This window comes from Treponema sp. OMZ 798, from assembly GCF_024181385.1.
Taxonomy (GTDB): domain Bacteria; phylum Spirochaetota; class Spirochaetia; order Treponematales; family Treponemataceae; genus Treponema_B.
Window position 1 is genome coordinate 1,326,446 of record NZ_CP051305.1, and the last position, 115,343, is coordinate 1,441,788.

The 115,343-nt window shown below is 36.4% G+C and carries 107 protein-coding genes, 2 tRNA genes, 1 other RNA gene and 2 pseudogenes (1 of these 112 cut by a window edge); 31 read left to right on the top strand and 81 right to left on the bottom strand.

The window, feature by feature from the left end:
* The 24 genes from E4O07_RS06240 to E4O07_RS06355 all read right to left on the bottom strand — a co-directional run.
* Nucleotides 1-516, bottom strand: partial view of a GNAT family N-acetyltransferase gene (locus tag E4O07_RS06240; protein WP_253687987.1) — the 5' portion only. 471 nt of this gene lie to the left of the window's left edge; the window shows 516 of its 987 coding nt (coding positions 1-516); its start codon is at nucleotides 514-516; its stop codon lies beyond the left edge, outside the window.
* Nucleotides 509-922 (bottom strand): sugar 3,4-ketoisomerase, encoded by a 414-nt coding sequence (locus E4O07_RS06245; RefSeq protein WP_253687988.1) that lies wholly within the window; start codon nucleotides 920-922, stop codon nucleotides 509-511. Before E4O07_RS06245 ends, E4O07_RS06240 begins: the two co-directional genes overlap by 8 nt.
* Nucleotides 922-1,281, bottom strand: a complete 360-nt coding sequence (locus tag E4O07_RS06250) for a WxcM-like domain-containing protein (RefSeq protein ID WP_253687989.1) — start codon at nucleotides 1,279-1,281, stop codon at nucleotides 922-924. The genes E4O07_RS06245 and E4O07_RS06250 overlap by 1 nt, the downstream gene beginning before the upstream one ends.
* A 28-nt stretch (nucleotides 1,282-1,309) precedes the next feature.
* A complete protein-coding gene (locus tag E4O07_RS06255; protein ID WP_253730591.1) occupies nucleotides 1,310-2,335 on the bottom strand; it encodes a glycosyltransferase in 1,026 nt (341 codons plus the stop codon).
* An 8-nt stretch (nucleotides 2,336-2,343) separates the two neighbouring features.
* Complete coding sequence (locus E4O07_RS06260) at nucleotides 2,344-3,591, bottom strand: nucleotide sugar dehydrogenase (RefSeq protein WP_253730592.1); 1,248 nt, start codon at nucleotides 3,589-3,591, stop codon at nucleotides 2,344-2,346.
* A 9-nt stretch (nucleotides 3,592-3,600) separates the two neighbouring features.
* Nucleotides 3,601-4,611: a glycosyltransferase family 2 protein gene (locus E4O07_RS06265; protein WP_253730593.1), complete on the bottom strand. Its 1,011-nt coding sequence runs from the start codon at nucleotides 4,609-4,611 to the stop codon at nucleotides 3,601-3,603.
* A gap of 218 nt (nucleotides 4,612-4,829) precedes the next feature.
* On the bottom strand, nucleotides 4,830-5,975 hold the full coding sequence (locus tag E4O07_RS06270) for a sulfotransferase family protein (protein ID WP_253687993.1): 1,146 nt from the start codon (nucleotides 5,973-5,975) through the stop codon (nucleotides 4,830-4,832).
* Between the two features lie 182 nt (nucleotides 5,976-6,157).
* Nucleotides 6,158-6,286 (bottom strand): transposase, encoded by a 129-nt coding sequence (locus E4O07_RS13500; RefSeq protein WP_371921956.1) that lies wholly within the window; start codon nucleotides 6,284-6,286, stop codon nucleotides 6,158-6,160.
* A gap of 237 nt (nucleotides 6,287-6,523) precedes the next feature.
* The gene (locus E4O07_RS06280; protein ID WP_253730594.1) at nucleotides 6,524-7,732 is read right to left on the bottom strand and encodes an NAD/NADP octopine/nopaline dehydrogenase family protein; all 1,209 of its coding nucleotides are present in this window, start codon (nucleotides 7,730-7,732) and stop codon (nucleotides 6,524-6,526) included.
* An 18-nt stretch (nucleotides 7,733-7,750) separates the two neighbouring features.
* Nucleotides 7,751-8,680 carry an ATP-grasp fold amidoligase family protein gene (locus E4O07_RS06285; protein WP_253688017.1) on the bottom strand — a complete coding sequence of 310 codons (930 nt, stop codon included), beginning with the start codon at nucleotides 8,678-8,680 and terminating at the stop codon, nucleotides 7,751-7,753.
* Between the two features lie 29 nt (nucleotides 8,681-8,709).
* The gene (locus tag E4O07_RS06290) at nucleotides 8,710-9,933 is read right to left on the bottom strand and encodes a glycosyltransferase family 2 protein (protein WP_253687995.1); all 1,224 of its coding nucleotides are present in this window, start codon (nucleotides 9,931-9,933) and stop codon (nucleotides 8,710-8,712) included.
* Entirely contained in the window at nucleotides 9,930-10,748 is an 819-nt protein-coding gene (locus E4O07_RS06295) for a sugar nucleotide-binding protein (protein ID WP_253688019.1), read from the bottom strand. The genes E4O07_RS06290 and E4O07_RS06295 overlap by 4 nt, the downstream gene beginning before the upstream one ends.
* A complete protein-coding gene (locus E4O07_RS06300) occupies nucleotides 10,745-11,659 on the bottom strand; it encodes a class I SAM-dependent methyltransferase (RefSeq protein ID WP_253687997.1) in 915 nt (304 codons plus the stop codon). Before E4O07_RS06300 ends, E4O07_RS06295 begins: the two co-directional genes overlap by 4 nt.
* 3 nt (nucleotides 11,660-11,662) lie before the next feature.
* Nucleotides 11,663-12,712: a polysaccharide biosynthesis protein gene (locus E4O07_RS06305; RefSeq protein ID WP_305879953.1), complete on the bottom strand. Its 1,050-nt coding sequence runs from the start codon at nucleotides 12,710-12,712 to the stop codon at nucleotides 11,663-11,665.
* A gap of 38 nt (nucleotides 12,713-12,750) precedes the next feature.
* On the bottom strand, nucleotides 12,751-13,635 hold the full coding sequence (locus tag E4O07_RS06310) for a glycosyltransferase (protein WP_253730595.1): 885 nt from the start codon (nucleotides 13,633-13,635) through the stop codon (nucleotides 12,751-12,753).
* Nucleotides 13,632-14,909, bottom strand: coding sequence for an ABC transporter ATP-binding protein (locus E4O07_RS06315; RefSeq protein WP_253687999.1), 1,278 nt, complete (start codon nucleotides 14,907-14,909; stop codon nucleotides 13,632-13,634). Before E4O07_RS06315 ends, E4O07_RS06310 begins: the two co-directional genes overlap by 4 nt.
* Nucleotides 14,910-14,915: 6 nt before the next feature.
* Nucleotides 14,916-15,767 (bottom strand): ABC transporter permease, encoded by an 852-nt coding sequence (locus E4O07_RS06320; RefSeq protein ID WP_371921966.1) that lies wholly within the window; start codon nucleotides 15,765-15,767, stop codon nucleotides 14,916-14,918.
* A gap of 23 nt (nucleotides 15,768-15,790) precedes the next feature.
* Nucleotides 15,791-17,008, bottom strand: coding sequence for an ATP-binding protein (locus E4O07_RS06325; protein ID WP_253730597.1), 1,218 nt, complete (start codon nucleotides 17,006-17,008; stop codon nucleotides 15,791-15,793).
* A gap of 94 nt (nucleotides 17,009-17,102) precedes the next feature.
* Nucleotides 17,103-18,953: a 2-aminoethylphosphonate aminotransferase gene (locus E4O07_RS06330; protein ID WP_253688004.1), complete on the bottom strand. Its 1,851-nt coding sequence runs from the start codon at nucleotides 18,951-18,953 to the stop codon at nucleotides 17,103-17,105.
* On the bottom strand, nucleotides 18,946-20,082 hold the full coding sequence (gene aepY / locus E4O07_RS06335) for a phosphonopyruvate decarboxylase (RefSeq protein ID WP_253730598.1): 1,137 nt from the start codon (nucleotides 20,080-20,082) through the stop codon (nucleotides 18,946-18,948). The genes E4O07_RS06330 and aepY overlap by 8 nt, the downstream gene beginning before the upstream one ends.
* Complete coding sequence (gene aepX / locus E4O07_RS06340) at nucleotides 20,083-21,384, bottom strand: phosphoenolpyruvate mutase (protein WP_253730599.1); 1,302 nt, start codon at nucleotides 21,382-21,384, stop codon at nucleotides 20,083-20,085.
* Nucleotides 21,385-21,405: 21 nt separating this feature from the next.
* Nucleotides 21,406-21,717 (bottom strand): nucleotidyltransferase family protein, encoded by a 312-nt coding sequence (locus E4O07_RS06345; protein WP_253688005.1) that lies wholly within the window; start codon nucleotides 21,715-21,717, stop codon nucleotides 21,406-21,408.
* Between the two features lie 29 nt (nucleotides 21,718-21,746).
* Nucleotides 21,747-22,169: a nucleotidyltransferase substrate binding protein gene (locus E4O07_RS06350; protein WP_253688006.1), complete on the bottom strand. Its 423-nt coding sequence runs from the start codon at nucleotides 22,167-22,169 to the stop codon at nucleotides 21,747-21,749.
* A gap of 286 nt (nucleotides 22,170-22,455) precedes the next feature.
* Nucleotides 22,456-24,180 carry a cation:proton antiporter domain-containing protein gene (locus tag E4O07_RS06355; protein WP_253730600.1) on the bottom strand — a complete coding sequence of 575 codons (1,725 nt, stop codon included), beginning with the start codon at nucleotides 24,178-24,180 and terminating at the stop codon, nucleotides 22,456-22,458.
* 167 nt (nucleotides 24,181-24,347) lie between these two features.
* Between E4O07_RS06355 and E4O07_RS06360 the strand changes: the two genes are divergently transcribed.
* Together E4O07_RS06360 and E4O07_RS06365 are read left to right on the top strand one after the other, a co-directional pair.
* Nucleotides 24,348-24,587 (top strand): hypothetical protein, encoded by a 240-nt coding sequence (locus E4O07_RS06360; protein ID WP_253688030.1) that lies wholly within the window; start codon nucleotides 24,348-24,350, stop codon nucleotides 24,585-24,587.
* A 24-nt stretch (nucleotides 24,588-24,611) separates the two neighbouring features.
* Nucleotides 24,612-25,277 carry a DUF8091 domain-containing protein gene (locus E4O07_RS06365; protein WP_253688031.1) on the top strand — a complete coding sequence of 222 codons (666 nt, stop codon included), beginning with the start codon at nucleotides 24,612-24,614 and terminating at the stop codon, nucleotides 25,275-25,277.
* Between the two features lie 74 nt (nucleotides 25,278-25,351).
* On the opposite strand, the gene E4O07_RS06370 is transcribed toward E4O07_RS06365, so the two are convergent.
* Nucleotides 25,352-26,086, bottom strand: a complete 735-nt coding sequence (locus tag E4O07_RS06370; RefSeq protein ID WP_253688032.1) for a flagellar filament outer layer protein FlaA — start codon at nucleotides 26,084-26,086, stop codon at nucleotides 25,352-25,354.
* Nucleotides 26,087-26,107: 21 nt separating this feature from the next.
* On the bottom strand, nucleotides 26,108-26,818 hold the full coding sequence (locus E4O07_RS06375) for a flagellar filament outer layer protein FlaA (protein WP_253688033.1): 711 nt from the start codon (nucleotides 26,816-26,818) through the stop codon (nucleotides 26,108-26,110).
* A gap of 205 nt (nucleotides 26,819-27,023) precedes the next feature.
* Here E4O07_RS06375 and E4O07_RS06380 point away from each other — a divergent pair, with 205 nt between their 5' ends.
* The 5 genes from E4O07_RS06380 to E4O07_RS06400 all read left to right on the top strand — a co-directional run bounded on the left by E4O07_RS06380 (nucleotide 27,024) and on the right by E4O07_RS06400 (nucleotide 33,177).
* Complete coding sequence (locus E4O07_RS06380; RefSeq protein WP_253688034.1) at nucleotides 27,024-28,262, top strand: HD domain-containing protein; 1,239 nt, start codon at nucleotides 27,024-27,026, stop codon at nucleotides 28,260-28,262.
* 71 nt (nucleotides 28,263-28,333) lie between these two features.
* Nucleotides 28,334-29,035, top strand: coding sequence for a late competence development ComFB family protein (locus E4O07_RS06385; protein ID WP_253688035.1), 702 nt, complete (start codon nucleotides 28,334-28,336; stop codon nucleotides 29,033-29,035).
* A complete protein-coding gene (purQ, locus tag E4O07_RS06390; RefSeq protein WP_253730601.1) occupies nucleotides 29,035-29,850 on the top strand; it encodes a phosphoribosylformylglycinamidine synthase I in 816 nt (271 codons plus the stop codon). The genes E4O07_RS06385 and purQ overlap by 1 nt, the downstream gene beginning before the upstream one ends.
* Nucleotides 29,851-29,876: 26 nt before the next feature.
* On the top strand, nucleotides 29,877-31,196 hold the full coding sequence (locus E4O07_RS06395) for an SH3 domain-containing protein (RefSeq protein WP_253688037.1): 1,320 nt from the start codon (nucleotides 29,877-29,879) through the stop codon (nucleotides 31,194-31,196).
* Nucleotides 31,197-31,200: 4 nt separating this feature from the next.
* The gene (locus tag E4O07_RS06400) at nucleotides 31,201-33,177 is read left to right on the top strand and encodes an ABC-F family ATP-binding cassette domain-containing protein (protein ID WP_253688126.1); all 1,977 of its coding nucleotides are present in this window, start codon (nucleotides 31,201-31,203) and stop codon (nucleotides 33,175-33,177) included.
* Between the two features lie 12 nt (nucleotides 33,178-33,189).
* On the opposite strand, the gene E4O07_RS06405 is transcribed toward E4O07_RS06400, so the two are convergent.
* The 13 genes from E4O07_RS06405 to E4O07_RS06465 form a co-directional block, all read right to left on the bottom strand.
* Nucleotides 33,190-33,813 (bottom strand): DedA family protein, encoded by a 624-nt coding sequence (locus E4O07_RS06405; protein WP_253688038.1) that lies wholly within the window; start codon nucleotides 33,811-33,813, stop codon nucleotides 33,190-33,192.
* Between the two features lie 9 nt (nucleotides 33,814-33,822).
* Nucleotides 33,823-35,814, bottom strand: a complete 1,992-nt coding sequence (locus tag E4O07_RS06410) for an NAD(+) synthase (protein ID WP_253688039.1) — start codon at nucleotides 35,812-35,814, stop codon at nucleotides 33,823-33,825.
* On the bottom strand, nucleotides 35,807-36,823 hold the full coding sequence (lgt, locus tag E4O07_RS06415; RefSeq protein WP_253688040.1) for a prolipoprotein diacylglyceryl transferase: 1,017 nt from the start codon (nucleotides 36,821-36,823) through the stop codon (nucleotides 35,807-35,809). Before lgt ends, E4O07_RS06410 begins: the two co-directional genes overlap by 8 nt.
* An 11-nt stretch (nucleotides 36,824-36,834) precedes the next feature.
* Entirely contained in the window at nucleotides 36,835-39,021 is a 2,187-nt protein-coding gene (locus E4O07_RS06420) for a FapA family protein (RefSeq protein WP_253688041.1), read from the bottom strand.
* 11 nt (nucleotides 39,022-39,032) lie between these two features.
* Nucleotides 39,033-40,175, bottom strand: a complete 1,143-nt coding sequence (locus E4O07_RS06425) for a nucleotide-binding protein (RefSeq protein WP_253688042.1) — start codon at nucleotides 40,173-40,175, stop codon at nucleotides 39,033-39,035.
* A gap of 439 nt (nucleotides 40,176-40,614) precedes the next feature.
* Nucleotides 40,615-42,498 carry an alpha-amylase/4-alpha-glucanotransferase domain-containing protein gene (locus tag E4O07_RS06430; protein WP_253688043.1) on the bottom strand — a complete coding sequence of 628 codons (1,884 nt, stop codon included), beginning with the start codon at nucleotides 42,496-42,498 and terminating at the stop codon, nucleotides 40,615-40,617.
* A gap of 91 nt (nucleotides 42,499-42,589) precedes the next feature.
* Nucleotides 42,590-43,129, bottom strand: a complete 540-nt coding sequence (locus E4O07_RS06435; protein ID WP_253688044.1) for a hypothetical protein — start codon at nucleotides 43,127-43,129, stop codon at nucleotides 42,590-42,592.
* On the bottom strand, nucleotides 43,126-43,719 hold the full coding sequence (locus E4O07_RS06440; protein ID WP_253688045.1) for a hypothetical protein: 594 nt from the start codon (nucleotides 43,717-43,719) through the stop codon (nucleotides 43,126-43,128). The genes E4O07_RS06435 and E4O07_RS06440 overlap by 4 nt, the downstream gene beginning before the upstream one ends.
* Nucleotides 43,720-44,205 carry a hypothetical protein gene (locus tag E4O07_RS06445; RefSeq protein ID WP_253688046.1) on the bottom strand — a complete coding sequence of 162 codons (486 nt, stop codon included), beginning with the start codon at nucleotides 44,203-44,205 and terminating at the stop codon, nucleotides 43,720-43,722. It lies immediately after the preceding gene.
* The gene (locus E4O07_RS06450; RefSeq protein ID WP_253688047.1) at nucleotides 44,198-45,232 is read right to left on the bottom strand and encodes an RnfABCDGE type electron transport complex subunit D; all 1,035 of its coding nucleotides are present in this window, start codon (nucleotides 45,230-45,232) and stop codon (nucleotides 44,198-44,200) included. Before E4O07_RS06450 ends, E4O07_RS06445 begins: the two co-directional genes overlap by 8 nt.
* Nucleotides 45,229-46,515, bottom strand: coding sequence for an SLBB domain-containing protein (locus tag E4O07_RS06455; protein ID WP_253688048.1), 1,287 nt, complete (start codon nucleotides 46,513-46,515; stop codon nucleotides 45,229-45,231). Before E4O07_RS06455 ends, E4O07_RS06450 begins: the two co-directional genes overlap by 4 nt.
* A complete protein-coding gene (locus E4O07_RS06460) occupies nucleotides 46,512-47,963 on the bottom strand; it encodes a hypothetical protein (protein ID WP_253688049.1) in 1,452 nt (483 codons plus the stop codon). The genes E4O07_RS06455 and E4O07_RS06460 overlap by 4 nt, the downstream gene beginning before the upstream one ends.
* 5 nt (nucleotides 47,964-47,968) lie before the next feature.
* On the bottom strand, nucleotides 47,969-48,457 hold the full coding sequence (locus E4O07_RS06465) for a divergent PAP2 family protein (protein WP_253730602.1): 489 nt from the start codon (nucleotides 48,455-48,457) through the stop codon (nucleotides 47,969-47,971).
* 61 nt (nucleotides 48,458-48,518) lie between these two features.
* On the opposite strand from E4O07_RS06465, the gene E4O07_RS06470 reads away from it, so the two are divergent.
* Nucleotides 48,519-49,463, top strand: a complete 945-nt coding sequence (locus tag E4O07_RS06470; RefSeq protein ID WP_253688051.1) for a pseudouridine synthase — start codon at nucleotides 48,519-48,521, stop codon at nucleotides 49,461-49,463.
* Here the strand turns inward: E4O07_RS06470 and E4O07_RS06475 are convergent.
* Together E4O07_RS06475 and E4O07_RS06480 are read right to left on the bottom strand one after the other, a co-directional pair.
* Nucleotides 49,452-51,287, bottom strand: coding sequence for a methyl-accepting chemotaxis protein (locus E4O07_RS06475; RefSeq protein ID WP_253688052.1), 1,836 nt, complete (start codon nucleotides 51,285-51,287; stop codon nucleotides 49,452-49,454). The genes E4O07_RS06470 and E4O07_RS06475 overlap by 12 nt on opposite strands.
* Before the next feature lie 270 nt (nucleotides 51,288-51,557).
* On the bottom strand, nucleotides 51,558-52,574 hold the full coding sequence (locus tag E4O07_RS06480) for an IS5 family transposase (RefSeq protein ID WP_253730558.1): 1,017 nt from the start codon (nucleotides 52,572-52,574) through the stop codon (nucleotides 51,558-51,560).
* A 101-nt stretch (nucleotides 52,575-52,675) separates the two neighbouring features.
* Between E4O07_RS06480 and E4O07_RS06485 the strand changes: the two genes are divergently transcribed.
* The gene (locus E4O07_RS06485) at nucleotides 52,676-53,926 is read left to right on the top strand and encodes a DUF4026 domain-containing protein (protein WP_253688053.1); all 1,251 of its coding nucleotides are present in this window, start codon (nucleotides 52,676-52,678) and stop codon (nucleotides 53,924-53,926) included.
* 81 nt (nucleotides 53,927-54,007) lie between these two features.
* Here the strand turns inward: E4O07_RS06485 and E4O07_RS06490 are convergent, their stop codons facing one another.
* Entirely contained in the window at nucleotides 54,008-56,377 is a 2,370-nt protein-coding gene (locus E4O07_RS06490; RefSeq protein ID WP_253688054.1) for a heavy metal translocating P-type ATPase, read from the bottom strand.
* 2 nt (nucleotides 56,378-56,379) lie between these two features.
* Nucleotides 56,380-56,733 carry an ArsR/SmtB family transcription factor gene (locus E4O07_RS06495; RefSeq protein ID WP_253688055.1) on the bottom strand — a complete coding sequence of 118 codons (354 nt, stop codon included), beginning with the start codon at nucleotides 56,731-56,733 and terminating at the stop codon, nucleotides 56,380-56,382.
* A gap of 144 nt (nucleotides 56,734-56,877) precedes the next feature.
* On the opposite strand from E4O07_RS06495, the gene E4O07_RS06500 reads away from it, so the two are divergent.
* Genes E4O07_RS06500 through E4O07_RS06510 form a run of 3 tightly spaced genes read left to right on the top strand, consistent with a single transcriptional unit; the run spans nucleotide 56,878 to nucleotide 58,762 of the window.
* On the top strand, nucleotides 56,878-57,495 hold the full coding sequence (locus E4O07_RS06500; RefSeq protein WP_253688056.1) for a V-type ATP synthase subunit E: 618 nt from the start codon (nucleotides 56,878-56,880) through the stop codon (nucleotides 57,493-57,495).
* Nucleotides 57,496-57,498: 3 nt separating this feature from the next.
* The gene (locus E4O07_RS06505; protein ID WP_253688057.1) at nucleotides 57,499-58,050 is read left to right on the top strand and encodes a hypothetical protein; all 552 of its coding nucleotides are present in this window, start codon (nucleotides 57,499-57,501) and stop codon (nucleotides 58,048-58,050) included.
* A 52-nt stretch (nucleotides 58,051-58,102) separates the two neighbouring features.
* Nucleotides 58,103-58,762: a YoaK family protein gene (locus tag E4O07_RS06510; RefSeq protein ID WP_253688058.1), complete on the top strand. Its 660-nt coding sequence runs from the start codon at nucleotides 58,103-58,105 to the stop codon at nucleotides 58,760-58,762.
* 30 nt (nucleotides 58,763-58,792) lie between these two features.
* Here E4O07_RS06510 and coaD read toward each other — a convergent pair whose 3' ends face one another.
* From coaD to E4O07_RS06525, 3 genes are read right to left on the bottom strand one after another with little or no spacing between them, the layout of a single operon-like run.
* Nucleotides 58,793-59,275: a pantetheine-phosphate adenylyltransferase gene (gene coaD / locus E4O07_RS06515; RefSeq protein ID WP_253688059.1), complete on the bottom strand. Its 483-nt coding sequence runs from the start codon at nucleotides 59,273-59,275 to the stop codon at nucleotides 58,793-58,795.
* A 49-nt stretch (nucleotides 59,276-59,324) separates the two neighbouring features.
* Nucleotides 59,325-59,714, bottom strand: coding sequence for a type II toxin-antitoxin system VapC family toxin (locus E4O07_RS06520; protein WP_253688060.1), 390 nt, complete (start codon nucleotides 59,712-59,714; stop codon nucleotides 59,325-59,327).
* Nucleotides 59,714-59,926 carry a DUF2281 domain-containing protein gene (locus E4O07_RS06525; RefSeq protein WP_253688061.1) on the bottom strand — a complete coding sequence of 71 codons (213 nt, stop codon included), beginning with the start codon at nucleotides 59,924-59,926 and terminating at the stop codon, nucleotides 59,714-59,716. Before E4O07_RS06525 ends, E4O07_RS06520 begins: the two co-directional genes overlap by 1 nt.
* 282 nt (nucleotides 59,927-60,208) lie before the next feature.
* Between E4O07_RS06525 and E4O07_RS06530 the strand changes: the two genes are divergently transcribed.
* From E4O07_RS06530 to E4O07_RS06575, 10 genes and pseudogenes are all read left to right on the top strand, one after another.
* Nucleotides 60,209-62,080, top strand: coding sequence for a hypothetical protein (locus tag E4O07_RS06530; RefSeq protein ID WP_253688062.1), 1,872 nt, complete (start codon nucleotides 60,209-60,211; stop codon nucleotides 62,078-62,080).
* A gap of 31 nt (nucleotides 62,081-62,111) precedes the next feature.
* Nucleotides 62,112-63,983, top strand: coding sequence for a ribonuclease catalytic domain-containing protein (locus tag E4O07_RS06535; protein ID WP_253688063.1), 1,872 nt, complete (start codon nucleotides 62,112-62,114; stop codon nucleotides 63,981-63,983).
* A 13-nt stretch (nucleotides 63,984-63,996) separates the two neighbouring features.
* Nucleotides 63,997-65,496, top strand: a complete 1,500-nt coding sequence (locus E4O07_RS06540; RefSeq protein WP_253688064.1) for an NAD(P)H-hydrate dehydratase — start codon at nucleotides 63,997-63,999, stop codon at nucleotides 65,494-65,496.
* Complete coding sequence (gene uvrB, locus E4O07_RS06545) at nucleotides 65,493-67,481, top strand: excinuclease ABC subunit UvrB (protein WP_253688065.1); 1,989 nt, start codon at nucleotides 65,493-65,495, stop codon at nucleotides 67,479-67,481. Before E4O07_RS06540 ends, uvrB begins: the two co-directional genes overlap by 4 nt.
* Before the next feature lie 19 nt (nucleotides 67,482-67,500).
* A complete protein-coding gene (locus tag E4O07_RS06550) occupies nucleotides 67,501-68,139 on the top strand; it encodes an ABC transporter ATP-binding protein (protein WP_253688066.1) in 639 nt (212 codons plus the stop codon).
* Nucleotides 68,120-69,154: a hypothetical protein gene (locus tag E4O07_RS06555; protein WP_253688067.1), complete on the top strand. Its 1,035-nt coding sequence runs from the start codon at nucleotides 68,120-68,122 to the stop codon at nucleotides 69,152-69,154. The genes E4O07_RS06550 and E4O07_RS06555 overlap by 20 nt, the downstream gene beginning before the upstream one ends.
* Before the next feature lie 121 nt (nucleotides 69,155-69,275).
* A pseudogene (locus tag E4O07_RS06560) lies at nucleotides 69,276-69,527 on the top strand (ORF6N domain-containing protein); the annotation flags it as partial.
* 107 nt (nucleotides 69,528-69,634) lie between these two features.
* Complete coding sequence (locus E4O07_RS06565; protein ID WP_253688069.1) at nucleotides 69,635-70,021, top strand: thioesterase family protein; 387 nt, start codon at nucleotides 69,635-69,637, stop codon at nucleotides 70,019-70,021.
* Between the two features lie 66 nt (nucleotides 70,022-70,087).
* Nucleotides 70,088-70,402, top strand: coding sequence for a nuclear transport factor 2 family protein (locus E4O07_RS06570; protein WP_371921967.1), 315 nt, complete (start codon nucleotides 70,088-70,090; stop codon nucleotides 70,400-70,402).
* A gap of 29 nt (nucleotides 70,403-70,431) precedes the next feature.
* Nucleotides 70,432-71,001 (top strand): DJ-1/PfpI family protein, encoded by a 570-nt coding sequence (locus tag E4O07_RS06575; protein WP_253688071.1) that lies wholly within the window; start codon nucleotides 70,432-70,434, stop codon nucleotides 70,999-71,001.
* 205 nt (nucleotides 71,002-71,206) lie between these two features.
* Here E4O07_RS06575 and E4O07_RS06580 read toward each other — a convergent pair whose 3' ends face one another.
* A complete protein-coding gene (locus E4O07_RS06580) occupies nucleotides 71,207-71,461 on the bottom strand; it encodes a DUF6364 family protein (RefSeq protein ID WP_253688072.1) in 255 nt (84 codons plus the stop codon).
* 180 nt (nucleotides 71,462-71,641) lie between these two features.
* On the opposite strand from E4O07_RS06580, the gene E4O07_RS06585 reads away from it, so the two are divergent.
* The 4 genes from E4O07_RS06585 to E4O07_RS06600 are packed head-to-tail and all read left to right on the top strand — an operon-like array spanning nucleotide 71,642 to nucleotide 73,871.
* A complete protein-coding gene (locus tag E4O07_RS06585; RefSeq protein WP_253688073.1) occupies nucleotides 71,642-72,244 on the top strand; it encodes a PadR family transcriptional regulator in 603 nt (200 codons plus the stop codon).
* A 29-nt stretch (nucleotides 72,245-72,273) separates the two neighbouring features.
* Nucleotides 72,274-72,861, top strand: a complete 588-nt coding sequence (locus E4O07_RS06590; protein ID WP_253688074.1) for a GNAT family N-acetyltransferase — start codon at nucleotides 72,274-72,276, stop codon at nucleotides 72,859-72,861.
* On the top strand, nucleotides 72,854-73,750 hold the full coding sequence (locus E4O07_RS06595) for a CPBP family glutamic-type intramembrane protease (protein WP_253688075.1): 897 nt from the start codon (nucleotides 72,854-72,856) through the stop codon (nucleotides 73,748-73,750). Before E4O07_RS06590 ends, E4O07_RS06595 begins: the two co-directional genes overlap by 8 nt.
* Nucleotides 73,734-73,871 (top strand): helix-turn-helix transcriptional regulator, encoded by a 138-nt coding sequence (locus E4O07_RS06600; RefSeq protein ID WP_253688076.1) that lies wholly within the window; start codon nucleotides 73,734-73,736, stop codon nucleotides 73,869-73,871. Before E4O07_RS06595 ends, E4O07_RS06600 begins: the two co-directional genes overlap by 17 nt.
* Nucleotides 73,872-73,996: 125 nt before the next feature.
* On the opposite strand, the gene E4O07_RS06605 is transcribed toward E4O07_RS06600, so the two are convergent.
* The 14 genes from E4O07_RS06605 to E4O07_RS06670 all read right to left on the bottom strand — a co-directional run bounded on the left by E4O07_RS06605 (nucleotide 73,997) and on the right by E4O07_RS06670 (nucleotide 88,266).
* Entirely contained in the window at nucleotides 73,997-74,788 is a 792-nt protein-coding gene (locus E4O07_RS06605) for an ABC transporter permease (RefSeq protein ID WP_253688077.1), read from the bottom strand.
* A gap of 31 nt (nucleotides 74,789-74,819) precedes the next feature.
* On the bottom strand, nucleotides 74,820-75,842 hold the full coding sequence (locus E4O07_RS06610; RefSeq protein ID WP_253688078.1) for an ABC transporter ATP-binding protein: 1,023 nt from the start codon (nucleotides 75,840-75,842) through the stop codon (nucleotides 74,820-74,822).
* Complete coding sequence (locus E4O07_RS06615; protein WP_253688079.1) at nucleotides 75,823-76,611, bottom strand: ABC transporter permease; 789 nt, start codon at nucleotides 76,609-76,611, stop codon at nucleotides 75,823-75,825. Before E4O07_RS06615 ends, E4O07_RS06610 begins: the two co-directional genes overlap by 20 nt.
* A gap of 81 nt (nucleotides 76,612-76,692) precedes the next feature.
* Nucleotides 76,693-78,315 carry an ABC transporter transmembrane domain-containing protein gene (locus E4O07_RS06620; RefSeq protein ID WP_253688080.1) on the bottom strand — a complete coding sequence of 541 codons (1,623 nt, stop codon included), beginning with the start codon at nucleotides 78,313-78,315 and terminating at the stop codon, nucleotides 76,693-76,695.
* 6 nt (nucleotides 78,316-78,321) lie between these two features.
* Nucleotides 78,322-79,821, bottom strand: coding sequence for a radical SAM protein (locus E4O07_RS06625; protein WP_253688081.1), 1,500 nt, complete (start codon nucleotides 79,819-79,821; stop codon nucleotides 78,322-78,324).
* A gap of 14 nt (nucleotides 79,822-79,835) precedes the next feature.
* Nucleotides 79,836-80,102 (bottom strand): hypothetical protein, encoded by a 267-nt coding sequence (locus E4O07_RS06630; protein ID WP_253688082.1) that lies wholly within the window; start codon nucleotides 80,100-80,102, stop codon nucleotides 79,836-79,838.
* A 17-nt stretch (nucleotides 80,103-80,119) separates the two neighbouring features.
* Complete coding sequence (locus tag E4O07_RS06635) at nucleotides 80,120-80,641, bottom strand: hypothetical protein (protein ID WP_253688083.1); 522 nt, start codon at nucleotides 80,639-80,641, stop codon at nucleotides 80,120-80,122.
* A 40-nt stretch (nucleotides 80,642-80,681) separates the two neighbouring features.
* Nucleotides 80,682-80,966, bottom strand: a complete 285-nt coding sequence (locus E4O07_RS06640) for a hypothetical protein (protein ID WP_253688084.1) — start codon at nucleotides 80,964-80,966, stop codon at nucleotides 80,682-80,684.
* 35 nt (nucleotides 80,967-81,001) lie between these two features.
* Complete coding sequence (locus tag E4O07_RS06645) at nucleotides 81,002-81,232, bottom strand: hypothetical protein (RefSeq protein WP_253688085.1); 231 nt, start codon at nucleotides 81,230-81,232, stop codon at nucleotides 81,002-81,004.
* 74 nt (nucleotides 81,233-81,306) lie between these two features.
* The gene (locus tag E4O07_RS06650; protein WP_253688086.1) at nucleotides 81,307-82,140 is read right to left on the bottom strand and encodes a CPBP family intramembrane glutamic endopeptidase; all 834 of its coding nucleotides are present in this window, start codon (nucleotides 82,138-82,140) and stop codon (nucleotides 81,307-81,309) included.
* Between the two features lie 161 nt (nucleotides 82,141-82,301).
* A complete protein-coding gene (locus E4O07_RS06655; RefSeq protein ID WP_253688087.1) occupies nucleotides 82,302-83,054 on the bottom strand; it encodes a hypothetical protein in 753 nt (250 codons plus the stop codon).
* Between the two features lie 159 nt (nucleotides 83,055-83,213).
* Entirely contained in the window at nucleotides 83,214-84,152 is a 939-nt protein-coding gene (locus E4O07_RS06660) for a helix-turn-helix transcriptional regulator (protein WP_253688088.1), read from the bottom strand.
* A gap of 67 nt (nucleotides 84,153-84,219) precedes the next feature.
* Nucleotides 84,220-86,934, bottom strand: coding sequence for a valine--tRNA ligase (locus E4O07_RS06665; protein WP_253688089.1), 2,715 nt, complete (start codon nucleotides 86,932-86,934; stop codon nucleotides 84,220-84,222).
* Nucleotides 86,935-86,961: 27 nt separating this feature from the next.
* A complete protein-coding gene (locus tag E4O07_RS06670) occupies nucleotides 86,962-88,266 on the bottom strand; it encodes an NCS2 family permease (protein ID WP_253688090.1) in 1,305 nt (434 codons plus the stop codon).
* A gap of 139 nt (nucleotides 88,267-88,405) precedes the next feature.
* Here E4O07_RS06670 and E4O07_RS06675 point away from each other — a divergent pair, with 139 nt between their 5' ends.
* Nucleotides 88,406-89,833, top strand: a complete 1,428-nt coding sequence (locus tag E4O07_RS06675) for a hypothetical protein (RefSeq protein WP_253688091.1) — start codon at nucleotides 88,406-88,408, stop codon at nucleotides 89,831-89,833.
* Here E4O07_RS06675 and E4O07_RS06680 read toward each other — a convergent pair.
* Nucleotides 89,830-90,885, bottom strand: a complete 1,056-nt coding sequence (locus E4O07_RS06680) for an aldose epimerase family protein (protein ID WP_253688092.1) — start codon at nucleotides 90,883-90,885, stop codon at nucleotides 89,830-89,832. The genes E4O07_RS06675 and E4O07_RS06680 overlap by 4 nt on opposite strands.
* A 75-nt stretch (nucleotides 90,886-90,960) precedes the next feature.
* Here E4O07_RS06680 and E4O07_RS06685 point away from each other — a divergent pair, with 75 nt between their 5' ends.
* Both E4O07_RS06685 and E4O07_RS06690 read left to right on the top strand, forming a co-directional pair.
* The gene (locus E4O07_RS06685; RefSeq protein ID WP_253688093.1) at nucleotides 90,961-91,956 is read left to right on the top strand and encodes a phosphate/phosphite/phosphonate ABC transporter substrate-binding protein; all 996 of its coding nucleotides are present in this window, start codon (nucleotides 90,961-90,963) and stop codon (nucleotides 91,954-91,956) included.
* Nucleotides 91,957-92,009: 53 nt separating this feature from the next.
* Nucleotides 92,010-92,082: transfer RNA gene (locus E4O07_RS06690), tRNA-Met, on the top strand.
* Between the two features lie 53 nt (nucleotides 92,083-92,135).
* On the opposite strand, the gene rodA is transcribed toward E4O07_RS06690, so the two are convergent.
* From rodA to dnaG, 10 genes are all read right to left on the bottom strand, one after another.
* Nucleotides 92,136-93,437 (bottom strand): rod shape-determining protein RodA, encoded by a 1,302-nt coding sequence (rodA, locus tag E4O07_RS06695; protein ID WP_253688094.1) that lies wholly within the window; start codon nucleotides 93,435-93,437, stop codon nucleotides 92,136-92,138.
* Nucleotides 93,434-95,287: a penicillin-binding protein 2 gene (mrdA, locus tag E4O07_RS06700; RefSeq protein WP_253688095.1), complete on the bottom strand. Its 1,854-nt coding sequence runs from the start codon at nucleotides 95,285-95,287 to the stop codon at nucleotides 93,434-93,436. The genes rodA and mrdA overlap by 4 nt, the downstream gene beginning before the upstream one ends.
* Nucleotides 95,284-95,793 carry a rod shape-determining protein MreD gene (gene mreD / locus E4O07_RS06705; RefSeq protein ID WP_253688096.1) on the bottom strand — a complete coding sequence of 170 codons (510 nt, stop codon included), beginning with the start codon at nucleotides 95,791-95,793 and terminating at the stop codon, nucleotides 95,284-95,286. Before mreD ends, mrdA begins: the two co-directional genes overlap by 4 nt.
* Before the next feature lie 4 nt (nucleotides 95,794-95,797).
* Nucleotides 95,798-96,661, bottom strand: coding sequence for a rod shape-determining protein MreC (gene mreC, locus E4O07_RS06710; protein WP_253688097.1), 864 nt, complete (start codon nucleotides 96,659-96,661; stop codon nucleotides 95,798-95,800).
* A 5-nt stretch (nucleotides 96,662-96,666) separates the two neighbouring features.
* The gene (locus E4O07_RS06715) at nucleotides 96,667-97,701 is read right to left on the bottom strand and encodes a rod shape-determining protein (RefSeq protein ID WP_253688098.1); all 1,035 of its coding nucleotides are present in this window, start codon (nucleotides 97,699-97,701) and stop codon (nucleotides 96,667-96,669) included.
* A gap of 17 nt (nucleotides 97,702-97,718) precedes the next feature.
* Nucleotides 97,719-98,654 (bottom strand): tetratricopeptide repeat protein, encoded by a 936-nt coding sequence (locus E4O07_RS06720; RefSeq protein WP_253688099.1) that lies wholly within the window; start codon nucleotides 98,652-98,654, stop codon nucleotides 97,719-97,721.
* A gap of 16 nt (nucleotides 98,655-98,670) precedes the next feature.
* Nucleotides 98,671-99,016: RNase P RNA component class A (gene rnpB / locus E4O07_RS06725), an RNA gene on the bottom strand.
* Nucleotides 99,017-99,024: 8 nt separating this feature from the next.
* Complete coding sequence (locus E4O07_RS06730; RefSeq protein ID WP_253688100.1) at nucleotides 99,025-99,855, bottom strand: zinc ribbon domain-containing protein; 831 nt, start codon at nucleotides 99,853-99,855, stop codon at nucleotides 99,025-99,027.
* A 36-nt stretch (nucleotides 99,856-99,891) separates the two neighbouring features.
* A complete protein-coding gene (rpoD, locus tag E4O07_RS06735) occupies nucleotides 99,892-101,754 on the bottom strand; it encodes an RNA polymerase sigma factor RpoD (protein ID WP_253688101.1) in 1,863 nt (620 codons plus the stop codon).
* The gene (dnaG, locus tag E4O07_RS06740; protein WP_253707025.1) at nucleotides 101,747-103,534 is read right to left on the bottom strand and encodes a DNA primase; all 1,788 of its coding nucleotides are present in this window, start codon (nucleotides 103,532-103,534) and stop codon (nucleotides 101,747-101,749) included. Before dnaG ends, rpoD begins: the two co-directional genes overlap by 8 nt.
* Nucleotides 103,535-103,754: 220 nt before the next feature.
* Between dnaG and E4O07_RS06745 the strand changes: the two are divergent.
* A pseudogene (locus tag E4O07_RS06745) lies at nucleotides 103,755-104,518 on the top strand (Rpn family recombination-promoting nuclease/putative transposase).
* Between the two features lie 244 nt (nucleotides 104,519-104,762).
* Here the strand turns inward: E4O07_RS06745 and E4O07_RS06750 are convergent.
* A complete protein-coding gene (locus tag E4O07_RS06750) occupies nucleotides 104,763-105,218 on the bottom strand; it encodes a PepSY-like domain-containing protein (protein ID WP_253688103.1) in 456 nt (151 codons plus the stop codon).
* 106 nt (nucleotides 105,219-105,324) lie between these two features.
* Between E4O07_RS06750 and E4O07_RS06755 the strand changes: the two genes are divergently transcribed.
* Complete coding sequence (locus E4O07_RS06755; protein ID WP_253688104.1) at nucleotides 105,325-106,566, top strand: S41 family peptidase; 1,242 nt, start codon at nucleotides 105,325-105,327, stop codon at nucleotides 106,564-106,566.
* Nucleotides 106,567-106,576: 10 nt separating this feature from the next.
* On the opposite strand, the gene E4O07_RS06760 is transcribed toward E4O07_RS06755, so the two are convergent.
* The 8 genes from E4O07_RS06760 to E4O07_RS06795 form a co-directional block, all read right to left on the bottom strand.
* Nucleotides 106,577-108,274, bottom strand: a complete 1,698-nt coding sequence (locus E4O07_RS06760) for a S1C family serine protease (RefSeq protein WP_253688105.1) — start codon at nucleotides 108,272-108,274, stop codon at nucleotides 106,577-106,579.
* Nucleotides 108,252-110,288, bottom strand: coding sequence for a tetratricopeptide repeat protein (locus E4O07_RS06765; protein WP_253684696.1), 2,037 nt, complete (start codon nucleotides 110,286-110,288; stop codon nucleotides 108,252-108,254). Before E4O07_RS06765 ends, E4O07_RS06760 begins: the two co-directional genes overlap by 23 nt.
* Nucleotides 110,289-110,297: 9 nt before the next feature.
* Nucleotides 110,298-111,653 (bottom strand): tRNA lysidine(34) synthetase TilS, encoded by a 1,356-nt coding sequence (gene tilS, locus E4O07_RS06770; protein ID WP_253684697.1) that lies wholly within the window; start codon nucleotides 111,651-111,653, stop codon nucleotides 110,298-110,300.
* Nucleotides 111,654-111,796: 143 nt separating this feature from the next.
* Nucleotides 111,797-112,432: a 50S ribosomal protein L25 gene (locus tag E4O07_RS06775; protein WP_253684698.1), complete on the bottom strand. Its 636-nt coding sequence runs from the start codon at nucleotides 112,430-112,432 to the stop codon at nucleotides 111,797-111,799.
* Between the two features lie 70 nt (nucleotides 112,433-112,502).
* A tRNA-Gln gene (locus tag E4O07_RS06780) sits at nucleotides 112,503-112,575 on the bottom strand.
* An 80-nt stretch (nucleotides 112,576-112,655) separates the two neighbouring features.
* Nucleotides 112,656-112,943 (bottom strand): septation regulator SpoVG, encoded by a 288-nt coding sequence (gene spoVG, locus E4O07_RS06785; RefSeq protein ID WP_253684699.1) that lies wholly within the window; start codon nucleotides 112,941-112,943, stop codon nucleotides 112,656-112,658.
* A 64-nt stretch (nucleotides 112,944-113,007) separates the two neighbouring features.
* Nucleotides 113,008-113,862, bottom strand: a complete 855-nt coding sequence (gene ispE, locus E4O07_RS06790) for a 4-(cytidine 5'-diphospho)-2-C-methyl-D-erythritol kinase (protein WP_253684701.1) — start codon at nucleotides 113,860-113,862, stop codon at nucleotides 113,008-113,010.
* A gap of 75 nt (nucleotides 113,863-113,937) precedes the next feature.
* Complete coding sequence (locus tag E4O07_RS06795; protein ID WP_253684703.1) at nucleotides 113,938-115,329, bottom strand: DUF459 domain-containing protein; 1,392 nt, start codon at nucleotides 115,327-115,329, stop codon at nucleotides 113,938-113,940.
* Nucleotides 115,330-115,343 lie beyond the last annotated feature (14 nt).

Genomic DNA, 115,343 nt, shown 5'->3' on the forward strand with positions numbered 1-115,343 from the left:
TATATTTGTTCTTTTCCCTTGAGAAAAATTAGAAAGTACATCTTCATCATACTTTTCTAAATCAATATATGTATTTAGTTCAGAATATTGCTGATATTTTTTATAATATAAAAGATATTCCAAAAGTGCGGGACTTTCAATAGATAAAATATCCGGTGTTATTTTTAAATAAACCGAAGTAAAATTATTTTCCTTTAAATACTGTTCGAAAGTTTCGATTATTTCCAATAAAGCAGCGCCGCAATAGTGTTTTTTGTCTATAATTATGCCGCCATACGTTGAACCTTTGTGTGAAAAAAAACAAGATACATCTTTTGGATCTTTACAAGCAGGAATGACTGCTGCCAAGTTATTTTTTTGATTAAAAATTAAAAGAGAACAATCTTCAAACCGCTCTTTCGGATGATAATTTAAAAATTTTCGGCTTTGTAAAAAAATTCCATTTACGGACTTATTTAACACAAAATCATCCCACAGAGATTCATAACTACTATCATAACGTATAATTTTAAACATTTTTCTGCCTGTATTTTAAAAACTCATCATAACTGCGGATATAATCGTCCTCGATATAATATTCCGAAGCAAGAACAAGGGCAACAGAACCGAATGAAAATTCCATAAGATTTCTCCAAATACCCGGAACAATAAGCAAACCATTTGACGGGTTATTTAAAAAGAATTTTTTTTTATTTGAGCCGTCACCAAGTTCAACCTTAAAAGATCCCGAAGCAGCAAGAAGAAGTTGAAATAATTCTTTATGAGCATGAGCTCCCCTATCCTGATTTTCAGGAATTCCATAAAGATAGTATATACGTTTAACATCAAATGGTAAGAGAGTTCTATTATCAAGACGAGTAAGATTAGGTACAGTTCCTTTAGTTAAGTTTAAAATTTTGCAATCTTCAATGGAATACGGCATTAAATCTTCCTCACATTAAATTCTTCAGTTGAAGATATAATCAATACCACAGTATTTTCTGCAAATCCTGATAATATAAAATCAGTATTTTTAGCGATGTATACTCCCTTATTTGCATTCTGCAAAAATATACCATTTATAAAATTATCAGCATTGCTATTTTTAAATAGAAAAGACCCCGAAAGTGCAACAAAAAAGAAACTAGAACTCTTATTATCCGTAAATTTATATTGATCATCAGTATTATATATGTTGAGAAGTCTTACACCCTTAATTTTAAAGGGTATACTTCTTTCACTTTCAAAAAAAGAAAGATTTCCACGATCGTCTGTAACCTTAGGAAGTTCTATTTCTTTCATATTCATATCCAACTATCAGTTAAAACAATTAATGTAATCCGAACATTTTTTTTATCAATACTTTTACATCATTATATAGCTTTTCTTTATGATTTTTACCGATAACATTTTTTGAATTTATTTTATATAAGTCAATATAATCTTTGTACTGAAAATCAAATTCATTAGTATTAAAAAAATCTTTATTATTTTCAAGACAGCTAACAAGACGTTCAAAAGCCCAAGAGCTTAAACGCACCTGTTTATTTTTACAAGCATCAATAAGAAATCTAAATTTTATTTCTTTACGATTACAGGCTTCTAAGTGCGGGAAAATTTTTTTCATGTCATCATAGCCTAAGCTTAAATAATTATCAAGAACAAATTTGCTTTCAATAGAAAGGCACATATCAAGCCATTTTGTTTTACCGCTTAAATTTATTATAGGATTTGAAAATCTTCTATAATAAACAGTAGGTTCATCAACCACAGCTATTTTTCCGTGTATTAAACAGCGTACATTTAAATCATAGTCATGCATCATAATCAGATTCCGATTATAAGCGGCAGTTTTTTTAAATAAAGATTTTTTAAATGACACACCGGGAGAAGGGATATCATTTCCTGCATAAAAAAGGTGGTTAAGCATCTTATATTTATCAAAAAAAGGCTGTTCAATAACTTCATTTAAATCATTGCCGTTTTCATCGATTACTTTAAGTTTTGGAAAAACCGTTTCAACTAAATCATCTTTTTTAAATTGCAACATTACTTGTTCAAGATGATTCGGAAGCAAAATATCATCACTAGCAATTAAAGTAACATACTCCGTATTTGCTTTTTCAATTCCATCATTAAAAGTTGCTCCCGGCCCCCAATTTCGTAAATGCTTAAAATAACGAATTCTATCCGACAAGTATTCTTGTACAACAAGTTCAGTATCATCTTGTGAGCAATCATCAACGATAACAATTTCAAAATCCTGATAAGTTTGTTTTAAAACACTTTCTATTGTTTGAGAAATATATGCGGCTTTATTATATGTAGGAATTACGACCGTAATTTCAGCATTCATATCAAAATCTAATCCCTTTTAAATAAGTCTCTCGTATAAATCTTATCCTTAACATCGTCAAGACATGAATCATACCTATTAGCAATTATGACACTACTCATTTTTTTAAATTTTGCAAGATCATTTACAACAAGACGTCCAAAAAAAGTTTTTCCGTCATTTAAAGTAGGTTCATAAATAATAACATCAGCGCCCTTGGCTTTTATCCTTTTCATAATTCCTTGAATGGAACTTTGACGGAAATTATCGCTATTTGATTTCATAATAAGACGATACACACCAACAACTATCTTTTTCTCATTATTTGCATTAAACGATATGGAATCAGAATAATCATAATAGCCGGCTTTTTGCAAAACCCTATCGGCAATAAAATCTTTGCGTGTTCTATTTGATTCTACTATTGCCTGAATAAGATTTTGAGGAACATCCTGATAATTAGCTAAAAGCTGTTTTGTATCTTTCGGGAGACAGTATCCTCCATATCCAAACGATGGATTGTTATAAAAAGAGCCTATTCGCGGATCAAGACAAACACCTTCTATTATAGACTGAGTATTCAAGCCCTTAAGTTCTGCATAGGTATCAAGCTCATTAAAAAAGCTTACTCTTAAGGCAAGATAGGTATTTGCAAACAATTTTACAGCTTCAGCTTCAGTAAAATCCATAAGCAGGGTATCAATGTTCTCTTTTATGGCTCCTTCCTTCAATAATCTTGCAAAATCTTCAGCAGCTTCCGTAAGTCTCTTGTCTTTTAAATCGGTTCCTACAATGATTCTGCTTGGATAAAGATTATCATAAAGAGCATTACTTTCCCTTAAAAATTCCGGACTGAATATTATATTTTTACTTCCGGTTTTTTCCCGTATTGTTTTTGTAAAGCCGACCGGAATAGTAGATTTTATTACCATAACAGCATTAGGATTATAAGTCATAACAAGCTTTATTACAGCTTCAACAGCACTCGTATCAAAAAAATTTTTTTGCGGATCATAATTAGTAGGAGTCGCAATAATAACAAAATCTGCATTGGAATATGCAAATGCAGCATCAAGCGTAGCTTTAAGATTAAGAGGTTTCGTTAAAAGATAGTCTTCAATCTCTTTATCTTGAATAGGAGATTTTTTATTATTTATAAGATTAACCCTATCAGGTACTATATCTACGGCATAAACTTCATTATGCTGTGAAAGGAGAACAGCAATGCTTAAGCCTACATAGCCGGTTCCGGCTACCGCAATTTTATATTTTTTCATTTTTTATTTTTATCTCCGCGACTGTAAAAATCTAACCAAACCATAGGGAAGCAGATATTTAATAAGTTTTTTCACAGTAAATTTATATTCTACATTCTTTTTGTTTACTTTACATTTATATTTTTCGGTCTCGGATAATAAGGCAAATAATTGATTCATATCGCCTATATCGGCCGTTTGAGTAAAACTATTACTATCAATTGATATTTTTAAGTATTCAAAACATTGTTTTGCATAAGAATTAGAGACTTTGATAAAATACTCAGGATACTTATATTCAAAATACCGAAAATAATCATAAAATGCCTGAGCATGGAGGAGATTATGATGAAATTTATTTGTATTGGTCCATATACCATCTTGATGCATTCTATAAACAGCAGCAAATTCATTTTTAAAATAAGCTTTACCCTTATGCAAATGAAAAATATATCTTTCAGTATCTGCCCGAAAAGAAGATTCGCTATATGTTCCTATTGCATTTTTTATAATTTCAGGGATACCATTATTATATACAACATTTCTAAAAATACTTCCGGCTGTTTGCGTTATGATAACCTTATCTTGCAATAAATCATTAAAAGAAAAAACACTGTCTTGTACTTGAGTTTTGATATAAGGCTCATGTGAGCCATCATCATACAACATCATACAGTTAGAACTATAAATTGTAAACTCTTTATGAGTATCAAGAAAATCGACAGCTTTTTGTAAAAAAAACTCATCCGTATAATAGTCATCAGGATCCAACACACAAAAATATTCGGTTTCAACCCTCATTTGAGCTTTTAAAATGTTGGAAAGTAATCTCTCATTTTTGCCCGACAAAATAATTTCAATGTTATCGGGATGGGTTTTATGAAAATCTTTTATTTTTTCAACAGAACCGTCTGTCGAACAATCATCTGTAATAATGAGCTTTACACCAAATTTTGTTTTTTGATTTAAAACTGAATTTACAGCTTCGGTAATATACCGTCCCCGATTATACGAAGGCATTAATACGGTTATTTTATTCATAAGCACACCAATTAATATATCTTATTTAAACTCAATAACAGTATCTTGAGTTTTATTTTGGTAATTTTTAATACTAATTAAAAAATATATAAATTCGAATAGGAGGATAAAAAGTCCTATTGTTATTTTTATCAAACCTTTTACTTTCGAAACAATTGATATTCTATTTTTCATCCCTGTAAAATTTGAATAGAAGGTTGAAAATACAAGAGAACCTTTTAAAAGCGAAAAAGGAAGGTTTCCTGTTTTTGAAAAGCACAAACATTTTTTCTTATATCTTCCAGCGATAATCTATTAGGATTCTTACATTCAGAATGGAAATATCTAATTTGACTTTCTGAATAATCATAGCAGAATTCAGGAAGTTCTTTTTCTATCTTTTTTATATCATCAAAATACTTAGGATATCTTCGAAACATTTGCGTATTTTGAATCGATTTTTCAGGAATAAAAATTTGACCTTTTTTAACATGGTCTTCATCGGATAGATCTAAAAAATTTTTTATTTTTGATAAGCTGTCTTCATAATCGTATATCAAATTTTCAAATTGAATATGAAGTATATTGTCTTTGTTATTTTCTTTTTGAGGCTTAATGCATTGTCTTCTATGTTTATAGTATTTAATCCAAGCATCAACATCCCATGTAGGAATAAACCATTCTCCATATATTTCCTTGTTCATTACGTAAAGGTCTCGAGGATCTCGATTCGCAATCAAGGCCTTAGAATTTTTATAATACATAAGCTCATTAGGTGTAGTAGAGGTCGCAGTATAAATAGCATCTGCTAATAAATATCTTTTATTTTGCATATATGATGGTGAAAATACTTTTTCGATATAAGCTTGAGTTTTTTGGTAAAAATCATCTGTAAAATCGGCATAATATACTTTTCCAAAAGGAGCAAAAGACGGCTCCCAGTGATATGGTTCATACGCTGCATACTCACGGCTTCCATACAGATACTTATAAAGCTTACCGGCATTTTTAAACATTTTACTTTCGTTTTTATCAAGAAAACTATAGTCATAATCCTTATGAACGGCACCTAAATACCAGTCAGAAATAGAATCTATATATGCTACAGCACAATCATAAAAAGTATCACCAAAATTATTTTGATATAGTGGATCTAAAGAAGCAATTTTTGCATTAAATAAAAAAGATTTTATAGCATTATCTATGCCATACCTTGTTTTAAGGGCAATTTCCAGCGGCAAAATATTATCAGTAAAAAATTTACATTCAAATTGGCCTCTATCCGCAATCGAATATATGCTTTCAAATTCTTCCAATACATTTGTTAATGCAGAACCTCCTGATTGAGCAAAACTTGATGTTCCGATTATTGTTGGTGTGGGCATAGTAAACTCCTATTACTTATAGAGGCACCTATAAAAACCTATTTTTCAGTACCGATTTATTACTCGCCAATGTTTTTATAAACTGCCTAGTGCAAAAATTAGATTCTTTATCTTGGGTCTTCTTATTTTTCATTTTTTATACCTACTATTCTCCATAATTTTATTTCTTAAAACAGCCAATATCAGCATAAGGCATATGTTAAGTTCATCATTATTAGCGAGAATATTGCACAAACTTTGTTTATTTGATATTCTGTTTGATCATCACTTATGTTGTATAATCTTTGTAAGATTGTTATTTTAAACATCATTACATAATCGCATGCATATTTTCCGCCTAAATCTTTTGCTTCTTTGTTTAATGCTTTTTAAATATTGGTTTAAATATTTCCCAATTTATTCTTCATTAAGTTTCTCAAGACTATTTCATAGCTTGTTTAAGACTCTTAAACTATCTCCTCATAAAATAATCATCTTTGCTTCATACTTCAATTTATCATCTTTTTTATTTTTTAAGGCAGGATGGGGAAAAAAGGGAAAGAAGTCCTTTAATCAATAATATCGCCTATGGAATTTAAACCATAATAACATGGCAAACCTGATTTAAATTTTTCAGATAAATCAAATCTATCTGATAATAAAGAATTGGTTTTATGATCTATAATATGTTCATTTCTTATTATTTCAGCCCAATATAATATTTCATCTATTGTTTTCACCGTTATACATAATTTTTCTGCAATCCACTTTGCAATACAAACCCCATAATAAATATCATCCATAAAAAATCGATGTTCTTTATCTAATTCCCACAACCCATTATGATTTTGTATCACAGGTGTTTGAATAGTTGTTAATGTTGGGGAATTAACAAATGATTGTTTTATATCAGTATTGTTTGATTGGTATGATAATCTTTCAAGTGTCAAATAGTCAAGCATATATGTATAATCATTTTTTGGATATAGTTTTATAATTTCCTTTCTAATTTTAGTATAGTCATTATCAAGAGCTGATAATGTATCAGCAGAGACTTTATCATAATCACGATAGAACATCGGAACATCATCTTTATGCTTCCAAGTTTTTCCATATACTTTATATAATCCAAAACATCTGGAAGTATGTATAATTTGATTATCAACGGAAAGTGTTAATGAAATAAAATTTTTGCATTGCAGTACTTTACCTTGTTTAAACCATTTATAACAGATATTATTGAATAACTCATTATTCAGTTTTTCAAAATATAAATCAGGAAAAACAGTTGCAATATTTACAGCTTTACTGCCATATGTTACAGCATTTTTACCATAGTTTTTTACTCTACAAACCCAAGGTATCAAACCAAACGCAAATGTAACAATATTGGTTAATGAATATTTTTTCTTAATTTCATCAACCATCCAATTAAAACCGCCTTGACCATATATTGTCCCGATAAATACAGTTTTTTTATTATTTATGTATTTGGCTATTTGATTTAAAGCAAATCGGTATTTATGTACCGGCATACACAATATTATATAATCAGCTGCTGGAATTATTTCTTCTGGATTTTTTGATGCTTTTGTGAGTCTACCTGAAAATGTATTAATAATTTCTCCAGTAGCATTTTGATATTCTAAGCTGACAACATCATTCCAGCATTCTGGTTTTGAAGTAAGAACAGAAACATCAAAATCTGAATCATCCAAAAGCGGAATAAGAGTATGCGCACTACTTCCACCACCAAATATTACCAATTTTTGTCTCATATATAACTCTATGTTCTATTATAATTCTATACTTAAATCAATTTGTGATTCAGTATTACTATATAGATTACTTTCGGTGCCTCCTGTTGGTAAAAAAGTGAGCTCACCAAAATAAATTCGATTTTGTTCACTGTATAAATCAACACGCACAAATGGAAAAGGTACAGCTAAACGCTCTGCAAAATGTATCATCTTGTTTATATTTTCTGGTAATACCGTTTTATCGACATCTTTATCATTTTGATAATATTCACGTACATAATTAAGATTCTTATCAAAAAAATAAAATTTAGGATTTCCGCTTGAGCGTTCAGCACAAAACATTAAAACTTCAAATTTACCATTTACACAATATATTTTATAATCTTCCGGTAAGTCATTGTGTTTCGTTTCTATAAGTTTTTCACAAATAATCTTTTTCTTTATAAATTTATATTGAGTTTCAGCATATAACCTCCAATAATCTTCACATAACCACTCCTTTAAAATTAAACGAGTTTTCGTAACATCTAATTTTGATTTATCATTTACAATAATATTATACCCGCAACCATGATTACATTTTAAAACAAACTTATTAGGTAATTTATCAAAATCAATTTCATCAGGACTATTCCATACACCAATTAACTCGTTTAATATCTCACCACATTCACAACTTTTAACATAATCTCGCACGCGATACTTATCGCAACACTCAGTTATTAATGGATGATTATAATATGTATGCAGTTTTAACCACATACACTTTTCATTTAAAGTTTTAGGATTTTTCAAATCAAGTTTTTTACTAAAAGCTTTTTTGTATAAGTATTTACTCGCGTATACAGGAGAAAATGTTGAGAGTAATATTCTTAACCATGTTCTATCCTTGTACAGCCAGTTTTTTATTAAGTGATATGGAGGTAATAAAATAGGTTTTAAAATTTTTTTTAGTGCTTTGTTCATAATAAATTCCTTATTTGTAAAAAAATTATTTATACAATAAGTTCTACAAGAATTAAGTTTTTGCTCACTAATTTCATAACTGTTTCAGAGGCTGTTTCTAATGTTATATGAGGCTGCTCAGTCCGACGAACATATACGCTACAATCTTTTGGGATAAAATATTTTTTTAACAAAGGTATTCTTCTTAAAACAAATGATATACATCGCCACGGAAAGAATACAATTGTATAAAAAAAAGCTAGTATTCTATTTTTTCTATTAATAGATATAACTTTCTTTTTTATTCGCTCCAGTTTTAAATTATTTATATTCAAAAATTCTAAAAAATAGTCATATTTATTTGAATTTATAAAATCAGTTGTATTTAGCTGTATGTAAGCATTGGCTACCATATTTTCTATTATTCTTTTTGAAAGTAATTTTGTTTGTGTTCTCCGGTTAAAATCGGAGAGTGTCAGTAAAGCCCCCCAAAAATATATTGGCATAAAGCCCAATCTGTAATTTCCACAGCAAGAATGCAATTTAATATTTTTGATAAAATCATCAGACCTTCTAAGAACTTTAGGAGATGTTCCAACCCAACCAAGAGGTATTTCCGAATATAAAAATCTTTTTTCCATACTGACACTTATAGCCGCCATGTTAGCATCAGATATTCCGTACGTCAAGAATTTCGCATTTTGCATTTGCCGCATTTGATCAATTAATGTTTTATGAAATAGCGAAGTTGTATACATTTGAGGCAAATTAAAATAATCATCCTTTGAATATAGACATCTATACATTTCTTTTTTTGAAGATTTAACTCTATACTTTTTCGTTACACTATATGAAACCGCAACATCACCATAATCAGATTGACATCCATTCCAAAAAAAATAAGCACGTCTACTTGCAATTGTTCTGATATTTTTTTTTGCTGCGATTTCTGTTAACATATCTGCAAGCTGAAAAAAATACGGTTGCAATCCGTCATCGCCGCCGACAAACATCTGCCATTGACCGGATGCATGTGTTTGAGCCCAATCAAAATGTGCTGCCATTGTAAGGCGGCTTATTGTATGCAGAACTTTTATATTAGGATGATTGAGAGAATCGATATATTCAGCTGTTCCGTCCGTAGAATTATCATCACTTATAATTAATTCATAATCAGTATAATTTTGAGAAATTATAGACTCTATTGTAGCAGGTAAATAATTTATAACATTATTTACAGGTATTATTATTGAATATTTAGGCTTATTCATCATAACTCCATTATCATTTCATTCACATCAGGTATTTCCAATCTTGAACATAAATTCATATTAGTTCTAAGGGTTCTGTCTATTTTTTCAGGATAAGCTTCACAAATATTTAATTTCAGATTATACTTATTATTAAAGAGATGAAGTAAATCATATTTTGTAACATCGTTAGAAGCAAAAATATGATACAATCCTTTTTGATATAAATCACCGTTTATTATTTTTTCACAGCATTTAGCGTATTCCAAAGTGGTCAACCCGTTCCAGTGATGAGTTTTATAACCGTCAACACTTTTACCTTTTTGTGATTTGGTCCATGAAATTAAGCTTGCATAACTATGTATCTCTTCACCTATAATACTTGTTCGCAGGACCATTGCTTCCGAGCATATCTCGCCGAGTGATTTTGATTTTCCATATATATCCAGTGCATCATGGGGATCTGTTTCAACATATTTACCTTTTTGACCGGAATATACACAATCGGTTGTAATATGTATTATTTTGCAACTATTTAAATTTGCCCACCGAGATAATTCCCATGGAAATAAAGAATTTATTTTGATTGTTGTTTCAATATTTTGGAAAACAAAAGGTTTTATCACTCCTATGCAATTGATAACATAATCTATATTTCGCGGAAGAATATTAAGGCTGTCGTGCAAAAGATCGTACTTAATTGAATTACAACTTAATTTATATTGATCATTTCGATGTGTCGGTATTATATTCAACAAGGAATTTTTAGAAAGGTATCGAGTTACGGCATTACCGAGCATACCTGTACTGCCGAGAACAAGAACACTTATTTTTTTCATTTTATTGCCTCGATATATAAAGATACTTCAGGAACAGTGGTATCAAATAAAACGGTATTTCGTAATATAGGTGAAATACTTTTTCCATATGCAGAAGGTATTATATGTTCAAAATTAGATGAACGTAGAACGTCGATTAATTTATTTTTATTAAACCAATTTATATGATATTCCGGGTGGTTATAATCAAAAGAACAAAGAGAAGAAAAATAATTTAGGGTATTTATATAGTCATTTGAATCCATCAAGCGTTTAAATTCCGATGAAACAATTTTTAGATGATTATCCGAAACAATAGGAGATAAACTTCTAAAACAATATAAAAGAAACATATCTTCAAGACTGGCCTTTTCCAATACATTCATAGGAACTCCAAACCACTGTTCTTCCCACAGTTTTGTTTCGATTGTCTTAGGATATTTCCCAAAAAAAACACAATCTTCACGCTTATAAGCATCATAATAATAATCAATATCCGGCTGGACAATTCTTAATAATCCTTTTGGCTTTAAGATTCGATAACATTCCGATAAAATATTCTTTGCTGCGGCATCGGTTATATGCTCTAAGACATGGCTGATATATATAATTTCCGCACATTTGTCCGGTAGCGGTAATTGTTCCTTTTTCATTAAATCATACTCAATATTAACAATATGCTGATTTTGATCATAAAAATCATTATGATAATCAATATTTGTCCAATACGGATGAAAAAAACTACCGGCACCAATATTATAGAATCTCCGATTTTCAATAGATTCTTCAGAATAAAGCATCCTATATAATCCAGATTCTTCAGTGCTAATTTGAGGATATATACATTCATCTTCTTTAAAACTCTTCTTTGAAATTTCCAGCCCCAGAAGGTTAAAGATTTTTTTAATTATTTTTTTTATATAGCCGAACATAATTTATCCTCTATTTTTTTGAGTTTTCAATTCATTTTGAACATAGTCAAGATTTAACAACATATCTTTTAATTCTTGAACACTTAAACGCTTTGTATTATCCGAGTTATATTCTTCATGTGAGATTTTCGAACCGTATTTTTGTACATATTTTGTATAATTTAAATCTCTAAAGTCGGCAGGAATTCTAAAATAATTTCCCAAGTCTTCAGCTTTAGTCATTTCTTCTTTACTGCAAAGCGTTTCATACATTTTTTCACCGTGCCTGGAACCGATAATTTTTATTTCGTTATCGGCATTAAAAATTTGTTTTACGGCATTTGCCAAATCCATTATAGTTGCCGCGGGAGCTTTTTGTATAAAAAGATCTCCGGAATTGGCATTTTCAAAAGCATACATTACAAGTTCTATAGCACTCGGTAAAGACATCATAAAGCGTGTCATTTCGGGTTCCGTTACAGTTAAGGGTAAACCGTCTTTTATTTGTTGGATAAATAGGGGAATAATAGATCCTCTGGAGCACATAACATTCCCATATCTGGTTGCACAAATAACCGCATTATTATTTTTGATACGTGAATCGCGGGCCTTTGAAATTGCAAGTTTTTCCATTAAGGCTTTTGTCATGCCCATCGTATTAATAGGGTAGACCGCCTTATCCGTACTTAAAACTATAACTTTTTCAACTCCATTTTGGGCAGCCGCCTCCAAGAGATTTTCAGACCCCAGAATATTTGTTTTAATTGCTTCGTAAGGATAAAATTCACACGAAGGAACCTGTTTTAATGCAGCTGCTTGAAAAACATAATTTACATCACGCATTGCCGAATTAATACTCTTAAAATCCCTTATATCACCGATAATAAAATTCAGCTTATCGCTTTTATATTGGATACGCATTTCTTCCTGTTTTTTTTCGTCACGGCTGAATATTCTGATTTCTTTTAAATCGGAGTTTAAAAATTGTTTTAATGCTTCTCCGCCGAAAGAACCCGTTCCACCCGTAATCATCAGTACCTTATTCTTGTAAATATCCGATTTAAATGTATTCATGTATATGTTCCTTCTCCGTATAATTTATACTTTGTATACTATTTTTTTATAATCTTCTGTACCTTACTTTTAAATTTCTGTTTTATAGTTTTTAACTTATATTTCACGGTTCTATGCTCATAAGGAGTTCCGCCCATCTTAATCCAGTGTCTGTAATTTTTTTCCCATGTTTCGTTGTATAATCCGTTCCAAAACTTGGGCTGACCATAGGCATGAAGAATTTTAACAGCAGAAGGCTTAAAAGAATCAGAAGGATGCACACTATATATTTTATCTATAATTCTTGTTACTCCTGCTTTGATATCGAATTCTTGCAATAATAAATTTACGACTGCCTGTTCCGGAAGCAATAGGTATTGTGCGAGTCTTTTTGTATACTCTATACACCATGCATATAAATCCTTATAATCTCTAAGAGTGTCACAAAGAACAAAAAGGGACATACAAAGCCCCTCTCGTTCCAAATCATATTTTTTTAGAAAATTTAGGTTCGAATAATTTCCTTGAAATGCATTATATATATGGCCGCTTGTTGAAATCATAATTTCAATACCTGAAGATGATTTTTCCTTTAACTCAGATAAATCATCTACTATCACTACATCATAATCTGTCCAAATAACACATTCATAATCCTCAAGCAGCTTAAAACATTCGTATTTGCAAAATACCATTGGGCTAAAATACTTCGTTACCACATCTCCAAAATCTGTTACATCATTAAATGGCGATTCATATAAAATAAACCGTGTAGGAAAAATACTATTTATCAACTTCTGATCTTTTTCTGAAATGCCGTCATGAAAAATAACTATTTCATCTGCAAGAGTAGGATTAGTATCCTTTATATTCATTACAAGGCAAGCCATTGCAGGGACATCATTAGATGTTCCGCCTGTTACTATTGCCGTATTTTTTTTCATTGCATATTACTCCACTGTAACATAGGCAAAACACAACCACTCCTTACATCATCGCCAAAATCTGTCCCAATTGATCCTGAAACATCAAAGCTAATAAACGGTTCACATCCAGGATTTATTATATAAGAAACATGATGCAAACCACCCGACATCAAAGCTTTATATTTACCTATATTTAACCAACTATTCGGAATTTGAAACAAGAATTTACTTTTACCTAATTGAAAACTGGTATCCATATTTATATCTCGCACCCACGTGGTAAACACGACCTGACCGCCACTATTTATAAAAGATATACCAAAGTTTAACAAAGGATTGTTTTCTTTTATATCAGCCTCTATGACAAACCTAATGTTTTTTTCATCCCTTGTAAACGAGTTTACTTTCTCACCGTTACTATTTATTATATACATTTTTTCAGGAGTAAAAAAAATACTTTTTAAATCACCATTGTTTATCCATTCACTTTGTCTTGTATCAACAGAACCTGCAGTTTGGTACTCCTCAATAACCTTATCAATACTGTTATTCTCAAATTTTAATCTACCCTTCTCAAGAATAACCCCCTTATTACAAAGAGATTTAACCGCTGCCATATTATGGCTGACAAAAAGAACCGTTCTCCCCTGTCCTGTCGAAAGTTCACTCATCTTCCCAATAGCTTTCTTTTGAAACTCTGCATCACCTACAGCCAGCACTTCATCGGCTATCAGTATATCGCTATCCAAATGAGCGGCAACTGCAAAGGCGAGACGGACATACATACCGCTTGAATAACGTTTAACCGGTGTATCGATGTGTTTTTCAATACCGGAAAAGTCTATAATCTCATCAAGTTTACGGTCAATCTCAGACTTTTTCATACCCAGTATTGCACCGTTAAGATAAATGTTCTCGCGGCCTGTTAACTCTCCATGAAAACCCGTTCCTACTTCCAATAGGCTTGAAACCTTGCCTTTTATCTTAACGAGTCCTTCAGTAGGAGTTGTTATACGGGAAAGAACTTTTAAAAGAGTTGACTTCCCTGCTCCATTCTTTCCTATTATACCGACCCTATCTCCCTGCTTAATATCAAAAGTTAAATCCTTTAATGCCCAAAATTCGGTATCTGAACCTAAGTATTTATCTTCACCAATTTGCGAATGAGGGTCTTCTTTTCCCCTTTTTAAAGCCCACCAGCTTTGAATGTCTCTAAAAAGAGCTCCATTGTTTATTATTCCCAGTTTATACATCTTAGAAAGATGTTCTATTTTTATTACAGTATTTGACATTTTACATTACACCACATCAATAAAGTTACGCTCATTTTGATTAAACATAATAAGCCCTAAAAATAAAAAGAAAAAAGTCAGCAAAATACTCGAAATAATTGCTTGCATTGGAATCCCACCGGCCCCATAAAACAAAACCCTAAAAAGTTCAATAGGAGCATTCATGGGGTTAGCATATAAGACCCAATGGAACCTTTGAGGAATTTGAGATACAGGATAAACTACAGCCGTAGCATACATTGCAAGATTTAAGGCAAAATTTACTAGGAGTCTTAAATCTTTATACTTAGTTGTTAAAGCCGAGATAACCATCCCCATGCCTGTTGCAACAGCTGCAATCCAAATCAAAATAAGAGGAAAAAGAAGAGCTAACAAAGAAGGTCTTAAAATATCTGAAGTTACTAAATAATAAACAAAAAAGCCCATTAAACACAAAAATTGCACCAATATTCTTGTTACATTACCGGCAATATTACTTATAGGAACGGTAAGACGAGGAAAATAAACCTTTCCAAATAAAGATGCATTATTTACAAAAATATTCGTTGCATCGGTGAAACAACCTGCAAAAAAAGACCATAACATAGTTCCGGCATAATAAAATAAAATATGCGGAACGCCGTCAGTACTTAACTTTGCCAAATTACCGAATACAAAGGCATACATGACCGTCGAAATAAGCGGATTGATAATAAACCATAAGGGGCCCAAAATAGTCTGCTTATACTGTGTAACAAAATCTCTCTTTATAAAAAGAGCAATCAAGTCCCTATATCTTATTACATCTCGTATAGGTATATCCAAGAGTTTTCGTTTGGGTTCAATAATTAAATCCCACGATTCTTCCGCTTTTGTTATAGCCATAAATTATTCCTTAAAAATTATTCAAAATATTCCCATGCAGGCATGATTTCAACTCTTTTGTCTTCCTGCACAAAAACATCATGCGAATTTTCCGTAAGGATTATTCCTTTTTTCAATTTGAAAAAATCCATTGCAGATAACAAGCCTTTTATTTCCCGCTCCGTGTTATCATGCTCCAATTTTAAGCACACTTGAATACACATAGGGGTAGTATACGGATTGATAACAAAATCACATTCACAATTACCTTCGTTATAATAATAAATTTGCTTATCGTCAAAACTGCCGTATTTTCTACGCAACTCGTTAAATACGAAGTTTTCTAAAATATGCCCGGCATTTTCACTAAACGCAAAACCGGCGGTGCGTATAAAACCTATATCCGTAAAATAAACTTTTTTCGGTGCAAGGCTTTGCGCTTTTTGCGACCATGCAAATTTTTGAACCAAACTCAATAAATACGAGTTTTCAAAGTACGAAAAATATTCCAAAATTGTCGTATGAGATTTTACACCGGCAACATTTTTTAGTTTGCTGGGAGAAATCAAAGAACCTGCATGTGAAGCTAAAAAAATATAGAGTCTTTGTAAAGAGCGTTCATCCCATACATTGTACCTGACAGCTATATCCCTGTATAAAATATCTTTTTGAAGCTGTGTTAAAATTTCGGGGTTTTTTAATTTTAAATACTCAGGAAAACCGCCCATTTGAAAATATTTCTTAAAAGAATTATATCCTCTTTTTGTCTTTGAAAAAGTTAAGTATTCGGAATATGAAAAAGGAAAAAGTTCTTTAACAATATGTCTTCCTGTCAGTTTTGTCCCCAGCTCCCTGCTTAAAAGTGAAGCATTGGAACCCGTAAGTACCACTTTAAAACCTTGATCAAGTTTTTGGCGTACATACAGTTCCCAGTTTACTGCAGTTTGAATTTCATCAAAAAAGATGAGTTTTATACCGGTTTCATCTATTATTTCGTCTAAGATTCCATAGTCCGAAACGGAAAATTCAAGCAGACGCAAATCATCAAAATTTAAATAGAAAAACGGTTTTCCGGCCTTTTTTATAAATTGACGCAATAAAGTGCTTTTACCGCACCTTCTTACACCGCTTATAACAAGAGCATGATTTTTTATATCAGGAAGAAAATTTAAAGCAAATCGAAAAACACCGTCATCGGTATTCTTTATACTTTCAGCCTGACTTAAATATATCTCTTTTAATTTCGCCTTTTGCATATATAAAAGTATACACAAAAATTAAAATATGTCAATAGCAATGGCATAAATACGTCGATACCATCAACATATTTATACCATTATAAATGGAATATTATACCCCAACTCCAATACCTTTCATATACTCTTCAAGTTTTACGGTAAATCTGCGCATTTCCTTCGGCTGAATATCGCCTATATTGGCAATGCGGAAAGTATTGATATTGCCTAGTTTTCCCGGGTAGATAGTAAAGCTATTTTCCGAAGCAAAGTCATGCAAGGCTTCAAAACTGTATTTGGGAGTTTCGGGTTCCAAGATTGCCGTTATAAACCTGCTTTGATGTTCTTCTTTTACCAGCATTTTAAGTCCGAGCTTTTTAACGGCTGCAACCAAAATATTCCAACATTCGCTGTAACGCTCATACCGCTTTTGAACCGTTTCCTGTTTTGTTTCTAGCACAGCCTGACGCAGGGCATACATGGTTTGTACGGGAGGTGTAAAGCGGGTTTGGTGTGTTTTTGCAAAATAGGCGTATTGGTCATAAAGATTTAAATAATAATTCCGCATAGGATAATCTTTTGTTTTTTCAAGCTCTGTCTTATTGCAGATAACAAAACCTACGCCTGCCATTCCTTGAATGTTTTTGTTGCTGGTAGAAGCCATAAAATCGATACCAAGCGTTTTTAAGTCCATAGGCATTCCGCAATAGGCACTTACGGCATCTACCAAGGTTACCATACCGTATTTTTTTGCAATAGGGCAGATAATATGCAAGGGGTTTAAAAGTCCAGTCGTTGTTTCATGGTAAACACAGGCAATGTGGGTATATTTTTTTGTTGCAAATTCGGCTTCAAGTTTTTGTAAATCCAAAGGCTCATATGTCGAGCTTTTAAAAACATCCATATGAATTTTATAAATCTCGGCAATTTTAGCCATTCTGGCGCCGTAAGATCCGTTATCTATTACCAAAAGTCTACCCGTATCGGGTACACATGATGAAACCATAACCTCATCGGCACCCGTACCGGAACAGCCGAACATAACGGTTTCATAATCAGCGGGATTGGTTTCAGGCGAAAGAGCAAAAAGTTTTAGCTCATCACAGAGCCATTGCATTAAGTCGCCGAAAACTTTTTCACGCGGACAAATATCGGCTGCAACTTGGGCATATTTTACGCTGTCGGTAGTAGTTGCAGGACCGGGATTAAGCAGCACCTCTCGGCGTACGGCACGCAGCTGCTCATTTTCGATTATACGCGGATAAACATTTTTTACAGCCATCTCTAAGTGGTCTTCATTATCTATTTCACGCCAAGCCAGATATTCTATCTTTTTTATTGCAAGAGTTTCGGTTTTAGCAACTTCTAAAAGAGCATGCTCATATTCCATCTTAGGTAAGTCGTTGTGATGGGCTTTTGCAAATTCACACATCTTATTCAATGTGCTTTTGGTCAGCTTTGTAATGCCGACAAGCTCTCCGAAAATATTTTTTAAAACGTCTTTATTTTTTGAAAGCCCTGTAAGACAAGCATTCCCGTCAGCTTCTAGATAAACCTCATCACCGGACCGGGTAGCACCGCTTGCCAGTATAAGATTTTTCCGAGCATCGTTTATAAGAGAAAATAAACCTATGGAATCATAAATAAGATCGGACTCCAAAACTAAAAAACTTTCGTCTACAAAGGGAGCACAAACTTCAAGGGTTCCCATACTGCCGGTATTTGCATAATTTTCATTTTTTACCGTTATAATTGCAGGATATTTTTCGGCAAGCCTCTCATAGTACTCACTGCAATGTCCCGTTCCGATAACAATCTTCTCAATTCCGTGAGCAAGAAGTTTTTTTACAGATTGCTCGACAATTGCAGTACCGCCTATTTCTAAAAAACCCTTAGGCATGGTTTTGGTTTTATCTTTTAAACGGGAGCCTAAACCTCCGGCTAAAATTACAGCTTGTTTAATCATGTTTCCCCTCCAAAAACTCCATAAAAGCTTTTTTATTCTCGATAGGAGTAGACTTAGGCCGTCCTAGATCAGATCTTGAACCTTTTGATACCAAGACTTCAATAAGAAAGGTTCCTTCCGCTGAAGACAAGTCTTTTAATTGAGCTTCAAGTTCCTCAAGAGTTTTAACGGTTACAACCTTAGTATACCCACAGGCAAAGGCAATACCGCAAAGATTTATTTTTCTACCTACAGTAGGCTGACCACCGACCGAATCGTGTGCTCCGTTATTTAAAGCTATGTGTATCATGTTTTTAGGTTTTTGTGAACCGATTGAAGTCAAACCGCCTAGGTGCATAATGGCAGCCCCGTCTCCGTCTATACAAAAAACCTTTTTACCGGGCTTACTTAAAGCAATTCCTAGAGCAATTTGAGAGGCATGACCCATTGAGCCGACAGTTAAAAAATCTTTGGCATGACCTTGGCCATGCTTATCACGCAGTTCATATAATTCCCTTGAGATCATTCCCGTTGTAGAAACAAAACAAGAACTTGAAGGAGCACTTAAAACTATTTTTTCGATTGCTTCCTCGCGGCTCATCTCGGCAGGAACAACCTCATTCGCTTTTAATTTATACGAATCAAAAATTCCTTTACGTACGATAATCGCATAGGGAGAGCTTGATTCCTTTATACGGGAGTAAGCCTTTTCAACTTGAACCTTTGCTTCACCCTCCTCATCCGAAAGAATACAATAGGGTATCTCCATCGCATCAAGGATAGAGCAAGTAACCCTACCCTGCTTTATATGCTGAGGTTCATCATGCACATTAGGCTCCCCGCGCCAACCTATTACCAGCAGCATCGGCACTGAATATACTTCCTTATCCGCAAGAGAAAGAAGAGGATTGACCGTATTTCCCAAACCCGAATTTTGCATATAGACGAGAGGAACGGTTCCTGTTGCAAAATAATGCCCCGCAGCAAGCCCTACGGCACACCCCTCATTGGCTGCAATAATATGGTTTTTACCTTCTACATTATCCGTAATATAGGCACAAAAGCTTTTTAAAAGGGAATCAGGAACACCCGTAAAAAAGCCGGTTCTATTTTCTTTTAATAGTTCATAAAAAAATTGAGGTCTTATCATTTATTTAGTCCCCGGAATAAGTTCCAAAATTTGTTTAATCGAAAGGCACAGGTCATTCACTTCCAGTGAACGCTCTGCCTCTAAGATGGTCTGAGCAACTTTTAACATAGCAGGATAAGAAGCTCTTAACATGTGATTGGCATAGATGATTATATTTGCTCCCCACGCAGCCAATTCCTTTTCGGTAAACTGATTATAGGTAGTAGGCACCAAAACTATGGGAACCTTTTCGTATTCCTTTCTAAAGCGCTCACAAAACTCTTTTATATCGTTTCCGTGCTTTTCCTTACTGTGAATCATAACGCCGTCGGTACCTGCCTTTACATAGGCAAAGGCCCGTTCCAAGGCTTCATCGACAGAATGACCTGCTATAAGAGACTCAAGACGGGCTATTATCATAAAGTCCTTTGTAACTTGTGCCTTTTTTCCTTCGGAAATTTTATGACAAAAATCGCCTACATCAGCCAATTCCTGTTTTGCCTCAGTTCCAAAAAGGCTGTTCTTCTTTAACCCTGCCTTGTCTTCGATTATGATGGCAGAAACTCCGTTACGCTCAAGGGTCCGAACAGTAAAAACAAAGTGCTCTGTTTTGCCTCCTGTGTCCCCATCGTAAATAATAGGTTTAGTGGTACATTCAAGAATATCGGTTAAACTTTGTAAACGTGTTGTAAGGTCAACAGCTTCTATATCGGGCTTTCCCTTGCTGGTTGAATCAGTTAAACTCGAAGACCACATGCCGTCATAGCGGTGTACACCGTCATCTTTTTGCACTTCAAGATTTTCTATTATAAGTCCGGAAAGACCTGAATGAGCTTCCATTATACGGACAATAGGCTTAGCCTCGATAAGACGGCGGAGTGTTTTCATTCTTATTTCGGGAGTAGTGCCTATGCTGTGCATGTTTGAAGCAAGCGCACTTGAATTGATTCCCTTTGTGTACGGAACTTCAATAACCTTGCCGCCCCACTCTTTCATTACTTCGATGACTTCATCCCGAATCTTGCTTAAAGAGCCGATTTTCCAATCATCGCCGTGAATAATAAAATCGGGCTTAAGCTTTTTTAAATTCGGAATATAAGACCAATCTTCCTGAGGAATAACCTCGCCTACACCCTTGATATTTTCAATAACCTGCTTACGCTGCTCATAAGTGAGATACGGAAGTCTTTTATGCGAAACAATAGCAGTATCTGTTAATAAGCCTATTATAAGATGCCCATGCTTTGCACCTTCGGTAATGATGTTAATAATCCCCGGGTGAATGATATCACCGGTAAGTCCCAAATATACTTTCTTTTGCATATATAAATACCTCAATAAAACTTAAATTTCTTTTGTTATAAACTCCATTCCTACCCTATCAATATGCTCCTTCAAGGCAGGGTTGGTAATTTCCTCATAAATCAGTATATCAGCTAAGTAAGGAAAATCCGATTCAGCTATTTCGTCAATCAAATCGCCGAGCGAATAAGGTGAAAAAAATTCAACACTCTTCAGTGCTATATCTATATCGCTTCTTTCGGTATTGGTACCCATTGCACGAGAACCGAAAACTATTGTCTCTCCGCTTTTAATGTGTTTTTTTAAAATACCAATCAATATTTTTTCTTGAGTTTCCGTTAGCCCAAACTTCATAACACACACCGGTCTTTAGAGCGCCCCGGCTATATTTCACTCTTAAAATAATCGTACATTTTTAACATTTCAGGATAAAAAGCTTCCTTTATGTTTTTTAATATTTCGAGGAGCTTTAAAGAATCGTATGTATGACTCATCAAATTTCTGCTGTTAGTCATTTCAATCCAAACATCAATTTCATCTACATATTTACTTTTATAAGCATCCTTAAAAACATACTTAGGTGATATACGCTCAAAACTAATGCCGTCAAACTCCATCTTATCCTTTAGAGTTTTCCAGAGAAGTTCAAAAGTATATTCAAACCGCTGTACAATACCTTCCTGAACAATAGCCTCATATTCGGATAAATTATCTTTTGACTCGACAATTTCCCTTAAGAGCAAAAAAGCTTTTTCGAAATTTTGAAAGCGCTGTTTCCAGCGGATATTTTCGATATGGTTCATCATATTAACTCTTAAAAACTTTAAATAGATTAATCACTCTCCCGCAGGCAGCTTAACAAGATTTCACGCATAAAAAAAGCTCTTTTTTTCAAAAGAGCATAAGAAACCTTTGCTTTTTTATAATTTTTATAAAAAAGCTCATCTTAAAAAAAATGACCAGCTGCCTGCAAAAGATCGCCGAAACAGATTCCAATGCCGGAAAAACTTTAATACACTGTGATAATACTACAAAAAACAAAGATTTTCAATAGGTTACACCTACTTAAAATAAAAAACAAAACACCAGCTTTTACTCCTGATCATAGTCGTTTTTATGCAATTCTATTATTTTTCTGTGCAAAAAATGATCTACGGTATCTTTTTCAGCCATACCAATAGGTTCTCCATTATCGCCGACTATAGGAACAGCATAGATATCTTTTTCGGTATAAAGCTCATATAAATCTTTTAGGCCTGTTTTTTCCGAGCAAACGATATCGGCAGGCTGCATGATATCCATGGCAAAAACACAGTCATAAATAGCAGTCATTGTTAAGGTTTCCTTCAGGTGTTCCAAACTTATCATACCGGCAAGAGTGCCGTCACTGCTTCGAACGGCATAATTTAGGTTAGGACTGCGGCTAAATGAACCTATTATAGCACTTAAGGGAACATTTTCAGGAATAACTGCAGGAGAATCGGGAGAACAAATTGTTTTTCCGTTTAGCATAACGTCCCCAACCGATAAGGTCTTCATTAAATCCTCTTCGGTAACATCAAGACCGCATTCTCCGGATCTTTTTACCCCGTATTTTACACAAATAGGACCTACAAGCTGAACTATAAAGGTTGTCGCAGTAATTATAAGAAGGATTGTAGGACCTATCGTATCTGAAAAATCATGTCCCGCCGAAATAGAAAGACCGATGGCAACACCTGCCTGACTTAAAAGACAAAACGGCAGATATTTTCTAACAGTTTCGGGAGCCTTTGTAATCCATGAACCCAAAATAGAACCTATTGTCTTTCCTAAGGTACGCAAAACAACATATAAAAGAGCCAAAAAACCGACAAAGGGTGTTACATTCCAAATGTTCAATTTAGCCCCGACTAAAACGAAAAAAAGCACATAAATGGGAGGCGTAAAATTTTCTACCAAGGTAAAGGTGGAACGAGTTTTTGCAGGAGCAAAATTAACCATAAAAAAGCCTAAGGCCATTGCAGCTAAGATGGTATCCAGACTAAGAAGATAAGCAATACCTGTGGAAAGAAGAAGACAGCCCAATGAAAAGCCCAAAATTCTTCCTGAATCCGTCATCATATTTCTTATAATCAAACTTAACAAAAAGCCTATCAGGCTTCCCAAACAGATAGAACCAAAAATATTGTATAAGAGCAAAAGAATCCGGTTTCCAAAGCTTGCAGTTTGAGCTCCCAAAAGAGAAGCCGCTATTGAAGAAGCAAGGGCGTATAACACAAGGGCTACGGCATCATCCATGGCGACAATGCCTAGGACGGTAGTTGTTAAGGGTCCTCTTGTCCTGTTTTCGCGCAAGACATCAGTAGTTGCAGCAGGAGCTGTCGCAGAAGATATGGAACCCAAAATTAAACCTAAAGAAATAGAGGCGGCAAAATTCTTTGTAACAAAATATGCAGCAAGAGAAATTACTATAGAAACCGTTATAAAAGGAACTATGGATTCAAAAATCAATATACCGACAAACTGCGTTCCGTATTTTTTGATTACCTTTGTTTTTAATTCCCCACCGATTAAAAAACCGATAAGAGCTAAGGCAATGCTTGACAAGGGATCCAAGGCAGTAATTACTTGTGCCGACAAAATTTGGAAACCGGACTGCCCTATTATTATACCGATTACAATATAACCTACAACCTGAGGAATCTTTATTTTTTTAAAAACGGTTCCTCCAAGAGCACCTAAAAGCAATATTATGCCCAAAAGTAAAATAAGATTTGTATTTTCAAGCCGTGAAAACTGCATAAAAGCGGGAAGGAATTCAGCCAATTTATTCATAATCATAAATATTATCCCTTTCAAAAAAAAATGTAAATACGATTATGTAAGAAAAGCTCGAATTTTTTAATATTTGTTTTTTATCGGATAGTGTTTTTATTCGGATAGATTGAAACAAAAGTTTTCGCTAAATTGACAAGGACTTAAAAAGAGTGTAAACTCCTCCTATGACCCTGTATGAATATTATATAATTTACCCTGATGGAGAAAAACAAGAAATAGGAGGCCCGGTATCCATAGGAGCCTTTTTAGACATTAACGGAAACGAGCTGCCTCAGAGACTTCCTACAAATAAGATGATAGTTTATCAGGTACAAAGTAAACGCACTATCGAAAATCGCGGAATAGTTCAAATTATATATGTTGTAGAACAGCTTGATGCCGAAGAGCTTTTAGATTATGTCTAAAGACTCACAATCATCTATAACCAAATGATAAATACCTATAACGAAAGTGACTTGCATAAAAGCCTAAAAGAATACTTTTGTCCAAAAAACGGAAAAATGGAGCAGCCTCTTTTAGGCAGCATCTGCGATATTCTTTGCGATACAGGACGTGTAATAGAAATACAAACCGCAAATTTAAGCGCTTTAAGATTAAAGTTAGAAAAATTTTTACCGGCTCACAAGGTTTTAATCATCTACCCCATAGCAATCGATTCATATATACAAGTTTTAAATGAGGACGGTTCAACACGGCATAGGAGAAAAAGCCCTAAACACGGATCCTTTTTTCAAATCTTTAAAGAACTTTCAGGTCTTTATCATTTGATAGACAATAAAAACTTAAGCTTTAAACTTGTATATATAAGCGCTGAGATTATAAAAACTGATACGGGAGCTAAAAAAAGAAGAGCTTACCGCCCCGGAGTCATAAATAAAAAACTTATAAAAATACACAGCACCGAAGACTACAAGAATATGAAGGCTATATGCAAAAAAGTCCTGGGTCTTCTCCCTGAAGAATTTACAAACCAAGATATAAAAAAAATTGGAGCAAAAAAATATGCTTCTTATACAAGCTGGTTTTTAAGCAAGGCGGAACTTGTACAAGCAGAGGGCAAAAGAGAAAGGCTTAAGCTTTATAAGAAGATATAAAAAAAAGGTTAAAAACATCCATAGGAGTTTTTAACCTTTTTCTATGATAAAACTTAAAGTTTCAAGGAAAATTTTTACCAGTTATCCGACATATCGTCCTTATCGCGCATATCAACTTCATATAAGTCGCTTACAACGCGAAGATCATCAAAGTAGATGTAATAATGACCATAAGCTTCTTCAGGATCACATTCAACTCGGAAACCTACAATCTTAAGTCCCATGCTTGTGCCGTAGTGATAGTCCTTTTGGATGATACCTGTCTTTCCGGCAGAATTCTGCGGGGGAATAGCGACAGTCATCAGCTTCCAACCGGAATGATTGAGTTTTCCTACATAAAGCTCAAATCTCTTTCCCCAAAAGTCTTCTACTATCAATTTCATTGTGTGGGGATAACTTCGGCCTACAACCCAAACACTTGCAGTCTTTGCAATTCCCTCCACAGGGAGAGCCTTTGTTGCATGAACTTCAAAGGAGTTATAACCGCGTCGATAAAAAGAAACTTTTACACCAAGAACTTTTTCATCGGTAAGCTCAAGCCCTTCTTCTGCAGGAATAGGCTTCTTATTCATGGGATTACCGTTAAAGAGTCTGGAGCGGATTACACCTTCATCAGCCGACATCTTTGCATACCAAGTACCTTCACTTTCAAACTTTTCAATAGAAACTTCTTTAATCCTCTGCTCGGCAGAATCAATACCGATTTTATTGGGATCAGCAGCATCTATTGTAGAAAAATCATTTTGCTGGGCAAAAGAAAATGCAACAAAACCTACCAAAAACAAAATTATAGCTATACTCTTTTTCATTATCTAACCTCCACGCTGAGCCTATTCGGTTTTTTCACCGTCAAAAGATTGATCAGCCAATTCGTAGCCGTCATAAGAATCGACATAGACATCCGTCAAGGCTTTAAATTCATCAAAAAATATCTTAAATGAATCAACTCTTTCAAAAGGAGCAGTTCTGATTCTAAAAGCTACAAAAGTCATCTTATTTTTATTTCCAAGATATCTGGATGCCTGAGGTATGCTTGTAGGAACTGTCACATGCATATTCTTCCAGCCTTTAAAGTTAACATAACCTAGGGGTAATGTATGAGTTCTTCCTTCACAGTCCCGGACAAGGATTTCTATGTTATAATAATAACCGGCACCCCAAACCCACATATCCAATCGGTGAACATTTCCTTTAAAGGGCATTTCATAGGGTTTACCGTCTTTGGTGGGAACAATATCTACCCAGTTATCGCCTTTTCGGTTAAATTTAAACTCGAGCCCAAGAAATTTAGCATTTTCAGCATCATCATTCATTACCTTTACTGCATGAGGCATTCCGTTAAGATATTGAACCTTGGGATAACCTTCAGTAATAAATTTACTTCCAACAGCCTGATAAGCCCAACCCTGGCCGTCAGGATTATCGAATGTATCGACCATATAAGTTTGATAATTAATCGAACCTTGCTGCGCCGTTAAAGGTGCAAATGCGAACAACAACATTAAAGCAATGCCCGCAAAAACTAAACCGCCATGTTTCATGTATAACTCCTTTTGTTTCGTTTCAAACTCTGTGTTGTATTATATTGTAAAAAACATTATTTGTCAAACAAAAAACAATATTTTCTACAAAATAAGTACACATAGTGAGTATCGGCAAATTCAATCCGTTTCTACAGGGGTATTCAAACATAAAATCCCTGTTATCGACATTATATCAAATTTATGTTAGAATATCAATTACCTTATGACCGAATTAAACGATTTTTCGAAACCCATCCGCGATCCTATATGGAAGCACATATGGATGAATGATGAATTATATGCCGTAACAAAGACAGCCCCCTTTATGCGCTTATATAATATAAAACAGCTGGGCCCGGCAGAGCTTGTTTATCCCGGTGCAAGCCATACAAGGGCCGGGCACAGTATCGGAGTTTACAATATAGCCCTAAAAATGCTCAATATTTTGTTAAAAAAAGGAGCTGATGTCTGGGTTTCAAAGGAAGGTGCTATGTCCTTTTTAGCGGCCGCCCTCCTCCACGACCTCGGCCATTTTCCTTTTACCCATTCCCTTAAAGAATTAAAGCTAAAAGAGCATGAGGAACTTACGGGAGAGCTTATTTTAAAAGAACCTCTGCGTTCTGAAGTAACCAAAACAGGAGCAGCCCCCGAGCGGACAGCAGCTATAATAACCGGTGAGGGCAAAGATGATGCCGAAACCGCTTTTTTTCAAAAGCTGCTCTCAGGTGTCTTAGATCCCGATAAACTTGATTATCTTAATAGGGATGCCTTTTATTGCGGAGTACCTTACGGAATTCAGGATACGGATTTTATCCTTTCACAGCTCATTCCCGACAAAAAAAACGGCATAAAGATAGAATCAAAGGCAATATTAAGCGTAGAAAGTATCCTCTTTTCAAAATATCTTATGTATAAGTCGGTTTACTGGCACAAGGATGTGCGTATAGCAACGGCTATGATGAAAAAAGCCATATTTACAGGAATCGAAAGGGAAAAATTTTCTCCCGAAGACCTATATCATCAAGATGATGAGGGGATTTTCAGACTTTTGGAAAAGACTAACTATCCCGAAAAAAAGCCGGCCCAAGATTTAAGGCTCGGTAAAATCTATCATATTATAGCCGAGGAAGCCTTTCAAGGTGAGAATCCGAAGCACAGAAATTTGGAAGACTTGTACAAACGCCGAACGGCAGAAGAAACCTTAGCAGAATATTTTTCAAATAAAACCGGAATTAAAATAGGCAGTGAGGAGATTGTTATAGATATACCTGAACAAATTTCTTTTGAATCGGACTTATTTATAGAGGATGAAAAGAAGGTATTCAGCGAAAGTTCTACCGTGTTTTCAAAGGAATTTATCAAAACCCTTGTTCCTTCTTTGAGAAAAATAAGGATAGCCGTTTCGGATAAAATTCATAAAAAAACCTCAAATCTTAAGCAAACAATCTTGCCGATTTTTTAAATATCGGGTAGAATAAATCAAATCGTCGATATTGAAAAAAAGATGAGCCGATTAACCTAAGGAGAGTATTTATGATCATTCATAATGTTATGGAAGACTTGGTATATACCGAAGTCAACAAACTATTTGATGAAGCCGAAGAAAAAAAAGAAAGCTGGCTTACATGCAGTTGTATGCAATGCAGAGTTGACACCATGTGCTATGTACTCAACCGGGTTAAACCCCGCTATATCAAATCCGGGAGAGGCCTTGCTCACTTTTTAAAATTTGAAAAAACGGAAAAGGTCCAGATCATGGCCGATATTACAAGTTTGGTAATTGAGGGTATGCACAGGGTACTTTCTACAAAAAGGCCTCATGACCATGAGCCCATAATCGAAGACGAAAATACTCCGGTTTTTAATTTTCCTGCCATAACAGGAAATATCTTAGACGGAAGCAACTTTAATCCTATGGAAGATGCTGTGGTCAGTCTTAAAATGAACGGAGAACTTGTACCCCAGATGAGTATTCTGTGGGACAACCCTTATACAATATCTAATAAGACTCCGGGAGCTTATACATTTTGTCCGAAATCCATACCGGCCGAAAAGGCAGGAGATGTACAAAAATTCATTTTTGTTCTTAGGGCCGAAAAAGAAGGTTTTGATCCGACCAATTTTTCATTTGATATTGAAGTAAAGGCTGATGATAAGATAAAGTCTCCTTTGGACTCTTCAAACTTTTATAAAGTTAAAAATTTATTTTTATGCGAACACAGTGAGGAAGAATAATGATGAAACCTAAAGCCTTAGTATTACACGCAACAGGTACAAATAGGGATGGAGATGCGTCAAGAGCCTTAGAACTTGCCGGAGCAGAACCTGAGATTGTACATATAAACAAACTTAAAGCAAAAGAAAAAAAATGGAAGGATTATGCAATTCTTGTAATTCCGGGCGGCTTTTCTTATGCAGATGCCCTTGGAGCAGGTAAGCTTTTTGCCCTCGATTTAAGCAATTACTTTTTTGATGAGGTAAGCGAATTCGTAATAACGGGAAAGCCGGTCATAGGCATTTGTAACGGTTTTCAGGTTTTGGTAAAGTCAGGCATCCTCCCCGGAAAAGAAAAAGACGGAAAGGTTATTTTGGATAAGGACGGCTATAAAAACAGACAAGCTACCCTAACCTATAATAAACAGGGAAGATTTGAATGCTGCTTTACAACTATGATTCCTCAAAAATCAAACTGTATTTGGACAAAGGACCTAAAAGGCAATATACACTGCCCAATAGCCCACGGCGAAGGACGCTTTTTGACCGATTCTCAAAAAACTCTTGATGATTTATTTGAAAAAGGACAGGTTGCGCTGGTTTACGGAGGAAGGGATGCCGAAAAAGGCCTTCCTGCAAACGGAGAGTACCCTTTTAATCCTAACGGATCTCTTGCAGATATAGCCGGCATATGCAATACACGAGGAAATGTGCTCGGCCTCATGCCCCATCCCGAAAATAATGTAGTTATAAGAGAAAGGGATTCGGAAAAAGAAAAGGAACGCACAAGACTCTGCCTTGATATGTGGAAGGCCGGAGTCAATTATGTTCTATAAAAAAAGAAATATTTTGAGGTATTTGCATGAATAATTTTTTTCGAAAATGGAAACTGCTTGTTTTTATTTTAGTATCTGCTATAGCATCGTCTGTTTTTTTCGGCTCGTGTTCAAAAAAGCTTGGTTACGGTGTAGTAAACTGGTCAATTCCCGAATATAACCTTACTGCAGGAGATATAATACCTGTTTATGTAAAATCTAATATTGAAAAGGTTTACATTGTAGGCCTAAACGAAAAAACATCGCTAAGAGTAGAGATTCCCCTTTGGCAGCTTACCTTTTTTGAGTCAAAAAAAGATGCAGGTAAATTTCAGGCAAGGTTAACCGATCATAAACATGCTTATGCAAGGGTTAAGTTAGACGGCCTTCCGATGCGCTCAAACCCCGACAATACCTCAAATCAGGTTTACCGCTTAAAATTAGGACAACTTGTAAAGATTCTTTGGTTCGGAGAAGGGGTTCCGGTTTTGAAAGGCGGAAAACCTATGGACGGCCAGTGGTATGAGGTTCTAACCGAGGATGGAGTAAGAGGATGGTGTTTTTCATATAATCTAAATATCTATGATGAAAGAGAAACTGAGTCATCCGAAAACTCGAATTTAGCCCAAGAAAAAGATGCAGAACTTGATGCTGTTCTAAACGAATTTTGGTATCCCGAACATTACAGAAAGATGATAAACAACAGGCAGGTTGATCTCGATAAAATAAGCCTGACATGGGGCTTTTTTCCGGGTTTACGCTCAGGTATTGCAAGAGTCGAGCTTGAAAACACAAGGCTTTCTTTTCCATATACCAAGGTTATCAAAATCGGAAACAAGTATCTCTTTGAAGGCTCTAATCTTTCGATGCAGATAAGAGGTAAGGATATCATCACTCTCGAATTTTCCGATAAGAACGGAAAACTCAGGCTGGAAAACTTTATCACCCTAAATGCCACACCTGAAAATATTATCAATAAAGAAATAAAAAGAAGAGAAGCGGTAATAGAAAAAATAGCAAAAACTTCATCCGAATTTACATCGGAAAATTTCGGTTCTTTGAAAATATTGTCTGACGGTCAATTTATTTGGAGCGGTTACAACCTTCTCTCTCCCTCTATTATACCTTCGGGGGCAGGTTCTTCCGGCAAGATTAGTTTAAAGCATTTTTTGGACAAAAAGCTTTTATCGGACTATGAGGGAGCTTTGAGTTTTCGGTTTGAAAAAACATCCGAGCCCGTTGTCTTTATGTACAGTATTTCATCCAAGGGGCTCCGCCTTGAAGCAGTAGAGTCTTCAAGTATACAGGATAATATTGTAACACGCAGAAGTTTAGATCCGGTGATCTTGTTCTTTGCAGCAAACTAAAGCCATGCCCTTTATACAGCTTTCAAAGATTTCCCTTGCCTTTGGGGACAGAGACATTTTAAAAGACGTTACCCTAATTTTAACGGCCGGAACAAAGGCTGCCCTTACGGGAGCAAACGGCTGCGGCAAATCTACCTTAATGAAGATTGTTGCAGGTCAGATGAAAGCCGACTCTGGGGAGATAGCCTCGGAAAAATATACATCAATAGCCTACTTACCCCAGTCCGGAATCGTCCACAAGGGAAAAACCTTGGCAGAAGAAGCCGAAACGGCCTTTGCTTACGGCTACGATATTATCAAAGCCATGGATGAGACAGGCGAAAAGATGAAAACAGAAAAGGACGAGCAAAAGCTCCTAGCCTTGGCAAACGATTATCACGCCTTGCAAACAAGGCTTGAAAATTCGGGCTGGAATGCAAAAAAGGGCCTTATCGATGAAACCTTACGCGGCTTGGGCTTTTCTTCTTCCGATTTTAATAAGAACACAGAAGAATTTTCAGGCGGCCGGCAAATGCGCATAGCCCTTGCAAAGGTTCTTTTACAAAATGCAGATATAATTGTTCTTGACGAGCCCACGAACTACCTCGATATCGAAGCCCGCTCTTGGCTTGAGCTTTGGCTTAAAAAATTTAAGGGAGGCTTTTTACTTGTAAGCCATGACCGCTACTTTTTGGATCAAACCGTAAACGAAACTTACGAGCTTTTTAAGGGAAACTTAAAAAAATATAAGGGAACCTACAGCGATTATGAAAGAATAAGGACTGTAGAACTTGAAGGCCTTATCAAAGCTTATGAGCAGCAGCAAGAAGAAATTGCCAAAACCGAAGACTTTATCCGAAAATTCAGGTATACGGAAAGCCGAGCCGCCTTGGTTCAGGACAGAATAAGGCGGCTCGAAAAGATGGAAAGGATAGAGCTTCCCGAGCACCTAAAAAAAATACGCTTCAGCTTTCCTCCGGCCCCTCATTCGGGTAAAATTGTCTTACAGGCAGAAGGAATAAGCAGGGCCTACGTAACGGCATCCGGTACTCACAGGGTAATCGAAAATTTGGATTTGACAGTCGAAAAGGGAGAACGCCTTGTTTTAGCCGGAAAAAACGGAGCAGGCAAGTCAACTCTCTTGCGTATTCTGGCAGGAGAGGATAAGGATTTTACGGGCAGCTTAAAAGAAGGAGCCGGGGTTAGAATGGGCTATTTTTCTCAAGACGAATCGGAGACCATTACGGGAAGCGAAAGCATAATAGATCTCCTCGAACGCTCGGCCCCTACCGAACTTGTTCCTAAACTATACGATATGCTTGCAGCCTTTTTGTTCCGAGGGGACGATATCTATAAAAGCCTTTCGGTACTATCCGGAGGAGAAAAATCGAGGCTAGCCCTCCTCCTTCTTCTTTTAAAACCATTGAACCTTTTAATCTTGGACGAACCCACAAACCACTTGGACCTTCACTCCAAGGATGTGCTCTTGGATGCCTTAAAACGCTTTGAGGGAACCGTAATCTTTGTGTCTCACGACAAGGGTTTTATACAAGACCTTGCAACGCGAGTCTTGGAACTCAAGGCCGATGAAGAAGGATTACAGCCTTCAAGGGTAAGGAATTTTCCGGGAACCTATGATTATTACCTTTACCGCATTGAACAAGAAGAAGCCGATGACGACTCCAAAACTTCCATAAATGGAACAAAACCTCAAGCAGCAACTCAGCCGATAAGCTCGGCCGCACTTTCCTATGAGGAGCAAAAAAAGCTCCGCTCGGAAAGAAGAAAATTAGAAAAAGAAGAAGAGCGGCTATTAAACGAAATAGAAAAATGCGAAGCGGAAATAGCCGAAAATGAAGCCCTCCTAGCCGAACCCGAAGTCTATTCCAACGGCGAAAAAAGCAGGGCCGTGCAGAAAAAAATAGAGGAGCTGAGAACAAGGGCTGAAGAACTTTCGGAAAGCTGGGCAGACGCAGCTGCCAAGTTGGAAGCCTATGGCTAAATCGGAATAAGCTTATTTTTTTTCTTGGTCGAGTTTTTTGTCGGCAAACTGAAAGAGCTTTCCGGAACTGACAAGATAGGCACCGGCTGCCAAGAATAGGGCAAACATTACGATTCCGAATATCTTCATAAAATCGCCGCCCTTACTTCCAAAAAAGTAAACCAGACTGTATAATACGGTAATATTGCATACTGCAGCAATTGAATCATAGATCAGGAATTTATAAAATGGGTATTTTACAAAACCGCTCGTCATAGATACGGCATTCCGAACTCCGAAAGGGATAAAGCGGCAAACTATAAAGGTAAACACGCCGTGTTTTTGAAGAGCCTTTAAAAGACGGTAAGTGTTTTCCTTTGTTATAATCTTTGAAAAAAGGCCCATCGATATGGAACCCTTAGCAATAAGCCTCCCCCAGCCATATACCATACAATCACTTATAATGGCACCAAAGTACAGAGCAGACAAAAAATGGGGAATTGAAGCCTTTTCACCTTGTGAAAGAATAGCTGACATTGCAACAAGAACGTCTTCCGAAATAGGTATATTAAAGCCTCCAAGGAAGAGGCCGATAAAAACTACCAAGGGAAAATAAGTTATATAGTTACCTATCCAATTCAAAAAAGCTGCCAGCATATCGGTATGTTACATTATTTTAACTAAAAATTCAAGCTCTTTTTGCCATATTTTTACCGAGATTTCGGAGGGCATAAGCCAAGCTCCTCTGGGAGAAAGAGAAAAACCGGTAACGGAGGCTCCTTCGGGACTGCATGATCTTTTAAACTGCTGAGAGAAAAATCTCTTATAAAAAATATTCAGCCATTTTAAAATTTCGGTCTCAGAATAAGCGTCATCCTTAAAGGTTTCAAGGGCAAGAAAATAAACCTTTTTAGGAGAAAAACCGTTCCCTATTGCATGATAAATAAAAAAATCGTGAAGCTGATATGGGCCTATTATATCCTCGGTCTTTTGTGAAATTTCTCCGTTTTTAGGCGGAAGAAGCTCAGGGCTTACAGGCGTATTTATAATATTTGATAGAAGCTCAAAAAAGGCTGCGTTTTTCTTTTCATCTTCAAAGAAAATCTTATTTTCGGCAAAGGCAAGGATGCAATCTTTTAAAAGGGTCTTTGGAATTGAAGAATTGACCTCATACATAGACATCTGGTCGCCCCCGTATGTCATCCAGCCCAGGGCTGCCTCAGAGAGGTCTCCTGACCCAACCATAATTCCGCCGATTTGGTTCGCCTTATCCATCAAAATTTGGGTCCTTTCACGGGCCTGGGCATTTTCATAAGCAATATCATGATTATCCATATCCTGCCCTATATCTGAAAAGTGCTGAACCATAGCCTTCCCGATAGGAATTTCCAAAAGAGTACAGCCTAAAATTTCTGCCAGAGCCGAAGCATTGTTCTTTGTTTTTTCGGTTGTCCCAAAGCCGGGCATTGTAACAGCATAGAGGTTTTTTAAATCAATGTTTAAAAGTTTAAGGGAATATGCAGATGCAAGGAGGGCTAAAGAAGAATCCAAGCCTCCTGAAATGCCTACCACGCATTTTGAGCAGCCTATAAACTGAAGGCGGCTTGCGAGGGCAGAGCCTTGGAAAAAAATAAGCTCCGAAAAGAAATTCTTATATATAAAATTTTTATGAAGATCATCGCAATAAGGTAAAAAAGGATTTTTTTGTACATAATAATCTAAAGTCTTTTTAGTATTCAACTTTTCTTTTTCTATTAAAATTTCCCAATCGGAAGCAGGCTTTTTTGAAAACTTCAAACCTAGTTTTTGCCCCTTTAAAAATTCCATATCGATATCGGAAGATATGTAAGGTTCTTCTTTTGAAGTAAGAGACAGCTTTTTCAAAAGCGGGTCTTTTAAACCTTGAGTAAACCTTAGTTCCTTTCCGTTTTCAAATATGCCGCACTCTCCTGCAAAAATATAATCCGAAACAGACTCCCCGATTCCGCAGTTTACAAAGGCAAGGGCCGATTTTTTTGCGGCAGAAAAGGCCTTATACCCTTGCCTCATAGCAGACGCACCAAGAGGTTTTGAAGGCTCAGCAAGCGGAGCTAAAATAAGATCCGAATAAGAAGAAGCATCAAAAGAAAACGAAAAACCCTTGCCAAGATTATAAGAATCCTTATGGCTTACAATAAATTTAAAATCTTTTCCAAAAGGAATATTTTCTCCGCAAAATGGAACCAGACAAGGTTCATCTTCAAAATCGTAAAAATGAGGACTTAAAAATTCTGAAGGAAGATGCGGCACAAGGGCTATAAGCCTTCCGCTCCCGATTACCGCCGAGCAAGAATAAAGTTTATTACTATACAAAAAAGGAAGGCCCACAACGGACAAAATAGAAAATTGCTTAGTCTTTTCGGCTATAAGTCTTACTGCATCAAAGGCTTTTTCGATTAAAAGAGACTGTTTAAAAACTGAACCTAATGATGCCCCTGTAATCGAAAGTTGGGGAAAAAGAATCAGGTTTGCACCATCTTTCTCGGCTTTTTTAATCTCCTGAAGATGGAGATTTAAATTTTCGTCTATGTCTGCAAGAGAAATTTTAGGCGAAGAAACTGAAACACGGTAAAAGCCCAGCTCTTCAATACAAAAATTAAGGCCCTTCTTTTTATCCATTGTTTTTCCCTTTTTTCTCTTTTACATTTTTATCCTGCAAATACAGAATAAACATCGCAGCAAGAGAGCCCAAAATCATCAAGCTGCATAGTATTTGCCCTGTAGATATGTTTTTCCAAGATTCATAAACATAGATATTTGCAGCCCCGAATCCTAAAGATATGGGATAGCCCTTGTTGGCATCCGGCTGGCGGAAATATTCGATAAAAAATCTAAAAAAGCCGTAGCCCAGAGTATAAATACAAACCAAAAAACCATCAAAGGGCTTTTTTTTGCGAAGAAGCCATAAGATAAGCCAAAGCACAATTCCTTCAAAAAAAGCCTCGTATAGCTGACTTGGATGACGAGGCAAGTTTATCATTAAAGCTCCCTCCTGAATTGCAAGACCGGCTTTTTCGGCAAAGTCTCTTACCCAGCCTTCGGCCAAATAAAACCGGTCCGAAACAGGCGCTTGAGGAAAAATCATTCCTATTTTAGCTGTTGTTATTCTTCCGTAGAGCTCGCCGTTTGCAAAGTTACCCAGACGGCCGAAGGTGTAGCCTAGAGGAATTGAAACGGCCATAAGATCTGCAACGGCGGCAAATTTAAATTTAGATTTTTTTGTCCAAAGCACAGTTCCCAAAAAACCGCCTATAAAACCTCCGTGGTAAGACATACCTTGAAGTCCGACAAAAATGAGTTTTCCGGCCCCATCCCTTGCAAAGGGCCAAAAAATCAGCCAAGGGGCTTTTAAATAGGTTTCAGGATTGTAGACAAGGGTTCCGAAAATTCTTGCGCCCAAAATAAGCCCAAAGATTCCCCATATAAAAAGGTCTGCTATGTCATCTTTTGTCATAGCCTTTTGGCTGAGCGAATATCTTTCAAATTCCCCTTTGTTTACCTGATAAGAAAACAAAAAATATGCAACACCAAAGGCAACAAGATACATAAGACCGTACCATCTAAAAAAGGGCAGTCCCGGAATAATTTCGGGATGAAGCCATGAAGGATATTGTATAGCTAAAAGCATCGTCAAACCCCTTATTTTTCTAATTCAACTTCTTTAATAGGCAAACATATAATTTGTCCGTTTTTTTCATCGAACTCAAAAAAGACATTGTGATGAGTTTCCATAACTTCAAAATAGCGGCCGTGACTTTCAAGAACGACACCGGGATAAACAGAGCCTGTAACCTTTATTTTTGAAGGAATGTGAAATTCAAAATTTTCTTTTAGGTTAAATATGCGGACTGTAAGAGCACTGTTTCTTTTTAAGAGCTTAACCTTTTTTTGTCTTAGAGCATCAATATTCGGAGGATTTGTTTGTAATTCTTTTTCAATTTTTGCAAGCTCGGCGTTATTATCTTCTATTTCTTTTTCACGGACTTCAATTTCATCCTTTATTAAATAGTCCTGCCCGAACGAGATAATGGTTCTTATGGTTTTTTCGGCTCCCAGATCATGAACCGACACACCCTTTGCAGCATGGATACTTCCGCCGAGCAATACACCCGGGCTGCCCGTCAAATGCACGGTCCCGTTTGTTTTTACCAAGCACTTAAAACAGTAAGAAGCAATGCTTATATCGCCGCCCGAAAAAACTCTTGCATTTTCTGCATATTGTAAAGTGGTTTTATCCTTAGCCCAAACAGTACCCCTGCCCTTTCCGTTTATGCCTCCGTTTAAAATAAGGGAGTCTTCCGAATAAATCAGGGCCTTTTCTACAGTACCGGTAATTGTCAATTTTCCCTTTGATTTTACCTTTACATCATCTTTAATATCGCCCGTAATAATCAGGTTGCCGGGAAAACTTACATCTCCGAATTTGGTATCTATATCGCTTTGAATGGTTTTAAGCGATGAAATTGAAAGGGCATTATTGAATAAGGAAAGCTCTCCCGATTCTGCCGCAAGAAATTTAATTACGTGTTTTTCTTCGGTAACTTTTATGGTTTCGTCATTAGCCGGTATATCTGTAGGTTCGGCATTTTTCGGATCAATAGGTTCACCGAAAACATTTTTTCCCTTTTCGCCCTTAGGTAAAAGGCGGGCCGTTAAAATCAGAGCATCTTTTTCGACAGTTGCCGTACTAAGTTCTTCATTAAATTTAACCGACCATTCAAGCCGATAAGAGCCGGGAGCAATAGGGGGAGTTCCGCTTAAGATTACAAACTCACATTCATCGTTTGCCTTTCTAGCCGATTCGATAATCTCGTTTATTCTTGTCTCCGAAATTGAATCAAGCAGATTAACTTCATTTAAGGCAGTTTTTACCCCTATTACCGAAAGCCTTTCTCCGGCACCAAGTCCCGACTGCAAAATAAGAGAGGCTTCCATCTTATCACGGCTTATTACGGCTCTCACCTTAGCATCCCTATACGGAACTATACGTATCTTCAAGCCTCGTTCGGTATTCGCTATTAAAAGAAGACCGGTAACTCCTGCACGCAGCTCGGAATGGTTTTGTACTATATTTCGTAAATCCAAGAAAAAAGGATCATTGCCGGGAAGGCCCGGAATAGATTGACCGTATACGTCAACACCGGCTTCTCCCAATCCTGCATCTTCCACCTCATAAATAAGGTCTCCCTTTTCTACAACGGTAAGGGTTTCGGCCTCGGAAAGAGGATAATCCTGGTCTGTTGTGGGATTTTCTACATCAGGGGTACGTAAATCGGGTCTTTTTAAACGGTCTGCCAGACGTTGTACCTCATGGTCAGGTATTTGCTCAAAATGAGTGATAAGTTTTTTATCGGGTCCTCTTTTTGGAGGAGCTCCTTCAGCAATCTGCATGGAAAATTCCATCTCTGAAGAATTTATAAAATCGCTTAAACCCTCTTTTACCTTTGCCGTATCGATATTTGCAATATTACTTCTTTGCAGAAGTCTGCTTATAGTGGACATATCCACTTCGTTAGCGGAATCGGCGGCTTTTCGTACATAAAGATAGGCCGCAGTTTTATCGTTATTTGCCGTAATCCTCGCATCAAAGTTGGGATCAAGTTCAAGCGGCAGAGGAATCGGTTCTATGCCTGAGCCGGTATGTTTTTTTAAATAGTCTTCAATAGTTTTTTTACTAACAAGGGATGAACTTTTTATTCCGTTTCTTTTTGCCTCAAGATGGATATCATCAGCTGAGGGGCAATTTTCATGCTCAAGTAAGGCTGTAAAGGTTAAAAACCACTTCCCGCTGTTATTTTTCTTTAATGTCCACAACTTATTTTCCATAAACTTTTTTCCTATACTTTAAAGCCCTGCTTAAGAGCCTTTGCTATTTTTGTTTTTAACAATAAATTTTCATTCCTTAGCACATTTATCTCAAATTGCTGAGATTTTATAATTTCGCTCATTTCACCCGAAGACAAGACCTCTCCTCCTATCAAGTCATCCAAATATTCCATCTTAGACTTAAAATCCGTTTCAGCCTCAGCTTCAGCCGACATAAAAGAATAATCTGAAAATTCTTGAAAGTCTTCTCCACTATAATTTTCGGCTTCAGATTGAATAAGTTTATCGGCTATTCGGTATATAGCCTGAGAAATCATGGACTGAGGTTTGTACCTGAGTACCGGAAGTCTTGAAGAAAGAGCCTTATCCTGAACGGCATCCGTGTATATTACCCCAAGATGCTCAAGGTCAATATTAAGGTACTGCTTTGCAGAACGGCGTATCTTCATAGCTTTTTCAGCATCCTTTGGATCATCCATCATGTTCATTATAATGCGCGGCTTAAAATGTGAAAATTTATTTAAAAATTTATTAGTATTTTCGGGGTCCAAGGACATCAATTCTTGGGTTATTGAAGGAATATAAAGGCGCTGCATACCGGGAACATCATTTTTTAGTTTTTCAAAAAATATACCGCCCTTAGATTTTGCAGGGAATGAAGAACACATCATTCTAAACACAATATTTTTTAAAAAAACATAGGCATCGAGGGTTGAGGTTACTGAAGGAGAGGTAATTATGATTCCCTGAGGGGATAGTAAAAAAAAGTCTAAGATACCCAGGTGAGTACCTGCTCCTAAATCCAAAACCAAAAAATCGGCTTCAAGCTTTAACAGCTCTTTTACCAAAGAGTTTCGCTGATATATTTTTAAGGCGGCAAATCCGGGAATTTCGGAATCGCCCGGGATAAACCTTACATTTTCATACTCTGTTTCGATTATTATATCTTTAAATTCGGCAGCCTTTGTTAAAAAAGTACCTATGCCGTTTTTGCGTCCTTGAATACCTAAAACCAAGTGAAGGTTTGAAGCTCCTAAATCAAGGTCTGCCAACACTACCCTCTTACCTGCCTGCCCCAATGCAATTGCAAGATTTGCAGCTATAAGACTCTTACCTACACCGCCCTTTCCGCTGGCAATAGGAATTATTTGCATAAAGACCTCTCCCTTTTTAAGCATAAAATTAATATCACAGTATCAATATACAAAAATAACCTTGTTGTCCGTGTCTGTAAAATAAACATATCGGCTGTCCAATCCGTCAGACTTACAAAATGCGCAGTTTTTATCAAAAAAAACCATGCCGCAATGATGGACAAAAATTTAATGACGGCAATCATCCTTAAAAGTTGATGAAAATCCTTTTCTTGATGCAATAATAAAAAGAAAAACACGGCCAGTATACATAAGAGCACAAAACAAACCCAGTCAACAATACTCAAAGGCCAAGGCAATGTCTTTTCAATATAGGCAAATAAGAGAACCCTGACTATTTCAATTGCCAATGCTAATATGTAAAGTATATAAGGCAAAACGCGTCTCATACTTACAGTTTACGTAAGTAAAGCCTTGCGGTCAAGAGGGATAGAGGGCTTTATTTTTCTTTTCCCGATTTTTTTGCATCCACTTTAAAGAAAAGAAGCTTTTCCGTTTCAAATCCGGAATTTAAATCGACCTTCCAAAAAAACAGATTTCTTATTCCCATAATAGGATTTTTTGCCTCAGGAATTTTTTCGTATATGGGAAGAATAATACACTCTGCAGCCTCATTCGATTCTATTGTGAAGACTGTTTTTCCTTCAGGTTCGTTTATTTGAATCCAAGATACCTTTGAAAAGGTATTTTTTTCTTGAGAGGCCTCATATTTTTGATCATCTGCATAAACAGAAACATTCGGAAGTTTTTTTTCAACAGGGCTCACAGAGAGATCTATCTCCACCATAAAATAAGCCGAAAGATTAAAGGGGCTTTCATTTTTTAAAATATATTGAACTTGCACTCCCTGATCATTAAAGCTGTATTGTTTACGCAAGGATACTAACTGATTAAAGCTGCGGAAACTTCCTTCAGTTTTCATTAAAAGTTCAAATTTAACCCTGTCGAATTTCACATCCTGATAAAGATTTTCGCAAAAAACAGGCTTGGCAACGGCAGTCTTAAAATCACCCTTTTTAATTATCTCAAGCTCATCCGAAGATATAAGATGATCTACAAACAGGCCGGTCTCTTCGGAACAAATATCTGCATAATTTTTATAGGCGGAAAATACATCCATCTCAAAAATCTTCCCGCCCATGGCGTGAATATACATATTAAGATGCTCCCGCTGAGATATAAACTCTTTGACACCATCCAGATCAAAATCCAAACTGGTTAAAGAATCTGCAAAAACACCGGGAATTCGTGTCTGTTTTTCGGCTAAAAGCAAATTTCGGTAGCAGTACTGCCTTAAATCCCTATTATATTTTTTATGCTTACAATCCAAATTAAAAAGTATTCCGCTTTCAGCCTTCCACAAATCCAATGAGGAGTTGTTTTTACGGGCCTTATCGCCCCGGACCTGATTTACAAGACTATGCACATAGATCATCTTTGCGTACATGGCATAGACGTTGGGCTTATTTGCTAAAAGCTGCTTTACGGAAGTGTTTACAAGCTGATTTGAAAATATTGCATTTGAGGATATAAAACCTTTTTGATATATCCTTTTGTTTTTAAGTATTTGCCCGGTATGAGTGAGCGAGATAACGGAGTCGGGAGAAGAAACACGTTCAAAAAATTCCTCCATCCACGATTTTTTATCCTTTGATTTATCCAAAAATCTAACAGCCGTTTCCCTTGATAAGAATACTACAACGCTTGTCTCGGTAACCACACTTGCATAATTGCATAAAAAGTCATAAAAGGCAGCCGGCTGTAAATCGGTATTTTCAAATTCATAGGTAGAAGGAATACCGAATAATATTTTTCCGCCGTCTTCCATACAAACCGGAGCAAAGGCATTTAAACCGGCCTTAATAAAAAAACGGGAATCAAGCAGGCAATACTCCATTCCGCATTTTTGTAAATTGGAAAGAACATTGGGATTCCATGCAAAATAGGGCAGATACATGCCGCGGGGTCTTTTGTAAGAATGTTTGCGCAAAGTATCCGTCATGTACTCTATCTGACCTATGAGGTCCGATGAGGGAATCATCGAAATAAAGGGCTCATAAAAGGCATTTCCCAGAATTTCGACTTGTTTTCTATTGTGCATTTCGTAAATAACATCGAAAAAAGAGGGATTTTTACGCTGTATCCATTCCAAAAATCTGCCGCTAAAGACAAGGGTAAAGGGAATAGACGGAGAAGAATATAAGTTTGAAAAAAAATCTTTGTAGTCTTGAGTATAATCTTCTTTTGAAAACTCATCAATTACGTTATAGTCTGCATGAACGGCAAAACATATCTCCAACTTTTTTTTACTGTTCTTTTCCACAAAAACCCCTTTACACTTTTACAATGTTTCAATTATAAATTATAAGCAAAGCCTTGTCAATCCTGCATCGTTTTTCAAAAACTGCTCAAAATTAAAAAAAAGGCGATAGATCAGTAAGATAAAAGGCTGTCAACATTAGACCCATGCTTATCAAAAAAAGAGAAGCTTTTTTCCATTCGGTAAAAGTCTCATTATCCGCTGTTTTTTGCTTTATTGCATTTAGAACAAACAAAAATACAAAAAGACTAAAAAAGCCCGAAAAAATCAAGGCAAGACACTCTAGGTAAGTAGAGGCCTGATAAAGACAAAAAAATACCAGCCCCCAACTAAAAATCTTTTCTTCAGGTTTCAAACAGATAAACTTAGGCCATATAAGCTTAAAAATCAAATTCAAAGATTCTAAAAAACTTATAGCTAAAACGGGAAGCAAAAAGCCGACTCCCAGAGGGTTTAAAACATAGCGGCATAGCCCCCAAATCAGACTGACCGATATAAAAACTGCTATGACATTTTTAATAAAAAATGAGTATATTTTTTTTGGGCTTTCAAGATAAACATAGAGAAATTCCAAGCCTATTCCATATACAAAAACAATTGAAGATACAAAGGTATAAAATATAATCAGACTCATTCTTCTTCTCCAATCTTAATAGTCGGCAATTCTTTTGTAGCGGAAAAATAAATCCAGATTATCAAACCGAGGATGATAAAGGCTCCGGCAGTGGTTCCTAGAAAACGGAACGGAGGGTGATTTGAAAAATAAGGCAGACGAAGCGATAAAAAGCCCGATGAAACAGGAAAAGAAATTGAGCCGAAAGCAAAAAATTCCCTTAAAGCGGATAAAATTAAAATCAAGACGGAATACCATATAGGTATATCCAATGATTCCGAGTCTTCATAATATTGTTTTAAACCCAAAAAGATAATGTACGAAAATGTCAGTATGTAAGTATATACTTTAAGGGGACCGTGTATTATAGGTAATATGCCTTCCAGCAAGGCATTGACCAAGGCCGTACCTGTAATCATAAATATACTTACAAACAGGTAGTTAAAACGGTTAATATCCATCAGCTTTCCGGCGTAGTTTCCTAAAAGTCCCAAAAAAAATATAACCCACAATGAAACAGCTAAAACAATTCCGTAAGCAAAATTTGAGGCTGCAGGAATTATGGGACATAGGCCGAAAACAAAGACTATCAACTTTTTATTTGCAGCCATTTATTTTTCCTCCTTATTCTTTATCTCAAGCCGTTCAAAGGCAGATTCTAGTTTTTGTTCTGAAACTTTTATAGTAAGAGAAGTTATGCCGTAATACATAGCCGGTTTATCGGCAATCCCGCCTCCTAAGCCGCAAAAAAAGCATTTTTCTGTGAAATACAAAAACATTCCTTGACAAATTCCGTATTTACCGCTCATATTTACAAAGGCGGCATAGCCTTTTTTCTCCTTCATTCTTACTTCAAAAACCGCATTACAAAAATTCATATTCAAAGAGGAGGGATTTAAGGCTTTTATAAATTCTACATCTTGATATTCCGAACAAAGCGGAGATTTTTTTAGAATATAGTCGGCGTCTTGTAAATAAACATCGCTTTTAAGCCCTGAAATTATATAACCGCTTCCCCACAATATAAGTCCTGCAGCAATAAAAAAAGCAAAAAGGAGAAGGTATTTTTTTATCTGTTCAATATTAGAATTATTCATAAAGGCTCCTTTTTTTTGCCTGTATTTTTATCTCAAGCCTTTCGATAAGAGGAGAAATAATATTGCCTAGAATTATGGCAAAGAAAATTCCTGCAGGCGATGCTCCATGGGCACATATAAAAAAGGCAAAAACGCCTGTAAAAAATCCGCTCATAGCCTTTCCGTATTTGGTTTTGGGAGAAGATGCGGGTTCCGTCATAACAAAAAATGCTGCAAATAAAACACCGCCAGTTAAAACGGCAGACAATATATCTCCGGTAAAATAAATATTTAAAACGGGCACCATACCGAAGATCCAAACTAAAAGAGCATAGGCTGCCAAAAAAAACGCCGGGAGAATATAATCTGCGGCCCTGATAGAAAACAATATTATCGACGACATCAGTGTAACTATATTGTAACGGAAAGCGGGTATTGATGATGTAGAATTTAAAAAGAGGCTTATATAGCCTTCAGGAAGGGTTACGCCTACCCCGTGTAATAAGAGGGAATTAAGAGCAGAGGTAACCGTAAAATCCGTTTTAAGTTTTATAAGGCCGTTTGCTTCCATCACTGCAAAAAAACTGCCTTTTTCACTTAAGAGTGAAAAGTCTGAGATCAGCGGAGGAAAGGCCTCCGGTCTGGAAATATATGCAGCGCATACCGCAAAGGCAACCGGATTTAACCAATTTCGCCCCGTTCCTCCAAACATGGTTTTTACAATAAAAACAGAAAAAGCACTTAAAATAAAAACAAAGATAAAGCCTATACCTGTAGGCATAAAAAAACCTATCAACAAGCCGGAAATTATCATATCGAGGGATAAGCTTAGTTTAGAGGAAGCTAAGTATCTAAGTAAATTTTCTACAAATAATACGCCCATAACGGCAGTGACAATATTTAAAAGAGCATAAAAGTCGGCAGTCAGAGCTAAAATTAAAATTTGGATACCTAAAAGAGATAAAACGGCAATATTAATTCTAAAAACCGGAAGACGCGTATACACAAAGGGAGCAGCCGTCAAAGACAGGTTAGAATAAGATTTCATAGAATACTTCCTTTTTTAATTTTTTTTGACATCTCTAAAATAATGGAGCAAAGGGGAATTCTTGAAGGACAGCAGGCGGAACAACAAGCACAGCCGCTGCAAATCTTTATTTGCTTTACAATATCCTCGTTTAAGTCCTCAGCTTCAATGGATTTGACTATTTTTTTAGGTTCCAAATAAAGAGGACAAGAACTAAAACATAAACCGCAATTTATACACTCTTCTATGGAGTGTTTTTTTATACTATCCTTCCCCGGTATATGAATCGATTTTAAGGTACTTGTTACGGGTATATCCAAAGTATCGGCAGATAAACCGCCGATAAGCCCGTTCAATATAATTTGTGCCGGCATGGTCTTAAAGCCTCCGCACTCTTCTATAAGATTTCCTATAGGCGTACCGATCTTAACCTTTAAGACCTTGGGCTCATTGATAGCCTTACCTGTTACAAGAACATAAACGGAGGTAATAGGGTTGTTTGTTCTTACAACCTCGTATGTATACATAGCTGTAGGAATATCTATCAAAAAAGGATTTTCCTTATTTGCAAAATAATTATTTTGAACAAAGGGATAATCATTAGATGCATTTATAAATTTTACCTTACAAAAAGGTTCACAAGTTTCCGAAATTTTTTCCAACTTAAAAAGATCTTTTTTCATCAGCTTATGAATACAGGTTACCGAAGCTGCATTGAGAATCTTAGCCATTATACCCAGCCCCTCTGCAACCTCTTCAAAAAAACTATCAAACAGGATTGAGTCGATACCCGAAGATGGATCTTTATCGAAGAGGTTTATATAGATATCGGCATTTCCCTTTTTTAAAGCATTTCTTACCTGATAAATAAGGGGCAATGCCGAAAGATCGGCCGTATTTAAAATTCCCGAATAACCTATTGCCCTTATAATTTCGGAATGAGAAGAAGTTCTCCACGGATAATCGGCAGAGGGCCGGCCGAGAATATCAAAAGCCCCTTCAAGTTTTACGGCTGCAGCATGAATGAGCTTTCCGTCAGGAAGGGTGAAGTCAACAAAGTCATACAAGATTCCGGGAATAGAAGAGTATATGCCTACCGAAAAAGGTTCCTCGGTACGGGCGATAATTTGACCTTCTTTTACGGTCTCCCCCCTCATAACAAGGGTTTCCGGCGGCTTTTTAGAATCAAAGGCTATAGGTATAAAGGCCCTTTGAGGCAAAAAGGCATTTCCTTCAAACGAGGCAGGCAGCTTAGGGTATTCTAAAACTTCTTTACCCCGTTTAAATCTTAAAAATTCCGTCATTTTTCAAACACTCTCAATAATATAATCATTAACGGCATTATAGCCGAAACAAGGGCAACAAGCAATGCTGCACTATTATAACGGTTAAGCGGAAATTTCTTAGGCGCATAAGAAGCCGTGATAAACCTTCCCTGACTGTAAAGCAGATCTTCGATAGAAGGGCTGGTCCTAAATGAAATAACGCTCTTTATAAACTCATCGTCAAAATTGAATACAAGGCCGTCTTTTTCCGTTACTACTCCTTTTTCGTCTACAGAAAAATCGTTAAAACTAACCTTTTCCTGAGGAGAAAGGTCAAGGCGGGTAAAGGGGATAACCTTTGCATTCCATGTATCCGAAATAAGGTTTCCAAGGTCAGGAAGCTCATCTCCTGTCCTTATCTTTTTTAATTCATCAAAAGCCTCTTTTGAAAAACCCGAAAGGCCTACCGAGGTCTCAGGCATGGGCAGATATAGGGTATTTTGATATGCCTTTATGGTTTTATTAAAGTTGAAATATAAAAACAAGGCCGAAAAGACAATAAAAAAAAGGGCACAAGAAGAAACGATATATAAATGCCTTGTATTCCAAAATTTTGCAACCGATTTGGGATTCATTACATAGGCTCTTATTGTCTTATGAATTTTTTGTGTATCTATTTTCTCTTCAATAAAAAAGCTTAATCTTTCTATGATGTATGTAAAAGAGGCTGAAATCGATATTGCAAAAATAAAAAGAACAAGCGAAATATTACTGTTGAATTTTGCGATTATCAAGGCAACAAAGGGGAAAAAGACCAAGAGAGGATTCTTTTTGACTCTGGATAAAAGCTGCTCCCTTGTAAATTTTAACGAGGCGCCTATAGCTTCCATCCAAAATGCAAGGGTATACATGATTAGAATGGCAGAAGAAAGAGCTAAAATCCCCCGCTGAAAGGCCGCATAAAGGACAAAGGGAAAGGCTGCGGAAAAATAATTTTTTTTGCGGCTTGTATAAAAAAAAGATACTGCAAAAAATATTAAAGCAATACAAAACTGAAACATTGAAAAAGGAGAATCGTTTTCTATAAAAAAATATGCCGTATTGTGCTTTAAAAACCTAAAAAAGTCCTTAGTTATGTGCTTATCGGATGGAATATACATATACCTGATATTTTCCTGATCATTTATAAACCATTGGGTATAACGTTCCTTATCGGTAAACGGGTATCCGGTATAACCTTGTTCCTCCAAATCGGAAAAACGGTTTTCTATTGTTTGAGAAGAAATTATCCCTGTAATACCGTTTTCTTCGGCTGCCTGCAAAATAGCAGGCTCATTTACCTCCATAGGTAAAAAAAGGATACGGTAATCCTTCCACAACGTAGACCTTGAGCTCATCGGAACAAAGATTAACAAGAAAAAAGAGAAAATCAATAAAAAACCTGCAATAATATCAAGGCCGAAGATGTATTTTTTAGGCTGATCCATGACTCTTATCCAAAATAAGCAAATAATATTGATGTGATTATACCAAGAATAATGCCGGCAACTGCTTCAACGGGCTTGAGGCCTTGGATTTCTCTTACGGCCCTAAAGTGATACCCCTCATTGTTTTCGGCAAATTTTGAACCTAGATCGTTTAAGGCCTTAGCCTGCAAACCGCTGGATCTTCTTACGCCCACGGCATCCCGTATAACTATAATTGCCATGAACAAAGCAAAAATAAACAGATCCGAGTCAAATCCCTGCCTTATACCTATGCTTACCGTTAAAGACGCTACAAGAGCGGAATGGCTTGAAGGCATGCCTCCAGTACGCCAAAGCACCAGTTCTACAAAATCAATAGGGGTTTTTATTGAGGCATTGAATAATGCAAAAATAGTCTTTATAACCTGACTCATCATCCAGCTTGTTATAGCCGACAAAAAAATCGGATTAGAAAAAAAGAGGCTCCATTGCGTTTTATACATCGTTTCCAACATATCTTTAATTCTCTACAAAATAGCTCTTTTGTCAAGTCTGTAAATGGTATATAATATAGAAATGAGCAAAGAAAATAAGATTTTTTATATAGGTGAAGACGATTCAGGCCGGAGATTGGACCGCGTAATACGGAAATTTTTAGGAAAGATGCCTCTCTCTGGTGTATATTCGGCAATGCGCAGAGGAAAGATAAGAGTCAACGGTAAAAAAGAAAACGGAGCCTACTTAACTCAAAAAGGCGATGAAATAACTATGGATTTAAGCCTATTTGATCTAACGGACAACCCTGCCATGGCTGAAATAAATTCTTCAACTTTATGTAAAAATAAATCCCTAAAAGGGACTGAAAAACCGGATGTCCTATTAAAAACCGATGACCTGCTCTTTATAAATAAAAGAAGAGGAGAGCTTGTACATGGAGAAAAAAGCCTTTGTGAGTCCGTCACAAAATATTTTCCGCCTAAAGAAAAAAGCCTCTCGTTTAAAACAGGTGCACTGCATAGACTGGATAAGGGTACAAGCGGAATCCTAACCTTTTCGCAAAGCCTAAGGGGAGCTCAAGCCTTTTCAAAGGCCCTGCAAGAAGGGAAGATAGGTAAATTCTACTTAGGAATAACGGAGGGCAAACCGGCCTTAAACGAATTTAAAAGCAAAATCGACGGAAAAGAATGTCTTTGCCTCATAAAAATCCTTGATTTTTCACAAGAAGAAAATTTAAGCCTTGTACTCTTTAATCTTATAACCGGAAGGAAGCACCAAATAAGAATACAATGCTCCCAATTCGGCACTCCCCTTTTAAACGATAAAAAATACGGCTCAAAACAAAAAAAAGTATTTTCCGAAGATTTGTCGAAAAATACCTACTTTTTACACGCTTATAAATTGAGTTTTAAAGAAGCTTTTTTTGATGACTTGCCTAAAGAGATTACCGCCCCCCTTCCCGAAAACTTTAGGAGGGCGGTTAAAACTTTATTTAAGGCAGATTTGACAAACTTAAAAACTTAACTTAGACAGGTACTTCATAACCTTGGCGACGGCCTCCTTGTTTTTTCCGCTTATTTCGCTTACCTGAGTTATAATTTCATTTATTTGTCCGGTATCGCTTCCTATACCGCTCATTCCTTGGTCTATCATTTGAGAAATTTCTACCAGCTTTGCAATTTCTTTGCTGACCTCGGTATTCCCTTTCAGTATCTCCAAGGAGCCGTTTTTTACGTCATAAGTTATATCGCTTATCTCTTTTACGGCATCCAAGACTTGGCTGCTTCCCGAACTTTGCTCTGTCATAGCATGCATTATAGAGCTGCTTCCGTCATTTACCGTCGAAAGTATTTTCATTATTTCGGCAAATTGAATCTCAGTAGTCTCGGCGGCTGAGTTAAGCTCTTCAATCTTGGCTTTGAGATTATTTAATACGGTTGTAATCGTTTTACCCTGCACACTGGACTCTTCAGCCAGCTTTCTGATTTCATCGGCAACTACGGCAAAACCCTTTCCGGACTCTCCCGCATGAGCCGCCTCAATAGCCGCATTCATTGCGAGAAGGTTTGTTTGACTTGCGATATGCTGAATAACATTGGAAGCCTCCAAAAGGCCTTCGGAATCATCGGTAATATTTTTTGCTATCGTGTGTGCTGTCGAAACGGCTTGATTTCCGGATTCGGCAGAAGCGTTTAATTTTTCGATGGAGTCGACATTCTCTTTTACGGTTCTTGTTACGGACTGAATATTGGAAACCATTTCTTCTATTGTTGCAACAGATTCAGTAACGGCTGCAGATTGGCTTTCGATATTTTTTCCTAATTTTTCTATACCTGAGGCCATTTGTTTTAAGGTTCCCTGCATCTTTACAACACCTGAAGATTGATCTTGGATATGATGTCTGGCAGAAGAAATATTATCGGTTATCTTTCTGACAGCCTCAGAGGTTTTATCCATGTTTTCAGAAAGAAACTCGGCCGTGTCCCCTGAAAGGCCTACGCTTTCATTAAGATCCCTTATAAAAGTTTTGTTAAAACTCAAAAGCTTACCGATATCTACCAGTAAAAGAGCTATCTCATCCCTGTTCCAGCTTGCAACAGGGTCCCTCTTATAATTTCCGTCAGCCAAATCCTTTACTATTCTTTGAATCAAAAAAATTCGAACTTCAATAGATTTTACTATTATTCCCAAACTTAGCACCGATAAAACCAAACTGTAAATAAACAGGGGTAAAACGGAACTTATAAGCCTTTCATAAATATTTTGATTTTCATAACGGACAATGGGAGCAAGTACAAGGAGGATGACCGCGATAATACAGGTTATACTTGCAATAGTAATTTTTTTTATCATCGAAAACGATAAGAATTCTTCTTCAACGGGAATAAAGGAAACCCATCTTTCAAAAGCTCTAATGGTACTTGATGAAAATATAGTACCCAGCAAGAATATATTCCCTATGGTACTAAAAAGAGAGGACAAAAACAAACCGGTTTCGCCAATAATTCCAACCTCCAAAGAGATAAGCGGCACGGAAGCGGTAAACAGCAAGGGGATAACTAATAAAAAGGTTTCATACCTTAATATATTTTTTTTTGCTTTTTCGGGATTTTCTTCCCAATTTATAATCGCAGGAAAAAACAGTTTTTGTTTTATGATAGGACTTAAAACGGCAATCAGCATACCGATTATAAAGGCCTTTGAGCTTACAACAGCCCTCAAATTAGTAGAACTTCCTACAAAAATAGAAGTAAAAAAATTACCGGCAATCCACCCGAGGTTGGTAAATAGATCAAACACTAAAATCTTTTTTGGCGGAGGGGGAATAATTGCATTAACTTTTTCCATAAATAATCTCCTTATTAGGTATATCGTAATTTTAAACCTTTTCTTTATATTCTGCAAGGATAAAAATTTGATTTATCATAACTACAATTAAAATAATTTAAAATTTTATCTTGCAGTATAAAAATTTTTATTGGGCACCTCTAAAAACCTATTTTTTAGTGTACCTATTTATTATTTTAGTAGCTTTTTTATAAATTGTCTAGTGTAAAACTTGGATTCTTTATCTTAGTTCCCTTACTTTTCATTTTATTACCTATATGCTCCCTCATTTTATTTCTTTAGATAGCAATATCGGCATAAGTTGTATGTTAAGTTCATCATTATTATCGAAAATGTTGCACGAGCTAATCCTATCGTTCTTACATATATACCTTTCATTGAGTTTGTCATAAAGCCAAATACATGTTCGACTCTCGCCCGTATTTTTGATTTTTTTCTGTTACCGATTTTTTGTTTTTTACTAAGAGGTTTCCCTCTTGCTCCTCTTTCACAAATTTGCCCTTCTATTCCTTTCGCTTTTAAAATCCTGTCTATTTCTTCTCCTATATAGGCACTATCTGCGTATAATCTTTCATCTTCCCTTTCAATCAAATTTTTTAACTCTCTACTATCATGAACATTGGCTGCTGTTACCGTCGCTTTCAATATAAGCTTACTTTTTTTATCTATTTTTATATGATCTTTATAACCGTAATAATTACGTTTATGCTTCTTTGTCCACCTCGCATCACAGTCTTTTTGCGATAATTTTGCCTTATTTTGTTTTTCTTGCCATTGTTCAGGAATTTTTCCGTTTTTAATTTGTTCATTTTCATCTTTGCTGTTATGCTGTATCGGAGCTTCTACTATTGTCGCATCTATTATCGTTCCCTCTTTTCCTATTAAGTTATTCCTAGCTAATTCTTTTCCAAACTTTTCAAATAACTTTTTTGATACTCTCGCTTCAATGAGTTTTTCTTTAAAAAGCCATATTGTTTTTGAATCGGGTACTTTATCTTTTAATTCCAATCCTAAAAATCTCATAAAGGATAGCCGATCGTTTATTTGATATTCCGTTTGATCATCACTTATGTTGTATAATTTTTGTAAGATTATTATTTTAAACATCATTACATAATCGTATGCAGGTCTTCCGCCTAAACCTTTTGACTCTTTGGTTAATGCTTTTTTTAATAGGGGTTTGAATATTTCCCAATTTATTTTTTCGTTTAATTTTTCAAGACTATCTCCTAACTTGCTTAATACTCTTAAACGATCTTCTTCATCAAATAATCCTTTTTGTTTCATACCTCATTTTATCATCTTTTTAATCTTTTTTAAAGGGGGTTTTTAGAGGTGCCCTATTGTATAATTTATCTGCGGTGGGGTGATCTTTTAGGAGGAAAAAGATGGAAAATAGAAAAGTATCGTGTATGTATGCCATCCCCTGTACCCCTTTTCAAACCGAACAAGGACCGGAGGAAATCGATTTAATTAAAAATAAGCTGCAGCATAATAATAGTTTTAAAATTTTAGATTTTGAAAAAACAAAAAACAAACTGCATATTAAAATTTTTTATAAAGAAAATGAATATAGTCTTTCAATAAGCATTACCGAGTTTTCATCGGAAAATTTAAAAGATTTTATGTACAGTCATATTTTTACGGAAAAAGAAAAAGAACATATAAGGGACACAAAGACTGCTGTTTTGACTGAACTGCTCTGCAATGGTACACCTCTTAATTCTTATCACCTTCAAATAAAAATTATAGCGGAAATTTTAAATAAAAACCTTCTTGCAGTTTATGATTCCGATTCTATAAATGTTCTTTCAGGAAAATGGGTTGAACAAGCAGCAAAATCTTCCGTCACACCTTGTCCCCTATACATTTTTTCTATCCATGCCGTACCCGATAAAAAGGGAGATTTTATTTGGCTTCATACTCACGGATTATCCAGATATGGTTTAAATGAACTTGATATTTTAGATTCCAAGCCAGATTTTTGTATAGAGCACTCCCTCTTACTTCAAAATTTAGCCTTAAACTTACTAGGAGGAGCCGATAAAAATTGTGCATACATAGGTATATTGGAAGATCACACGCCCATTATCTGTTCTATTATTACTTATAATGACGCATTAAATTACTATCAAAAAAACAATATCGGAATTCCGGAGGCTCTTTCTCCCGATAATAAACATACGGATGACAGTCATCTTGCCGTCTTTGTATTTACTTCAATAGCCGAATACAAGGAAAAAAATTACCGTCATATAAGCGTTTTTGAAAAGAAAAAACTTGAAAATCCCATTTATTTTATTTCGGATATAGAAATGCAAAGGAAAAAGATTTTAGCTGAAGAGCGTTTCGCATTTGTAAAATCACATTTTAAAAACAAAGCATCATCCGTTCTTGTAAAAATATCCATTCCTGTGGATAAGGAATTTTACTCTGCGGAAAATGAAATAGAATATATTTGGTTTGAACTTCAAAAAATTTCCGATACAGAGCTTACCGTAAAATCTATTCAAGATGCCTATTATGTAAAAGGGATAAAGAAAGATACTATAACAAAATACAATATAGAATATATGAGCGATTGGATTATTTATACAGGAACAGAAATGATAACCCCTGATGATGTATACCGTTTATGATAATCTTTTATAAAAATAAACCGGCTCGGAAATTTAAATATAAAACCGAGCCGGAATCTTTTTACACTTTTTTAAATAAACTTATCTTTTTGCTCTTAGAGAATTAAATACAGCCAAAAGAGCAACTCCGACATCTGCAAAGACAGCGGCCCAAAGATTAGTAAGACCTAAGGCACCCAAGGTTAAGAAACCTATTTTTATACCGAAGGCTAAGGCTATGTTTTGCCAAACGATTTTTCGGGTAAACCTCGCCTGTTTTACGGCAGCTGCAACAAGACGGGGATTATCATTCATAAGAACAACATCAGCCGCCTCAATAGCGGCATCGCTGCCTATGCCGCCCATAGCTATACCGACATCGGCACGGGCCAGAACCGGAGCATCGTTTATACCGTCCCCGACAAAGACGACAGAGGCTTTTTTATTCTTAGCCTTAACCTCATCCGAAATTTCCTCAAACCGTGATACTTTTTCATGGGGTAAAAGCATTGAGGTGTAGTTTTTTATACCTAAATCTTCTGCAATTTTTTTAGCCGCCTTTTCGTTATCACCTGTGAGTATTTCTATTCTTGAAAGTCCCAGCTTGTTTAAGTCTGAGACGGCTTCTTTTGATTCGTTTTTAAGAGTATCGGTTAGGATGAGGCAGCCCATGTATCGGCCGTCATAGGCAACATAGACTTGGGTTCCTCCTATTTCGTCTCCGTATAAAGAAATGTCGCTTCCTATAGATTCGCTTATAAAAGAGTTTTTGCCGGCTAAAAGATTCTTGCCCCTGTAATTTACCGAAATACCCTTTCCGGCTTTTTCGTAATAATCAATAAGTTCTGCATTCGCAAAAGTCTTTGTTTCTTCTTCAGGCAAATTAACAAGAGCACAATCCTGCACAGCCTTAGCTATCGGGTGATGAGAATTAAATTCCGCAAGGGCGGCTAATTTTAAAAGCTCATCCTTTTCTACTTTATCTGCAGGCATTAGAGCTAAGACCTTTAAAACACCCTTAGTGAGGGTTCCCGTTTTATCGAAGACTACACTATCAGCCTTTGAAAGAGCATCAATATAGTCCGCCCCCTTAATCAAAACACCTTTCTTTGCAGCTCCTCCTATTCCGCCGAAATAGCCTAGAGGAACGGAAATTACAAAGGCACAGGGACAAGAAATAACCAAAAATACAAGACCGCGCGAAACCCAAGGCGCAAAGCTTTCCCAACCTGCTAAAGGAATAGAAAAAATAAGAGCATTTACTATGGGCGGTAAAACAGAAAGGAGAACAGCTCCTATTGTAACTATCGGAGTGTAAACCTTTGCAAAGGAGGTAATAAAGCGCTCTACCCTAGCCTTTCTGTTTTGTGCAGACTCAATGAGTTCAAGCATCTTTGAGGCGGCTGTATTTTCTAAAGAAGCGGTTGTCTTTACCGTTATAACTCCTGTTAAGTTTACAAAGCCTGCAAGGACCCGGCTGCCTTTTTCTGCAGTACGCGGAAGACTTTCACCGGTCATAGAAGAAGTATCAAGCTCGGCGCTTCCTTCATAGATGATTCCGTCCAAGGGAATTTTTTCTCCGGCTTTTACAAGCACAAGGGAACCAACCTCTACTTTTGAAGGATCTACAAGTTTTTCTTCTTCACCCGGTTTATAAATACGGGCAAAGTCGGGGCGGAGATCCATGAGGTCGACAATTGACCGCCTCGATTTTTCGACAGCAGAGTGCTGTACCACCTCACCCAAATTGTAAAAGAGCATAACGGCGGCACCCTCGGTCCAATCGCCTAAAATAAAGGCGCCTATGGTGGCAACCGTCATTAAAAAGTTTTCGTCAAAAACCTGCCCCTTTAAAATATTTTTTACCGAGGTCAGTAATACCTTGTAACCTGCAGTAAGCCAAGCCGCTGCAAATAAAAGAATCGAAAAGGCAAGATAGAAATTTTGAATTTTTATTCCGGCTTCCGGAAAAAGAACACGGGTAAAAATACCTGATGCAAACAAAAGGGCTGAAATACCGAATTGAACTATCATCTCTTTTGAAGAGCCGTGATGATGCTCACAGCCGCAGCCTGAATGATCGTGATGGTCGTGTCCGTGATGGTCATGCCCGCGCATACCGTAATCTTTTGCATTGTGCTCATGCCCGCAACCACAGTGCTCATTGTGACTGTGGTGTTCATGCTCGTGATGATCATGTTGACAGGCACAATGCTCATCGTGACTATGTCCGTGTTCATTGTGATTGTGTTCGTGATGATCATGTGAGTGATGATCGTGAGAACAACCGCAGTTATTATGATGCTCATCGTGGCTGTGGTGTTCATTCTCGTGATGGTCATCATTGCAGTACCCATGACGGCCGTGCTCGTGGTGCTCATGCCCACGCATACTGTAATCTTTTGCATTGTGCTCATGTCTATAAGAACAATGTTCATCATGATTGTGTTCGTTTTCTTTTTTATAATCCATAATTATCTACCCTCCCTTATATGTTCCAAGCCGACGGAATAGAGGATTCCGACGTGGTTATCGTCTATTGTGTAATAAACCTGTTTTCCGTTACGGCGGCTTTTTACTATTTTAGCCTGCCTTAAAATTCTAAGCTGATGAGAAACAGCCGAAGCGGACATTTCCAAAACCTCTGCAAGGTCTGCCACACAAAGTTCCCCCGAAATAAGAGCGGAAACTATCTTAATCCTTGTGGAATCGCCGAAGTTTTTAAAAAAATCGCTTAAATCGCTCATAGTTTGCTCATCAGGCATCTTAGCCCTCGCATGAGATACCGTTTCTTCATCAGAAACACCTATTTCATCATCTTCTATCATATTACCTCATCTATTCATATGAACAAATGTTCATATGTTCATCTATCATTATAATAAATTTAAAAAAATTGTCAAGTCCTATCTTGCTAAGAATTACTTTTTCTGTTACAATGTTGAAAGCATAACTTTGTTAAGGAGAAATATATGGAAGTTCAATTGCAAGAGCTTGTTGATAAGATAAAAAAAGACGGAGTTGCTGCTGCAGATGAAAAAGCAGCTGAAATTATCAGAGCAGCAGAGGAAAAAGCAAAAAGTATTATCGAAAAAGCAGAGGCAGAAGCACAAGAAAGCGTAAAAAAGGCAGAAGCTGAAGCTCTCAGATTCCAAAAAGCTGCAGAATCTTCAATAGATCAAGCCAGCCGAAATACTCTTATTTCGTTTCGACAGGGTCTTTTAAATGAACTTAATGCCATTATCAAGGCTGAAACATCCAAAAATTATGACTCATCTGTTCTTAAAAACTTAATTCCCGAAGCAGTCAAGGGCTGGGTAAAGGCTGACAATACGGAAGACTTATCCGTAATTCTTTCAGACAAGGATCTTAAAGAACTTGAATCCTCTTTAGGTGCAGCCTTAAAAGAGCACATTGCTAAGGGTCTTGAACTTAAAGCCGACAGCAAGACCGCAGGCGGATTTAAAATAGGTACTAAGGATGGAGCCGCTTATTATGACTTTTCGGCAGAAGCTGTTGCAGATTTGTTCTCGTCATACCTAAGCCCAAAAACAGCTGAAATTTTAAAGAATGCGGCAAAGGAGCTTTAAAAGGTGGCAACTTATTATTATTTGACGGCCCAACTGCCTTCAATATTTCCTAATCTCCAGCCTCCTATGAGCTTTAAGGCTTTTAAAGAACTTGCCTTGCACTCTCTTTCAAAAAAGGATGCTCAAATTTTGGAAAATTTGTCCCTTGAACCGCCTAGGGAAGACACCTGTACAGGCTCAGCCTATTTGGATAAGTGGTATGAGTTTGAACGCTCCCTTAGAATAGCCCTTGAGCAGGTACGCTCGGCAAAACTAAAATGGGAAGTTCCTATTTCCTATGATGAGAGGATCTTGCTTTCTTCAGCTTTTACACCGGTACAAATTGCAAGAACGGCAGCGGCAATACAAAACCCTCTTGAAGCCGAAACCTTTTTGGATAATGCAAGGTTTCAGGCAGCCGATACGGTAAGAGGTGCAGACAACTTCTCATCTGACGGCGTGTTTTCCTATGCCATTAAACTCCTTTTGAGGGAAAGAGCTTCCAAATTCGAGGCAGTAAAGGGTAAGGAAGAGTATTCTTCAATATACAATACCATTCTTGATGAAGAAAAATAAGCGTATATCCGGGCCTAAAAAATAGACCGGATTATACGCCGATAGGTTGATTATGCCCGGCCGCTTAAAAGACTTGAGATTTAAAATATGGATAGCCTTTTTAACCCTCTTATCGGGTTTTATAAATGTGGGGGCTCTTCTAAGCTTTTCTTTGCCTGTAAGCCATCATACGGGAAACGTGAGTCATCTCGCCCTTTCAATCGGAAATAAAAACATTGAAGAAGCTTTAGCCCTTATTTTCATTATTCTTGCCTTTTTTGCAGGAGCTTTTTTGTCGGGCCTCTTGTTCCACGAAAGAAAATTTGCATTAAAAAAAAGATACGGCATCTTATTGATGAGTCTTGCCTTAATTTTTTTAAGCTTGGCCTTGTTCAAAACCCAAGTGCCCAAAAACCTTAAAACATCAGCCCTAAGCTTTGCTGCCGGAGTTCAAAATGCCATGTTTATCTTTTATGGAGACATCCTTGTAAGAACCACCCACATAACGGGCTACCTCACAGATGCAGCCTTTGCATTGGCTATGTGCCTCCGAGGCAAAAAAGACAAATTCCGGTTTTTTTTATTTTACAGCCTTAACATTCTTTTTTTCTTAAGCGGAGGAATTATAGCAAGCCTTATCAAAACCGACTCGTTTTTTCTAATCGCAGCCGGGCTTTATTTTATTGCAGGCCTTTACTATTTTGTGATGAGGAAAAAAGGGAAAGCATCTTAAACCATTTTAATCCCATTGGCTCTTACGGTATTATATTCTATCTATTTTTTCCTTTAAGGCCTTTTCGACTATGGGAGGAACCATCCCGGAAAGATTTCCCTTGAAAGCTGCCAATTCCTTTATGGAGCTTGAACGCAGTACAAAGTACTTTGTATCGGGAACCATAAAAACGGTTTCTATCTTTTGATTTAAACCCTTATTCATCACGGCAAGATCGAATTCGTAGGAAAAATCGGAAACATTCCGCACTCCGCGGATTAAAACATTTGCCCCAATTTTTTCGGCATAGTTTACTATCAGCGAATTCCAAGTATTTACAAAAACATTATCCCATTTTTGGGTAAGTTCTTCCATCATATTTTTACGCTCTTCGCCCGAAAACAAATAGTTTTTGTTGTTATTTACGGCGATTACTACATGCACCTCGGTGAATATCTTTTGAGCTCTTTCAATTACATTTAAATGCCCGAAGGTGGGCGGATCAAAGGACCCTGCAAAAACAGCTTTTACCATTAGTCTACTCTAACATATTATGGGGGCTTTAATCAACAGGTTATATCTTTTACCAAACAGTTTTTACATCATATAAAGGAATATTTTCGTCAGCAGTTACTATTGTTAAATCATTTTCAATTGCTTGTGCGATTAAAATTCTATCAAACAGGTCATTATGTCTTATATTTTCTTGAAAAGGAAGATTTCGAATTCTATTGAAATCATCAAGAGTAATAGGAAGTTTTATAAATCCGGCACGTCTGCACATGTCATCTATTTCATATACAGTACGAGTAAATTCCAATTTCTTTTTACTTTGTTTTATTGAAATCTCCCAAAACGAAGCATAACTGTAAAAACAAACATTAGATTCAATTCTATCTTTAGCACTTTTCGGCAATCGGGCATCTCCAAATAAATACCAAAGAACTGTATGGGTATCGAGTAAATACTTCATTACATATACTCCGAAAAATCTTCGAGGGGCTCATCAAAATCCGGAGACATATAAAAAGGTTCATTTTTCCAAACGCCAAAAAGAGATTTTTTTTCAGAAACTGCATTTTCTTCAGGAAATTTCAATTTTATCAAACGGATAAAATCAACAACCTCACTTATTGCGGCATGAGGAAGCGTTGCAATTTCTTTTTCTAAAACTGTATAAGGCATATATTACCTCCCATATACTCCTAATTATATAATAAATTCATAAAATTTTCCAGATATCGTTATTGAATTTTTCCTTGTGTTAAATATGAAATTGGGAACAAAATCAGCAGAAAAATATGGAAAGATAAGCTCTTATTTTACATTGAATTTTATGAAAAATTAAAAGACCAGCTAAAAATAAGTGAGAATATATTTTAACCGGTAAAGCATATCGGAAGAAAACCTTTTATAGAGGTGTCCCAAAATCTTGCTAAAAATCCTATATTGTGCTATTATATGCAAATGATGAAAAGAAAATTTATACAAAAACTTTGTTGTTTTATTCTCATTTTAATATTTTCTCAAGGCAACGCCCCGGTTTTTGCCCAAGAAAATGACAAATCAATTAAAGAAATAAGATCCGATGCCATGGATTTTTATAGAAACGAAATCGCAGCAGCCTCACTAAACGAAATATCTGCAGAAAATTTAGGTGTTTGGCAGGAGGTGCTCAATGCCTCTCTTTTTATGCTCATAAGGAATAATGAGCTTTACCGAGGAAGGATGCGCCTCATTATCGAAGAAAGTCAGATAATCAAATGTAAAATTTACCCTGACGGAACTATCCTGGTAAGTACAGGCTTATTGGACTATATTGAAGCAAAAATTGCAGAAAATTTGGTTGCCTCGCCAAGAAGAATAAAAAACTTAAACATTGAAAGAGAAAAAATGCTTTCCGCCTTTTTAGCCCATGCAGCGGCATCTTTTGCCCTTGACAATAAATTAGTTTATTTTTCGGATGCCAGAAGAGGCGAAGATAAAAACAAGGAACTTTTAAAAAGCTATAACTTAGCGGCCGACAATTTCGCCTTAATTCTTTTAAAACTTGCAGGTTACGATTCAAACATTTTTTATAACCATCTTGAAGAACTAAAAAGAATTCAAACAGATCCCAATTACGCAAAAAGATTTGAAACTTTTTTTACCGATAACTTTTTACCGCAACAGCGGATAAGTAATTTACTTAAACACAAGGATGAGGCCGAAGCCATTGCAGACGAAATTTACTACATACTAGATGCTATTCGAAATGATAATGAAAACGCAATTGAAGATGCAAAACAAAGAGTTTCAGCCTTAAGAACAGCCTTTCCCAACAATATATATTTTAAAAGATTGGCAGCCATAATAACGCATAAAAAATGGGAATCGAGTATTATACAAAAAACACTTTTGACGGCTTACCCTGCAGCTGCACAAAATTCTAAAGTTGTAGATAAAAACTATGAAATTCTAAATTTCGATCCTAAAATCCTTTTGATAGACCAAAAAAAAGAAGAGGAGCCGGATATTCCCGGAAATATAAACGATTATGATGAAGCGGTCAGAGCTTATAATAGTTATCTTAATTCCATTCAAGAGTCGGGAATGGAATCGGCTTATGCAGTTCTTATTTTTTATTCCACTCATTCAAAAGATAAAACTTATGCACTGTCTCTTGCCGAAAAAGCATATTTGAGCGAAAGCGGAACAGGAAGCCTTGTTGCATCGGCAAATTATGCTTCTCTTTTATACCTTTCGCAAAAAGACTATACAAAATCAAAAATAATTTTAGAGTCAATGATAAAAAATAATTCAAGTAAAAACATGAATTCTCTATTTTTAATTACAGGAAGCATGATAGATCAAAGGCTTATAATGTTTAATTATGCAAGAGTTCTTTACGGATTGGGAGAAACAAATAAGGCACTAAAGGCGAGGGCACAATTACGGAATTTAATTTTCTCTATGGAAAAATACAGCCCCATAATTTTAAAAAAAATTAAGCTTGAAGACACCACAGATGATTTAATCGAATATTGGGGAAAACCTTCAGGAATAAAATACAATTATTTTTCCGAAAAATGGTATTATGATTTTTTAAATGCCGAAGTTTCGATTTCGACTGCAACAAACAACAATATAGAAAAAATTTCAATTTTTGCAGGCTCTAATTTGTCGTTACCGAATGACTTAAGAATAGGTGAAAGCAGAAAATCTTTTGAAAGTTTTTTCGGCCCCTCTCTTTATATGTCAGGAGATTTGGAAAACTATTTTTATAAAGCAAATAAAATTCAGGTTTTCTATTTAAACGGTTTTATAAGACAGATTTTTATCACAAAACTTGAATCATAATATTTGCCATAGTTTATTGTAAGGAATAAAAATGAATACAAATGCAATCGTCTTATATAAAAACCGTCCGGCACTAATAAAAGGACAGACCGACGGTAAATTTGAAATAGAAACGGAAGCAGGAATCAAAAAGGTACGCGAAAAAGATTTTTCTCTTTTAACCACGAATAATTCCGCATCCTTAAAAACCGTTTTAACAGCAGCCTGCCAGGCTCCGGATTTTACGGAAGCAGCCGAGTTTTTTGAAGAAGGCTCTGCCCTCTTTTCGGAGATAGCCGAACTGGTTTGGGAAGATTTAAAACCCGAACAGATGTGGGCGGCGTGGCTTTTGGTATCGGCCTCTCCTCTTTTTATTGCAGAAAGCCCTGACCTTCCGATTAAGATAAGAACAAAGGAAGAAGCCGAGGCAATCGCCGCTGCCGCAATAAAAAAAGAAACCGAAAAACAAGCGGAAGAGCAAGAAAGAAAAGACTTTATAAACGATCTATCCAAATTTATAAAGGAAAAAAAGGGAGAAACTTTCGACTTAAAAAAATATTCTCACTTTTTGCAGGAAATAGAAGCCCTCGCCTTGGAAAAAACCGACAAGTCAAAGCTCTTAAATGAAGCTCACTTAAAAGAAACTCCGGAATCGGCTCATAAGATTTTAATCCGGACAGGCTATTGGAAGATCGAAAAAAATCCTTACCCCACCCGCTTTAAGCATCCTTTAAATTCTCCAAAGCTGGACCTGCCTCCTATCGAGCATAACGAAAAATACGAAGACCTCACACATCTTACAGCCTATGCAATCGACAACGAGGGCAGCACCGATCCCGACGATGCCGTCTGCTTTGACGGAGAACACTTATGGATTCATATTGCGAACCCGGCCGACATAATTACCCCCGATTCCAAAAGCGATATGGATGCAAGAAAACGGGGAGCCACCCTCTACATTCCTGAAGGAGTGTCCCGAATGTTGGGAGAATCGGCAGTAGATGCCTTTGCCCTCGGTCTCCACCCCGATTCCTATGCCCTGTCGTTTAAACTAAAATTAAACGAGGCAGCGGAAATTCTCGACGTAGATATTTTGCGTACCAAGATAAGGGTGAGCTGTATAAGTTTTGAAAAGGCTGATGAAGAAAAGACGAGTGCAAGCCTAAAGCCTCTTTTTGAAATAGCGGAAAAAAACAGAAAAAAACGGGAAACGGCCGGAGCAGTTTCGATCGATATGCCCGAAGTTCAAATAAAGGTAGAAACCGAAAATGAAACTCAAAAGGTTTTTATAAACCCCTATAATTTTACCGAATCTTTTTTGATGATAAAGGAAATGATGCTCCTTGCAGGAGAGGCAGCTGCCCGCTTTGCCTTTAAAAACAATATTCCCTTTCAATTTGTAAGTCAGGAAGCTCCCGAACTTCCTAAAAAACTTCCCGATGGGCTTGCAGGCGAATACCGAAAAAGAAAGGCGATGCGGCCGAGAAATGTAGGTACAATTCCTGCAATGCACTCGGCTCTCGGAATTGCAATGTACAGCCAAATTACGAGCCCCCTCCGCCGCTACGGCGACTTGGTCGCACACCAACAGCTTTTAAAATTTATCGACGGAAAAGAGGTGATGAAAACCGATGACCTTCTTATGCGTATAGCGGCAGGAGACATTGCAGGCAGAAATTGTTCCTATGCCGAAAGAGCATCCCGCCAACACTGGACCTTGATCTATCTTTTACAAAATCCTGACTGGCAGGGAGAAGCCGTAATCCTCGAAACAATAAAAAACACGGCCCGCATTTCAATTCCTTCTATCGGCTACGAAACCGAGATGAGATTAAAAAAAGAATTATCGATTAACGAGCGCATAAATGTAAAAGCGGAGGATATAGATATTCCGAATCTGACTGTAAGATTTGTGCAAGTGTAAAAGGACAAGACCTATGCAAAATGTTTTTTATTCTTTAAGAGAACTGGATAAAAGAGCCGAAGAAGATTTTAATTTAAAAAACGGAATCTTAATGGAAAATGCCGCCCGCGGTTCCGCAGAAAAAATTAAAAATCTTTTTCCCCTAAAAAAAGGAGAAGCAAAAAAAACTTTACAGATTCTTTGCGGTTCAGGCGACAACGGCGGGGACGGTTTAGCCCTTGCAAGAATCTTGGCCGATGATTTTAATCTTCATGTCGTACTTTTAAAAGAACCTAAGTCGGAACTGTGTAAGCTGCAATACGAAAGATTAAAAGCCTTGAATATCAAAACAGCAAAAAATATCCTGCCCGAATCTGATCTTCTTTTTGATGCATTTTTAGGAACGGGCTTAAAAGGATTTTTAAAAGAAGAGGATAAAAAAACAATAGAAAAGCTAAATAAGGTCAAGGCTTTTAAGATTGCCTGCGATATACCGAGCGGCTTAAACCTTGATGGAGAAGCAAGTCCCGATGCTGTTGTATGTAACATGACCTTTTCGATGGGAGCCTTAAAGGAAGCCTTTTACTCCGATGAGGCAAAGGATATTACGGGAAAAATAGAGGTGATAGACCTTGGCCTCCCCCGCTCCTCCTACGAGCAAAAACAAAGATCCGATGTTTTTTTACTCGAAAAAGAAGACTTAAAGCTCCCTTCAAGGAAAAAACAAAACACCCATAAGGGAACTTTTGGGCATGCAGGAATAATTATGGGAGAAAAAAGCGGAGCCTCTCTTTTGGCTGCCTCTGCTGCCTTGGAGTTCGGCTCAGGCCTTGTAACATTGATAGGGGAAAATCCGGAAAGTCCTAAAAACCTAAAAGCAGATTTTATGTATGACGGCAAATTTGAAGTCTGCAAATCAGGCATAAATAAATTTACAAGCCTTGCCATAGGTCAAGGCCTTGGAAGAAAAAGCGATGAGCTTTTTTCCGTTCTAAAAATAAAAGAATCACAATCTATTCCAATGGTTCTTGATGCAGATGTTTTTTATTATAACGAATTAAAAGAAATTTTACCGAAACTAAGCTCGGCAGTTTTAACTCCTCACCCAAAAGAATTTTCCTCACTTTTAAATATCGCAAATCTTGGAAATTTAAGCATTGAAGAAATACAAAAAAAACGCTTTCCCTTAGCCTTAACTTTTTCAAAAAAATTCCCTAAACTTGTCCTCGTATTAAAGGGGGCTAATACCTTAATCGCTCATAACGGAAAAATATTTATCAACACGCTGGGTTCTCCGGCTCTTTCAAAGGCGGGCTCGGGCGATGTGCTCACAGGTCTTATATGTTCCCTCTTAGCCCAAGGGTACAGACCCCTCGATGCCGCAATTACAGGAAGCCTCGCCCACAGCCTTGCTTCTCAAAATACAAAAGCAAGCTACAGCTTAACGGCAAGCAAGCTCATCAAAAATTTGGAAAAATTGGAAGGTGAGCAATTAGAAGAAAACAAAATAATCGGATCAGGTAAAATAAAATGAAACAGTTTAAACTTATTTCGGATTATAACCCTTCAGGAGATCAGGGAAAAGCCATCAAGGCTCTTTCAGAAGGGATAATTGCAGGCGATAAATTTCAAACCCTTAAAGGAGTTACGGGCTCGGGGAAAACTTTTACAATGGCAAATATAATTCAAGCCGTGCAAAAACCGACCCTCATCATAAGCCACAACAAAACCTTAGCAGCCCAGCTGTACAGAGAATTTAAAACCTTTTTCCCGGAAAATGCCGTCGAATACTTTGTCTCTTATTACGACTACTATCAGCCGGAAGCCTATGTTCCTGCCCGCGACCTTTATATAGAAAAGGACGCTTCAATAAACGACGAGATTGACCGCCTCCGTCTTTCGGCAACTTTCAGCCTTATGGAAAGAAAGGACGTTATAGTCGTTTCTACAGTTTCATGTATTTACGGTTTAGGCCTTCCCGAATCGTGGAGGGATTTACGCATAACCATAGAAAAGGGCGTGAACACCGAAATCGAAAAATTAAAAAAACAGCTTATAAGTTTGCAGTACGAAAGAAACGATGCAGTCCTCGAGCGAGGCCGCTTCCGCGTAAAAGGCGACGTTATGGAAATTTTTCCTGCCTACATGGAAGATGCCTACAGGGTCGAATTCGATTGGGAAGAAATCGTACGCATAAGAAAATTTAATCCGATTTCCGGAGAGGTGCTTCAAGAATATGAGGAGCTTTCCATTTATCCTGCAAAGCACTTTGTAATGCCCGAAGATGCCATTCCCAATGCCCTTGAAAGAATAAAAAAAGAATTGGAAGAAAGGCTGAACGTTTTACACAAAGAAGGAAAGCTCCTGGAAGCTGAAAGATTAAAAACCAGAACCGAGTACGATATAGAAATGCTTTCGGAGATGGGCTATTGCCCCGGCATCGAAAACTACTCGGCTCCTATAGCAAACCGAAAACCCGGAGAGCCTCCCGCAACCCTCTTTCATTATTTTCCCGAGGACTTTTTATTGTTCATGGATGAAAGCCATGTTACCTTTCCGCAGGTAGGAGCCATGTATGAGGGAGACCGGAGCAGAAAACAAAACCTTGTCGACTTCGGCTTCCGTCTTCCCTGCGCCTTAGATAACCGGCCTTTAAAAATCGGCGAGTTTGAAAAGATGCTCAATCAGGCAGTCTTTGTTTCCGCAACGCCTGGCCCAAAAGAAATAAAATATTCTACACGCATTGTCGAACAAGTAATACGCCCCACAGGCCTTTTGGATCCTATCATCGAAATTCATAAAAGCGAAGGACAGATGGAACATATCTATGATGAGGTTATGAAGCGCATTGCAAAAAAAGAAAGGAGCTTGATTTTGACCCTCACAAAAAAAATGGCTGAAGACCTCACCGATTATTTAACCGGCCTTGCCTTAAAGGTAAAATATATTCACAGCGAGGTTGAAACAATAGAGAGGGTCGAAATCTTAAAGGGACTGCGTGCAGGGGAATTCGATGTGCTTATAGGAATCAACCTTTTAAGAGAGGGTATCGACCTACCCGAAGTTTCTTTTATAGGAATTCTCGATGCGGATAAGATAGGTTTTTTGCGCTCCACTACGAGTCTTATTCAGATTGTAGGACGGGCCGCCCGAAACGAAAACGGCAAGGTTGTTATGTATGCCGACAGAATAAGCGATGCGATGAAAGAAACAATTGAAGAAACAAACCGCCGCCGCTCAATTCAGGAAGCCTATAACAAGGAACACGGTATAACACCAAAGACAATAAAGAAAGCCATCGAAGATATTTTAACCAGAGAAAACGAAATCAAAAAAGAAGCAGCCCTTGCAGAAGCCGGCCCCCTTATCAGCAGTCTAAATATTTTAAACCCTGCCGACAGAAAAAAACTTATCAAAAAACTCGAAGCCCAAATGGCAGAATACGCCGACATGCTCATGTTTGAAGAGGCTGCCGTTATAAGAGATAAGATAGAAGAAGTAAGAAGAATAGGAAGCTAGGAAGCCGGGGGGGGAATTTATGGATATAAAAATTTTAAATGTAGGGAAACAATACGGCACATCGCATATTACAAAGGCGCTTGACTCTGTAAGCTTTACAGTAAAAAGCGGTGAGTTTATTGCGATTATGGGGCCGTCGGGTTCCGGAAAAACCAGTCTTTTAAACATCATTGCCGCAATCGACACGGCTACGGAAGGGAGCGTTCTTTTCGGAGATTTTGAGCTTACCAAAGCTTCAGCCGCAAAACTTGCCGAATTTAGAAAAGACAACCTTGGCTTTGTCTTTCAAAATTACAATCTCCTTGACACCCTAACCTTAGAAGAAAACATCCTGCTTGCCTTGAGCCTTAATAAGCAAAGCAAAAAAGAAATGTTGGAGCGGGCAAAGGAATTGCAAGAGAATTTCGGGATTTACGGACTTCGCAACAAATATCCGCATGAGGTTTCAGGCGGAGAAAAACAGCGCTGTGCCTGTGCGCGGGCTATTGCAAATAAGCCTGCCTTAGTTTTGGCAGATGAGCCGACCGGAGCCTTAGATTCTCATTCTGCACAAATTCTTTTGGAAACCTTTCAAAAAATGAACAGCGAAATGCACACCAGCATTTTGATGGTAACACATGACGTATTTTCCGCTTTTTATGCTAATTATCATTTATAATAAAGCGGCTTATTATTCTTTTGGCGAGTATATTAAGCTGATTGAAAAAAAATTAACTATAACCGAAAGAATTACGCACACGATTTACACCGATGGTCAATCGGCTTTACCTCTCTTTTTAAAAAAAGAAATGGAAATGTCCGATACGGGATATAAAAGATATTATTACCCGACCCACACCTTTTTGCTTTTAAGCGATTATAATGAACTCCGCTCGTCCTTAGACTTAAAACCTGTAAATATAGCACAAGGAGAATATATTCTTCACACCAAAAAAGTACTTTTAAAATTTTTAGATAGCTTTGATAAAGATAACAGCATATCACTGAATGGAAACTTTTTAAAATGCAAGACCGTTTATGATGAAGGCATTTCGCAAAACGGACACTACGGAAGCGACTACATTCTTGTAGTTGCCGATTCGTATAAAAAAGATTTAAACCCATTTTATTCCGTTACGGCTTTGCGTTTTGATAATGAACTTTCCGATTCATTATTAAAGGAACTGAAAAACCCGGATAAAACGGACGGAGAAGGTTATGCACCGGGTGATGATAAAATAATGACGATGGCCGATGATTATTTGGTAAGCCGCCGATTTCTTTTTACTGAGGTACTCCCGATTATCACCATGATTTCCTTTGTGCTTTTTTACATTGCGGCAAGTTTTATGTGTGCAGTTTTAACCGTGCTTTCCATACAACAACTTTCGGATGCAGTAAAATACCGCTTCCGCTACACAATCCTTTTTCAATTAGGACTTTCGCCTTCAGACTTAAAAAAATTGATTTTAAAACAGCTCGCCTTTTATTTTTGTATTCCGGCACTTTTGGGTATTCTATTAAGCGGAATGATTACCGTTTTTGTAGGCAACTTCTTTTGGTTTCATACAGGCCTTCTTGCCTCAGGTTTTATTCATTTTATATTCACCCTCATTCCGTTTTTTGTCATATACGGAAGTTATTTTTGTATAACTTATAGGCTCTTTATAAAAGACATACAACTAAATTTTTAGAAACTCTCAAGTGCTTGAAAAATTAAAACTTATAATATAAAATATCGAAAAAGAGAGGATATGATAAACAGTTCGGCAGAAATTCAACCTCACTATTTATCTATATTTATAGGATATTAATATGGCAAAATTACAAAAAGAACCGGTCCCGGTAAATCAAAAAATAATTAAAGAAAAAATTTACACTATACGAGGACAAAAGGTAATGCTTGATCTCCACCTTGCTGAAATATATGGCTATGAAACAAAAACTTTTAATCAACAAGTCAAAAGAAATATCGAGAAATTCGAAGACGATTTTATGTTTCAATTAACCGATGAAGAGGTGCAAATACTTTCAAGGTCACATTTTGTGACCTTGAATAAAATTACAAGTATTTTGAAGATTGATGACGCGGTACTTTATCATCCGATGTTTGATGAGTTATTATTAAATCCGGCATTAAAAATATAGGCAATATTTAAATAAAAGGAATTATTATGTTAAAAACAGGTATTAACGGAAAAGAAGAAATTATCGTAAATGAAAATCATTCAGCTGAAAGTTTGGAAAGCGGAACACTGAAAGTATTCGGCACTCCTGCGATGATTGCATTGATGGAAAAAACTGCATGGAAAAGTGTGCAGGATTATTTGGAAGAAGGACAGGGAACCGTCGGCACCTTATTGGAAATAAAACATGTTTCCGCAACGCCGCTCGGCATGAAAGTTTATTGCGAAAGCGAACTTACCGGCATAGACGGAAAAAAGCTTATCTTTTCGGTAAAGGCCTATGACGAAACAGGTTTGATCGGAGAAGGAATACACGAGCGCTTTATCGTCAACAATGAAAAATTTCAAAAAAAGACAAATCAAAAGATGAAGTAAAATATTGAGGATAAACATTTGGATATAAGAAAATTTTGGGATGCTATTGCAGAACAAGATGCCGAAATGATACGCACTTTTTTTAATAAAAAGGTAATTATAAGATGGCATAATACAAATGAGCAATTTACCTTAGAAGAATTTATCAGAGCGAACTGTGAATATCCGGGTAAATGGGAAGCGGAAATTGAAAGGATAGAAAAAACGGATAATCTATTCATTACGGCAGTAAAAGTATTCAATAAAGATGCATCTTTTCATGCTGTATCTTTTATAAAAATTGAAGATGATAAGATTGTTTTAATAGATGAATACTGGGGAGATGACGGCCTACCTCCGCAATGGAGAATTGATATGAAAATAGGAACTAAGATTATATAAATGATGATAATTTATGAAGGAGAAAATAAATGAAAAAAACGGCTTTATTAATTTATGAAACCTATTGTAACTTTGAGATTAGTGTTGCTCTTGAAGGTTTAGCTTTAAAAAATAAAGAGGTAGTAGTATTTGCCAAATATAAAGATTTAATTAAAAGTGAAGAAGGTTTAACTGTATTACCAGATAGATCAATTGATGAAATAATTATTGATGAATATGATAGCCTTCTATTGCCTGGTGCAGCCGATATTAGATCTGCAATAGAAGATAAAGATATTTTAAATTTTATAAAAAAATTTAAAGATAAAATAATTGGCGCAATATCAATTGCTCCTATCTTACTAGTAAAAACCGAAATGCTTAATGGAAAACCGTTTATGGCAGGAGTAAATAAAGAAGATTTATTTGAAGAAGGATTTACAAACGAAGATCTTAATAAAATGAAAGGATGGGACGATTGTATAAAAAATCCTATAGAAGATGGATATATTGTAACAGATAAGATAGTTACATCTATTGCATTTAATTTTGCAAAGTTTGGACTTCAATTTTGTAAAATGCTTGGCCTTGACATACCACCCAAAATCTTTGGGCTGTAGTAAATCTTTTATATATCAATTGGTCTTAACTCAATCATCTAATGCCCTAAGATATAGTATAAAACAACACAGCAACATTCTTTATTCCTTTACCTGAATAGCTGTATAAAATTTTCAGGCGAACATACGCGTAATTGAGTCGCTTTATAGTCGGTAGTATTTCTCGTTATAATGTATGCCTGTATCTCTATAAACACTTTTTTTATCATAAATACTTATCCGATAAGGCTTCAGTTAAAATCTCATTATAGGGCTTTCCATTATCAGTGAACATACCGGATAATGACTCAGTCAAGGGAGCATTTAAGCTATTACCTGTAAGAAAAGTTTTTTTTGCACCGGAAATATGTTCTAGATACTCACTTACAAGTTTGGAAATACTGCGGTTTTCTTTTTTTGCGTATCGTTTTGCACTTTCCACTATATCCTTATCTATCGTCAGTGTCAATTTTGTAAGCATTAAAAACCTCCACATATGTAGTATATACCAAAAAACACATATCCGTCAAGATTTCCGGTTATTAATTTTTCCCATATATAAGGTATCATAAAAATTATTTTAAAAATAATATAGTAAAAGTATTGACAATACCTAAAAGGTATGTTACTATAAGATATATAGAAAATCGATAGGTGTCTTATGGATAAAATAATTTTAGGAATTTTACTGCTACGCAGGATGACTGCATACGAAATTAAAAATGTTATCAAAAATAATTTTAAGTCTATGTGCAGTGATAGCCTTGGAAGCATTCAGGCAGCTCTTAAAAAATTGCTTGAACTGAATATGGTTAGTTTTGAAGAACTGGTCGAAAAAGGAGTAAATAAAAAAAGATACTCAATAACCGACATCGGGCAAAAGGCATTAATAGATTGGATAAAGGTGCCGCTTAATACTTCAAAAACTAAGAATATGGATTTTGCAAAACTTCTTTTTATGGGTTATGTTCCGAAGGAAAACCGGAAATATTTGATCAATCAAATTATTGTCTCCTTAGAAAAAGACTATGCAGCATTAAAATCCGTAAAAGAGTCAATAAATGTTGAAGATGAAAGAGCTGCTTTAAAGAATTATTTACTTACCGATAAAGAGTATCAAAAAAGAATTAAAGCATTGCATAAAAAAAATATATCCGAAAGCATCGAAGACATCGGTACATTCACGATGGCTGCCTTGGACTATGGAATCGACATCGCTGCTTTTAATATAGAATGGTTTAAAAAATTAAAAAAAAGAATATAAAGAACAAACAGGCATTAAAGGAATTCCGTATGAAAAAAATAAGACAAGCACAAGAATCTGATAGAAACAAAATTGTCGATTGCATTCTCGATGCATTTCAAAAAGATTTTTCCGAATTTATAAATAAAGTCGGAAAGAATAAAGTAGAAAGTTTTCTTAAAGAATGCATAAGAATAAATTGTTTTTATCTGATAGAAACTGAACAGGAAATTATCGGAGTTTTAGCACTTTCAGATATTAAAGGAAGAGCTATAAATGGAGCAAAAAAAGCAGCTCAAAAATATTTCGGAGCCTTTGTCGGCCGGATTTTATACATGGCAAATTTCAAAGACTTTGAAATTAATTACTGTAAATCGGAAACTATAGGCTTTATAGAATTTGCAGCTGTCAGACAAAAATTTCAAGGCCGAGGTATCGCTTCTTTTTTGATAACAAAAGTAATATCCGAAACAAGTTATACAAACTATCTTTTGGATGTGGTAGATACAAATTATGCAGCAATTAATTGCTATACTAAATTAGGTTTTATCGAAATAAAACGAGATAAAGTTATGTTTGGCAAGCAAAAAGGATTTAAAGAAAAAATATTTATGGAGTATAAAAAAGAAGATGAATAACACAAATAGAACTAAACGAAATATAATTATTTTTACAATTTTCAGTACCCTTTGCGGCTGGATAGGATATTTTGTCGATAAATTGACAGGTCAAGCTCATTATAAAAATATCGGTACAATGGCAGGCGAAGAGCCCTTGGGAATGCTTATTTGGTTAGTATCGCCATTAATTTGTACAATGGTTCTGCGCACTTTTGGCGGAGACGGCTGGAAAAATGCAGGATTCGCATTTAATTTTAAAAATAATAAAATATTATATTTAATAAGTTTTTTGGTATATCCGGTCGTTACTATAATTGTTATTTTACTGGGCGTAATAACAAAAGGTATCAGATTTTCCAATATGAGTATAGGTCTTACGGCCTATTTCGGAATTTTGTTTACACAGATTACAATTCAATTTATAAAAAATATATTTGAAGAATCCGTGTGGAGAGCTTATCTTACAAATCAATTATTAAAGTTAAAATTATCCGATTTAAAAATATATTTGCTTATCGGATTTATATGGTGGCTTTGGCATTTGCCTTATATTATGATATTTCTTTCCGAAAGTGAAATACAAAATACTTTACCTGTTGGAAGATTGACATTTTTTTTGATAGGAACAATCGTAGTTACAGTTTGGACGATAATGTATACGGAAATTTTCAGAATTACAAAATCCGTATGGCCGTTGGTTATTGCTCATACCATGGAAGATGCGGTAATAAATCCGTTACTTTTATTGGGTATTGTCTCTATAGAAAAAAATCAAGCATTTCTTTTTTCTCTTTCAGTTGGTTTGATTCCGACAATTCTTTATCTGATAGTGGGATTATCCATTCGAAAATGGAGAACTAACCCAAAATTTTTCTATCAATCAGCAAAAATTGGTAACCGGTTTTAAAGATTGTTTTAACACTACAATAAATGAATACACTCAAAAAATAAGAATGACTAAGGCTCTTGAATTACTTTATAACCATGAGTTATCTATTGTAGAAATAGCACAGACGGTAGGCTATTAGGGCGACGGCTATTTTCAAAAAGCGTTTAAAGAAACCTACGGAATCAGCCCGTCCCGGATGCGGAAAGATTTGTAAGACACCTTTTAAAAATCTATACCTAATTTTTTAGAAGGGACTTTATATATTTAGCCCCCATAAGCGGAATATTTTTTTAAGCCTTTTTTCCATACTATTGCACAAAAAACACTTAATACCGCTATCCAACAAGCGGCTTTAAGCAAATAAAGGAAAGCTCCATAAAACGGTTCGTTATCAAGCAAAAAACTTACGGGGATATGGGAAATAAAGGCAAAGGGTAAGTTTTTTAAAACCTTAAATACCGATTCGGGCAAAAAGACAAGAGGAAAAATAATACCGGCAGAAATATTTTTAAGTACCCTTATCGAAGTGTAAAGTGAAGAAACACGCGAAAAGTAAAAGCTGTATAGAGCTATCAAAAAATCGATTAAAAAATTGATAAGATAACCTGCAAATAAAAAGAGCGTAAAAAACACAATCTTCCATGTAAAAAAATTAAACACAAAATAAGGCGACAGTAAAAAATATAAAATCAAAATAGGAAGAGCATTCATCGTAATAAAAACAAAACGATGCGGTAAATCGGAAGCAAGTTGGTAAAGTGCATAATTATACGGTTTTATAAGATAGGTATTTAAGGTACCGAGCCTTATGTCGTCCGAAACTTTAAATATAGAAACGGTTGAGGTGATATTGTATGTTATTAAGGTTAAAAAATAATAAGAAACAATTCCGCCTGCTTCAAGAGGCATATCCGTACTTTGATAACTGACGGCAAGCCATAAAAGCACATTAACGGTAAAAGGAAAAAGCGAAAATAAAAATCCCGAAATAAAATTAACCCTGTACTCCAATTGATTAGCTAAACTTGTCTTAAAAACTTTATAATAGATATTCATAATCTTTCCCTTAAAATAATTAAATAAAAAATCAGCCGGCCGCCGTATATAATTTTCTGATAACATCTTCCATCGATATATTTTCAATGGTAATATCGCTTAACTCTTCGATAAAATCATTGGAAATACTTTTTAATATATCCAAGCTATCTGAAGCATCGGCAGAAATTTTAACGGTATCTTCTCCTCTTTTTTCTGCAAAAAGCCCTTCCCTTTCGTGCAAGATTTTTATAATTTTTTCAGCGTTTGGGAATTTTAATTTTAGTATAAAGTATTTTTTATTTAAAAACTCGTTTTTAAAATGAACAAATGAATCGGAATATATTTTTTCTCCGTTGTTTATTAAAATCAATTCGCTGCAAAGAGAAACAATGTCGTTAAAATTATGACTTGTCAATATAAGCGTGGAATGATATGTACTGCAATACTGTTTTAAAAAATCCCGTATAGCATATTGTGTAATGATGTCGAGTCCTATTGTCGGCTCATCAAGAAAAATAAGTTTCGGTTTATGAATGAGGGCTGCTATCAATTCCATCTTCATCCGCTCTCCCAAAGAAAGACGCCTCACTTGAACATTCAGCTGTTTTTCGACACCGAGTATTTCGATCATCGTGTTAAGCGCTTTTTTATAATCGGCATCTTCAAGTTCGTAAATAGTTTTATTGAGTTCAAAAGAATCCACAGCCGGCAAGTCCCACCAAAGCTGACTCTTATTTCCCATCACCATTGAAATTTGACGCAAATATTCTTTTTTCTTTTCAAAAGGATTGAAATTCAATGCGGAAATCTTTCCTTCCGTCGGAAATATTAAACCCGACAGCATTTTAAGCGTTGTCGTTTTTCCTGCACCGTTTAAACCGATTAAACCCGTTATCGAACCTTGATGAATTTGAAAAGAAAGATTTTTAACGGCAGACTTATAAAGTTTTTCCCGCTTAAATATATTTTTAATGCTTCCTTTAAGACCTGCATCTTTTTTATAATAAGCATAAGTCTTGCAAATATTTTCTGCAACAATACTGTTCACATTATTAACTGCCTGATCCGACATAGTGCTTTACTCCTCTTTTAAAAATAAAATTTGACAATATAAAAAAGAAAAAACTCGAAACAAAAGAAACCCCGATGTAGTACCTCGGTAATTTTTCTACGGCAAATAAAATCGGAAAATTAAAACAAATAAAAAGCGGAACAACAAATATGAGTATTTTTTGAATCAAGCCGGGATATATCTGCATGGGTTTATTTCCGATTGTAATAAGTTCCGAACCTATTCCCATAACAATATCCATTCTCATAAACCAAAAAGCTAAGCTCATCAATATAAACATAATCGAATAAATTAAAAAAAAGCCGTTAAGCGAAAGCAAAATATAAAGCGATAATTTTAATGGCGTCATTTCTATATCGAGTTTGATAAAACAATAAATTAAACCTGCAATATTTATGAAGATATTTTTTATTTGAGGAATATCGAATTCGTTAAACGAAATAGTAAAACGCGGCGGCAATGGCTTTAGTAAGATAAAATCCAAGGTACCGGTATTTATCATTTCGGGTAATCTTTTTAATCCCGGTACTATCAAAAAAGTAAAAAGTGAATCCATAAGTCCGCCTTGAAAGGTAAGCATCAGCATTCGGTACTTATCCCAACCGTTCACCGTTTTTGTGTGAATAAAAATAGTGTTTATAAAAATTAGATACATCAGCATCCATACAAGTTCAAAGGTTCCGCCGCTTATAAAATTGAATTTATATTCCATTAAATTCATAAGGGAACCTTTAAAATATGCTTTCGATATTAAAAAATATTTTTTCATCGCACTCTACTCGTCTAAAATTTATAACGAATACTATCACAAGAGAGCGACAGCTATATGTCGTAATTGGATAAAAAAGTTTTAAATTTTACCTAGAGTAAACACTCCATCAGCTATGCTGTCATAGGAGGAGCGGTGTGTTATCATTAAAATAAGTTTTTGCGTTTTAAGTTCGGATAAAAGAGAGCTTAATGCGAGGTTTGTTTCAGAATCGAGGGCATTTTCCACCTCATCGAATAAGATAACCTCGCCGGTTTGCAAAAAACAGCGGCTTAAGGCAAGACGCTGAATTTGCCCCTGCGAAAGGATATGTTCTTTTCCGCCCAATTGTGTATCAAGCCCCTTGTCCAGCGCATCGATAACCTTATTTAATTTTGTTTTTGTCAACACATCGTTTATTGTAAGCGTATCGGCTTTTTTACCGAATAAGAGATTTTCTTTTATAGTACCGGAAAAAATAAAAGGATTTTGACTTATATACGAAAGCCTTGAAGCAAGATTACAAAAAATAATCCTACCTTCTAATACCGATTCAGTTTTAAGACTAATATTTCCCGAAATAATATTAAAAAGACTAGTTTTGCCTGAACCGTTCTCTCCCTTAATAAGATAAAGACCTGGGAATTTAAACTCGGTATTTAGATTTTTAAAAAGAAAATTATTTTTTTTATAAGCAAAAGTTACATTTTCTATTTTGATTTTTTTTATGTTTGAAGTATCTTTTTCTTCTTTTATGAGCGAAAAAAAATTTTGTCTTTCATCAAAAATACTTTTTAAGCGCTCTACCGAAACAAAGGAAACTATAATTCCCTTATAAGTTTCGGCACATGAAGAAACAAGGCTTCTAAATTTTTGAGAATACATGAGGGCTGCGGTAATAGTGCCGACGGTGTTTTTTCCTTCAAGGACGGTTAAACCGATAATGGCAAATAAAGAAATGTTTATGGTAAAATTAGTAAAAAAAGAAGAGGAAGAGGACTGCATTCCGATAATCGTAGATTCCTTAACATGTATAAAAATATATTTTAAAATATTTTTAAACTTATAAATAAAAAACTTTTGCGAAGAATAATTTTTTATCTCCTGTAGGCCCCTTATCGTTTCGTCAATATAGGCAGTATATTCGTCCTGTCTTTTACGCTGAATCTCATTGACGGCAGCCTGCTTTGTTCCAAAATATTTTGCCAAAAAAACGGGAATAACCGAAACTATGAGCGTAAGACAAAAAATAAAAATATCTATTTTAAAGAGTCTAAAACCTATTATACCCATCATAATAATGGAGGTAATTATCGAAGGGATTTGAGAAGTATAGATACCCGTCATTATCCCTAAATCGGATAAAAAAAGATTTAAAAGTTTACCCGAATCCTGCTCGGAACTTCCCTTAGGCGGTAAATGTAAGAGGTTTAAATAAAGACGGCTTTCGGTATAAACGGTCATTTTACGCTGAAGCAAAAACTGAAACCAAGAACTTAAAAGCGAAAAAACAAGCCCTGCAATTTGAAAAAGAATAATGATCTTTAAAAAGGAAAAAAAAGCAGTCCTATCCTTTAAGGTTAAAGCATCGATTATCTTCCCTGTAAATAGAGGTTCAAAGGTGGATGCATAATTACCGATAAGAGAAAAACAAAGGAGAAAAAACAAGGCCGAAAAAAACGGCTTTATAAATGAGGCAGCCCAGCGAGATAATTTTGTATTCATTCCATTTTAAGTTATTCTTCTTTTTTCAAAATAATAACGGGGACATTTTATATCCGCCGTAACCGTATCGCCGGTATGTTCGTAAATAAAACGTAAACAACGGCTGTACACTTTATGACATTCGTTATAGTATTCTTCGGGGCAGGTTTTGCACGGCGAGTTTTCGGCAAAAATATTCCGCTCGGGCGGATTAAGCCATTTTTGCATAAGTTCCCCGTTCCAACATTCTGCAAGGCTTTGCGTTTTTAAATCTCCCAATACATACCGCTTATCGTAAGGAAGCTGTTCACAAATAAAAACTTCTCCATTCGGCATAAGAGTCAACGAAAAACGCCCCGCATTACAAATTGCTCTTTTTTCAAAAATGTTTTCTTTTGTAACCTGCTCGACTATGACAGGCTCATCATAAGCTTTTTCAAATCCGCCTGCCGTAAGCTCCACATCCTTATGTGCTTCTTTAAATTTCCGCACAACTTCACTTGCTCTTTTCATTTGCTCATCACTCGGATAAAGATCATCGGTATGCCTCGTGCCGCTTCTTCCGTATTGAACAACCTGCATCCGTTTAATTCCCAAATCGTTAAGAAGGTTTAAGTAATCGGCTAAACCGTCCGCATTATACGAAGTTAAAACAGCCTTTACACGCACTTCAATACCGTGTTTTTGTAAGTTTTTTATCATTTGAATTGCTTTTGAAAAATACTCATCATCGGTGACACCTAAAATATTTTTAACTATTTTACCGTCGGCGGCATCAAGGCTTATCTGCATTCCCCTTAAGCCCGCCTTTTCACGCAATTTTTTTATTCTGTCTTCACTTATAATCGATTTAGTTGAAAGAGAATATAAAAGCCCGTGCTCGTATAAACTTTGCATAAGCTCATCTATGTCGGGGCGGAGCATGGGGTCTCCCCCTGTGAGCATAAAACTTTCGCATCCGGTTTCTTTTAGTTCTTTAAAAATAATATTTAAACGTTCAAGGGGAATTAATTCTTTTACAGGCACAAGAGGATGGTAACAGTACTTGCACTTAAAGCCGCAGGAGGTCATCACGTTATAATTTACCGAAAGAGGAGCTGAAAGCCGTAAATCACGCGGATCAAAAATAATTTTTTCTTTAGGAATTATAAAGGCTGACGGATCGGGATAACGGTTTTGAGTTTGTTTTAAAATAGCAGGTTTTACTTCGGAAATATCCATAACCAAGGGCTGAATATTGGTACGTTTTTCGAGAGCTTCAAGCGAATTAAAAAGTAGTTTTTTATAATCAACATCATCATTTGATTCCATTCCAAAAACATAGGCCATGTTATTTGCAACTTCGCCGAAGGTATGTTCACCGTCAAAGAGTAAGAGCATAATAACTTCTTGCGGAAGCAAAATACTTACCTTATCGGGAGAATAAAAAAAGTCATCTATTGTATATGCAACACAGCGGTGTTCTTCTTTTCTAAAGCGAAGTTCGGGGTTATAGATTAGTTTTTGATTCGGGTTGAAGTTTTGCATGGAATCTTTTTATTTTAAAATAAACCTATGGTTTTCCCGTTAGAGCAGCCGTAAAAACATTTCGATGCACAAGATGAAGCAGCACAGCCTTCCGCACATGCGGATGCTATACCGCATGGTTTGTTGTCTTTTACTGTACTGCTTACAGAACATCCCGGCTGACATTTTAGGGAACAATAACTAAAAACAAAGAATTTCAAAACCGAATCCATAGCCGTATCTTCAGGTTTATAATCAAGTTCACCGTTTTTTATTTTTTGTTTCAGATCGGATAAATTCATAATCACCCTCCGGTGTTTTATAGATTATTTTCTAACTGATTAAAAATTTCATATAATTCAGCAGAATATTTTTTTATCAATTCATAATCATCGGAATTTATTTGAGATTTTATTTCGTTAAGCCAGCCTACGGTTTGCTTATCGTTTTCTTTTTGCTCTTGGGTACGTTCTTCATTTGAAATTTCTGCAAGAGTTTTTTCGATTGTATCGGCAACTATTCCATATTGTAAAACGGCAAGCTGTAAATGCCCCAGTTTAGGATTGAGACCGTTTTGCTTAAAAATCTTTTGTATTTTTTTGGGAGGCGTTTTTTTACATATAGACTTAAAAAGATCAGACATACTTATTTCGTTGTCAACTGCTATCCAAGCCTTTATATCGGCTGCCGTTATTTCGGCAAAAAGCCTTTCATGATTTTCAATAAAACTTTTTACATTGTCTTCGCTTAAAACGGCTTTATCATAATTAGTTACCGTACACGACAAAATAAGAATATGCAGAATAAAAAAGAAGAAGCTGCAATCAATAATTTTTTTCAATTTATTTTCCTCCAAAGTATTTATTTTAAATAAATTTTATTTAACCTAAAGCCATACTTATGGGGCAGGATAAAGTACATGTCGCACAAGAAACAACCGCACAAGACGGGGCACAGGAAACACCGCAATTTTTAAAGTCAGACAACCTAATCGTTCCGTTTATTGTATTTGATGAACAGCCGTTGCTGCAAGATTTTCTACATACACCAGTTAAAAAATAAGAATTAAAATAAGATGCAAAACCCGAATTCATCAAAACTTCATTCCACTCGGAAGCTTCAAGGTTCCCGTCTTTGATACCCTGTTTTAGTTTAGATAACTGCATTTACACCTCCATTACTTAGCACACAAAAATTATATTTATAAAACCGTTTGTTTACTACTCGCACAGCAATCCATACAACCATGAGAACAGCCTTCCATACAGCTGGGTATACACTTGTCCCCAAGTCTTAAAGTTTCAAATATCGATAAAAAACAATACCTAGCATTGTAGAATCCAAGTTTTCCATATAAAATATCAATATTTTTAATATCGGATAAATCAAGCGAGCCCGATTTGATATCTTTTCTTAGTTTATCCAAATTCATAGCTTCCTCCACTTACATAGTAGACCACATTTTTACCTTTGTCAAGGGTAAATTTATGAAAAAAAGCATTTTTTTCAAATTTTCAAACTTTTTCTCATCTTTACGTATTTGCCAATATCAATTATCAAGATTATGAGGGCTATAATAAAAACTATAAAATAAATAACTATTAAAAAATAAAAATATACATACCGAAATAAAAATATAAAAAAATTATTAATTGAATGAATAAGAATAGGGACATAAATATTATTGGTTTTTTCATAACAATAAGCCAATAAAATACCGTCAAGCACAAGAGAAAACATTTTTATATTAAATCCATAACCCGGTATATGTAAAAAAGCAAAAAGTATTGAAGAAATAAATACAGCAATAAATACATTGCTTATTTCTTTTAATTTATTATACAGAAGTCCTCTATAAAATATTTCTTCAAAAACAGGACCAATGATTACGGTACTTATAAGCATAAAAGGTTCAAAACGAGGTCTTTGTAATTTTTCTAAAATCAAAATATCATATACAGTAATATTTTTTTTACCCGTTAAAATATCATTAAAATATTTAAAAAAATTAAAAAGAAAAGAATTATCAAAGATAAAGGATATTATATAATATATCATCGTGATTGATGACAGATAAATCATCCCTTTTATAATAACAGAGAAATTTAATTTTTTATAAGTAAATATTATCTTTAAATCTTTTGAATAAAATAAATAGAAAATGATTATAAATAGTAAAAACAATAAACTACCGAAAATCCCATTATATTTAACGAATAAGGTATAATAGTAATTATAAAAATTTTTGAAAAGAAATTTACCGGTGTAAGAAATTATCAAAAAAACAAAAATATACAATACAAAAAGAATGCACAGATCTTTTATTACTTTTTTATTCATATAATTACTCCATAAGTTTATACTCAATGTCTAACTTAAGCCTACCATACGAAATTTCATCTGTCAAGCGTAAATTTACGAAAATATTTACTCATAGGATAAAAAACCATGTTTTTTATTTATTTTCACTAAAATAAAAACTTTCAATAGAGCTCTATATTTTATTCTTTAGCTGCATCTAAGATTTGTTCAATCTTATAATAATTTTTTTCTACTAATCTAAAATCCTGTATACTTATTGCTTTTCTTATTTCGGAGATTATTGAAGGTTGATCGGTTTCTTTTATTTTATCTCCAAACATTTTCTCACATTTTAGTACAAAAAAACAATATTGTAATACAGCCAATTGTAAAGCTGTCTTTTTTACATCAAGGTTTAATTCCGAAAAAACAGATGTAACCTCAGCCGGAAGCGAATCATTTTCCAATGTTCGCAAAATATCTTCAATTTTCTTATTTTTAAAAAATAAAGACCAGTCGGTTTTATTCAATTTTGAAGTTAATTCATGGTAATTTTTTAGAATATTATTAATACTACCCAAAGATAATTTCATATTTTTTTGAGCTTCTGCCTCGCTAACGGCTTTTGCAAATTCTTGTTCTGCACGTTTTTTTTCTGCCTCTGCTTTTTTAAATTCTTGCTCGGCGCGTTGTTTCTCCGACTTTGCTTTACTCAATTCACGCTCTGCACGTTTCTTTTCTGCCTCCGCTTTCTCAAATTCCGTTTTTGCTTTCATATACGGTTCTAACCAGTTTTCAGTAATATCTTTATACAAATTCTCATATAAATTAAATAAATTGACATCACTAGAATCATGATACAGTACAAGAGATTGTTCTTCAGCATTCAAATTTACACAAAAAGATGTAAAGAATAAAATTATTACAAATATTAGTGTTATATTTTTTTTCATATTTTCCTCCCATAAAAAATAAAAAATGTAGTTTTTACGGTAAGTCTCTACCATAAAATAAAAGAATTAAGTATTTTCACTTATTATAAGTATCTCATGGTTTCCGACGCATGTCAAGATAAATTTGTAAAAAACATTTTTTTATTTATTTTCATTAAATCAAATGCTTCCAAGAAGGTTTTTGTCGTAATTGGATAAAAAACTTTTTGCGGTTTTTATGAGTTCTTCTTGGTAATCTTTTGGAGAGACAACCTTTACCTTATCTCCGAAGCTGAGGAGGAGAGCCTTCCATAAGCGTTCTTTTGCAGGAACACGAATATGGGTTTTGTATTTTTGAAAAGATTTTTTCTCGATTACGGAATCGGGGAAGTATTCTTCGATAAGAGGAATTTCTTTTTTGTCAAAGACGATTTCTATATCGATGCAGGTTTTATAATAGGCAAGCTCGGCTTCTTTCATTTTTTGTTGTATGTCGCCGTGTTTTATAAAAGACCTTTCTTTTGAGAGAACAAGATTTTGCATCCGTGCAACCTTAAAGGTTCTATATTCTTTTTTTTCTTTGATGTATGAAAATAAATACCATGCATACCATTTATAATGAATGGCAAGAGGCTCCGCGCAAACATGGGAGCTTTTCCCTTCGGAATTGCGGTAATCGAAAACTATATAGTTTTTTCCGCTGATAGCCTCTTCTAAAAGCATATTGGAACCCTGCACTTTTTTATTTTCTTTTGTAACGCTAAAATCCCAAAATACTTTTTGCCCACCTTCTTTTTCGATAATTGCATTGTATTTTTGAATTAAAGAATTTAGCTTATCGTTTGTGTATGAGGTCGCAAGACTTTCCAAAGCGTTTATAATAATCTGCTGTTCGCTGTTTTTGATGTTGATGTTTTTTATTTTATAATTTTCCAAGACGGCATAGCCGCCGTATCTTCCGCCCAGCGTATACACAGGGATTCCGGCTTCTGCTATGCTTGCCATATCCCTCTGAATAGTACGCACCGACACATTAAAATATTCAGCTAAATATTTTGCAGAAACCTTTTCGTGGTTTAGTAAGTATATAATTATTTCGAGAATGCGTTCAAGTTTCATTTTTTTAATAAGCAACTTTGCGTTCTTTGCACCCCTTGCGGTTTAAAAAGAGTTCATTATCCCCTGCTTACATTCCCTGTAAATAGCCTTTAAGTTTTTCGATACGGCGTAAAAATTCTGTAAGCTTTTCTTTTTCGCCTTCGAGGACTTCGCTCGGAGCGTTTTTGACAAAATTCTCGTTTTTGAGTTTTAAATCTATCTTTGAAGCATTTTGCTCATTTTTTTCAAGCTCTTTTTCAAACCTCTTTTTTAGCTGTTCGATATCGATTGAGTCTCCCGTTATCAAAAAGGCTTCAAAGCCCGCTCCCACTACACCGATTGAGGAAGCCGGTTTTTCAGTAAGAGAAGAAATAAAATCCAAATCGGAAAGTCCTGAAAGCATTTTAATTAGTTCGGCATTTTCACGGGCGGCTTCGGCAGGAGAATCTTTTTCAATATAAATAGAAACTTTAAGCTTAACTTGAGGGTCTATGCCGCATTCGGCGCGTAAAGCCCTGATGTTGCGGACTATTTCCTGCATGGTTCTAAAGCGGATGGAAGCAGCCTCGTCTATGCGCTCTTTTTTTTCTTCAGGGTAATCCGATGTCATTAAAATTTCGGCACGGGCTAAGGCGCCTTCAGCACAATTTTTAGGCAGCTTGGAATAAATCTCTTCTGTAACAAAGGCTAAAAAGGGGTGAAGGAGGCGTAAGGATTCTTCCAAGACGGCAAGGAGCACCGAGGCTGCCCTATCCTTCTCTTTTTCGTCCCCGTATTTAAACGAAAGCTTGGTTCCTTCAACATACCAATCGCAAAAATTATTCCAAAAGAATTCGTAAACCTTTTGAGCCGCCTCATTGTAGCGGTAAGAATCAAGGCTTGTCCTTACAACTTGGGCAGCCTCGTTAAGCTCGTGATAAATCCAGCGGTCAAGTTCTTTTAAAGCATCTCGGCTTACAGGCACAATGGTTCTTCCTGCAAGGTTTCCTAAAATATAGCGCGAAGCATTCCAAACCTTGTTTGCAAATTTCGAGCCGAGTTTAAAACTTTCCATGTCGATTAAAAAATCCTGACTTTGGGAGCCGCACATAAAGGTAAGAGTAAACTTCATGGCATCAGCCCCGAACTCTTCGATGGCTACAAGGGGATCAATTCCGTTCCCTAAGCTCTTACTCATCTTGCGGCCCTGTTTATCCCTAACCAAGCCGTGGATAAAAATATCTTTAAACGGAGCCTTCCCGGTAAACTGTAAGGAAGCCATTATCATTCTCGCGACCCAAAAGAAGATTATATCGTGTCCCGTAACAAGGGCAGATGTAGGGAAAAAGCGTTCAAGGTCTTCCGTTTTTTCAGGCCAGCCGAGGGTCGAAAAGGGCCAAAGCCAGCTTGAAAACCAAGTGTCTAAAACGTCTTCATCTTGTTTTATGTTTTTTGACTTACAGTGAGGACATTCCGTAATATCTGTGCGGCTTACTATTGTTTTGCCGCAATCGGCGCAATACCAAACAGGAATACGGTGTCCCCACCAAAGCTGACGGGAAATACACCAGTCACGGATATTGTTCATCCAGTGAGCGTAAGTGTTTTCCCATTTTTGAGGATAAAAAACCACCTCGCCTTTTTTCCATGCATCTAGGGCTTTTTCGGCCAGGGGCTGCATCTTTACAAACCATTGTTTTGAAACATAGGGCTCTATAGTTGTGTGACAGCGGTAGCAGCAGCCTACAGCGTGCTTTATTTTTTCTTCATTTTTAAAAAGCCCCAAGGCTTCCAAATCTTCGATAACGGCCTTGCGGGCTTTTTCAGGTGAAAGGCCGCGGTATTTTTCCGGAACAGCCTCGTTCAAGGTTCCGTCAGGGTTTAAGATATTGAGAACCGGAAGATTATGTCTCCTGCCTACTTCCCAGTCATTGGGGTCATGGGCAGGAGTTATCTTTACAACACCGGTTCCGAATTCCCTGTCAACATAAGAATCGGCAATAACAGGAATCTTTCTATTTGCGAGAGGAAGAATTACTTCCTTCCCTATGATGGAAGCATAGCGGGGATCTTCGGGGTGAACTGCAACGGCTGTATCTCCCAAGAGGGTTTCGGGGCGGGTGGTCGCAATTTCGATTCTTGTTATTTTTTCGCCTTCTTCATTTTGTAAAACTGCCCCGTCAGCCAATTCGTAATAAATATGGTACATGCCGCCCTTTCTGTCTTCATGTTCAACCTCATCATCGGAAATTGCCGTACCGCATGAGGGGCACCAGTTTACAAGGTAGTTTCCCTGATAGATGAGCCCCTTTTCATAAAGAGAAACAAAGACTTCCCTTACAGCCTGAGAGAGGCCTTCATCCAATGTAAAGCGTTCTCTTTCCCAGTCAACCGAAACGCCCATTTTGCGGAGCTGTTTTGTTATTATCGAGTGATGCTCATTTTTAACTTCCCAAACCTTTTCTACAAAGGCTTCCCTTCCTAGATCGTGCCTCGTCTTGCCTTCAGCCTTCAATTTTTTTTCTACAACGGATTGGGTTGCGATACCTGCATGATCGGTTCCGGGAATCCAAAGAGTTTCATCCCCCTTCATGCGGTGATAGCGGACAATTACATCCTGCAAGGTTTCATCGAGGGCATGGCCTACATGGAGAACGCCCGTAACATTGGGAGGCGGAATGACGACCGTAAAGGTATTTTTGCCTGTTTTCTTTTTTACCGGCCTAAAGCACTTATTGGCTTCCCAAAAGGAATAAATACGCTCTTCAAATTCTTTAGGATTATAAGATTTTTCCAATTCAATCGCCTGCAATTTTTCGCTCATTGTTTTCTCCGGTTGTTTTTAAAATACTTAGAATTTAACAAAAAATCTTAACATGAAGATTACAAATAAGATCCAGGTAATAAGAGGTATTTCCTTGAATTTACCCTTAATTGATTTTAAGATAACATAGGCCAAAACGCCGTATACGATACCTTCAGCAACGCTATAGGTAAAGGGCATCATAATCATTGTTAAGAATGCGGGTATACCCTCTGTAGGATCCTTATAATTGATTTCACCGGCCTGTGTCATCATCAAAAAGCCTACCATTATCAAGGCAGGAGCAGTAGCCGCAGCAGGAATCAACAAGAAAATCGGAGAAAACAACAAGGCAACGATGAACATAAGGGCTGTAACCACAGAGGTTAAACCTGTTTTTCCTCCGGCAGCAACACCGGCGGTACTTTCTACATAACTTGTTACTGTTGAGGTTCCAAGGGCGGCGCCTACTACCGTTCCGATAGCATCAGATAAAAAGGCTTGTTTAATCTTAGGAATATTTCCATCCTTATCTACAAGGTTTGCCTGAGTTGCAACACCGACGAGGGTTCCGACCGTATCAAAAATATCTACAAAGAGGAATGAAACAAATACAATAAAGAATTTAAAAGAAAGCACATTTGAAAATTCAAAATTGAACATTGCAGGAGCTGCAGGCAGACTTAAAGGAGACCAGCCTTCCCAGCCTCCGAAGGGAACGGTAATCTTTAAGGGAATACCTATTATGGTTGTAACTAAAATACCTATTAAGATCGCTCCCGGTACCCTTAAAATAAAAAGAGCACAGGTTATAATTAAACCGATAAGAGCTAAAACTGCAGGGGAGCCCCAAGTGAATTCACCAAGTCCTACGAGGGTTGCAGGATTATCAACAATTATGCCTGAATTTTGAAAGGCAATAAAGGTAATAAAGATACCGATACCTGCAGCAACAGCCTTTTTAAGATTAATCGGTATGGATTTTACAATGGCTTCACGGACGTTTACAAGCGAAAGCAAAATAAAAAGAACGCCTTCTAAAAAAACGGCAGTTAATGCCGTAGACGGGGAATAACCTAAACCTATAACAACTCCATATGTGAAAAAGGCATTTAACCCCATTCCTGAAGCGAGGGCTACAGGCAGATTAGCTAAAAAGCCCATGGCGAGGGTTGCAATAGCGGCGGACAGAGCGGTTGCAGTAAAAACGGCACCTCTATCCATTCCGGCTTCACTTAAAATTCCCGGATTTACGGCCAAAATATAAGCCATTGCCAAAAAGGTAGTAATACCTGCAATGACTTCGGTGCGCACGGTAGTATTGTGCTCTTTAAGTTTAAAAAATCTTTCCATAACTAAGAAATTCTCCTTGGCGCATTGTAGCATAATTTTTTATTTACAGCAATATACAAATTTTATTTTTTTAGACAATTTTTATATAAAATAAATTTTAAAAATTAGTATTAAATACAAAAAAAAACTATATATAGGTATGAAGACAAAAAATATTTTTATTAAATCCTTTAGGATTTGCTCAATGATGATGCTATGCAGTATCATTTTAAATGCGGAAATACCTGTAGAAAAAGCCGCTTTTTCTATTACACAGAGTATTGATCTTAACCTTGACTACAGCCTGACAGCAGAGGCAAAAAGTCCTTTTTTTGAGGTTTATACGGCAGTAAAAATTCGGGACCATCGGCCTAAATTCGCCCTCATACCCCAAGGCTTTAGTTTAAAATTCAGCCACCTCCTATACAGGGAAAAGAAAAAGCTTTATCCTGCCCTATCTTTTTTTTACGGGGGAATCACAAAATCAAGTTTTTTAAACAGGATGCTTTTTAAAGACGGTTTTGAAAAAAAGCCTTTTTATGAAGGAATAGGCCTTCCTCCCAAATATTTGATAGAAATCTCAAAATCAAAATTTGATGCGAGCTTGGGAACGGAATTTGCAATAAAAAATTTCAATCTGGTATTTTTTTCCGAACAAAAACAAAAAGAACTGTGGCCGAATCTTTCTTTTTGTGCAGCCTACAAAAATGATAATGAAGACTACCTGGTAAACTTCAGCATTCTTTCCTCCTTAACAAATTCAGCCTACTCTCAATTTAATATCATAAAACCGAATTATGATCAATTTTATTCATTAGAATGTATCCTAGGAGAAAAAAGGAGCTTCACCGCTTCCATATTTTCAGCGGCAGGCGGAATCAAACTTCCTTACCGGGCTCTGCATGGAAACAATAAAAGTCTCTTAAATTCCAATTTAAATTTTTTAGGAAGAGCCGAGTACAATTTTCAAAGCGAGTATTTTATGCTGAATACGGGAACCTTATTTGAAAGAGACGGTTCATTAAAGGCCTTCGTTCAGCCTAAAATTGAAACCGGAGTTTTAGATATCGGCCTTTCATATAATTTTTTACGCAAATATTTTAAAAAGAAAAAATTATATGAAAATTCCCATGCGGGAGGAATGGGCGTGGACATCATCCTTACAAATTTTAAATTTAAGGGAGAGGTTTATTATGAGGATGCCGAATGGGACCTTAAAGGACAAATAAAAATTCCTATAAAACTTTTTGTTAATACAGCTTTTTCAATAAAAGGAAATACAAAACTGGAAGACAAATCCAAAAATCCGTTTATAGTAAAAAACTATTCTTTTTCGTCGGATATTAAAATAAAATTTAACAAGGCCTTCAATATAAATTTTTCTTCTTCCTTTATGCAAAAAAATAGAATAATAAAAATAAATAAGACTCCGTATATAGCTTGGGAAGAAGGGGTCTTTAAATTTTCAACCCAGGCAGAATTTATAAAAAAGACAAAGCTGACATTAAATTCTTTTAAGGGAGAAATAATATTGGAAAGCGCCAAGCCTTTTATAAAAGGAAGCCTTTCATACAAAATAAATTTTTAAAATGCAAAATGCCAAAGAGTCTCGTGTTTATAAGCCTCACCGGGTTTAATTACGGTATTGGGAAAGTGAGGCTGATGTACCGAATCCGGGAAGGCTTGACTTTCGAGGCAAATACCTGAAAATTTATTGTAGACATCTCCGTTCTTACCGGGCTCATTGTCCAAAAACCCGCCTGTATACATTATAAGACCGGGTTGTGTCGAATAAACGGTTAAGGTCCTTTTGGTAACGGGCTCTTTTACTATTGCAGCCAAGGTCTTATGATCACTGACTTCTTTTTTGATAACCCATGTATTGTCAAAACTTCCGCCTATTTCTTGTACCCCCTCGCTCAAAAGCCTCGGTTTTCTAAAATCATAGCCCGTATTTTCTACATTTAAAAACTTTCCCGTCGGAATAAGCTCTTGATTGGTTTCAAGATATTGCTCTGAAAATATTTGAACCTCATGATTTAAAACCGAAACATAGGAACCGTTAGACTGCATTCCGGCCGGATTTAAGTTAAAATAACTGTGATTGGTAAAATTGACAGGTGTTGTTTTATCCGAAACAGCCTTATATCTTATAATAATCTCATTATCGGGGGTAAGAGAATAACTTACTTCCGTTTGCAAATTTCCGGGAAAGCCCTGTTCTCCATCGGGAGAGGTGCGGGAAAAAACAACTCCTGCTTCCTGTCTGTTTTTAAAGGTCTTTGCCTCATACAGCATCTTATCGTAAAAAGGATACCCTCCGTGAAGACAGTGCTTACCCCTGTCATTCGGCGTCAAAAGATATTGCTGATTTCCTAAAGTAAATTCGGCATTCGATATTCGGCCTGCATATCGGCCTATAAAGGAGCCGAAACGGGGGAAATTATTTACATAGCCGATAAAACTTGAGTATCCTAAAACAACATCATCAAAACCTCCGTTTTTTGACGGCAAAAGGATTCCGGTAATGCAGCTTCCGTAATTAGTGGCGCATAGCATCATTTTTCCGTTAAAAATAGTAAATAATAAAGCCTTATTTCCGCTTGAAAATGATCCGAATTCGGTTGTCGTTATCTTCATACCTATCCTCCCAAGATATACAATAAGTATAGCATATTATCGCATTATATGATAGAATGCGGCACGGAGAATTTTATGAAACACAAAATTATATTACTTTTGGCAGCTATCTGCCTATTTTTCGGTTGTGCTAAAGAAAAGACACAAAAACCTATTACCATGGTATTTTTACCTAATGAATCAAGCGATGCCATGAAGGATGCAAGGCTGGCTTTTATGGAAATAATAAGCGAAGCGGTGGGCCGTCCGGTCGAAATCAAAACTACAACGGATTATAATATTGCTTTGGAAGCAATTATATCCGGAAATGCAGATATAGCCTACATAGGTGCCGAGGGTTATATAAATGCCCATAAAAGAAATCCGGCCATCGTACCTGCGGCCACCAATTCAGGCCCAAGCGGAACCTTAGAAGACGCTTTATACTATAGCCTTATAGCAGTAAGAACGGAAGATGCCCCTCAATACAAAAATGGGAACGATTATGATTTGACCCTTTTAAAAGGAAAAAATATTTCATTTGTTTCCACGAGTTCTACATCGGGATTTGTAATTCCTGCAAGCCTTCTTGTAAAAAAATTCGGATTAAACAGTACCGACGAGCTTATTCATGACACATCGGTTTTTTCTAAGGTGCTGTTTGCAGGCTCCCATCAAGGCTCTCAAGTTAACCTTTTTAGAAAGGATGCAGATGCTGCAGCCTTTGCAATTCCTCAAACAATAGGTGTCTATGATTTAATTGCAGGAGAAGCCTATCAAACAGGAGCAGCTTACAAGGTTGTTAAAGGAGCTGTAGACCCCTTCGGAAAATTCCCCGGAAGCGAAATTACCGTAATCCAATCGATTCCGGTTTTAAATGCACCCATTGTTATGAACACAAAAACCCTGACTCCCGAAGAACAGGAAAAAATACAGGAAGCCCTTATATCCGAAAAAACGGCAAACAACCCCGGCATTTTTAAAATAAAGGGAGCCGATAAACAGGGAATGTACCCCAAATACACGGAAAAAACAAAGCTTGTCAAAACCACAGATGCTTGGTACGATAAAATCAGAAATTTAACAAAATAAGTTAAAAAAAGGCTTGACATAATGATGCTTATATGCTATACTCTGCCCCACGTCGCAGGGTAGAGCAGTTGGCAGCTCGTCGGGCTCATAACCCGGAGGTCGGAGGTTCGAGTCCTCTCCCTGCTAACCAAATTAAAAGGCACTCAAAAGAGTGCCTTTTTTTATTTTTAAGTCTTTTTCTACAATTGCCGCAAGTTTATTCCGATAACGACGCCGACTGAAATCATGGCTGTCCAAAGAGAGGAGCCGCCGTAAGATAAAAACAAGAGGGGGATACCTGTGATGGGCATTATACCCATGACCATACCTACGTTTACAAAGAAATGGAAAAAGAACATGGATAAGATGCCTGAAACAATAAGTTTACCAAAAAGGTCATCGCAGCGCTTAATCGAAAGAAAAAATCTAAAAAAAACTATGCTATAAAGGGAAAAAACAAAAAGACCTCCTAAAAATCCCCATTCTTCCGATAAAATACTGAAAATAAAGTCGGTACTTTGCTCGGGCAAATACCGGTAGTGGCTTTGAGTTCCCATAAGATAGCCCCGTCCGGTTAAACCTCCTGAACCGATAGCCGTGATGGACTGGATTATATTCCACCCGTGCTTTAGCGGGTCTACTTCGGGATCCAAGAAAATAATTAAACGCATCATCTGATACTCTTTTAAAGCCCTCACCCCGGCTATGGACCCTGCAAAAGCAATAGTGATAAGCGAAAGAACATAGGCTATCCAATAATAATATCTTCTTTTTAGTAAAACATTACCTATCATAGCAATAACGGTTGAGATACCCATCGCAAACAAAATAATAATAGAAACTTGAGAATTTTTTAAAATATTTGTCATAATATGACTTGTCTTTAAAATTACTTCTTCCCAAAGAGGCATAAGGGTAAACACTATTGTTAATACCCCAAGAAAAAAGACATAGAGGATAAAACGCAGCGGTATACCTGCAATAAAACACATTATCAAAAAAATCGGAATATATACGCTTGCGGTTCCAAGGTCGGGCTGTTTTAAAATAAGGGCAACAGGCACAAACATTATTGCCATGGCCTTTATAAAACGTTTCAAAGGTTCTTCATTTTGAGATTTTTCCAAATAATAAGCTAAAAAAAGAATAAAAATAAGCTTAATAAATTCGGAAGGCTGGATGCCGAGATTTTTTAAACCTATCCAGCTCCTTGCATTATGCCTTACAGTTCCAAAAATCCCTGTATACAAAAGCAAAAGCATTCCCAATAAATAAATTAAAAAGGTTCTGTCCTTTATACGCCTATAATCATAAATACATGAAAGCAAGAGTAAAGCAATACCGGTACAAGCCCATAAAATCTGCTTTTTATATTCCTTAGAAACAAGCTCACCGCTTGAGTTTACACCTGAAGAATAAATAAAAAGTATGCCTATAAACGACAAAAGAACAACAGCCAAAAATAATAAATAATCAAAGTTTGTAATTTTGCGTATGTTCATTCGCTTCTCCTTACGACTGCAGGGAGTTGTCTAAATCCGAGATAGTCTATAGTTTCATCATAGGTTTGATTTGCAAGAGTTCCATGCAGTATTATATTGGCAGCATATGGGGCCCACCATTCCCATCCGTTTACAGCCTCGACAATAACACTGACAACTACCATATCCTTAGGAGGCGCATCATAGGGACCGTAAGCGACCATCCATGAATGCCAACTATCATCTAAACCGACTTCAGCAGTTCCCGTTTTTCCTGCAAGGCGGAACATGGGATTTTTCATGGGAAAGCGGGCCTCTCCCTGTATCGTAACAAGATTCATGGCCTGTCTGACTTGTTGAAAGATCTCCTGTCCTATATTTTCTTGATGAAGAATTTCAGGTTGAATAGTTTTTATAACCTCACCGCTTGAAGGATCCCTTATTTCTTTTAAAAGGTGGGGTTTATAAATTATTCCGTTATTTATAACCATGCAGGCCATATTTGCTACCTGAAGCGGGGAAGCAAGAGTAAAGCCTTGACCTATCGACATATTCATTGTGTCTCCGTTAAGCCATTTTTCATGGAAACGGCGCTCCTTCCACTTAGGTGATGGAAGCACACCATGAGTTTCATTAGGTAAGTCTATCTCGGTAGATTGACCTAAACCAAAACGTTTCGCATAATCGACGATTTTTTCGATACCCAAGTAATCGCGGCACACAGTCCAATAATAAACGTCACAAGATTTTGCCAAGGCTTCGTTTAAGGCCAATTTTCCATGACCGGGTTTCCTTATATGACATCTGAATACACGGTTTCCATATTCAATTTCTCCCAAACAAGGAACCGTGTTTTCAGCCGGAAAAGCTTTTTCATTTAAAATGGCTGTGTTCATTATAACTTTAAAAGTAGAAGCAGGAGGATAATTAGCCCCTATTGCCCTGTTCAAAAGCGGATTATTAGGATTTTCAAACAATTCTTTTGCAAGAGAACTTGTAATTTCCTTACCGAAGATATTTTGATCAAAAAAAGGATAAGAAACCATTGCCAAAACCTCTCCTGTTGTAGGTTTCAAGACTATGGCAGCCCCTATTCTGGGACCTAATGCATCTTCCGCCAGTTTTTGAATCCTCTTGTCAATGGTAAGCACAAGGTTATTCCCCATCTTAGGAGGTGTTACAACCGTAGTATTTTCTATGTATCTTCCCTTGGCATCTACCGTCCGATATTCCACCCCATCGGTACCGCGCAAAATTTCATCATATTGCTTTTCTATTCCGGCCTTGCCTATAATACTGTTTGATGTATATCCTTTATTATAAAAACGGGTCAATTCGTCCGTGGTAATATCTCCTACATATCCTATTATGTGGGAAAAAGAGCGGGTATCTACATAGTTTCTGACAGGCTTCGAGTGCCATGAAACCCCCGGAAGAGAATCTATACTTTCTGCAACCTGTACAATAGTAGAATAATCGACATTCGATTTTATTTCTATCGATCTAAAATCTCTTCTGACACTTACCGGTAATTTTTTTTCTATTTGCGAAACCGGAATTTTTAATATCGAACTTAGCCTGTTTATTACGGTATCAAATTCCTGACGAGGAACCTCGCCCGGAACAATATCAACCGCAAAGGAGTCAATATTTAAAACCATAGGAGTATTTGCTTCCCTGTCAAAAATCTCGCCTCTTTGAGCAGGTATAACGGTTGTCCTTTTCGAAATATTTTGAGATTTTTTCTTAAATTGATCCCCATGAATAATCTGCATAGAAAACAGTTTATAGGAATAAGCTATCAAAATAAAAAAAACGAAGATTGAAAATAACCTAAGCCGTGAATTTAAACTGTCTTCGGTATTTTTCATATTGTGCTATACTCCTTCGATATAAAGGCTTGAGGAAAGAGATTAAAAAATAAAAATACCAAGGGAGTAAAAAAAACATTTACCGCTGCTTCTATGACAAAGTTTATCGAAAAAACGTCATAGGTATGAATGTTTTGCCCAAAGAGTATCTTTAAAACAAATAAAAGTATAACCTTAAGTATAAAGCCTAGACTGCCTAAAACACAGGGAAAAATTACCTTGTTTAAGTTATAAAGCCCGTAAAATTTTCCTATTAAGTATCCTGTCAGAGTAAAAATAAATGAATGTAACCCTATGGGAGCTGCCGACAAAAAATCGGCTAAAAGACCTGCAATAAACCCGCAAATCAAACCTGTAAGAGATCCGTTGGAAATTGCAATGTAGATAACGGTAAGCAAAACCAAATCAGGCAGCACAGTAAAAAAAGATATATGAGAAAAAATAGCCGTTTGAAGCAAGGTTATAAAAAAAACGCTTAAAGAAGTCCACAAAATAACTTTTTTCAATTTATTAAAACTCCTTTTCTATTTTTGAAGTATCAAGCACAAATACATATTCCAAACAAGAAAAATCTATTATAGGATTTACATATAGCTCAAGCGAGGTTTCATAATCAAGGGCCTTAATTTTAGAAACATAACCTATAGGAATATTTTTTGGGAAAATCGAAGCATCATCAAATCCGGAGGTAATTATTTTATCGCCTATTTTAATATCATCTCCTGCCCTCTTTTTTATATACTTCATAACTAGGGGCGAATCTTCCGAGCCTTGTCCGCTTACCACCCCGCGATGTTTTACCAAGTCAACTTTTGCTGCAACATGACACTGATAATCATAGATAGGTATAACCATGGACGCCCCCCTTCCTACCTGTAAAATTTTTCCTACAAGGGCCATATTTCCGTTTTGGAAGGCTATAACAGGCATGTCTTTTCTGACACCGTGCTTTACCCCCCTGTTAATAATCATCCCGGAATACAGAGCGTTAGGATCATAACCTATTATTTCGGCAGGAATGTTTGCTATTTGGATGGTGTCGGTAAATTTAAGAAGGGTACGCAGCTCATTATTCTCTCTTTTTACATCGGCATTAGAGCGTTCCAAAAGTTCATATTTTTCAAGCTGCTTTGTAAGCTCATTATACTTTGCTTTTAAATCCCATAATTCCCTAACCGAAGAAACACTTTCCCCCACAAAGGAGGAAACATTGTAAACAGCTTTTTCCGTTCCGGCACTTACCGAAAAAGCCAATCTTTTAAAATCCAAAATAAAAGAACCGCCGGAAAAAGCCATAAGAACGGATGAGATTAAAAGGAATAAAATTAAAAGAAAAACTTCAAGATTTAGTTTAAACGAAAGTTTTTTCTTCATAGGGTCTAATTATTTAAGCTGTCATAAAGACTGCGGTCAACAGTCATATCCCTAAACACTTCATAATATCTTCCGGCACCTATTGCAACGCAGTCCATAGGATTTTCAGCCAAGATTACAGGAACACGGGCTTCTTTAGCTATAAGTTTAGGAAGACCCTTCAATAAAGAACCTCCTCCGGTCATTACAATTCCTCTTTCAACAATATCGGCAGTAAGTTCAGGCGGTGTCTGGGCTAGGGTTCTTTTAATCTCTTCAACAATCTGTGTAACAGGTTCTTTTAGAGCTTCCCTGACCTCAACAGAGTCTATTTCCAATCGGCGGGGAAGTCCCGTGATGGCATCGGTACCTTTAATTTCGACTTTTTCGATTGTTTTTTCGGGAGAAGCGTTGCCTATGCTTATCTTTACTCTTTCCGCTGTCTGCTCTCCGATTATAAGATTATCAACCGAGCGGACATGCTTAATTATGGCTTGATCGAACTCATCGCCTCCTACACGGATAGCATTTGTTACAACCATGCCGCAAAGAGAAATAACCGAAACTTCGGTAGTACCTCCTCCGATATCGCAAACCATATTTCCGGCAGGCTCGTGAATAGGAATATTTGCACCGATGGCTGCAACCAAAGATTCCTCCAAAACCTTAACCTCTCCGGCCCCTGCCTTCATGGCACTTTCATAAACAGCATTACTTTCAACATCCGTAATACAACTTGGAATACCTATAACCATTCTGGGTTTAACAAAACGGTGCTTAGGTAAAATTTTAGAAACAAAGTAGCGGATCATCTTTTCGGTAGTGTCCATGTCGGCAATAACCCCATCCTTTAATGGCCTAATAGCCACAATATTTCCCGGAGTTTTCCAAAGCATTCTTTTAGCTTCGGAGCCTACGGCGACCACCCTCTTTGTACCCCTTTCAACGGCAACAACGGAGGGCTCATTCACTACTATGCCCTTTCCGTTCACATAGATAATAGTATTGCATGTTCCCAAATCTATTCCTATATCTGTTGAAAATCTTTTAAAAAAGCCCATTTCATCCCCCAAAATTTTTATAAATTTAGTTTAGCCCGTGTTTTTACATGGAGCGGATCGAATTTAAGAGCTTTCCGCCATTCTGCACGGGCCTTTATCATATCTCCTTGAAGTTCATATACAACACCCAAGCCGTAATGAGCATCGGCTGAGGTCATATCCTTTTCAAGAATGGTATTAAATTCCTTTACAGCATCATCTATCTTATTCTCTTCGATAAATAAACTACCCAATAAATATCGGCATTTTAATTCTAAAAGTGTATCCTTCGTTTTATCTATTGTTTCAAATAAGTACAACTTCGCATTTTGTTTATCCGAAATCTTAATATAGTTTTCGGCAAGAGCAAAAAACAATAAGTCTGAAGGGCTATTTGCAAGGGCATCCGAAAAAGCATCGATAGCTCTTTCAGGCTCCCCTAAAAGAGATGCCGACATGCCTCTGAATTCCGATAAATCTGCAAATTTTTCTCCGGAATTATATGCAATATCCAAGTATTTTAGAGCAAGGTCTGCATAATAATATCCCTTTTGATAATAAGCCTTTCCCAATACATAGGCAATTTTTGACTGTTGGGATTTTGAAACGCAGTACATCGCCTGTCTTAAATTCAAGATAGAATCATTTAGATAAGCATAGCTTACCGAAAAATCGGTTTGCTCGGCAAATATATAATAGGCTGCAAAGCCCCTCATAGCCAAGGCCTCACCGTCATATGCCCTTCTTTTTAAAATACTCTCTGTTTTTTGATATACGCTCTCGTAATTTTTTTCGGCCCAATCGGCATAAACCTCTTTCATAGAAGGTATGCCTGCATAGTTTTTATTATAGATATATAAAAAATAGACGGCAGAAGCCGCACACAAGAGAAAAAGCAAAATTATAAAAAATCTTTTTGAACTTCTTTTTTTGTTTGAGAAATTTTTATGTGATCTTCCTTTTGAAAATTCCATTTTTATAATACCTAAAAAAAGGGATTAATAAGCCGGATTCTGTTTCTGTAAAACAGACGGAACCATCTTTCTTAAATCTGCTTTACAGCAGACCTTTATCGCGGTTAACCCGTAAATTAAGAATCGGAGATTCTTTACTGCTTAACCTTGCTCCCGATGAGGTTTACATTGCCGTTTTCGTTGCCGAAAACGCGGTGGGCTCTTACCCCGCCCTTTCACCCTTACCGCAAAATGCGGCGGTTTACTTTCTGTTGCACTGTCTGTAAACGGAAACTTTCATTTCCGTTCCCCGGCCGTTAGCCGGCATCGTTTCCGAAGGAGTCCGGACTTTCCTCTGCAAATGCAGCGGTTCCCTTAATCCCAAAATTATTTAATCTTCGTCTTTACCGTCTTCAAAGCTTGAAAGGAAATCCTCATTTGCAGAATCACCAATATCAAGCAGCCCTTCCATATCGGAATCATTAAAATATGCGTCCTGATCGGTCGTTAATTCGGATTCCTCATAGAATAGAATACGGCTGCAGTAGGGGCAGAATTTTATATCCTGACCTGACCTGACTTCATTTACAAACTGAGCGGGAAGAATCATGTGGCAGCCCATACAAACATTTCCTTGAACGGAAACAATACCGACGCCATGTTTATTCTTTATAATTCTGTCGAATTTAAACATTGTTTCATCGCTCAAACCCGGAGAAAGTTTTTTTTCTTCCTGCTTCAACTGTTCTACCTTATTTTGTTTTTCGGAAACCTCCGAGTCCAAGAGCTGTTTATGTTCTTCAAGTTCTTTCTCGGTTTGTGTAATAAGCTCTTCTTCCTGCTTAATGTTTGCATCTAAAATTTTAAACTGACTTTCAAGCCTTAGAAGATCTTTTCTTATAGTTTCGGCCTTTGTAGTAGAATCATCGATTTCCTTTTGCAAGATTTCATACTCGCGCTGAGTTTCGATATTATCCATCGCTTTTTCGGCCTTTTCTCTCTTTTGTTCAGCTTCAAAAAGATCAGCCTTCAAAACGGCAATACCTTTACGCAGCTCTTCATACTCGCTGTTCATTTGGATATAACCGGACTTTAACTTTTCCAAAAGCTCTTCCTGCTGTGTAAGAGCCTTTGGGGCATCCAAAATCTCCGTTTCAAGTTCATTTTTTCGAGCAAGAATATCCTGTAAAGCTCTCAATTTTTCCAATACATCATTATCCATAAATTACACCCCTTTAATTATCAAGATAAACGATTATCAATTATCAAGATAATCTTTTAATTTTCTGCTGCGTTTAGGATGGCGCAGGCGCCTTAGTCCCTTTGCTTCTATTTGCCTTATTCTTTCGCGTGTTACATCAAAGTATAAGCCTACTTCTTCAAGGGTAAGAGGATAGCCTCCCTCAATACCGAAGCGCATTTTTAAAACTTCCTGCTCACGCTCAGGCAAACTTGAAAGCACCATTTCAAGCTGCTCCTGTAAAAGGGTAAGCTCGGTTCGGTTTGAAGGATTTTCAACACCCTTGTCTTCAATTAAATCTCCTAAGAGGGTATCTTCTTCTTCACCTATAGGCGTTTCAAGAGAGATCGGCTCCCTTGCGACATTTTTAACCTGCTTAACCTTTTCGATTGACCAGCCTAACTGCAAGGCTATCTCATCATCATTGGGTTCACGGCCTAGTTTTTGCATAAGCTGGCGGGACTCTCTGTTTACCTTGTTTATCTGTTCAATCATGTGAACAGGAACACGGATTGTACGTGCCTGATCCGATATTGAGCGGGTAATAGCCTGACGGATCCACCATGTAGCATAGGTAGAAAATTTATATCCCTTCCTGTACTCAAACTTTTCAACAGCCTTTATAAGCCCTATATTTCCCTCTTGTACAAGATCAAAGAACTGTAGTCCCCTGTTTATGTACTTCTTGGCAATCGAAACGACAAGACGCAAGTTTGCATTTATGAGCTTATCTTTTGCATTTTTAAGCATCCTCTGGCCGTTTTTTATTTCTGAAGTGAGCTCAATAACCTCATCTACCGTAGCTTCAAAATCGTACTCAACCTTGCGTATCTTACGGGTCAGCACCTGAATTTGAGTATATATATCCTTTACTTCATTGGCCGAAATATTAAGCTCTTTTTCGAGTTTTTCTCTTTCTCTAGGAATTGCGAGCCGTTTACCCAATTTTCTTAAATCGGCATAGCTTTTAATGCCAAGCTGTTTTTCTTTTCTTTCTTTTTTATTTTGATAGTCTTGAACCTTTTCGGTAGCTTCAATAAAGCGGTCTGAAATTTTTTCTATTTCTTCCGATTCAATGTGAATACGTTTAAGGCTGTTAAAAATCTTCTTCCGCAAAGCTTGAAGCTCAGGGCTTTCCAAAAAGCTTTCCAAGGTTTCTCTGTCATAACAGTGCTTTTTTAAGGACATATATTGCTTAATTTCGGAATATATGTTCCGTAAACTGTCGCCGTAAACCTGCTTGAGACGCTTTTTCTCGGCCATTTCTTCACTTAACTCTTTGCGCGGCTTATTGGACTCAGCGGGATCTAGCTTTGAAAAGGCCTTTTGTCCGATTACAAAAAATTCGGGAATTAAGATACCGGAATTTTTTATAACCTTTTTGATAATGGACTCTCCGTCTTCCATGCTTTTTGAAAGAGAAACTTCCTCGTCGGCAGTTAAAAGATCTTCCTTGCCTATCTCCTGAAGATAAAGCTTAATCGGATCGTCAACTCCGGCTTCGTGAGAAGTTCTAACCAGTTTTTTTGCCGTCTCATGCCTGGGCTTTTCTTTTTCGATATACGGAGTTTCGACGTCATCCGAATAAGGACTTTTTATATCGTCATCATCGTCTTCTTCATATGCATCATCCAATAAACGATAGTCCTCATCATTGCCGCCCTGAAAATCGGAGTCGGTTTCCGAATTAGTTTCGGATACCCCTTCATTTTTTATTTGAATACCGGCGCCTTCCAAAATATCCAGAATATCGGGTATAGTTTCCGGAGACATTAAGTCTTCGGGCAGTAGATCATCAAGATCACTCAATCCTATTGTGCGCTTCCTTTTGGCATATCCCAAAAGTTTAATAATCGCAGGATTCTTTTCGAGATCAGTCATACACCTTTCCCTTTAATTTTTTTAGTTGAATGTCGATACTTTTTTTTTCTTCCATTAGTTCTTTTGTCAAGTTTACCGTATCGACATTCTTTTCTCCATGTAATAACCTTAATCTGCCTATGATTTTGTCTTTTTGTTTTTGTAGAACATTTTGTTTTATAAAATTTATGCCGTCATCGACTACCTTTTCAGAGTTGTCGGCGAATTCACCCTTAGAAATTGTCTGAGAAACAATATCCTTTAATTTTTCTTCCCCGCATCTGTGCATTAGATTTGCATAAGTATAGGCACCATCTCTATAACATTCTTCTAAAACAATAAACAAATGTCTGGCATAAAAATCCTCAAAATCATCAGGGCTCAACTCGGAACGCAAACGGGAAAACAGATCAGTATTTGCCGCAACGGCAAGCACCAATCGTAACTCGGCATTCATTCTTATATTTACCGGCTTTTGTTTTACCTCGTCAACTATATGCCTTAGAGCCTTTTTTTCGCGGTTTTCATAATCGCCGAAAATTGCTTGTTGACTGACACCAAAGGCCGATGAAAGTTTAGAAATTGCAGACTCCCTTTGAATATCGGATTCCAGGACCTCAATATACGGAAACAAAAAGGCTATAGCTCCGGCCTTTCCTTCCGGACTGCTTATATCAAATCTCATGGACGCAATTTGTATAAGATAATCGTCGTCTACTATAGCACATTCCAAAAGAAATTTCAAGCCTTCTTTTCCTTTTTTTTGTAGAATTTCGGCAGGGTCCTTTCCGTCCTTCATATACAAAACGCGTACATTTACCCCCAGCCCCCTGCAAATTTTTATAGCCTTGTAAGAAGCTTCCTGTCCGGCCGAGTCCGAATCAAAGGCAAGATAAAATGTATCTGCAAAGGATTTTAAAAGTTTTACCTGATCTTCGGTAAGGGCCGTTCCCAAGGGAGCCACGGCATTTTCGATTCCGGCCTGAAAAAAGGCTAGAACATCCATGTAGCCCTCGCATAATATTACCGACTTCAATTTTCGGATCTCGGGCAGAGCATGATGAAAGGCAAAAACGGTTTCTCCTTTTTTATATTGAGGCATATCCGAGGAGTTTAGATACTTAGGTCCCTCTCCTTCCAAAATACGGCCTCCGAATGCTATTGTTTTTCCGTGACGATCGCAAATCGGGAACATAAGCCTATCGGAAAAAAAAGCTATATTTTTATAGTTTTTAGAAAAAAGTCCTGTTTTTTCCAGCAGGGATTCGGAGTAATTTTTTGACAACAAAAACTTATGAAGCCAGTACCGGTCTTTAGGAGAATAACCCAGATTGAATTTTTCGATTATTTCGGGAGAAACATTTCGGGAAAGAAGGTAATCGAGGGCTTTTTTCCCCAAAGGATTTTGAGTTAAAAGAAAATGAAAGCTGCCTGCAACCTTGCCGTAAAGTTCTAAGATTTCGTCTTTAAGTTTTGCCCCTTCATCGGGAACATAGGAGCCGCCCTCATAGATGACCTCAATACCTGCATTTTTTGCAAGCCGCTCTACTGCTTCAGTAAAGGAAAGCTTTTCCATCTCCATCAAAAAGTTGATGGTTCCGCCGCCCTTGTGGCAACCGAAACAATAATACATCCTTTTATCGGGAACAACATTAAACGACGGAGTTTTTTCATTATGGAAGGGACAGCAGCCCCACCAGTTAGCCCCCCGCTTTTCCAAGCGGGTATAGTTCTCGACAAGGGATACAATATCGGTCATTTCGGTTACTGCATCGACTGTTTTTGAACTTATCTTAGGCATTTATCACTCCTTAAGTTTTTTAGGTAAGTGATTTTACTATAAAGAGGCTTAAAAATCAAGCACAGAGGTTTGGTTGGTTTTTATACAACCGCAAGGAACGCAAAGGAATTTTTAAAAGTTTTAATAATAAATATTTTATCCGGAAATTTTAGTATTTTTTTCAAATAAATCCTACAAATATAATGAGGAGGAGAAATATGAAAAAATTAGGAGAAAACAAATGGTAAAAAGATTTGAAGATTTGACATTACAGGATGATTTTATGTTTTGTAAGGTTATGCAAAACCAAAAGCTATGTAAAAAACTTATTGAAATGATACTATTTGATACAATAGGTAAAATTGCGTATGTTTCGGTGCAGCATAGTATTAACACCTATGAACAGGCAAAATCCGTAAGGTTTGATGTTTTGGTGCAAGCAGAAAACGGTAAATTTTATGATGTGGAAATGCAGGTAAGCAATGAAAGGAATATCCCAAAAAGAATGCGATTTTACCAAGCAGCCCTAGATATTTCTTTTTTGGATAAAGGCAATTTCTATAACAACTTAAATGACAGCTTTATAATTTTTATCTGTTTATTTGATGTTATAGGCAAAATAGGCCTGTTTATACCTTTGAAAATCTTTGTATGGAGGACAAAAATGCCTCTTTACAAGACGGAACAAAAAAAGTTATAATAAATGCGGAAGCTTTTAAAAACACTGAGGACAAAGAACTAAAGGAATTTTTAACATACCTTAAAACAGGTAAAACAAATAATGAATTTACAAGGGGGATAGAAGAAATGATACAAACAGTAAAACAAAACGAACAGGCAAGACAAGAATACAGATTATTATCTACTTTTGAAATGGATATTAAGGATAGTACCGAATATAGAGTTAAAAAGGAAACAGCAAAACTTATGAAAAAGAGAGGATATCCAGTGTCTGAAATTTTAATAATGACGGGGCTTTCCGAATCCGAAATAGAAAAATTGTAGTTTTATAAGTTTTTTTATTAAGCCCTTCTTTAAAAGTCTTAATAACAAATTTAGTAACGCCCTCCCCTAGCCCGACCTCTGAATTTGCTTAAATCGTCTGTCTTTTATCTCAATTAAAAAATTAGCTCAAAACTTGCCTGAAATCGGGGTTCTTAGGGGCAGAGCCCCTAAGCAGCCGTTGAAGGGAGAGGGGGTCACAGGGGGAGAGGGAAACTTGCGTCTGAACAAGTTTCCCTTTCCTCCTCTATTTATCTATCCTCAAAAATTTTCCCTTTAAATCGAATTTAAGCTCAATATCATTATCAAGTTCTACTTCTTGTGCCTTTTTTTCAAGGTGCCAATCCGTGATATAATTATCGGGATAATTCTTTTTGACATAGTCTAAAATTTCTTTTGGTATAACTGAATCAGGAAGCTCTGAGTTACCGTCAATTCCGGTTATTTCGCCTTTAGAGTTAAAGTCCAAGTCAATCTTGTTGTCAAGCTCTACTTCATACTTAACCGATAAGCCGTCCTTTTCTTTTTCAATTTTTAAAGGTTTTGCATCAGGAAAGTGAGTTTTAATATAGGTTTGAGCTTTTTCGGGTAAATTGCTAAACTCTATAAACTTACTTTTTCCATAGAGCATACAGGAAGAAAAGAGCAAAAATACGGCAAACAAAAAAACATGCCTTCTAAAGATCACAGATTGTTTTTTCATAAACACCTCCACGTGTAAACGGTATGAATAATATAATCAAATAAGAGGAAAGCGGCAAATCAAATTTTACCTTGACAATCAATCAATTATCTTTAATAATATAACTATGATAAAAAAATATTTTGTGCTTTTTTTTGTGTTTAGTATTTCGTTATTTTCTTGTTCAAATTATTCAAAGGGCGATAAAGAGCGTTTTATCCCATTAAAAGAAATGAAAACCGATTACGAATATTTTTGGGACTTTATCGAGAAGGGCTATCCCAATAAAAATACATGTATAAGAAACGGAGCCGATTTAAAATCAATAAAAAAATATTATGCCGAAAAATTAAAAAACTTAAAAACCGAAATCGATTATATGAAATTTTACGGTATAATATGCTCCGGAATTACAGACAAGCATTTTTTTGGTCATCTGGGAATTGTAGATTACGGCTCATATAAAAACGATATTGAAACAATTTCTTTAGAAAATAAAAGAGATGAAGATTTTCACTATATAAAAAAAGATAAAAGAGTCGAGGCCTTTTATACAAAAGGTTTAGGTTCTAACGCCGAATATATGACTGCCGTACAAAGATATAAAAAACAAAAGAAAGATATAGCGAAATTCGTATTTAAAAAAATAAAAGACGATATTTTTTATATAAAAATACCGGCATTTTTACCTACAGAAAATTTTGATTGGAATGATTTTGAAAAGTATCAAAAAGAAATAACAAAAAACAAATATAAACATTTAATAATAGATTTAAGGGATAACGGAGGAGGCTATACCTTTTTATGGAAGAAATTTTTAGTTTCTCCTCTGATAAAAGAAGCAAAGACTTTTAAGATGATTGCTTTTTATAACCCTTCGGAATTTTCCGACCGCTACCTTCCATTTTTCTTAAAAGGAGATCGATGGACTTTCCCTGCAAAAATTTCAAAAAGAAAGAATTTGCCGCACTTGGAAAATTTAAATAAAGAAGAGGCAGCTTCTTTTAAAGAAGCCTATGATTTAGAATATACCGTAGAGCCTGAAAGAAGCGATTTTCAATTTGACGGAAAAATATGGGTGCTTGTAAATAGAAAATGCTATTCTGCCTCAGATGCCTTTGCTGCCTTTTGTAAGCAAACAGGCTTTGCAAGTCTTGTCGGCGAAAATACAGGGGGATCGGGCTTGTTACCCCTTCATCCAGTATATTTAAAATTACCCAAAAGCGGCATGCTTATAAAATACGATATGTTCTACACCTTAAACCCGGACGGTTCAAATAATGCGGAAACAGGCACTGACCCCGATTATCCTGTAAAACAAAAATATGCCTTAGAAACCTGTCTTGAAATAATCGAAAAAACTAATTAATACAAAGCTTTTAAAAGAAAAGCGGATTATCGAGGTAGGCACTTAAAACCATAAAGCTGTCCATGTAACCGGCCTTAACCTTTTTTGTATAGATATTCACATGAATAATCTCTTCATTGTCTTCATCCCATCTTTTTCCGTTAATCTCGATATAGTCATTTACACCAAAGGCATTTTCCGATGCAAAGCTTCCCGGGATAACCTCAGAAACCCTATAAGAATTTCTTTTACCCACCGATTCAAGTTTAAACCCAAAAACGGGAAGCATAGATCTTGCTATGCTGTCCTTTCTAAAAACCGAAATGCCCGGATATAAAGGCCGCTCGGCACATAAAACAGGCCAAGTTTTTTCTTCATAAATACCGGCCTCATTTTTTTGAAAACCTTTAATTAGTACTATAGTTTCGGGAGCAATCGATAATAAATTTGCCTGTATTTCTTCCACCGAATTTACAGGAACACCGTTAAATTCTTTTATTACGCTGCCCTCATTTATGCCCGAGATCGAAAAAGGACCGTCAGGAAGAACATAGTTTACAAGAACCCCGGCGGGAACTCCAGCAGCTGCATTGGAGCCTTTTTGGTTTTGGCCATGACAGCCCAGCCAAGAATGTCTTACTTCTCCGCCCTTATATAGATCGGGAAGAATAGCCTTTAAAAGCTCAACAGGGATTGCAAAATTAAGGCCCTCGTTTCTTTCAAGGCCGGCAAAGACTACGGCTTGAACAAGGCCCTTATCGTCCACTATAGGGCCGCCTGAGTTTCCGTGATTAACGGCAGCATCTATCTGCATTATATCTACCATAGAAAAAAGTCTGCGGTATTTTGCCGATATTATACCTGAGGTGAGCGTTTTTTCCAAACCGGCCGGAGAGCCTATTGCATAAATTCGGCTTCCTACACCTAAATCCTTTGAAGAACCAAGGTTAAAAATAAACTGAGGTGTGTACTCGGTCTTTACCAAGGCCAAATCAAACAGGGGATCCCAGCCTACAACCCTTGCAGGAATTTTCACATTGGGATTATCAGGCGACTTAATATAAAGCCTAGAATAGCCGTTATATTTTTTATCAACCTCGCTTTGGATAACATGATAATTAGTAATAAAATAACCGCGGGAATCTATAAAAAAACCTGAACCTATAACAATGTCGGGCGAGGCATAACCTCTTTGAATACGTGCCCCCCTATCTACCCAAACGGTAAGAGAGCCCTTTATCATTTCATCTATATTTTGAGGAAAAGAAGATGATTGGCCGGACAGAGGATTTTTTTTATTTTGCAAGTTTAAAAGAGGAAGATCGGCATTTTTTTTCCATAAGATATTCCTTTCTTCAAAGATACGCTCTTCAGTCCACCCGGCAGGGCGTTTTCCGATTGCAGTAAGAGACCTAAAGTAGCGGACAGCCTCATCCCATTTTTTTTCATCTATGCTTTTTAAAAATGCGGCTTCAGTTTTTTCTATCGATTTTAAGTTAATCTTGTCCACTTCTTCAAAATTTTTTGTGTTAAGATGCAGAATCTGAGATCTGATTAGTGCATCAGCTATCTTACCCGATTTAAGGAGTCTTTCGGCGTAGTCAACCTGATATAATACACTGGATCTATCCGAATAATCGACATATTCGGTATGTTCGGTTGAAGTACAAGAAAAAATCAATAAAAAGAGAAGAGAAAAAATAAGTTTACTCATTGATGATTTCAGCAAAAACAAACCCTCCGGAGCGTACGGCAAAAACTTCGATATTATTTATACTAAACATATAGGAAACAACCGGCAGGGTTGTTTGGTTAAATATTTCAGTAATTTTTTCGTTTACTTTTTCGATATTTACAGGACTTCTATTAAGCCAAAATACGTTTCCTTTATCCGAAGGAATAAGAATAAGATTTTCTTTTCCGTCAAACAATTGGACGGGAATTCCGTTTTTATAATTAACACGGATTGTTTTATTCAATTTGGGATGAATCCATTCGGTTTGAGAGTCCCCGTTTTCATATTGTGTATATGTAATTTCAGAGGAGCCGTCCTCATCACTGTCCCAAACCTTTGTAACAACACCGTCTTTTTCATAATATTCGGAATATTCATAGAGTTTGTTTTTATTTAAATCTATATCCATTCTTTTTAATATACCGTTTCGATCATACTCAATTCTTGTTTCAAAATAACCGTCCCCATTCTTATCTGCATTTTCAAAGACAGGTAAGCCGCTTCTGTAATTCGTTTGAGAGTACAGCGCTCCTGCAACACTTACCTCGGCTTTTATCGGGATACCCTTATCAAAGAATATTTTTTTTATGCCTCCGTCTATGTACGGGGTATTTTCTTCAGAAAAGGCCGAGGAGTAAATCAAGGAGCCTTCATGTATACTTCTTATACTTTTATCGACTTTTAAAGAAAAGAAAGCCTGTTGTTTTTGATGCATACCATGAAGCTTTAGATTTAATTCTTTTAATTCTATAGGAGCCCATTTTAGGTCAAGGGGGCGCATGGTATACTTCTTACCGTTTTTTATAAAATTTTTCACGGAAGGATATGAATCATAGGACAGCGAATACTCTCGTTTTTTTCCGTGAATTACAGATGGAACACCGAAATTACATTCTACAGTGTATTCGGGATAACCTGTTTGGAGAGGATCGAATTCCGCACACCAAGGTCTGCCGTTTTTATAATAAATTTTAGAATCTATAATTAAATCCCCGTTTTCGTCATCAACAATCAAACCTTCGTAGACAGATAAAAAATTTTTAAGTTCATTTCTCAATTCATTGTTTATAACCAAGCGTAAGAGCTCAACCAAATGAGATTCATACATAGCCTGAGTAAGAATGTACTCCTTCAAAATCGGATTAAAATAATAAACCTTAGCCGACAAAAATTCGTTTACAGCCGTTTGCTCGTCTATTATACCGTACCTTAGACAAAGTAAGGTAGAATATGAGCGGTTATATAAGTCATTAAGATCATGAGATTCGGTAAAAGGTAAGTACATACAGCGGTACAATTTTAACCGCCTGATATTATCTTCCGATTTTGTTTCAAAGGGACTTGCAAGCAAAAGAAGGGATGGGTCCTCATCCTGCCACGCATAAAGCCGGGAAATTATATGTCCGGCCAATTTTTTACCGAAAAAACTCACTTTTTTTCCGCGCTCTCTCAGAAAAAACAATTTTGCAAAACGGGAATCAAATGCCCAGCGGTCTAAGGTTTCGGATATCAGCTGCTTGGCTTCATCATATCGCCCCAAGCCGTAGAGGGCATCAGCTTTTACATAGTCAGCCTCAGCCGACTCAAAGGGTAAGAGCTTGACGAGTTCCAAAGCTTCCCTGTATTTTAACATTCTTGTATTGACTTGAGCAGCCAATAAACGGGCGGCATTTATATCGTATAAGCGCCAGATCATTCCGTCGGCACAAGCGGCATCGGCTTTTTGCAATATATCTTCGTTGGGTTGATTTAATTTTAAACCGCATATTGCCTGAATATATAAAAAATCGGCAGTTTTAGGATCATACACTTCACCAAGCTGAGCTTCAAATAAGGCTTCCTTCCATTTTTCTTCGGTAAAGAGCTTAGCAGAATTCTGTAAACATGATAGGGCAGCCGATAAATTTACCCCCTCACTTTGATCGGCATAAAGCCCCATAAAAATCAAAAGAAAAAAGGCTAAAATCTTATATTTGAGTTTAAAATCATAAAATTTACAAGATGTCATCTTTTACCCCTATAAAAACTTTTTGCCGAAAACGGCTCCGTATATTCCTTTAACTACCCCGCCCTCTTCGATTATCGGCAAAATATTTCTATTTTCGTAGTCTATATTCCACTCATTTATAATCTTTTTTACCGATTTTTTTGAACCGTAAGAGGTCTCTATCTCATCACCGAAAAGGCGTGAGCGCACACAAAAAGGAGGCTTAAAGGGACCTATACCGCAAGTTTTATCGCTCTCGTGCACTATAAAAAATCCGTTTTCTTTTTCTACAGCCCTAAAAGTTCCGGCGGGCGTATTAAAGGTGCAAGGCTTATCGATCCAAATAGAATAAAAGACGTCTCCCGGCTTTTCCTCATTTTCATCCTTAAAAAGCAAGACCGAATCTCCTTCTTTTTTTATACAAAAGCCGCCCGAAAAAATTATATTTTTTGTATCTGAAAGCTTCATTAAATCTTCAAAGACCGAGTAAGGGATTCTTCTTTTCCCTTTTAAAAGAATGAGACCTTCTTGAAGAAATTTAAGTTTTAAGGCTTCTTCAAGGCTTACAAAAAAAAGAAATTTACACCGGCAGCAGGCGACCCCTTTTTTGTTCTTATCCAATATCCATGCTTCTTTCTTTGTTCTATAAGAGTCAGTAATAAAATCGTTTTGAGCCCTGATTTTTGCTAAACTTTTATCCAAGCCGCTTTGCCAGCCGTCAAAACAAACGGTCAAAGCAGGAATAAGATTATGCCTGACCTTGTTCCTAAGATAGGAGGTCTCAAAATTAGTAGCATCTTCTCTCCACGGGATATTTTTTTCTTTTAAATATTCTTCTATTTCTGACCGGCTAATATTAAGAAGCGGGCGGATAAATCTGCCCCGTCTTGGAGAAATCCCCATAAGGGCTTCAGGACCGGCACCTTGAAAGAGCCTCATCAAAACTGTTTCATAATTATCGTTTTTGTTGTGGGCCGTCAAAATATAATCGGCATTTAAGGAATCCGCCGTCTTTTCAAACTCATTGTACCTCAAAAAGCGGGCAGCATCTTCAATTCCCGTTTTTCTGCTTCGGGCTTCATCGAATACCCTATTTTTGGGAATTTCAGTTAAGATACAGGGGCACTTATTTTTACAAAAGTCTAAAACAAATTGGGCATCGCCTAGGGTTTCATTTTCAGGCCTTATATTGTGGTTTACGGTTATGACAAAAATTTCGGCGTTTATATCGCTCTTTAATTCCAAGAAGGCTGAAAGCATGGCCATAGAATCGGCTCCTCCGGAAACGGCAAGCAGGAGTCTTACAGGAGCGGCATCTCGGCCGATCTTTTTATCGGATAGGGAGGAAAAGCCAAGAAGCACTTCTTTTAAAAACGATTTTACCATATGATAGATTTTACATAATTTATAAAAATGGTCAACAGTTATGAAAGGGGAAAAAATCAGTTTTTTAAAATACAGAATAAACAAAAAAACCTTCCGTTCTTTAACTTAAGGAAGCGGAAGGTTTTTATTCATAAAAATAAGACTTATTTAGCCTCTTCTGCAGCAGGGGCAGCTTCAGTAGAAGCAGCTTCTTCGCCTTCGGCCTCAGCAGCAGGAGTTGAAGTCTCGGCTGCAGCAAACTTGATGGCTGCAACAGTTATATCATCGCTTGTTAAAACGGTAACAGCCTCAGGAAGTTTAATATCCCTGACATGGAGCGACTGATTTACATCAAGGGCTGAAACATCAACAACGATTCTGGGAGGCAGATCCTTAGGCAGACACTCAAGTTCAAGCTCGGTTATACCTGTCTCAAGAATACCGCCATGGCGTACACCTTCGGGAGAACCTTCAAGTCTGATCTTAACCTTTGTACGTAAGGTCTTTCCTCTTTCTACCTCGTAAAAGTCGATATGTTTAATCTTATCCGTAACAATATCATGCTGAAAATCTTTAATAAAAACTTCGTAATCCTTTCCCGCTGCATTTAATGTTACAATAGTACTTTCGGTAACAAGTTTAAAAAGTTTCATAAATTCTCTTTCATCAACATCAAGAGAAACGGATTTGCCGTGCCTATCATACATTACTGCAGGAATTCTTCCCGCTCTTCTCATTTTTACAGCGGCATTTTTACCGTATGTAGATCTTTCATTTGCATTTAACAGTCTCTGTTCCATAACCCCAGAACTCCTCTACTACCAATTATTTAGTTTGCAAAAAGGACCGCCGATAAAAGCGGTCTCAAAACTGGGACGGTAGGATTCGAACCTACGGAATGACGGCACCAAAAGCCGTTGGCTTACCACTTGCCGACGTCCCAAATATATACAAAAAGCTAAAAGCTAAATTGTATCCAAAAACAGAAAAAACTATTATTACATCGCAAATTGACTGCTAAAGCTAGATTCCAGCCTCAGCATCTTGCCCGGGCATAACAGGTGTTTTTTCGTAAACCTCCAAAACAGCCTTTGTCATTTTTTCCCTGAACTCGGCAGTGATAGGATGAGCTATATTTTTAAACTCACCGTTACTCAGCTTCCGGCTCGGCATTCCAATGTACAAACCGTCATTACCCTCAATCACTCTTACATTATGAAGGACAAAGCAATCATCGAACGTAATATTAGCATAAGCCTTTAAACTACTCCCCGGACTCACTTTCTGAACACGGACTTCTGTAATTTCCATACTGTCCTCCTTGCATAAAATATTGGTAACATCTTTACCTACCAATATTTTACTACGCTTTCTATCAGAACGCAAGTAACAAGAAGAAAAAACATCGGCCATATTCAGCAAAAAGCTTGGAATAAGCATTTTTGACTGCTTTTTCATCTTTAAAAAGTCCAAAAACCGAAGAACCGGCACCGCTCATAAGAGCAAAGTCGGCCCCGTAAGTTAAAAGGTCTAGTTTTGCCTTTTTTATTGCAGGATATTCAATAAAAAGAACATCTTCAAAGCTGTTAAAAAAAGGCCATTCACGGCAGTCTTTGCCGCAAAAAAGCTCAGGATTAAAAGCAGGATTCAGTATCTCCGATTCTTTACGGCCTAAAAGGCTGTAAGCCCTGGGCGTAGCGCTTTTTATTTCGGGATAAATCAAAATCCCAAAATAATCTGAAGAAACGGAAACTCTTTTTATTTCTTCTCCGCGGCCTCTTACAACCGCAGCTCCATCTCCCAAAAAAAACGGAACATCGCTTCCTATTTTCAAAGCTATAGCTCTTAAGTCTTCTTCCCGTAAACGAGTAGAAAACATCTCATTAAGCCCCCGCAAAACCGAAGCGGCATCGGAAGATCCGCCTCCCAATCCGGCGCCTTCAGGGATTCTTTTTAGGATCCTCACGGTAACACCTTCAGAAATACCGGTAAAGCTTTTAAACTCTTCATAAGCTCTTGTAATGGTGTTCTCTGCCGGCAATTCAGCCAATGGAGACAGCACCTTACATTCTTTTTTATCCGGTTTTCTTTGCATTAAAAGATCGTCGGCAAGAGAAATCGGAGCAAAAACACTTACAAGGTCATGGAACCCGTCACTTCTCTTTCCTAAAACTTCCAAATGCAGATTAATTTTTGCATGAGCTTTAAGGCTAATCGCACTTTTAATCATGTCCTAAGCATTATATCCAATTATAAAGTTTTGTCAATACAAAATAAAGGAAATTAACGGCAAAATTATGATTTTTTAAGGCTTGCAGGGTTCCAGATCCCAATCCTTATAAAGAAGCTCCAAAAATGAACTCATAATATATTCTCCGCCGGAAATAGTATAATGATGCCCGTCATCCTTCATGAGCCTTATTTTTTTACCTTCGGCGTTTTTAAGGGTATCGGTATAAGGGACACCATCCCCCGGAACTATACTGCTTAGAGAGAATTTTTTAAGAATAATCTCGGAGTATTCAGATGCTATTTTTTTATGTAAGTCTTCGATATAAAGTAATTGGGCATTGTATATCTTATCCCGGACAACAGGCATTCCGAGCCAATATACTTTTTTTGTATTTGCAAACAAAACGTCCAAATGAGTTTTTATCTTATCCCTATAAGCCGTTTCCCAGTTCTCGGTTTCTTTTACGAGGACCTTGCCGTTGTCTGCATAAAAATTTTGATAATCATTCATTCCTAAAAAAATTACGGCAATATCATAGGGTTCATTCTTACTTTCTTCAAACACATTCTTTAATTTTTTAGGCCAGTTATAGTAATCGCTTCTTATAAAACCTGAGGAGTGAACGGAAATTTCTTTTACCTTTATCGAAGAATTTTGACCCGTAAGCCTTAAAAAACCTGCAGCAATGCTGTGCATTTGAGAATCTCCTATCATTAGGATACGCAAGGGTTTTTCGGTATTATAGGTATAAACCTTTTTAGGTTCATCAGCCTTTTCTGCCTCTCCTTCTTTGGAGGCAGTTTCGGATATATCTTCTTTTTTTAGCTCTAATGCTTTTTGCTCAAGCCTCAGCTTTTCAAGTTCTGCAATTCTAAGCTGTTCGAGAATTTTTAGCTTATCTAAAAGAATATTTAAATTTTCGAGTTTTACTTCAAGCTCATCTACCATTTTTTTTACGGCTGCGGTATCTTCCGGTTTTGATTCCTCGGATAAACCGTTTCTTGCAGTTTCCAAGTCTTTTTGCAGACTGTCTATGGGAGATTTTTCATTTTGAGGTTTATCGATATTCTCTCCTATGTTCTCTAAGACTAAAAGCTTTTCCCTGCGGATTAATTCTTCCGAATCCATATAATAAAAAGAATCCCAATCACTTAGCCCTTCAAGACCTGCATAGCGCAAAAACAGAATCCTTGCAGAAGGAATAATATTATCCAGTTTCAGTTGTTGCGACAAACCAGAAACAGGTTTCACAACAGTCTTAAACACTTCTGCAGCATAAGGATTTTTTATTTTAGATGAAAAATCGTCTAAGGATTTACCTAGGAGCAGCATAAAGAAAAAAATACAAAGTAAAAAAAACAAAAGAGCCTTGTTGGCAGAATAAAAGAAAGATTTTTTATTTTTAGGTTTTATTTTAAGAGAAAAAACATCATTTATTTTTTTTATTGTATCTTTTAGCTTCATATGTTAACCCTCAC

Coding starts and splice junctions, on each gene's coding strand:
- E4O07_RS06655 (WP_253688087.1), bottom strand. CDS start 83,054: ATGAAAAAAAATATAACACTAATATTTGTAATAATTTTATTCTTTACA.
- ispE (WP_253684701.1), bottom strand. CDS start 113,862: ATGATTAAAAGTGCGATTAGCCTTAAAGCTCATGCAAAAATTAATCTG.
- E4O07_RS06675 (WP_253688091.1), top strand. CDS start 88,406: ATGAAGACAAAAAATATTTTTATTAAATCCTTTAGGATTTGCTCAATG.
- E4O07_RS06420 (WP_253688041.1), bottom strand. CDS start 39,021: ATGGAAAATAAGTTGTGGACATTAAAGAAAAATAACAGCGGGAAGTGG.
- E4O07_RS06570 (WP_371921967.1), top strand. CDS start 70,088: ATGATACGCACTTTTTTTAATAAAAAGGTAATTATAAGATGGCATAAT.
- E4O07_RS06715 (WP_253688098.1), bottom strand. CDS start 97,701: ATGGGCTTTTTTAAAAGATTTTCAACAGATATAGGAATAGATTTGGGA.
- E4O07_RS06765 (WP_253684696.1), bottom strand. CDS start 110,288: ATGACATCTTGTAAATTTTATGATTTTAAACTCAAATATAAGATTTTA.
- E4O07_RS06660 (WP_253688088.1), bottom strand. CDS start 84,152: ATGAAACTTGAACGCATTCTCGAAATAATTATATACTTACTAAACCAC.
- E4O07_RS06310 (WP_253730595.1), bottom strand. CDS start 13,635: ATGAAAAAAAATACGGCAATAGTAACAGGCGGAACATCTAATGATGTC.
- rpoD (WP_253688101.1), bottom strand. CDS start 101,754: ATGACTGATCTCGAAAAGAATCCTGCGATTATTAAACTTTTGGGATAT.
- E4O07_RS06625 (WP_253688081.1), bottom strand. CDS start 79,821: ATGCAAAACTTCAACCCGAATCAAAAACTAATCTATAACCCCGAACTT.
- E4O07_RS06615 (WP_253688079.1), bottom strand. CDS start 76,611: ATGAAAAAATATTTTTTAATATCGAAAGCATATTTTAAAGGTTCCCTT.
- E4O07_RS06410 (WP_253688039.1), bottom strand. CDS start 35,814: ATGGATAAAAAGAAGGGCCTTAATTTTTGTATTGAAGAGCTGGGCTTT.
- mrdA (WP_253688095.1), bottom strand. CDS start 95,287: ATGAAAAATACCGAAGACAGTTTAAATTCACGGCTTAGGTTATTTTCA.
- E4O07_RS06465 (WP_253730602.1), bottom strand. CDS start 48,457: ATGTTGGAAACGATGTATAAAACGCAATGGAGCCTCTTTTTTTCTAAT.
- E4O07_RS06605 (WP_253688077.1), bottom strand. CDS start 74,788: ATGAATATCTATTATAAAGTTTTTAAGACAAGTTTAGCTAATCAATTG.
- E4O07_RS06680 (WP_253688092.1), bottom strand. CDS start 90,885: ATGAAGATAACGACAACCGAATTCGGATCATTTTCAAGCGGAAATAAG.
- E4O07_RS06795 (WP_253684703.1), bottom strand. CDS start 115,329: ATGAAGCTAAAAGATACAATAAAAAAAATAAATGATGTTTTTTCTCTT.
- E4O07_RS06490 (WP_253688054.1), bottom strand. CDS start 56,377: ATGGATTATAAAAAAGAAAACGAACACAATCATGATGAACATTGTTCT.
- coaD (WP_253688059.1), bottom strand. CDS start 59,275: ATGGTAAAAGCTGTTTTTGCAGGGTCCTTTGATCCGCCCACCTTCGGG.
- E4O07_RS06575 (WP_253688071.1), top strand. CDS start 70,432: ATGAAAAAAACGGCTTTATTAATTTATGAAACCTATTGTAACTTTGAG.
- E4O07_RS06370 (WP_253688032.1), bottom strand. CDS start 26,086: ATGAAAAAGAGTATAGCTATAATTTTGTTTTTGGTAGGTTTTGTTGCA.
- E4O07_RS06755 (WP_253688104.1), top strand. CDS start 105,325: ATGATAAAAAAATATTTTGTGCTTTTTTTTGTGTTTAGTATTTCGTTA.
- E4O07_RS06565 (WP_253688069.1), top strand. CDS start 69,635: ATGTTAAAAACAGGTATTAACGGAAAAGAAGAAATTATCGTAAATGAA.
- E4O07_RS06480 (WP_253730558.1), bottom strand. CDS start 52,574: ATGAAACAAAAAGGATTATTTGATGAAGAAGATCGTTTAAGAGTATTA.
- aepY (WP_253730598.1), bottom strand. CDS start 20,082: ATGATAAGACCTCAATTTTTTTATGAACTATTAAAAGAAAATAGAACC.
- E4O07_RS06305 (WP_305879953.1), bottom strand. CDS start 12,712: ATGAATACATTTAAATCGGATATTTACAAGAATAAGGTACTGATGATT.
- E4O07_RS06255 (WP_253730591.1), bottom strand. CDS start 2,335: ATGAATGCTGAAATTACGGTCGTAATTCCTACATATAATAAAGCCGCA.
- E4O07_RS06610 (WP_253688078.1), bottom strand. CDS start 75,842: ATGTCGGATCAGGCAGTTAATAATGTGAACAGTATTGTTGCAGAAAAT.
- spoVG (WP_253684699.1), bottom strand. CDS start 112,943: ATGGAAATTACAGAAGTCCGTGTTCAGAAAGTGAGTCCGGGGAGTAGT.
- E4O07_RS06590 (WP_253688074.1), top strand. CDS start 72,274: ATGAAAAAAATAAGACAAGCACAAGAATCTGATAGAAACAAAATTGTC.
- E4O07_RS06645 (WP_253688085.1), bottom strand. CDS start 81,232: ATGAATTTGGATAAACTAAGAAAAGATATCAAATCGGGCTCGCTTGAT.
- E4O07_RS06510 (WP_253688058.1), top strand. CDS start 58,103: ATGCCCGGCCGCTTAAAAGACTTGAGATTTAAAATATGGATAGCCTTT.
- E4O07_RS06540 (WP_253688064.1), top strand. CDS start 63,997: ATGCAAAATGTTTTTTATTCTTTAAGAGAACTGGATAAAAGAGCCGAA.
- E4O07_RS06630 (WP_253688082.1), bottom strand. CDS start 80,102: ATGAATTTATCCGATCTGAAACAAAAAATAAAAAACGGTGAACTTGAT.
- E4O07_RS06485 (WP_253688053.1), top strand. CDS start 52,676: ATGGAAAATAGAAAAGTATCGTGTATGTATGCCATCCCCTGTACCCCT.
- E4O07_RS06360 (WP_253688030.1), top strand. CDS start 24,348: ATGACCCTGTATGAATATTATATAATTTACCCTGATGGAGAAAAACAA.
- E4O07_RS06535 (WP_253688063.1), top strand. CDS start 62,112: ATGAATACAAATGCAATCGTCTTATATAAAAACCGTCCGGCACTAATA.
- E4O07_RS06260 (WP_253730592.1), bottom strand. CDS start 3,591: ATGAAAAAATATAAAATTGCGGTAGCCGGAACCGGCTATGTAGGCTTA.
- E4O07_RS06375 (WP_253688033.1), bottom strand. CDS start 26,818: ATGAAACATGGCGGTTTAGTTTTTGCGGGCATTGCTTTAATGTTGTTG.
- E4O07_RS06585 (WP_253688073.1), top strand. CDS start 71,642: ATGGATAAAATAATTTTAGGAATTTTACTGCTACGCAGGATGACTGCA.
- E4O07_RS06450 (WP_253688047.1), bottom strand. CDS start 45,232: ATGAAATCTTATTCTAACCTGTCTTTGACGGCTGCTCCCTTTGTGTAT.
- E4O07_RS06425 (WP_253688042.1), bottom strand. CDS start 40,175: ATGCAAATAATTCCTATTGCCAGCGGAAAGGGCGGTGTAGGTAAGAGT.
- E4O07_RS06395 (WP_253688037.1), top strand. CDS start 29,877: ATGAATAATTTTTTTCGAAAATGGAAACTGCTTGTTTTTATTTTAGTA.
- E4O07_RS06595 (WP_253688075.1), top strand. CDS start 72,854: ATGAATAACACAAATAGAACTAAACGAAATATAATTATTTTTACAATT.
- E4O07_RS06265 (WP_253730593.1), bottom strand. CDS start 4,611: ATGAATAAAATAACCGTATTAATGCCTTCGTATAATCGGGGACGGTAT.
- E4O07_RS06665 (WP_253688089.1), bottom strand. CDS start 86,934: ATGAGCGAAAAATTGCAGGCGATTGAATTGGAAAAATCTTATAATCCT.
- E4O07_RS06530 (WP_253688062.1), top strand. CDS start 60,209: ATGATGAAAAGAAAATTTATACAAAAACTTTGTTGTTTTATTCTCATT.
- E4O07_RS06495 (WP_253688055.1), bottom strand. CDS start 56,733: ATGATAGAAGATGATGAAATAGGTGTTTCTGATGAAGAAACGGTATCT.
- E4O07_RS06330 (WP_253688004.1), bottom strand. CDS start 18,953: ATGATTAAACAAGCTGTAATTTTAGCCGGAGGTTTAGGCTCCCGTTTA.
- tilS (WP_253684697.1), bottom strand. CDS start 111,653: ATGGTAAAATCGTTTTTAAAAGAAGTGCTTCTTGGCTTTTCCTCCCTA.
- E4O07_RS06730 (WP_253688100.1), bottom strand. CDS start 99,855: ATGGATAATGATGTATTGGAAAAATTGAGAGCTTTACAGGATATTCTT.
- E4O07_RS06345 (WP_253688005.1), bottom strand. CDS start 21,717: ATGAAGTTTGGGCTAACGGAAACTCAAGAAAAAATATTGATTGGTATT.
- E4O07_RS06470 (WP_253688051.1), top strand. CDS start 48,519: ATGAGCAAAGAAAATAAGATTTTTTATATAGGTGAAGACGATTCAGGC.
- E4O07_RS06355 (WP_253730600.1), bottom strand. CDS start 24,180: ATGAATAAATTGGCTGAATTCCTTCCCGCTTTTATGCAGTTTTCACGG.
- E4O07_RS06315 (WP_253687999.1), bottom strand. CDS start 14,909: ATGTCAAATACTGTAATAAAAATAGAACATCTTTCTAAGATGTATAAA.
- E4O07_RS06550 (WP_253688066.1), top strand. CDS start 67,501: ATGGATATAAAAATTTTAAATGTAGGGAAACAATACGGCACATCGCAT.
- E4O07_RS06720 (WP_253688099.1), bottom strand. CDS start 98,654: ATGGAATTTTCAAAAGGAAGATCACATAAAAATTTCTCAAACAAAAAA.
- E4O07_RS06520 (WP_253688060.1), bottom strand. CDS start 59,714: ATGAAGTATTTACTCGATACCCATACAGTTCTTTGGTATTTATTTGGA.
- E4O07_RS06350 (WP_253688006.1), bottom strand. CDS start 22,169: ATGATGAACCATATCGAAAATATCCGCTGGAAACAGCGCTTTCAAAAT.
- E4O07_RS06290 (WP_253687995.1), bottom strand. CDS start 9,933: ATGATGAATAAGCCTAAATATTCAATAATAATACCTGTAAATAATGTT.
- E4O07_RS06580 (WP_253688072.1), bottom strand. CDS start 71,461: ATGCTTACAAAATTGACACTGACGATAGATAAGGATATAGTGGAAAGT.
- E4O07_RS06455 (WP_253688048.1), bottom strand. CDS start 46,515: ATGACGGAATTTTTAAGATTTAAACGGGGTAAAGAAGTTTTAGAATAC.
- E4O07_RS06245 (WP_253687988.1), bottom strand. CDS start 922: ATGCCGTATTCCATTGAAGATTGCAAAATTTTAAACTTAACTAAAGGA.
- E4O07_RS06685 (WP_253688093.1), top strand. CDS start 90,961: ATGAAACACAAAATTATATTACTTTTGGCAGCTATCTGCCTATTTTTC.
- lgt (WP_253688040.1), bottom strand. CDS start 36,823: ATGCTTTTAGCTATACAATATCCTTCATGGCTTCATCCCGAAATTATT.
- E4O07_RS06270 (WP_253687993.1), bottom strand. CDS start 5,975: ATGCCCACACCAACAATAATCGGAACATCAAGTTTTGCTCAATCAGGA.
- E4O07_RS06555 (WP_253688067.1), top strand. CDS start 68,120: ATGCTAATTATCATTTATAATAAAGCGGCTTATTATTCTTTTGGCGAG.
- E4O07_RS06750 (WP_253688103.1), bottom strand. CDS start 105,218: ATGAAAAAACAATCTGTGATCTTTAGAAGGCATGTTTTTTTGTTTGCC.
- E4O07_RS06640 (WP_253688084.1), bottom strand. CDS start 80,966: ATGCAGTTATCTAAACTAAAACAGGGTATCAAAGACGGGAACCTTGAA.
- E4O07_RS06525 (WP_253688061.1), bottom strand. CDS start 59,926: ATGCCTTATACAGTTTTAGAAAAAGAAATTGCAACGCTTCCTCATGCC.
- uvrB (WP_253688065.1), top strand. CDS start 65,493: ATGAAACAGTTTAAACTTATTTCGGATTATAACCCTTCAGGAGATCAG.
- E4O07_RS06325 (WP_253730597.1), bottom strand. CDS start 17,008: ATGCAAAAGGCGAAATTAAAAGAGATATATTTAAGTCAGGCTGAAAGT.
- E4O07_RS06280 (WP_253730594.1), bottom strand. CDS start 7,732: ATGAGACAAAAATTGGTAATATTTGGTGGTGGAAGTAGTGCGCATACT.
- E4O07_RS06460 (WP_253688049.1), bottom strand. CDS start 47,963: ATGGATCAGCCTAAAAAATACATCTTCGGCCTTGATATTATTGCAGGT.
- E4O07_RS06620 (WP_253688080.1), bottom strand. CDS start 78,315: ATGAATACAAAATTATCTCGCTGGGCTGCCTCATTTATAAAGCCGTTT.
- E4O07_RS06435 (WP_253688044.1), bottom strand. CDS start 43,129: ATGAGTCTGATTATATTTTATACCTTTGTATCTTCAATTGTTTTTGTA.
- E4O07_RS06380 (WP_253688034.1), top strand. CDS start 27,024: ATGACCGAATTAAACGATTTTTCGAAACCCATCCGCGATCCTATATGG.
- mreC (WP_253688097.1), bottom strand. CDS start 96,661: ATGAAGAAAAAACTTTCGTTTAAACTAAATCTTGAAGTTTTTCTTTTA.
- E4O07_RS06475 (WP_253688052.1), bottom strand. CDS start 51,287: ATGGAAAAAGTTAATGCAATTATTCCCCCTCCGCCAAAAAAGATTTTA.
- E4O07_RS06250 (WP_253687989.1), bottom strand. CDS start 1,281: ATGAAAGAAATAGAACTTCCTAAGGTTACAGACGATCGTGGAAATCTT.
- E4O07_RS06385 (WP_253688035.1), top strand. CDS start 28,334: ATGATCATTCATAATGTTATGGAAGACTTGGTATATACCGAAGTCAAC.
- E4O07_RS06670 (WP_253688090.1), bottom strand. CDS start 88,266: ATGGAAAGATTTTTTAAACTTAAAGAGCACAATACTACCGTGCGCACC.
- E4O07_RS06650 (WP_253688086.1), bottom strand. CDS start 82,140: ATGAATAAAAAAGTAATAAAAGATCTGTGCATTCTTTTTGTATTGTAT.
- E4O07_RS06445 (WP_253688046.1), bottom strand. CDS start 44,205: ATGAATAATTCTAATATTGAACAGATAAAAAAATACCTTCTCCTTTTT.
- rodA (WP_253688094.1), bottom strand. CDS start 93,437: ATGAACATACGCAAAATTACAAACTTTGATTATTTATTATTTTTGGCT.
- E4O07_RS06400 (WP_253688126.1), top strand. CDS start 31,201: ATGCCCTTTATACAGCTTTCAAAGATTTCCCTTGCCTTTGGGGACAGA.
- E4O07_RS06440 (WP_253688045.1), bottom strand. CDS start 43,719: ATGGCTGCAAATAAAAAGTTGATAGTCTTTGTTTTCGGCCTATGTCCC.
- aepX (WP_253730599.1), bottom strand. CDS start 21,384: ATGCAAAAGAAAGTATATTTGGGACTTACCGGTGATATCATTCACCCG.
- E4O07_RS13500 (WP_371921956.1), bottom strand. CDS start 6,286: ATGATGTTTAAAATAACAATCTTACAAAGATTATACAACATAAGTGAT.
- E4O07_RS06405 (WP_253688038.1), bottom strand. CDS start 33,813: ATGCTGGCAGCTTTTTTGAATTGGATAGGTAACTATATAACTTATTTT.
- purQ (WP_253730601.1), top strand. CDS start 29,035: ATGATGAAACCTAAAGCCTTAGTATTACACGCAACAGGTACAAATAGG.
- dnaG (WP_253707025.1), bottom strand. CDS start 103,534: ATGCCTAAGATAAGTTCAAAAACAGTCGATGCAGTAACCGAAATGACC.
- E4O07_RS06300 (WP_253687997.1), bottom strand. CDS start 11,659: ATGTTCGGCTATATAAAAAAAATAATTAAAAAAATCTTTAACCTTCTG.
- E4O07_RS06285 (WP_253688017.1), bottom strand. CDS start 8,680: ATGAACAAAGCACTAAAAAAAATTTTAAAACCTATTTTATTACCTCCA.
- E4O07_RS06365 (WP_253688031.1), top strand. CDS start 24,612: ATGATAAATACCTATAACGAAAGTGACTTGCATAAAAGCCTAAAAGAA.
- E4O07_RS06775 (WP_253684698.1), bottom strand. CDS start 112,432: ATGGAACAGAGACTGTTAAATGCAAATGAAAGATCTACATACGGTAAA.
- E4O07_RS06295 (WP_253688019.1), bottom strand. CDS start 10,748: ATGAAAAAAATAAGTGTTCTTGTTCTCGGCAGTACAGGTATGCTCGGT.
- E4O07_RS06500 (WP_253688056.1), top strand. CDS start 56,878: ATGGAAGTTCAATTGCAAGAGCTTGTTGATAAGATAAAAAAAGACGGA.